General features: G+C 65.6%; 104 protein-coding genes, 1 other RNA gene and 1 riboswitch (2 of these 106 only partly in view). Of the genes, 58 read left to right on the top strand and 47 right to left on the bottom strand.

Features of this window, described 5'->3' with window-relative positions; genetic code table 11:
• Both cytX and BTH42_RS35340 read left to right on the top strand, forming a co-directional pair.
• On the top strand, positions 1-656 hold the end of the coding sequence (gene cytX / locus BTH42_RS03970; RefSeq protein ID WP_075295979.1) for a putative hydroxymethylpyrimidine transporter CytX. The gene continues 661 nt to the left of window position 1, outside the view; the window shows 656 of its 1,317 coding nt (coding positions 662-1,317); its start codon lies beyond the left edge, outside the window; the stop codon is at positions 654-656.
• Entirely contained in the window at positions 653-979 is a 327-nt protein-coding gene (locus tag BTH42_RS35340; protein WP_178392114.1) for a hypothetical protein, read from the top strand. Before cytX ends, BTH42_RS35340 begins: the two co-directional genes overlap by 4 nt.
• A gap of 210 nt (positions 980-1,189) precedes the next feature.
• On the opposite strand, the gene BTH42_RS03960 is transcribed toward BTH42_RS35340, so the two are convergent.
• The 3 genes from BTH42_RS03960 to BTH42_RS03950 form a co-directional block, all read right to left on the bottom strand.
• Positions 1,190-1,420: a hypothetical protein gene (locus BTH42_RS03960; protein WP_075295975.1), complete on the bottom strand. Its 231-nt coding sequence runs from the start codon at positions 1,418-1,420 to the stop codon at positions 1,190-1,192.
• A 304-nt stretch (positions 1,421-1,724) separates the two neighbouring features.
• Positions 1,725-2,456, bottom strand: a complete 732-nt coding sequence (gene lolA, locus BTH42_RS03955) for an outer membrane lipoprotein chaperone LolA (protein ID WP_075295973.1) — start codon at positions 2,454-2,456, stop codon at positions 1,725-1,727.
• A gap of 111 nt (positions 2,457-2,567) precedes the next feature.
• Complete coding sequence (locus BTH42_RS03950) at positions 2,568-4,877, bottom strand: DNA translocase FtsK (protein WP_075295971.1); 2,310 nt, start codon at positions 4,875-4,877, stop codon at positions 2,568-2,570.
• Between the two features lie 367 nt (positions 4,878-5,244).
• On the opposite strand from BTH42_RS03950, the gene trxB reads away from it, so the two are divergent.
• The 4 genes from trxB (at position 5,245) to BTH42_RS03930 (ending at position 9,066) form a co-directional block, all read left to right on the top strand.
• Entirely contained in the window at positions 5,245-6,246 is a 1,002-nt protein-coding gene (trxB, locus tag BTH42_RS03945; protein WP_075295969.1) for a thioredoxin-disulfide reductase, read from the top strand.
• Positions 6,247-6,399: 153 nt separating this feature from the next.
• Entirely contained in the window at positions 6,400-7,167 is a 768-nt protein-coding gene (locus BTH42_RS03940; protein WP_075295967.1) for a Smr/MutS family protein, read from the top strand.
• Between the two features lie 127 nt (positions 7,168-7,294).
• Positions 7,295-7,954: a glutathione S-transferase family protein gene (locus BTH42_RS03935; RefSeq protein ID WP_075296114.1), complete on the top strand. Its 660-nt coding sequence runs from the start codon at positions 7,295-7,297 to the stop codon at positions 7,952-7,954.
• 188 nt (positions 7,955-8,142) lie between these two features.
• Entirely contained in the window at positions 8,143-9,066 is a 924-nt protein-coding gene (locus BTH42_RS03930; RefSeq protein ID WP_075295965.1) for a LysR family transcriptional regulator, read from the top strand.
• A gap of 140 nt (positions 9,067-9,206) precedes the next feature.
• Here BTH42_RS03930 and BTH42_RS03925 read toward each other — a convergent pair whose 3' ends face one another.
• From BTH42_RS03925 to BTH42_RS03910, 4 genes are all read right to left on the bottom strand, one after another.
• Positions 9,207-10,322, bottom strand: a complete 1,116-nt coding sequence (locus BTH42_RS03925) for an ABC transporter ATP-binding protein (protein WP_075295963.1) — start codon at positions 10,320-10,322, stop codon at positions 9,207-9,209.
• Positions 10,323-10,443: 121 nt separating this feature from the next.
• Positions 10,444-11,301, bottom strand: coding sequence for a carbohydrate ABC transporter permease (locus BTH42_RS03920; protein ID WP_075295961.1), 858 nt, complete (start codon positions 11,299-11,301; stop codon positions 10,444-10,446).
• A complete protein-coding gene (locus tag BTH42_RS03915; protein WP_075295959.1) occupies positions 11,291-12,229 on the bottom strand; it encodes a carbohydrate ABC transporter permease in 939 nt (312 codons plus the stop codon). Before BTH42_RS03915 ends, BTH42_RS03920 begins: the two co-directional genes overlap by 11 nt.
• A 236-nt stretch (positions 12,230-12,465) precedes the next feature.
• Positions 12,466-13,713: an ABC transporter substrate-binding protein gene (locus BTH42_RS03910; RefSeq protein ID WP_075295957.1), complete on the bottom strand. Its 1,248-nt coding sequence runs from the start codon at positions 13,711-13,713 to the stop codon at positions 12,466-12,468.
• Between the two features lie 476 nt (positions 13,714-14,189).
• On the opposite strand from BTH42_RS03910, the gene zwf reads away from it, so the two are divergent.
• The 4 genes from zwf to BTH42_RS03890 all read left to right on the top strand — a co-directional run bounded on the left by zwf (position 14,190) and on the right by BTH42_RS03890 (position 19,404).
• Positions 14,190-15,653, top strand: a complete 1,464-nt coding sequence (zwf, locus tag BTH42_RS03905; protein WP_075295955.1) for a glucose-6-phosphate dehydrogenase — start codon at positions 14,190-14,192, stop codon at positions 15,651-15,653.
• A gap of 68 nt (positions 15,654-15,721) precedes the next feature.
• The gene (gene pgl / locus BTH42_RS03900; protein WP_075295953.1) at positions 15,722-16,420 is read left to right on the top strand and encodes a 6-phosphogluconolactonase; all 699 of its coding nucleotides are present in this window, start codon (positions 15,722-15,724) and stop codon (positions 16,418-16,420) included.
• Positions 16,398-18,314, top strand: coding sequence for a bifunctional transcriptional regulator/glucokinase (locus tag BTH42_RS03895; protein ID WP_075295951.1), 1,917 nt, complete (start codon positions 16,398-16,400; stop codon positions 18,312-18,314). Before pgl ends, BTH42_RS03895 begins: the two co-directional genes overlap by 23 nt.
• Positions 18,315-18,477: 163 nt before the next feature.
• Positions 18,478-19,404, top strand: a complete 927-nt coding sequence (locus tag BTH42_RS03890; RefSeq protein WP_075295949.1) for a bestrophin family protein — start codon at positions 18,478-18,480, stop codon at positions 19,402-19,404.
• 91 nt (positions 19,405-19,495) lie between these two features.
• Here BTH42_RS03890 and BTH42_RS03885 read toward each other — a convergent pair whose 3' ends face one another.
• The 5 genes from BTH42_RS03885 to apbC form a co-directional block, all read right to left on the bottom strand.
• Entirely contained in the window at positions 19,496-20,236 is a 741-nt protein-coding gene (locus BTH42_RS03885; RefSeq protein WP_083654652.1) for a lysozyme inhibitor LprI family protein, read from the bottom strand.
• Between the two features lie 2 nt (positions 20,237-20,238).
• Positions 20,239-22,524: an arginine/lysine/ornithine decarboxylase gene (locus BTH42_RS03880; protein ID WP_075295945.1), complete on the bottom strand. Its 2,286-nt coding sequence runs from the start codon at positions 22,522-22,524 to the stop codon at positions 20,239-20,241.
• Positions 22,525-22,614: 90 nt separating this feature from the next.
• Entirely contained in the window at positions 22,615-23,184 is a 570-nt protein-coding gene (gene dcd / locus BTH42_RS03875; RefSeq protein WP_028200499.1) for a dCTP deaminase, read from the bottom strand.
• Positions 23,185-23,340: 156 nt separating this feature from the next.
• Positions 23,341-23,877, bottom strand: a complete 537-nt coding sequence (locus BTH42_RS03870) for a superoxide dismutase family protein (protein ID WP_075295943.1) — start codon at positions 23,875-23,877, stop codon at positions 23,341-23,343.
• A gap of 155 nt (positions 23,878-24,032) precedes the next feature.
• Positions 24,033-25,121, bottom strand: coding sequence for an iron-sulfur cluster carrier protein ApbC (apbC, locus tag BTH42_RS03865; RefSeq protein ID WP_075295941.1), 1,089 nt, complete (start codon positions 25,119-25,121; stop codon positions 24,033-24,035).
• Positions 25,122-25,473: 352 nt separating this feature from the next.
• On the opposite strand from apbC, the gene BTH42_RS03860 reads away from it, so the two are divergent.
• Both BTH42_RS03860 and metG read left to right on the top strand, forming a co-directional pair.
• A complete protein-coding gene (locus BTH42_RS03860) occupies positions 25,474-26,127 on the top strand; it encodes an OmpA family protein (RefSeq protein ID WP_075295939.1) in 654 nt (217 codons plus the stop codon).
• 390 nt (positions 26,128-26,517) lie between these two features.
• The gene (metG, locus tag BTH42_RS03855) at positions 26,518-28,665 is read left to right on the top strand and encodes a methionine--tRNA ligase (protein ID WP_075295937.1); all 2,148 of its coding nucleotides are present in this window, start codon (positions 26,518-26,520) and stop codon (positions 28,663-28,665) included.
• 127 nt (positions 28,666-28,792) lie between these two features.
• Here the strand turns inward: metG and BTH42_RS03850 are convergent, their stop codons facing one another.
• Together BTH42_RS03850 and BTH42_RS03845 are read right to left on the bottom strand one after the other, a co-directional pair.
• On the bottom strand, positions 28,793-33,223 hold the full coding sequence (locus BTH42_RS03850) for a translocation/assembly module TamB domain-containing protein (RefSeq protein ID WP_075295935.1): 4,431 nt from the start codon (positions 33,221-33,223) through the stop codon (positions 28,793-28,795).
• Between the two features lie 81 nt (positions 33,224-33,304).
• Positions 33,305-35,167: an autotransporter assembly complex family protein gene (locus BTH42_RS03845; RefSeq protein WP_075295933.1), complete on the bottom strand. Its 1,863-nt coding sequence runs from the start codon at positions 35,165-35,167 to the stop codon at positions 33,305-33,307.
• Positions 35,168-35,441: 274 nt separating this feature from the next.
• Between BTH42_RS03845 and BTH42_RS03840 the strand changes: the two genes are divergently transcribed.
• The 4 genes from BTH42_RS03840 (at position 35,442) to panD (ending at position 38,155) form a co-directional block, all read left to right on the top strand.
• Positions 35,442-35,627, top strand: a complete 186-nt coding sequence (locus tag BTH42_RS03840) for a DUF3460 family protein (protein WP_075295931.1) — start codon at positions 35,442-35,444, stop codon at positions 35,625-35,627.
• A 20-nt stretch (positions 35,628-35,647) separates the two neighbouring features.
• On the top strand, positions 35,648-36,583 hold the full coding sequence (locus BTH42_RS03835) for a ScpA family protein (protein WP_075295929.1): 936 nt from the start codon (positions 35,648-35,650) through the stop codon (positions 36,581-36,583).
• Between the two features lie 299 nt (positions 36,584-36,882).
• Positions 36,883-37,716, top strand: coding sequence for a pantoate--beta-alanine ligase (gene panC, locus BTH42_RS03830; protein WP_075295927.1), 834 nt, complete (start codon positions 36,883-36,885; stop codon positions 37,714-37,716).
• Between the two features lie 52 nt (positions 37,717-37,768).
• A complete protein-coding gene (gene panD / locus BTH42_RS03825; protein ID WP_018431692.1) occupies positions 37,769-38,155 on the top strand; it encodes an aspartate 1-decarboxylase in 387 nt (128 codons plus the stop codon).
• Positions 38,156-38,197: 42 nt separating this feature from the next.
• Here panD and BTH42_RS03820 read toward each other — a convergent pair whose 3' ends face one another.
• Positions 38,198-38,836: a ParA family protein gene (locus tag BTH42_RS03820; RefSeq protein WP_075295925.1), complete on the bottom strand. Its 639-nt coding sequence runs from the start codon at positions 38,834-38,836 to the stop codon at positions 38,198-38,200.
• A gap of 377 nt (positions 38,837-39,213) precedes the next feature.
• On the opposite strand from BTH42_RS03820, the gene BTH42_RS03815 reads away from it, so the two are divergent.
• Positions 39,214-39,633 carry a PaaI family thioesterase gene (locus BTH42_RS03815; protein WP_075295923.1) on the top strand — a complete coding sequence of 140 codons (420 nt, stop codon included), beginning with the start codon at positions 39,214-39,216 and terminating at the stop codon, positions 39,631-39,633.
• Positions 39,634-39,849: 216 nt separating this feature from the next.
• On the opposite strand, the gene BTH42_RS03810 is transcribed toward BTH42_RS03815, so the two are convergent.
• The gene (locus BTH42_RS03810) at positions 39,850-41,367 is read right to left on the bottom strand and encodes a cobyric acid synthase (protein WP_256701770.1); all 1,518 of its coding nucleotides are present in this window, start codon (positions 41,365-41,367) and stop codon (positions 39,850-39,852) included.
• Positions 41,368-41,497: 130 nt separating this feature from the next.
• Here BTH42_RS03810 and cobU point away from each other — a divergent pair, with 130 nt between their 5' ends.
• From cobU to BTH42_RS03790, 4 genes are all read left to right on the top strand, one after another.
• Positions 41,498-42,043, top strand: a complete 546-nt coding sequence (gene cobU / locus BTH42_RS03805) for a bifunctional adenosylcobinamide kinase/adenosylcobinamide-phosphate guanylyltransferase (protein ID WP_075296112.1) — start codon at positions 41,498-41,500, stop codon at positions 42,041-42,043.
• On the top strand, positions 42,043-42,984 hold the full coding sequence (cbiB, locus tag BTH42_RS03800) for an adenosylcobinamide-phosphate synthase CbiB (RefSeq protein WP_075295919.1): 942 nt from the start codon (positions 42,043-42,045) through the stop codon (positions 42,982-42,984). Before cobU ends, cbiB begins: the two co-directional genes overlap by 1 nt.
• On the top strand, positions 42,977-44,011 hold the full coding sequence (gene cobD / locus BTH42_RS03795) for a threonine-phosphate decarboxylase CobD (protein ID WP_075295917.1): 1,035 nt from the start codon (positions 42,977-42,979) through the stop codon (positions 44,009-44,011). The genes cbiB and cobD overlap by 8 nt, the downstream gene beginning before the upstream one ends.
• Positions 44,012-44,091: 80 nt before the next feature.
• Entirely contained in the window at positions 44,092-45,039 is a 948-nt protein-coding gene (locus BTH42_RS03790; RefSeq protein WP_075295915.1) for a cobalamin-binding protein, read from the top strand.
• A gap of 15 nt (positions 45,040-45,054) precedes the next feature.
• Here the strand turns inward: BTH42_RS03790 and cobC are convergent, their stop codons facing one another.
• From cobC to BTH42_RS03760, 6 genes are read right to left on the bottom strand one after another with little or no spacing between them, the layout of a single operon-like run.
• The gene (cobC, locus tag BTH42_RS03785; RefSeq protein WP_075295913.1) at positions 45,055-45,645 is read right to left on the bottom strand and encodes an alpha-ribazole phosphatase; all 591 of its coding nucleotides are present in this window, start codon (positions 45,643-45,645) and stop codon (positions 45,055-45,057) included.
• Positions 45,630-46,406: an adenosylcobinamide-GDP ribazoletransferase gene (locus BTH42_RS03780; RefSeq protein ID WP_075295911.1), complete on the bottom strand. Its 777-nt coding sequence runs from the start codon at positions 46,404-46,406 to the stop codon at positions 45,630-45,632. Before BTH42_RS03780 ends, cobC begins: the two co-directional genes overlap by 16 nt.
• Positions 46,407-46,433: 27 nt before the next feature.
• Positions 46,434-47,495, bottom strand: coding sequence for a nicotinate-nucleotide--dimethylbenzimidazole phosphoribosyltransferase (cobT, locus tag BTH42_RS03775; protein ID WP_075295909.1), 1,062 nt, complete (start codon positions 47,493-47,495; stop codon positions 46,434-46,436).
• 42 nt (positions 47,496-47,537) lie between these two features.
• The gene (locus tag BTH42_RS03770; RefSeq protein ID WP_075295907.1) at positions 47,538-48,392 is read right to left on the bottom strand and encodes an ABC transporter ATP-binding protein; all 855 of its coding nucleotides are present in this window, start codon (positions 48,390-48,392) and stop codon (positions 47,538-47,540) included.
• Positions 48,389-49,453 (bottom strand): iron ABC transporter permease, encoded by a 1,065-nt coding sequence (locus tag BTH42_RS03765; RefSeq protein WP_075295905.1) that lies wholly within the window; start codon positions 49,451-49,453, stop codon positions 48,389-48,391. Before BTH42_RS03765 ends, BTH42_RS03770 begins: the two co-directional genes overlap by 4 nt.
• Before the next feature lie 39 nt (positions 49,454-49,492).
• Complete coding sequence (locus tag BTH42_RS03760) at positions 49,493-51,529, bottom strand: TonB-dependent receptor domain-containing protein (protein WP_075295903.1); 2,037 nt, start codon at positions 51,527-51,529, stop codon at positions 49,493-49,495.
• An 86-nt stretch (positions 51,530-51,615) separates the two neighbouring features.
• Positions 51,616-51,876: riboswitch (cobalamin riboswitch) on the bottom strand.
• Positions 51,877-52,095: 219 nt separating this feature from the next.
• Between BTH42_RS03760 and BTH42_RS03755 the strand changes: the two genes are divergently transcribed.
• The 5 genes from BTH42_RS03755 to BTH42_RS03735 all read left to right on the top strand — a co-directional run bounded on the left by BTH42_RS03755 (position 52,096) and on the right by BTH42_RS03735 (position 54,535).
• The gene (locus BTH42_RS03755; RefSeq protein WP_075295901.1) at positions 52,096-52,455 is read left to right on the top strand and encodes an ATPase; all 360 of its coding nucleotides are present in this window, start codon (positions 52,096-52,098) and stop codon (positions 52,453-52,455) included.
• Positions 52,452-52,766 (top strand): cell division protein ZapA, encoded by a 315-nt coding sequence (locus tag BTH42_RS03750; RefSeq protein WP_075295899.1) that lies wholly within the window; start codon positions 52,452-52,454, stop codon positions 52,764-52,766. The genes BTH42_RS03755 and BTH42_RS03750 overlap by 4 nt, the downstream gene beginning before the upstream one ends.
• 149 nt (positions 52,767-52,915) lie before the next feature.
• Positions 52,916-53,097, top strand: a non-coding RNA gene (gene ssrS, locus BTH42_RS03745) — 6S RNA.
• 105 nt (positions 53,098-53,202) lie between these two features.
• Positions 53,203-53,661 (top strand): EVE domain-containing protein, encoded by a 459-nt coding sequence (locus BTH42_RS03740; RefSeq protein WP_075295897.1) that lies wholly within the window; start codon positions 53,203-53,205, stop codon positions 53,659-53,661.
• Positions 53,662-53,809: 148 nt separating this feature from the next.
• Entirely contained in the window at positions 53,810-54,535 is a 726-nt protein-coding gene (locus BTH42_RS03735) for an SIMPL domain-containing protein (protein ID WP_075295895.1), read from the top strand.
• Positions 54,536-54,619: 84 nt separating this feature from the next.
• On the opposite strand, the gene lgt is transcribed toward BTH42_RS03735, so the two are convergent.
• Both lgt and BTH42_RS03725 read right to left on the bottom strand, forming a co-directional pair.
• Entirely contained in the window at positions 54,620-55,525 is a 906-nt protein-coding gene (gene lgt / locus BTH42_RS03730) for a prolipoprotein diacylglyceryl transferase (RefSeq protein ID WP_075295893.1), read from the bottom strand.
• Between the two features lie 179 nt (positions 55,526-55,704).
• Positions 55,705-56,700, bottom strand: a complete 996-nt coding sequence (locus BTH42_RS03725) for a LysR family transcriptional regulator (RefSeq protein WP_075295891.1) — start codon at positions 56,698-56,700, stop codon at positions 55,705-55,707.
• Positions 56,701-56,958: 258 nt separating this feature from the next.
• Here BTH42_RS03725 and ilvD point away from each other — a divergent pair, with 258 nt between their 5' ends.
• Positions 56,959-58,632 (top strand): dihydroxy-acid dehydratase, encoded by a 1,674-nt coding sequence (gene ilvD, locus BTH42_RS03720; RefSeq protein ID WP_075295889.1) that lies wholly within the window; start codon positions 56,959-56,961, stop codon positions 58,630-58,632.
• 166 nt (positions 58,633-58,798) lie between these two features.
• Positions 58,799-59,137, top strand: coding sequence for a c-type cytochrome (locus BTH42_RS03715; protein ID WP_075295887.1), 339 nt, complete (start codon positions 58,799-58,801; stop codon positions 59,135-59,137).
• Positions 59,138-59,143: 6 nt separating this feature from the next.
• On the opposite strand, the gene BTH42_RS03710 is transcribed toward BTH42_RS03715, so the two are convergent.
• The 3 genes from BTH42_RS03710 to BTH42_RS03700 form a co-directional block, all read right to left on the bottom strand.
• Entirely contained in the window at positions 59,144-59,602 is a 459-nt protein-coding gene (locus BTH42_RS03710; protein ID WP_083654651.1) for a DUF2486 family protein, read from the bottom strand.
• 19 nt (positions 59,603-59,621) lie between these two features.
• Positions 59,622-60,044 (bottom strand): DNA polymerase III subunit chi, encoded by a 423-nt coding sequence (locus BTH42_RS03705; RefSeq protein WP_075295885.1) that lies wholly within the window; start codon positions 60,042-60,044, stop codon positions 59,622-59,624.
• A 64-nt stretch (positions 60,045-60,108) separates the two neighbouring features.
• Positions 60,109-61,620, bottom strand: a complete 1,512-nt coding sequence (locus BTH42_RS03700) for a leucyl aminopeptidase (protein ID WP_075295879.1) — start codon at positions 61,618-61,620, stop codon at positions 60,109-60,111.
• 137 nt (positions 61,621-61,757) lie between these two features.
• Here BTH42_RS03700 and lptF point away from each other — a divergent pair, with 137 nt between their 5' ends.
• The 5 genes from lptF to BTH42_RS03675 all read left to right on the top strand — a co-directional run bounded on the left by lptF (position 61,758) and on the right by BTH42_RS03675 (position 69,888).
• The gene (lptF, locus tag BTH42_RS03695) at positions 61,758-62,855 is read left to right on the top strand and encodes an LPS export ABC transporter permease LptF (protein ID WP_075295877.1); all 1,098 of its coding nucleotides are present in this window, start codon (positions 61,758-61,760) and stop codon (positions 62,853-62,855) included.
• A gap of 3 nt (positions 62,856-62,858) precedes the next feature.
• The gene (lptG, locus tag BTH42_RS03690; protein ID WP_075295875.1) at positions 62,859-64,007 is read left to right on the top strand and encodes an LPS export ABC transporter permease LptG; all 1,149 of its coding nucleotides are present in this window, start codon (positions 62,859-62,861) and stop codon (positions 64,005-64,007) included.
• 41 nt (positions 64,008-64,048) lie between these two features.
• Positions 64,049-64,429 (top strand): sirohydrochlorin chelatase, encoded by a 381-nt coding sequence (locus tag BTH42_RS03685; protein ID WP_075295873.1) that lies wholly within the window; start codon positions 64,049-64,051, stop codon positions 64,427-64,429.
• A 750-nt stretch (positions 64,430-65,179) separates the two neighbouring features.
• Positions 65,180-67,198, top strand: a complete 2,019-nt coding sequence (locus BTH42_RS03680; protein WP_075295871.1) for a hypothetical protein — start codon at positions 65,180-65,182, stop codon at positions 67,196-67,198.
• 482 nt (positions 67,199-67,680) lie between these two features.
• Entirely contained in the window at positions 67,681-69,888 is a 2,208-nt protein-coding gene (locus tag BTH42_RS03675; RefSeq protein ID WP_143751961.1) for a hypothetical protein, read from the top strand.
• Between the two features lie 108 nt (positions 69,889-69,996).
• Here BTH42_RS03675 and cobA read toward each other — a convergent pair whose 3' ends face one another.
• From cobA to BTH42_RS03645, 6 genes are all read right to left on the bottom strand, one after another.
• Entirely contained in the window at positions 69,997-70,761 is a 765-nt protein-coding gene (gene cobA / locus BTH42_RS03670; protein ID WP_075295867.1) for a uroporphyrinogen-III C-methyltransferase, read from the bottom strand.
• A gap of 94 nt (positions 70,762-70,855) precedes the next feature.
• Positions 70,856-72,172, bottom strand: a complete 1,317-nt coding sequence (locus BTH42_RS03665) for a sulfate adenylyltransferase subunit 1 (RefSeq protein WP_075295865.1) — start codon at positions 72,170-72,172, stop codon at positions 70,856-70,858.
• Positions 72,173-72,197: 25 nt separating this feature from the next.
• A complete protein-coding gene (gene cysD, locus BTH42_RS03660; protein ID WP_075295863.1) occupies positions 72,198-73,160 on the bottom strand; it encodes a sulfate adenylyltransferase subunit CysD in 963 nt (320 codons plus the stop codon).
• A 99-nt stretch (positions 73,161-73,259) separates the two neighbouring features.
• Positions 73,260-74,006, bottom strand: coding sequence for a phosphoadenylyl-sulfate reductase (locus tag BTH42_RS03655; protein WP_075295861.1), 747 nt, complete (start codon positions 74,004-74,006; stop codon positions 73,260-73,262).
• Positions 74,003-74,545: a DUF934 domain-containing protein gene (locus BTH42_RS03650; RefSeq protein WP_075295859.1), complete on the bottom strand. Its 543-nt coding sequence runs from the start codon at positions 74,543-74,545 to the stop codon at positions 74,003-74,005. The genes BTH42_RS03655 and BTH42_RS03650 overlap by 4 nt, the downstream gene beginning before the upstream one ends.
• Positions 74,546-74,566: 21 nt before the next feature.
• Complete coding sequence (locus BTH42_RS03645; RefSeq protein WP_075295857.1) at positions 74,567-76,246, bottom strand: nitrite/sulfite reductase; 1,680 nt, start codon at positions 76,244-76,246, stop codon at positions 74,567-74,569.
• A 224-nt stretch (positions 76,247-76,470) separates the two neighbouring features.
• Between BTH42_RS03645 and BTH42_RS03640 the strand changes: the two genes are divergently transcribed.
• Positions 76,471-77,412 carry a CysB family HTH-type transcriptional regulator gene (locus tag BTH42_RS03640; protein ID WP_075295855.1) on the top strand — a complete coding sequence of 314 codons (942 nt, stop codon included), beginning with the start codon at positions 76,471-76,473 and terminating at the stop codon, positions 77,410-77,412.
• A 91-nt stretch (positions 77,413-77,503) separates the two neighbouring features.
• Positions 77,504-78,688 (top strand): ABC transporter substrate-binding protein, encoded by a 1,185-nt coding sequence (locus BTH42_RS03635; protein WP_075295853.1) that lies wholly within the window; start codon positions 77,504-77,506, stop codon positions 78,686-78,688.
• Positions 78,689-78,816: 128 nt separating this feature from the next.
• Here BTH42_RS03635 and BTH42_RS03630 read toward each other — a convergent pair whose 3' ends face one another.
• Positions 78,817-79,086 carry a hypothetical protein gene (locus BTH42_RS03630; protein WP_075296110.1) on the bottom strand — a complete coding sequence of 90 codons (270 nt, stop codon included), beginning with the start codon at positions 79,084-79,086 and terminating at the stop codon, positions 78,817-78,819.
• A gap of 368 nt (positions 79,087-79,454) precedes the next feature.
• Here BTH42_RS03630 and BTH42_RS03625 point away from each other — a divergent pair, with 368 nt between their 5' ends.
• A complete protein-coding gene (locus tag BTH42_RS03625) occupies positions 79,455-80,225 on the top strand; it encodes a ParA family protein (RefSeq protein WP_075296108.1) in 771 nt (256 codons plus the stop codon).
• A 60-nt stretch (positions 80,226-80,285) separates the two neighbouring features.
• Here the strand turns inward: BTH42_RS03625 and BTH42_RS03620 are convergent, their stop codons facing one another.
• Together BTH42_RS03620 and pstS are read right to left on the bottom strand one after the other, a co-directional pair.
• Positions 80,286-80,981, bottom strand: a complete 696-nt coding sequence (locus BTH42_RS03620) for a bifunctional 2-polyprenyl-6-hydroxyphenol methylase/3-demethylubiquinol 3-O-methyltransferase UbiG (RefSeq protein WP_075295851.1) — start codon at positions 80,979-80,981, stop codon at positions 80,286-80,288.
• A 25-nt stretch (positions 80,982-81,006) separates the two neighbouring features.
• Complete coding sequence (gene pstS / locus BTH42_RS03615; RefSeq protein WP_075295849.1) at positions 81,007-82,038, bottom strand: phosphate ABC transporter substrate-binding protein PstS; 1,032 nt, start codon at positions 82,036-82,038, stop codon at positions 81,007-81,009.
• Between the two features lie 201 nt (positions 82,039-82,239).
• Here pstS and BTH42_RS03610 point away from each other — a divergent pair, with 201 nt between their 5' ends.
• A complete protein-coding gene (locus BTH42_RS03610) occupies positions 82,240-82,500 on the top strand; it encodes a hypothetical protein (protein ID WP_075295847.1) in 261 nt (86 codons plus the stop codon).
• 4 nt (positions 82,501-82,504) lie between these two features.
• Here the strand turns inward: BTH42_RS03610 and BTH42_RS03605 are convergent, their stop codons facing one another.
• The 6 genes from BTH42_RS03605 to BTH42_RS03580 all read right to left on the bottom strand — a co-directional run bounded on the left by BTH42_RS03605 (position 82,505) and on the right by BTH42_RS03580 (position 89,555).
• Positions 82,505-83,656 carry a Gfo/Idh/MocA family protein gene (locus BTH42_RS03605; RefSeq protein WP_075295845.1) on the bottom strand — a complete coding sequence of 384 codons (1,152 nt, stop codon included), beginning with the start codon at positions 83,654-83,656 and terminating at the stop codon, positions 82,505-82,507.
• A 64-nt stretch (positions 83,657-83,720) separates the two neighbouring features.
• Positions 83,721-84,770 carry a sugar phosphate isomerase/epimerase gene (locus BTH42_RS03600; RefSeq protein WP_075295843.1) on the bottom strand — a complete coding sequence of 350 codons (1,050 nt, stop codon included), beginning with the start codon at positions 84,768-84,770 and terminating at the stop codon, positions 83,721-83,723.
• A gap of 135 nt (positions 84,771-84,905) precedes the next feature.
• On the bottom strand, positions 84,906-85,868 hold the full coding sequence (locus BTH42_RS03595) for a substrate-binding domain-containing protein (protein ID WP_075295841.1): 963 nt from the start codon (positions 85,866-85,868) through the stop codon (positions 84,906-84,908).
• A 125-nt stretch (positions 85,869-85,993) separates the two neighbouring features.
• Complete coding sequence (locus BTH42_RS03590) at positions 85,994-87,007, bottom strand: ABC transporter permease (protein ID WP_075295839.1); 1,014 nt, start codon at positions 87,005-87,007, stop codon at positions 85,994-85,996.
• Entirely contained in the window at positions 86,988-88,475 is a 1,488-nt protein-coding gene (locus BTH42_RS03585; RefSeq protein ID WP_075295837.1) for a sugar ABC transporter ATP-binding protein, read from the bottom strand. The genes BTH42_RS03590 and BTH42_RS03585 overlap by 20 nt, the downstream gene beginning before the upstream one ends.
• 3 nt (positions 88,476-88,478) lie before the next feature.
• Entirely contained in the window at positions 88,479-89,555 is a 1,077-nt protein-coding gene (locus BTH42_RS03580) for a LacI family DNA-binding transcriptional regulator (RefSeq protein WP_075296106.1), read from the bottom strand.
• Between the two features lie 326 nt (positions 89,556-89,881).
• Between BTH42_RS03580 and BTH42_RS03575 the strand changes: the two genes are divergently transcribed.
• The 17 genes from BTH42_RS03575 (at position 89,882) to ureG (ending at position 104,193) form a co-directional block, all read left to right on the top strand.
• Entirely contained in the window at positions 89,882-90,535 is a 654-nt protein-coding gene (locus BTH42_RS03575) for a protein-L-isoaspartate O-methyltransferase (protein WP_075295835.1), read from the top strand.
• Positions 90,536-90,610: 75 nt separating this feature from the next.
• A complete protein-coding gene (locus tag BTH42_RS03570) occupies positions 90,611-90,934 on the top strand; it encodes a rhodanese-like domain-containing protein (protein ID WP_013088667.1) in 324 nt (107 codons plus the stop codon).
• Positions 90,935-91,509: 575 nt separating this feature from the next.
• Positions 91,510-92,808 (top strand): urea ABC transporter substrate-binding protein, encoded by a 1,299-nt coding sequence (gene urtA / locus BTH42_RS03565; RefSeq protein WP_075295833.1) that lies wholly within the window; start codon positions 91,510-91,512, stop codon positions 92,806-92,808.
• Between the two features lie 148 nt (positions 92,809-92,956).
• The gene (gene urtB, locus BTH42_RS03560) at positions 92,957-94,624 is read left to right on the top strand and encodes an urea ABC transporter permease subunit UrtB (RefSeq protein ID WP_075295831.1); all 1,668 of its coding nucleotides are present in this window, start codon (positions 92,957-92,959) and stop codon (positions 94,622-94,624) included.
• Position 94,625: 1 nt separating this feature from the next.
• Positions 94,626-95,831 carry an urea ABC transporter permease subunit UrtC gene (gene urtC, locus BTH42_RS03555; RefSeq protein WP_075295829.1) on the top strand — a complete coding sequence of 402 codons (1,206 nt, stop codon included), beginning with the start codon at positions 94,626-94,628 and terminating at the stop codon, positions 95,829-95,831.
• Positions 95,831-96,694, top strand: a complete 864-nt coding sequence (gene urtD / locus BTH42_RS03550; protein WP_075295827.1) for an urea ABC transporter ATP-binding protein UrtD — start codon at positions 95,831-95,833, stop codon at positions 96,692-96,694. The genes urtC and urtD overlap by 1 nt, the downstream gene beginning before the upstream one ends.
• 40 nt (positions 96,695-96,734) lie before the next feature.
• Entirely contained in the window at positions 96,735-97,427 is a 693-nt protein-coding gene (gene urtE, locus BTH42_RS03545; RefSeq protein WP_075295825.1) for an urea ABC transporter ATP-binding subunit UrtE, read from the top strand.
• A 154-nt stretch (positions 97,428-97,581) separates the two neighbouring features.
• Positions 97,582-97,941 carry a hypothetical protein gene (locus tag BTH42_RS03540; protein WP_256701755.1) on the top strand — a complete coding sequence of 120 codons (360 nt, stop codon included), beginning with the start codon at positions 97,582-97,584 and terminating at the stop codon, positions 97,939-97,941.
• A gap of 58 nt (positions 97,942-97,999) precedes the next feature.
• A complete protein-coding gene (locus tag BTH42_RS03535) occupies positions 98,000-98,197 on the top strand; it encodes a hypothetical protein (protein WP_075295823.1) in 198 nt (65 codons plus the stop codon).
• A 92-nt stretch (positions 98,198-98,289) separates the two neighbouring features.
• Entirely contained in the window at positions 98,290-99,171 is an 882-nt protein-coding gene (locus tag BTH42_RS03530) for an urease accessory protein UreD (protein WP_075295821.1), read from the top strand.
• 248 nt (positions 99,172-99,419) lie between these two features.
• Positions 99,420-99,584 carry a hypothetical protein gene (locus BTH42_RS34640; protein ID WP_256701754.1) on the top strand — a complete coding sequence of 55 codons (165 nt, stop codon included), beginning with the start codon at positions 99,420-99,422 and terminating at the stop codon, positions 99,582-99,584.
• A 103-nt stretch (positions 99,585-99,687) separates the two neighbouring features.
• Positions 99,688-99,990 carry an urease subunit gamma gene (locus BTH42_RS03525; protein ID WP_075295819.1) on the top strand — a complete coding sequence of 101 codons (303 nt, stop codon included), beginning with the start codon at positions 99,688-99,690 and terminating at the stop codon, positions 99,988-99,990.
• A gap of 25 nt (positions 99,991-100,015) precedes the next feature.
• The gene (locus BTH42_RS03520; RefSeq protein ID WP_075295817.1) at positions 100,016-100,321 is read left to right on the top strand and encodes an urease subunit beta; all 306 of its coding nucleotides are present in this window, start codon (positions 100,016-100,018) and stop codon (positions 100,319-100,321) included.
• Positions 100,322-100,367: 46 nt separating this feature from the next.
• Positions 100,368-102,074: an urease subunit alpha gene (ureC, locus tag BTH42_RS03515; protein WP_075295815.1), complete on the top strand. Its 1,707-nt coding sequence runs from the start codon at positions 100,368-100,370 to the stop codon at positions 102,072-102,074.
• A gap of 2 nt (positions 102,075-102,076) precedes the next feature.
• A complete protein-coding gene (gene ureE, locus BTH42_RS03510) occupies positions 102,077-102,814 on the top strand; it encodes an urease accessory protein UreE (protein ID WP_075295813.1) in 738 nt (245 codons plus the stop codon).
• Positions 102,801-103,481, top strand: coding sequence for an urease accessory protein UreF (locus BTH42_RS03505; RefSeq protein WP_075295811.1), 681 nt, complete (start codon positions 102,801-102,803; stop codon positions 103,479-103,481). Before ureE ends, BTH42_RS03505 begins: the two co-directional genes overlap by 14 nt.
• A gap of 55 nt (positions 103,482-103,536) precedes the next feature.
• Positions 103,537-104,193, top strand: a complete 657-nt coding sequence (gene ureG, locus BTH42_RS03500; RefSeq protein ID WP_075295809.1) for an urease accessory protein UreG — start codon at positions 103,537-103,539, stop codon at positions 104,191-104,193.
• A 47-nt stretch (positions 104,194-104,240) separates the two neighbouring features.
• On the opposite strand, the gene waaA is transcribed toward ureG, so the two are convergent.
• From waaA to BTH42_RS03480, 4 genes are all read right to left on the bottom strand, one after another.
• Positions 104,241-105,554 carry a lipid IV(A) 3-deoxy-D-manno-octulosonic acid transferase gene (gene waaA / locus BTH42_RS03495; protein ID WP_075295807.1) on the bottom strand — a complete coding sequence of 438 codons (1,314 nt, stop codon included), beginning with the start codon at positions 105,552-105,554 and terminating at the stop codon, positions 104,241-104,243.
• Between the two features lie 118 nt (positions 105,555-105,672).
• On the bottom strand, positions 105,673-106,557 hold the full coding sequence (locus BTH42_RS03490; protein ID WP_075295805.1) for a Kdo hydroxylase family protein: 885 nt from the start codon (positions 106,555-106,557) through the stop codon (positions 105,673-105,675).
• 79 nt (positions 106,558-106,636) lie between these two features.
• Entirely contained in the window at positions 106,637-107,638 is a 1,002-nt protein-coding gene (gene waaC, locus BTH42_RS03485; RefSeq protein WP_075295803.1) for a lipopolysaccharide heptosyltransferase I, read from the bottom strand.
• A gap of 208 nt (positions 107,639-107,846) precedes the next feature.
• Positions 107,847-109,241: a phosphomannomutase/phosphoglucomutase gene (locus BTH42_RS03480; RefSeq protein WP_075295801.1), complete on the bottom strand. Its 1,395-nt coding sequence runs from the start codon at positions 109,239-109,241 to the stop codon at positions 107,847-107,849.
• 340 nt (positions 109,242-109,581) lie between these two features.
• On the opposite strand from BTH42_RS03480, the gene BTH42_RS03475 reads away from it, so the two are divergent.
• The 4 genes from BTH42_RS03475 (at position 109,582) to galE (ending at position 113,935) form a co-directional block, all read left to right on the top strand.
• Positions 109,582-110,844: an oligosaccharide flippase family protein gene (locus BTH42_RS03475; RefSeq protein WP_075295799.1), complete on the top strand. Its 1,263-nt coding sequence runs from the start codon at positions 109,582-109,584 to the stop codon at positions 110,842-110,844.
• Positions 110,841-111,671, top strand: coding sequence for a glycosyltransferase (locus BTH42_RS03470; RefSeq protein ID WP_075295797.1), 831 nt, complete (start codon positions 110,841-110,843; stop codon positions 111,669-111,671). Before BTH42_RS03475 ends, BTH42_RS03470 begins: the two co-directional genes overlap by 4 nt.
• An 80-nt stretch (positions 111,672-111,751) precedes the next feature.
• Positions 111,752-112,900, top strand: a complete 1,149-nt coding sequence (locus tag BTH42_RS03465; RefSeq protein ID WP_075295795.1) for a glycosyltransferase family 4 protein — start codon at positions 111,752-111,754, stop codon at positions 112,898-112,900.
• Positions 112,901-112,912: 12 nt separating this feature from the next.
• The gene (gene galE / locus BTH42_RS03460) at positions 112,913-113,935 is read left to right on the top strand and encodes a UDP-glucose 4-epimerase GalE (RefSeq protein ID WP_075295793.1); all 1,023 of its coding nucleotides are present in this window, start codon (positions 112,913-112,915) and stop codon (positions 113,933-113,935) included.
• Positions 113,936-113,964: 29 nt separating this feature from the next.
• Here galE and wecB read toward each other — a convergent pair whose 3' ends face one another.
• A protein-coding gene (gene wecB, locus BTH42_RS03455; protein ID WP_075295791.1) for a non-hydrolyzing UDP-N-acetylglucosamine 2-epimerase crosses the window boundary here: on the bottom strand, positions 113,965-114,157 show its end. Its footprint extends 962 nt past the window's final position; only the last 193 of its 1,155 coding nucleotides appear in the window; its start codon lies beyond the right edge, outside the window — the gene reads right to left on this strand; it ends in the stop codon at positions 113,965-113,967.

Raw genomic sequence — 114,157 nt, 5'->3', positions numbered from 1 at the left:
CGTGGCTGCCGCTGATCGCCGACTACACGCGCTTCGGCCGCCGCGCCGGCGAAACCTTCCGCGGCACGCTGGCCGGCTACGGGATCGCCAACATCTGGTTCTACGCGCTCGGCGCGATCTACGGCCTCGCGGCAGGCGGCGGCGATGCGCTGCTGACCAGCGCGCTCGCGCAGGCCGGCGGCGGCCTCGCGCTGCTCCTGATCCTGATCGACGAAATCGACAACGCATTCGCCGACATCCACTCGGCCGCGGTATCGACCGGCACGTTCTGGACGCGCGCGAGCGTGCCGCTGCTGTCGGCGGCGTTCGGCGCGCTGTGCACGCTGATCGCGCTGCTGGTGCCGATGGCCAAATACCAGAACTTCCTGCTGCTGATCGGCTCGGTGTTCGCGCCGCTGTTCGGCGTGGTGCTGATGGATCACTTCGTGGTGCGCAAGCGCCGCATCGACGCCGCCGTGCTCGGCGACGTGCGCGGCCGCTACGGTTTCTCGGGCGGCTGGCATCTGAGCGCGTTCGCCGCGTGGGCGATCGGTATCGCGTCGTATCAGGTGATCAATCAGTGGCTGCCGAATCTCGGCGCGACGCTGCCGTCGCTCGCGATCGGCGCGCTGTGCTATTTCGTGTTCGTGTCGGCGCGTAAAACCGCGTATGCGTGAGCGCGCATCGAATTAAACGCGACTGGGTTTGCGTGACGCCTGAAAACAAAAAAGACCTGCATTTGCAGGTCTTTTTTTATTCGGCGAACCATTCGGTGTCCATCGATAACCGGCACCGCAGCGCCCGTGATAATGCCGAGCTAATTCTTCGCCGCTTTGCGCCGACGCGATTCGACCTTGCGGCACAGGTCCGTCAACAGCCAGCGGGCGACGGTCTCCGGCCGGTTCGGCGCGTAAGAAGCGAATTTGGTTTCGTTTTCGAAGTGGACGACGACGGTACCCGTCATCACCCGATAAGTCCCGGCGTAATTCACGCCATCTAATTCCACGCTCAAAGCATGCGTGGTTTCATATTCCGCGAAGGTCAAAGTAGGCGCGATATCTCAAAAAAGGGACAGTCATTATCCCTTTGACCTCGGCGAAGTCAATTAAATATGCAATTTTTTGCATATGAACTTATTACCGATCAATCTTTGCGAGGATTTCGCCAGCAAGCCCGGAAATGGGATGGCGTTTTTTGACCAATAGCCTGGTTATTGCGGGCCAAATGCCGCGGCCGGCGCATCGGCGAAACGCTCGAGCGCCTGATTGCCTTCCCGATGGGCTTCGGCCTCATCGATAAAGGTTTTGTCGCTATACGCGACGACCCGAAAACCGCTGCCCAGCGAGCGCGGAACCGTAATACCCCAATGCCATCCGCCTTCCTGCTCGAATACATGCAGCGACGCAGACCGATTCAATTCATGTGACGAAGACGTGTTCATGACATGCCTCACCCTTTGCAAAACACCCAAAGCGACTACTCTTGCCCCCAGTGTATGCGTTATTTTGTTGCGTTGCAGCAAAAAATTGTTAGAGAATGCAGCCTGAAACCCTAAAAATAATCAGGCGCAGCGACGACGCGCGCAGCCCTTCGCATTTCGCTCAGTCTCGCACTAAACAATTCCGTTTGCAGGATCGCCCGGGTTGCCGGAGTGGGATTTTTTGTCCGCAATAAAAAGCCGCGCCCGAAAGCGCGGCTCGATCGGCCACCAGTGCAGCGCCGGCAGCCGGCGCCATCGACTTCGCCTAGCCGTTGATCACGTCCGCGCCCTTCGGGACCGTGAACTTGAACGCATTGGCCGGCAATTGCGGATTCTTCTGGATGTTCGAGAACGTCAGCAGCGTCACGTTGCCGAACACGTCGTGCAGTTCCATCGCTTCGAGATTGCCGTCCTTGAAGCCGATACCGACGCGCTCGAATTGCGTGTCCTTCGCTTTCGGCGTCAGTTCGAGCCAGTCGATGCCGGCCTTCACGCCCGCGTCGCGCAGCGTGAAGTTCTTGTCGAGATCGTTGCTGCCGAACAGGATCGCCGCCGGGCTCGCGCCGAGCGCATTGCCGAGGCTGCGCACCGTGACCTGGTTCAGGTCCTTGTCGTACACATAGAGCTTGTCGCCGTCGGCCTGCAGCAGTTGCGCGTACGGTTTCTCGTATTGCCAGATGAACTTGCCGGGCCGCGCGAACGTGAACGTGCCGCTCGAGGTGGTCGGCTTGTTCGGATTGGCGGTGGACAGCGCGCCGCTGGCGTTCTGCGCCTTGCTCGGCGCGTGCACTTCCTGCTGCACGAAGTTGCCGTGCGCCGAATGGACCTGCGCGACGAACGCCTTCAGTTGCTCGGTGCCGCTCGCGAATGCGTGCGATGCAACCAGCAGCGATGCGCCGATCGCCACGCTGCCCGCGCCTCGTGCGACACGGCGCACGAGCTGGCCGAGACGGCCGGTTTGACGCTCTCGGGCGTGCTGCTGCGCGATTGCTTGCATATGGTTTTCTCCCTTGATTGAATTCGGAACCGGGCCGTGGCGTGCGTCGATATCTGGATCGACCGGGCGGTGAGCCGCAACGCAGCACGTTGCGGCCGCAACCAACGCCGCTTATTCCGCTTCCCGCGCCGGCGCCAGAATCTCGCGATTGCCGTTCGACGACATCGCCGACACCACGCCCGAATTCTCCATCTGTTCGAGCAGGCGGGCCGCCCGGTTGTAGCCGATGCGCAGATGCCGCTGCACCAGCGAGATCGACGCGCGACGGTTCTTCAGCACCACGTCGACCGCCTGATCGTATAACGGGTCCGACTCGCCATCGGTGGACGCGGTTCCCGCCGAGCCTTCGTCGCCCTCGCCGCTCACGCCGCCTTCGAGAATGCCCTCGATATAGTTCGGCTCGCCCTGCTCCTTGAGCTTGTCGACGACGCGATGCACTTCGTCGTCCGACACGAACGCGCCATGCACGCGCACCGGCAGCCCGCTGCCCGGCGGCAGATACAGCATGTCGCCCATGCCGAGTAGCGATTCCGCGCCCTGCTGGTCGAGAATCGTGCGCGAGTCGATCTTCGAGGACACCTGGAACGCCATCCGCGTCGGCACGTTGGCCTTGATCAGGCCGGTGATCACGTCGACCGACGGACGCTGGGTCGCGAGAATCAGATGGATGCCGGCCGCGCGCGCCTTTTGCGCGATCCGCGCGATCAACTCTTCGACCTTCTTGCCGACGACCATCATCAGGTCGGCCAGCTCGTCGATCACGATCACAATGTTCGGCAAACGCGTGAGCGGTTCCGGTTCGTCCGGCGTGAGGCTGAACGGATTCGGCAGCTTCTCTTCGCGCTTGGTCGCTTCGTCGATCTTGTTGTTGTAGCCGGCCAGGTTGCGCACGCCGAGCTTGCTCATCAGCTTGTAGCGGCGCTCCATTTCGGCGACCGCCCAGTTCAGCGCGTGCCCCGCCTGACGCATGTCGGTGACGACCGGACACAGCAGATGCGGGATGCCTTCATAGACGCTCATTTCGAGCATCTTCGGATCGATCAGGATCATCCGTACCTGTTCGGCGCTGGCCTTGTATAGCAGCGACAGGATCATCGCGTTGATACCGACCGACTTGCCCGAACCGGTGGTGCCGGCGACCAGCAGGTGCGGCATCTTGGCGAGATCCGCGCACACCGGCTTGCCGCCGATGTCCTTGCCCAGCCCCATCGTGAGCGCCGACGCGGCATCCGCGTAGACGGTCGAGCCGAGAATCTCCGACAGGCTCACGGTCTGACGGCGCTGGTTCGGCAATTCGAGCGCCATGTAGTTCTTGCCCGGAATCGTTTCGACCACGCGGATCGACACCAGCGACAGCGAACGCGCGAGGTCCTTCGCGAGATTGACGATCTGGCTGCCCTTCACGCCGGTGGCCGGCTCGATCTCGTAGCGCGTGACAACCGGGCCCGGGTACGCGGCGACCACGCTGACTTCGACGCCGAAGTCCTTGAGCTTTTTCTCGATCAGCCGCGACGTGAATTCGAGCGTATCGGCGGAGATGGTTTCCTGCGCGGCGGGCGCGGGGTCGAGCAACGAAATGGGCGGCAGCGTCGAATCGCCGGGCAGGTCGGTAAAGAGCGGCACCTGCCGTTCCTTTTCGACGCGCTCGGATTTCGCTGGCGTCGCGAGCGGCGGCACGATCACCACCGGCTCATGCTCCTCGATCCGCACGCGGCCCTTCTCGACCTTACCTTCGCGTTTGACCGCAGCCGCTTCACCGAGCTTGCGATCGCGGCCGGCCTCGCGGCGCAGCTTCGCGAACGTCACTGCGGAGATGATCGATTCGCCGACATTTTCCGCGACCGACAACCACGAAAAACGGAAGTACAGCGACAGGCCGATGCCGAGTCCGAGCAGCAGCGCGAGCGTGCCGCCGGTGAAGCCGAGCGCATGCGAGATGCCGCGCGCGACCGCGTCGCCGACCACGCCGCCCATGCTGCCGGGCAGTTGCACTTTCAGCGACCACATCCGCAGCGCTTCGATGCCGCTGCACGACAGCAGCACCAGCACGAACGCGAACGCGTCCGCGAGCCAGCTGACGCCGCGCGGCGAGGGTTCGTCCTGCGGCTCTTCATGACCGGTGATGCGTTTGTAGTTGGCGGAAATATGACGGCCGAGCAGCACGATCCACCAGTAGGAGGACAGGCCGAACAGCAGCAGCATCACGTCCGACGTGCGCGCGCCGACCCGCCCCGCCCAGTTGGCGATGTGATCGGTTTGCGCGGAATGAGTCCAGCTCGGATCGTGTCTGCTATAGCTGACGAGCGACATCAGCAGGAACACGCCGAGCGCCACCTGCAGAATCCAGCGGATTTCGGTGAAGAGGCGCGACATGCGATGCGGCAATGCCTGCGCGGTCGCGGAATAAGGAGCTTTTGCCATTGATCCTGTTGCCTGGGGTAGCCGGTTCAGGCCGAACTGCGGCCGGGAGCGCGATGCGGCGCCGCGCCGCGCGCGGCTGCGGACCGCTCCGGGCTACCGGAAAATTCGATCCGGCCTATTGTAAACGCTGTGCCCCGCGCAAGGCTGTAAATGACGGTAACTTGGCCGTTGGCCCACGACCATGCCGGCCAACGCCGCGCCCGCGTCGCCCGCTTCACGCCGCGCGCCTATCGCGGCGATCGGAAAGCTTGATGGCGCAGCCGCTCGCCCCGCCCTTTATAATGGCGGACTGACACCCATCTATAGATTCAGCTCAAAACCGCACGGCTTCGCTGCTGCGAACCGCGCGCCGTACAAGGATTCGATCATGCCCGCTACTGCAACGAAACACGCCAAGGTTCTGATTCTCGGTTCCGGTCCCGCCGGTTACACGGCGGCGGTCTACGCGGCGCGCGCCAACCTGGCGCCGGTGCTCGTCACCGGTCTCGCGCAGGGCGGCCAGTTGATGACCACGACCGACGTCGAAAACTGGCCGGCCGACGCCAATGGCGTGCAAGGCCCGGAACTGATGGCGCGTTTCCTCGAACACGCCGAGCGCTTCAACACCGAAATCATTTTCGACCACATCCATACGGCCAAGCTCGACGAAAAGCCGATCCGCCTGATCGGCGACTCGGGCGAATACACGTGTGATTCGCTGATCATCTCGACCGGCGCGTCGGCGCAGTACCTGGGCCTGCCGTCGGAGGAAGCGTTCATGGGCAAGGGCGTGTCGGCCTGCGCGACCTGCGACGGCTTCTTCTATCGCCAGCAGCACGTCGCGGTGATCGGCGGCGGCAACACCGCGGTCGAGGAAGCGCTGTACCTCTCCGGTATCGCGAAGAAAGTGACCGTGATCCATCGCCGCGACAAGTTCCGCGCCGAGCCGATCCTGATCGACCGTCTGCTCGCGAAGGAGAAGGAAGGCGTCGTCGAGATCAAGTGGAACCACGTGCTCGACGAAGTGACCGGCGACCAGTCGGGTGTGACCGGCCTGCGCATCAAGAACACGCAGAGCGGCGAAACGACCGACATCGCGCTGCAAGGCGTGTTCGTCGCGATCGGCCACAAGCCGAACACCGACATCTTCGAAGGTCAGCTCGAGATGAAGAACGGCTACATCATCACCAAGGGCGGGCTGAACGGTTTCGCGACCGCCACCAGCGTGCCGGGCGTGTTCGCCGCCGGCGACGTGCAGGACCACATCTACCGTCAGGCGATCACCAGCGCGGGCACCGGCTGTATGGCCGCGCTCGACGCGCAGCGCTATCTCGAGACCATCAACGAGATGGCCGGCGAGCATGCAATGAGCGCCGAAGCGGAGCGTTGAGCCGCCGCGCGCGACGGTAAAATGACGGCGGGGCGCTGCCCGGCTGTTTGAAGCACTAGAGAAGGCCGCGGCTGAAAAGCCGGCGGCCTTTTTTGCATTCGCAGCGCCGTCGCCCTACACCACCGATCGACCTTTTTCGCATCCGTTGCCGCTATGCCGAAGAATCAGCCCCACCCGAACGAACCCAAACGCCCGCAAACCGCCGCGCGGCCCGCGCCCGCCCCGGCCGCGCCGGCCGCCGCGCCCAAGCTCGAACGCGCGGCGGGGCTCGCCGGCCTCGGCGCGTTGCGCGACGCGCTGAAGGGCGATGCGCAACGCCGCGAGCGCGAGCAGGCCGTCGCCAAAGCGGCGCAGCGCGAAGCGGCCGCCGACGCCGATCTGTTCCGCCGCGAGATCGGTGAAGTCGCGCCGCTGGCGGTTCCGCCGCGCGCGTCGCTGCCCCGCAATCCGCCGCCGCCGTTGCCGGTGCAGACACTGCTCGACGAGGAAGCGGTGCTGCACGAAGCGATCTCCGACGAGTTCGATCCCGAGGTACTGCTCGAAACCGACGAGACGCTGTCGTACTGCCGCCCCGGCGTGAGCCGCGATGTCGTGCGCAAACTGCGGCGCGGCGACTGGATCGTGCAGGCGCAGATCGATCTGCACGGGATGCGTCGCGAGGAGGCGCGCGAGGCGCTCGCGGAATTCATCCGCGAATCGGTGAAACGCGGCCTGCGCTGCCTGCGCGTGATTCACGGCAAGGGGCTCGGGTCGATCGGCAAGGAGCCGGTGCTGAAGGGCAAGGTGCGCGCGTGGCTGGTGCAGAAGTCCGAGGTGATCGCGTTCTGTCAGGCGCGTCCGCACGATGGCGGCGCCGGCGCGGTCGTCGTGCTGTTGCAGCCGGGCGCGCTGCCCGCGCATGGGGTGCAGTCGAAGGGCTGAGCGGGCCGGGGTTGTCGATTTTCGCGGTTGTCGTTCGTCGTCGGGTAAACAGGCAGCGCGGCGAACATGGCCGTCGCGTTGTCGCCGTCGTTACTCCAACGCAGTGCAACCCTTAGAGGTGATCGCGATGCCCTTGCAGCTTTATGCCCACCCGTTTTCTTCCTACTGCCAGAAAGTCCTGACCGCGCTGTACGAAAACGACACCCCGTTCGAGATGCGCATGCTCGCGCACGACGACCCGCAAGTGATGGCCGAATTCGCCGCGCGGTGGCCGCTCAAACGCTTCCCGGTGCTGGTCGACGGCGAGCGCACCGTGGTCGAGGCGAGCATCATCGTCGAATATCTGGGGCTGCAGTATCCGGGGCCCGTCGCGCTGTTGCCGGCCGACCCGCGCGCCGCGCTCGAAGTGCGCACGCTGGACCGCTTCTTCGACAACTACATTTCGACGCCGCAGCAGCGGATCGTCTACGACAGCCTGCGCGCCGACACCGAGCGCGACCCGCGCGGCGTCGCCGATGCACGCGCGCTGCTCGACACCGCATACGGCTGGCTCGAGCGGCACATGGCCGAACGCGAATGGGCGGCCGGCGAGCGCTTCAGCCTCGCCGACTGCGGCGCCGCGCCGTTCCTGTTCTACGCCGACTGGACCCATCCGATCGACCCCAAGTTCGCGCACGTGCGCGCGTACCGGCAGCGGCTGCTCGCGCGGCCGTCGTTCGCGCGCGCGGTCGATGAGGCGCGGCCGTACCGGCCGCTGTTTCCGCTGGGCGCGCCGGATCGGGATTGAGCGCGGCGAGCGGTGAGCGGCGAGCGGTGAGCCGCACCCACCGCATCCGCCGCATCCGCCGCCACGCGCGTCACAGGCCCGCGCCCGCCGCGCCGCCCGCCGCCCTGAGACAAGCCGTTTTCGTCCCTGTAGACTTCCACTCGCAAGCCCGCCTCGCCCTCCTCCCGGCCACCACCACAAGGCACGCCATGGACCGTTTCGAAGCGATGGAGATTTTCACGCGCGTGGTCGAAGCGAACAGCTTCACCAAGGTATCGGAATCGCTCGACCTGCCGCGCGCGAAGGTCAGCCGCACGATCCAGGCGCTCGAGGAGCACGTCGGCGTGCGGCTGCTCAACCGCTCGACCCGCCAGGTCAGCGTGACCGAAGACGGCGCGTCGTTCTACGAACGCTGCGTGCGCATCCTCGCCGACGTCGCCGAGGCGGAATCGTCGCTGTCGAACAAGCGGGAGAATCCGGCCGGCACGATTCGCGTCGATACGTCGGGCACGCTCGCACGTTCGCTGCTGCTGCCCGCGCTCGACGACTTCTACCGCCAGTACCCGGCAATCGACGTGCGCCTGGGTCTCGCCGACCGCAATATCGATCTGATCCAGGACGGCGTCGACTGCGTGATCCGGATGGGCACGCCGGAGGAATCGAGCCTCGTCGCGAAGCGCATCGGCGTGGCGCGGATCGTCACCTGCGCGTCGCCCGCGTATCTGGACAAATACGGCACGCCGAAGACGCTCGAAGAACTCGCCGAACATCGCGCGGTGAACTACGTATCGGCGCGCAGCGGCCGCACGTTCCCGTTCGAGTACGAGGTGAACGGCGAGATCGAACGGGTGTCGATGGACAGCACGCTCGCGGTCAACGACGGCTCCGTGTACATCAGCGCGGCGGTGCTCGGTCACGGCATCATCCAGCCGTCGCGCTTCATGGTCGCCGAGCTGATCGAGCAAGGCGCGCTGACGGAAATCCTCGGCAATTACCGCAGCCCCGGCACGCCGCTGTCGATCCTGTACGCGCATCGCCACAATCTGAGTTCGCGGCTGCGCGCGTTCATCGACTGGGTCAGCGAGCTGGCCGGCAATAATCCGGATCTGCGCGTGCCGGCAGCGGCGGCCTAACGCGTTTGCGAACGCCGAGCCGCACGCCCCACACCAATCCGCCGCAGCAAAAACAAAACCCCATGCGCTCTACAACGCATGGGGTTTTTCATGTCGTGTCGCTGCGCTTCCAAAGCGAGCGCAACAGCAACAGCAACCGCTTACGCGATCCGCTCTTCGTTGCTCGGATCGAACAGCACCGCCTTCGACGTATCGAACAGCAGCGTCGCGTTGTTCTCCGGCTGCGGGTTCGACGCCGGGTGCACGCGGCTCACGATGCGCTTGCCGTTGACCTGCGCGAACACCAGCGTGTCCGGACCGGTCGGCTCGATCACGTCGACCTTCACTTCGACCGGCTGCAGCTTCGAGTCGTCGCCGTGCGCGCCGCGCGCGTCGGTGATGCGCTCCGGACGCAGGCCGAGAATCACCTTGTTGCCGATATGCGAGCGCACCTTGCCCGATTCGAACGGCAGCACCAGCACCTTGCGCGCCACGCCCGTATCGAGTTCGATGCCCACGCCCGAGCCCTGCTCGACCAGCTTGCCTTCGATGAAGTTCATCGGCGGCGCACCGATAAAGCCCGCGACGAACAGGTTCGACGGCGAATCGTAGATTTCCTGCGGCGCGCCGAACTGCTGGACGATGCCGTCCTTCATCACCGCGATGCGATCGCCGAGCGTCATCGCTTCGATCTGGTCGTGCGTCACGTAGACGATCGTCGTACCGAGGCGCTGATGCAACAGCTTGATTTCCGAACGCATCTCGATGCGCAGCTTCGCGTCGAGGTTCGACAGCGGTTCGTCGAACAGGAACATCACCGGATCGCGCGCCAGAGCGCGGCCCATCGCGACGCGCTGACGCTGGCCGCCGGACAGCTGGCCCGGCTTGCGGTCGAGCAGATGCGTGATCTGCAGCGTGTTCGACACGCGCTCGACGATCTGCGTCTGTTCCTGCTTCGGCACCTTGCGGATGTTCAGACCGAACGAGATGTTCTCGCGCACCGTCATCGACGGATACAGCGCGTACGACTGGAACACCATCGCGATGTCGCGATCTTTCGGCGACAGGTTGTTCACCGTCTTGCCGTCGATCTGGATCTCGCCCTTGGTCACGGTCTCGAGACCGGCGATCATGTTGAGCAGCGTCGACTTACCGCAGCCCGAGCCGCCGACCAGAATCAGGAACTGACCGTCTTCGATGTCGATGTTGACACCCTTCAGAACCGGCACCCCGTTCGGGTAGGTCTTGTACACGTCACGGATGGAAAGGCTTGCCATGCTGTGAATCCTCTAGTCTCTGGTACTGCCTGAAAACGTCTGTCTGAGAGCGGCGCGGTTGGAACCAACCGCCGCCGCGCCGGCAGGGGCACGCCCCTGCTTCTCTGCTGATTGAACCCGCTTAGCCCTTCACCGCACCGGCCGTCAGGCCGCGCACGAAGTAACGTCCGGCGATGATGTAGACGAGCAAGGTGGGCAGCGCCGCGATGATCGCGCCGGCCATGTCCACGTTGTATTCCTTCACGCCGGTCGAGGTGTTCACGAGGTTGTTCAGCGCCACCGTGATCGGCATCGAATCGACGCCGGAGAACACGATACCGAACAGGAAGTCGTTCCAGATCTGCGTGAATTGCCAGATCAGGCACACCATGAAGATCGGCAGCGACACCGGCAGCAGGATCTTCGTGAAGATCGTGAAGAAGCCGGCGCCGTCGATCCGCGCGGCCTTCACGAGTTCAGCCGGAATGCTCACGTAGAAGTTGCGGAAGAACATCGTGGTGAACGCGATACCGTAGATCACGTGGACCAGCACCAGACCCGTCGTGGTATTCGAGAGGCCCATCATGCCTTCGAAGCGCGCCATCGGCAGCAGGATCGCCTGGAACGGGATGAAGCAGCCGACCAGCAGCATCGTGAAGATCGGATCGGCGCCGCGGAAGCGCCAGTGCGTGAGCACGTAGCCGTTGAACGCGCCGATGATCGACGAGATCAGCACGGCCGGAATCACCATCCGCACCGAGTTCATGAAGAACGGCTGCATGCCGTCGCAACGCACGCCGGTACAGGCGCCGCTCCATGCCTTGACCCACGGCGCGAAGCTCCACGACGTGGGCGGCGTCAGCAGGTTGCCGGTGCGCAGCTGGTCGATATCCTTGAACGACGTCGACAGCATCACGTACAGCGGGAACAGGAAGTACAGGGCGAACAGGATCAGGGCCGCGTAAATGACGGCACGGCTGATCGTCATCTTAGGCTGCATTGCGGGTGCTCCTCGATTCCAGATACATCAGCGGCACGAGCACGGCCACCACGGTGGCGAGCATCATGATCGACGATGCCGCGCCGACGCCGAGCTGTCCGCGATTGAACGAAAACGTGTACATGAAGATGGCCGGCAGCGACGACGACGTGCCCGGACCGCCCGCGGTCAGCGCGACGACGAGGTCGAAGGTCTTGATGGTGATGTGGCAAAGAATCAGCAGCACGGAGAAGAACACCGGCCGCATGCTCGGAATCACGATCTTGCGATAGATGGTCGGCAAGCCCGCGCCGTCCATCTGCGCGGCCTTGAAGATTTCGCCGTCGACGCCGCGCAAACCGGCGAGGAACAGCGCCATCACGAAGCCGGTGGATTGCCACACGGCCGCGATCACGACGCAGAAGATCGCCCGGTCCGGGTCGCCGAGCCAGTTGAACGAGAAGCTCGTCCAGCCCCAGTCGTGAAACACCTTCTCGATGCCGATGCTCGGCGTCAGAATCCACTGCCACGCGGTACCGGTGACGATGAACGACAGCGCCATCGGGTACAGGAACACCGCGCGCAGCGCGCCTTCGTTACGGATCTGCTGATCGAGCAGGATCGCGAGAAAGAGGCCCAGGCCGATACAAATGGCGATGAACGGAATGCCGAACCAGCCCAGATTGGCGGCCGAGGTCCAGAACACGTCGTTGTCGAACAGTTCGCGATAGCGGTCGAGACCGGCGAACTCCCAACGCGGCATCAGTCGCGAATTGGAAAGCGACAGATAGCCGGTGATGGCGATGAAGCCATACACGAAAATCAGACTGATGATGACGCTGGGCGCGAGCACCAGCTTCGGGATATAGCGATCGGCAAGGGCCGCCATGGGCGACGCGCGGCGGGTGACGGCAGCCGTTTTGCCGTTCCCGCTGATGGAAGCAGTCACTACTCGACTCCTGCTGAAACTGTACCGTGGGGCGCTTCGTGTGCGGATCGCGCGAGGGCCCGACGGCCTGGATGTGACTTCATGAAACCTGGCTCACGCCGCCTCGCGTCGAACCTCGCGAGCGCCAGGTGCGCAAGCAGCGCAGGATGGGTCGCAAGGGTCCACGCGAGGCGGCCCGAAGGACACGCCCGGCGCGTGCTGCATCGAACGCCGGGCGCAACGCTTCGGTGACTGCGTTACTTCGTCTTCGCTGCCTTCGCGAGTGCCTGAACCGCGGTCTTCGAATCCTGCTGCGAGTTCATGAACTTCGTGACGACGTCGGAGATCGCGCCGGCTGCCGCATCCGGCTGAGCCATGCCGTGCGCGAGCGACGGCACATAACCGCCGGCCTTGATCGCGACCTGCTCATCCGCGTACGACTTCTTCGCGCAATCGTCGAACTTGTCCATCGGCACGCCGAGACGCACCGGGATCGAGCCCTTGTACAGGCTGAACTGTTCCTGGAACTCCGGCGACATGATGGTCTTCGCGAGTGCGAGCTGGCCCGGCGTTGCAGCCTTCTGGCCCTTCTGCTGGAAGAACACGAACGAGTCGACGTTGAACGTGTAGGCCTTGTCGGTGCCCGGGACGACCGCGCAGATGAAGTCCGAACCCGACTTCTTGCCGGCGTTGGTGAATTCGCCCTTCGCCCAGTCGCCCATGAACTGCATGCCGGCCTTGCCGTTGATGACCATTGCCGTGGCGAGGTTCCAGTCACGGCCGGTGCGGCCCGCGTCGAAGTAGCCCTGGATCTTGCGAACCGTGTCGAACACCTGAACCATCTTTTCCGAGGTCAGGGTCTTCTCATCGAGGTCGACCAGCGCCTTCTTGTAGAAGTCCGCGCCTTGCGACAGCACCACGTCTTCCCACAGCGTCAGGTCTTGCCACGGCTGGCCGCCCATCGCGATCGGCTGGATGCCGGCGGCTTTCATCTTGTCGGCCACCGTGAAGAACTCAGCCCACGTGGTCGGGACCTTGCCGCCCGCCTTGTCCAGCGCTGCCTTGTTGATGTACAGCCAGTTCACGCGGTGCACCGAGAACGGCGCGGCGACATAGTGGCCGTCCGCGTGCATGATCTTGTCGATTTCCGGCGGCAGGTTCTTTTTCCAGTCGCCCGTGACCGGGTCGATCGGCACCAGCACGCCCTGCGAAGCCCAGTCCTGGATCAGCGGACCCTTGATCTGCGCGGCGGTCGGTGCGTTGCCCGAGATCACCTGGGTCTTCAGTGCGGTCATTGCTGCAGCGCCCGCGCCGCCCGCAACCGCGAAGTCCTTCCACGTGTAGCCCTGCTTGGTCATGTCGTCCTTGAGGACGCCGACGGCCTTGGATTCACCGCCCGAAGTCCACCAGTGCAGCACTTCGACCGACTCGGCGGCCTGCACGGCCGACACGCCACACATCAGACCCGCAGCGCACAGAGCGCCCATGATCGCGCGAAATTTCATTGCTTATCTCCTCCAGACACCTGAACAAAAAAACGAATGGCCCCTGATGTCGCCAGGGTGCTGTGGTTGGTTCAAACAGGCAAAACACTGGGCGATCGAGCACGGTCGGGCGCATGCGCGAGGGCATGTGCCGGCGGACCGATGTCCGGCCGCTGGACGCTCAAGAGGTGAGTGGTTCGGGATGCAACTGACTGTCTCCTCTTTTGATTTTTGCCTGCCCGCTTCGCGCGGCAGACTCGAGGTGCCTCATACGCCAACCCGATTCCAGCCCGTCCTCCAGGTCGCGGGCAACGTGCGTTCCGTCTGACCGGCGCACGCTTTTTTCATCGAATTAGCGTTACCTCTTGATTTGGATTGTAGTTAAACTACAATTCAGTGTCAAAAAATATTTTATCGGACTACGGTCGCTCTTCCCGGTCGCTGCGCGTTCAGTGTCCAGTCGGCGCGGCGGCCCTTCAGGACATCGACGGAGACTCATGCAAACCGATTCAAGCTTCACTTTTGTTCTGTTCGGCGGCACCGGCGATCTGTCGATGCGCAAGATCCTGCCCGCGCTGTTCGAGGCCCACCGTGCTCCCGGCATGCTCGCCGAGACCGGCAAGATCGTCGCGGTCGCGCGGCACGTCGCGGATCGCGCCGAGTACCTGCAATGGGTCGACGAGCACGTGAAACCGCACGTGTCGAAGAAGGGACTCGACCAGAGCGCGTGGGAAAGCTTCCTCGCGCGCATCGAGTTCGTGAAGATCGATCTGGGCCAACCGGAAGACTTCGCGCTGCTGCGCGATGCGCTGCGGGACCTGCCGGGCATCCGGGTGTTCTATCTGGCGACCGGGCCGTCGCTGTTCGTGCCGATCTGTCACGCGCTCGCCTCGGTTGGACTGAATACGAACGCGCGCATCGTGCTCGAAAAGCCGCTCGGCTACGATTTGAAGTCGTCGAACGCGATCAACGACGCGGTCGGCGAAATCTTCGCGGAAGAGCAGATCTACCGGATCGACCATTACCTGGGCAAGGAGCCGGTGCAGAACCTGCTCGCGCTGCGCTTCGGCAATGCGCTGTTCGAGCCGCTGTGGCGCCGCGAGTGGGTCGAGAGCATCCAGATCACGATCGCCGAGGAACTCGGCGTCGAAGCGCGCGGCGATTTCTACGACAATACCGGCGCGCTGCGCGACATGGTGCAGAACCACCTGTTGCAGCTGCTGTCGATCGTCGCGATGGAACCGCCCCACTCGATGGATTCGGATTCGGTGCGCGACGAAAAGCTGCGCGTGCTGCGTGCGCTCAAGCCGATCGATCCGCTGGAAATCGGCAAGGTCGCGGTGCGCGGCCAGTATCATTCGGGCGTGATCCGCGGCACCGCGGTGCCCGCCTATGCGACCGAACACGGCGTGAAGCCGGATAGCTCGACCGAAACCTTCGTCGCGCTGAAGGTCGAAATCGAGAACTGGCGCTGGGCCGGCGTGCCGTTTTTCCTGCGCACCGGCAAGCGGCTGGCCGACCGGGTCGCCGAGATCGTCGTCAACTTCCGCGCGGTGCCGCATTCGGCGCTCGGCGCGTCGGCGTTGCGCGGCGGCGCGAACCGGCTGGTGATCCGGCTGCAGCCGAACGAGACGATCCGTTTGTACTGCCTCGCCAAGCAGCCCGGCGAAGGGATGAACCTCGCCAGCGTGCATCTCGACCTCGCGTTCGACCAGTTCTTCCGCGAAGGCCAGATGGAGGCTTATCAACGGCTGCTGCTCGACGTGATCCACGGCCGCCTCGCGCTGTTCGTGCGGCGCGACGAGCAGGAAGCCGCGTGGCGCTGGGTCGAGCCGATCCTGAACGAATGGCAGGCCTCGCACAAGCCGCCCAAGCCGTACGCGGCGGGCACGTGGGGACCGGCTGCGGCGAGCGCGATGCTCGCGCAGCACGGCACCTGCTGGCTCGAAGAAGAGAATTGACTGGTTGACCGCGCGCGAGCAGCAGCATTGATTGCGCAGACCTAACAAGAATGCAGCACGGAGGAGAAGTGATCGAGCTTCACGCTTTCGACGACCAGCGCGCCCAATCCGACGCGCTGGCGCAGGCGGTGGGCGACGCGTTACATGCGTCGCTGGCCGCACAGGCCGCCGCGCAGACACGCCCGGCGCTACTGGCCGTGTCCGGCGGCAGCAGCCCGCGACCGTTCCTGCAGACGTTATCCACGCAGGCGTTCGACTGGCCGCGGATCGCGGTCACGCTGGTCGACGACCGCTGGGTGCCGGACACCGACAGCGCGAGCAATTCGCAATTCGCGCACGCGACGCTGCTGCAGAACGCGGCCAAAGACGCGACCTTCTGGCCGCTGGTCGAGTTCAGCCAGGATCTCGACGCGCACGTCGCCGCGCTGAACGCCGACCCGCGCTTTGCCGCGGTGCCCGACGTCGCGGTGCTCGGCATGGGCGAGGACGGCCACACTGCATCGATCTTCGCCGACGCGCCCGAATGGGATCACGCGATCACCACGCGCGAGCGCTTCGTCGCCGTGCATCCGGGCGCGGCGCCGCATGCGCGGGTGAGCTGGTCGCTGTCCGCGTTGAAGGAAATCAAACATCTGTTTCTGCTGATCGCAGGACCGCGCAAGCTGGACGTGCTCAATGCAGCCGCCGCTTCGCCACAAAAAAATGCCATCTCGCAGTTGGCAACCGACAAGGGAGTGAGACTCGATGTCTACTGGTGTGCAAACTAAGGCTGTCCCGGGCGCGGGGCAGCACGCCGACGGACCGAGGCTGCTGGCCGACATCGGCGGCACCAACGCGCGTTTCGCGCTCGAGACCGGCCCCGGCGAAATCGGCTCGGTGCAGGTCTATCCGTGCGCGGATTACCCGAGCGTCGCCGACGTCATCAAGAAGTATCTGAAGGACACCAAGATCGGCCGCGTGAATCACGCGGCGATCGCGATTGCGAATCCGGTCGACGGCGACCAGGTCAGCATGACCAATCACGACTGGACCTTCTCGATCGAAGCGACGCGCCGCGCGCTCGGCTTCGATACGCTGCTGGTCGTCAACGACTTCACCGCGCTCGCGATGGCGCTGCCGGGTCTGACCGACGCGCAGCGCGTGCAGGTCGGCGGCGGCGCGCGCCGCCCGAACAGCGTGATCGGTCTGCTCGGCCCGGGCACCGGCATGGGCGTATCCGGCCTGATCCCCGCCGACGACCGCTGGATCGCGCTCGGCAGCGAAGGCGGTCACGCGACCTTCGCGCCGGCCGACGAGCGCGAGGACATCGTGCTGCAGTACGCGCGCAAGAAGTGGTCGCACGTGTCGTTCGAACGGGTCGCCGCCGGTCCCGGCATCGAAGTGATTTATCGCGCGCTCGCGGGCCGCGACAAGAAACGCGTGGCGGCCAACGTCGACACGATCGAAGTGGTCAAGCGCGCGCTCGAAGGCGAGCCGCTCGCGGCCGAATCGGTCGACGTGTTCTGCGGGATTCTCGGCACCTTCGCCGGCAATATCGCGGTCACGCTCGGCGCGCTCGGCGGCATTTATATCGGCGGCGGCGTGGTGCCGCGGCTCGGCGAATTCTTCGCGCGCTCGTCGTTCCGCAAGCGCTTCGAGGCAAAGGGCCGCTTCGAGCCGTATCTGCAGAACGTGCCGACCTATGTGATCACCGCCGAATATCCGGCCTTCCTCGGCGTCTCGGCGATTCTCGCCGAGCAGCTGTCGAATCGCGCGGGCGGCAGCTCGTCGGCGGTGTTCGAGCGGATTCGCCAGATGCGCGATGCGCTGACGCCGGCCGAGCGCCGCGTCGCCGATCTCGCGCTGAACCATCCGCGCTCGATCATCAACGATCCGATCGTCGATATCGCCCGCAAGGCCGACGTCAGCCAGCCGACCGTGATCCGCTTCTGCCGCTCGCTCGGCTGCCAGGGGCTGTCGGACTTCAAGCTGAAGCTCGCGACCGGCCTGACCGGCACGATTCCGGTCAGCCATAGCCAGGTGCATCTGGGCGACACCGCGACCGACTTCGGCGCGAAGGTGCTCGACAACACCGTGTCGGCGATCCTGCAGTTGCGCGAGCATCTGAACTTCGAACACGTGGAGCGGGCGATCGATCTGCTGAACGGCGCGCGCCGGATCGAGTTCTACGGGCTCGGCAATTCGAACATCGTCGCGCAGGACGCGCACTACAAGTTCTTCCGCTTCGGCATCCCGACGATTGCTTACGGCGACCTGTACATGCAGGCGGCCTCCGCCGCGCTGCTCGGCAAGGGCGACGTGATCGTCGCGGTGTCGAAGTCGGGCCGCGCGCCCGAACTGCTGCGCGTGCTCGATGTCGCGATGCAGGCCGGCGCGAAGGTGATCGCGATCACCTCGAGCAACACGCCGCTCGCCAAGCGCGCGACCGTCGCGCTGGAGACCGATCACATCGAGATTCGCGAGTCGCAGCTGTCGATGATCTCGCGCATCCTGCATCTCGTGATGATCGACATTCTGGCGGTCGGCGTCGCGATTCGCCGCGCGGTGCCGAGCGACGACGTGGCCGAGACGGTCGAGCGCGCGCGCGAAGGCGCGGACGACGACGCGACCGCGGTGCTCGACTGGCTGAGCCACGGCGCGGCTTCGTCGGCGCGGGACTGAGCGAGCGGCGGATCACGCCGCTAAAGGCGCGTCTGGAACCGCCGGTTGTAGAAGGATCGACCCGCGCGGTGTGCTTCGGCTTCGGAGCATGCCGCGCGGGTTTTCTTTATGCGCGCAGCCGTTCGATAATAGAAGCCCTGTCGCCCGTCACCCGCTTTGCGCCATGATCATCCGCCCGCATCTCCACTGGTTCCGCATGCTGCTCGCGTGGCGCGGCTCGGTGCTGCCGCAGTTGCTGCCGCGCCTGTCCCTGATCTTCTGCATCGCGATCGTCGCGCTCGCCGCGCACGATCATCTGCTGCCCGTCAATCTGAACCTGAACACGACCGCGCCGTTTTCGCTGATCGGCATCGCGCTCGCGGTGTTTCTCGGCTTTCGCAACAACGCGAGTTACGACCGCTGGTGGGAAGCGCGCAAGCTGTGGGGACAATTGCTGAACGAGTCGCGCTCGCTGACGCGCCAGGCGTTGACGCTGCCAGGGCGCGAACTGCCCAAAGAGGAACTCGCCGAATTTCTCGCGCTATTGAGCGCGCTGCCGCACGCGCTGCGTCATCAACTGCGCAAGACCGATCCGCGCGAGGACCTCGCCGCGCATCTGCCCGCCGCGCTGTTCGAACGCGTGAACGCCGCGCGCTACAAGCCGGCCACGCTGATGCTGTGCCTGGGCGAATGGGTGCAGCGCCAGGCCCGCGCGGGCGCGCTCGATTCGTTCGGCGTACTGGCTTTCGACCGCAATCTGAACGGTCTGTCGGATGTGATCGGCGGCTGCGAGCGGATCGCGTCGACGCCGCTGCCGTTCGCGTATTCGGTGATGATTCACCGCACCGTGTATTTCTTCTGCGCGTCGCTGCCGTTCGGGCTGGTCGACAGCATCGGCGTGTTTACGCCGGTGTTCGCGGTGTTCGTGGCGTACACGTTCATGGCGCACGAGGCGATCGCGTCGCAGCTCGAAGAGCCGTTCGGCACCGACGACAACGACCTCGCGCTGAGCACGATGTCGGCGGTGATCGAGGATGCGATGCGCGATCTGCGCGGCGAGCCGGCGCTCGCGATGCCGCAGCCGCGGGAAGAGAGTTATCAGCTGGATTGAAAGACCGGGTGCGCCGGGCGGCGAGCGGAAATGCCGCCGGAAATGTCGTCGGAAACGGCGCCGAAACTCCGTCGCTATGCCGGCGCCGCGCTCAGTGGTTACCGACCGTCTCCGACAGCCGTTTGACCGTCGCGACACGCGCGCCGATGATGTCGATCCGCCCGTGTTCGTCGACGAGCGGCGTCGATGCATCCAGATACGCGCGCCAAGCGCGTTGCGCGCGCCCCAGCGCCGGCCGCGCCGGCGCCGGCATCTTCGTATTGAGCACGCGGTAGTAGCGGTTCAGATCGAACATCGCGTGTTCGCAGCGCGCATCGGCGTTGCACGCGCGCGGCCGGCGCGGCGCCGGTCCGCTCGCCGCGGCGAGCGCGCTGCGCAGCACCAGCGCGCGATCGCGCACCGGCTGTAACTGCATATCGGCCTCGGCGAGCACGTACATCGAGCCCTGGGTCGTCGCGAACACCGCGGCGAGCAGCGGCTTTTCCGCATCGCGCCACGCGAGCCAGCTCGCCTGGCCCTTCTGCCACAGCCGGCGCCGCGCCGGCGGCAGTTTCGACTCCAACTGCTGGAACGCGCTGTCGGCCGCGGCCTTCCACGCGATCCGCGCGTTGTCCATGCACTGCACCTGCCCCATCGTCGTCGACATGTCGGAGCGCGCGAGACACGCGCGCATCGACGCGTCGATCGGATCGGCGGCGGCCACTTCGGCACGCGCGGCCGACGGCCACGCGCCTGTCAGCAGCGCGCCGCCGGCAGCCAGCGCGAGGGCCAGCACGCCGGCCCCGCGCCGCCAGCTAGCGGGACCGCCTGCCAGGAACTTCGCTTGCCGCATTGTCAGACGCGCACGCAATCGACGAAGTACTCGATGCGGCCGTTGATCATTTCGCCGACCAGCCCGTGGATATCCGTATGGAAGCCCGGGAAGCGCTCGTTGAACTCGCGCGCGAAACGCAGGTAGTTGACGATCGTCTTGTTGAAGCGCTCGCCCGGAATCAACAGCGGAATACCCGGCGGATACGGCGTCAACAGGATCGACGTGACGCGGCCTTCGAGTTCGTCGATCGGTACCCGGTCGATCTCGCGGTGCGCGAGCTTCGCGAACGCGTCGGACGGCTTCATCGCCGGCTCCATGCTCGACAGGTACATCTCGGTCGTCAGACGGGCGATGTCGTTCGCGCGGTAGACACTGTGGATCTGCTGGCACAGATCGCGCAAGCCGACGCGCTCGTACATCGGATGATGCGACACGAACTCGGGCAACACGCGCCACAGCGGCTGGTTGTTGTCGTAGTCGTCCTTGAACTGCTGCAGCTCGGTCACCATCGAGTTCCAGCGGCCCTTCGTGATGCCGATCGTGAACATGATGAAGAACGAGTACAGGCCGGTCTTCTCGACGATGATGCCGTGCTCGGCCAGGTACTTCGTGACGATCGCGGCCGGAATGCCGGTCTCGCCGAAGCCGCCGTCCATGTCCAGACCCGGCGTGACGATCGTCGCCTTGATCGGGTCGAGCATGTTGAAGCCTTCGGCGAGCGGGCCGAAGCCGTGCCACGCGTCGTCCGGGCGCAGCATCCAGTCTTCGCGCGAGCCGATGCCCTCTTCGGCGAACTGGTCCGGGCCCCACACCTTGAAGAACCAGTCGTCGCCGTATTCGGCGTCGACCTTGCTCATCGCGCGGCGGAAGTCGAGCGCCTCGGCGATCGATTCCTCGACCAGCGCGGTGCCGCCCGGCGCTTCCATCATCGCGGCGGCGACGTCGCACGACGCAATGATCGCGTACTGCGGGCTGGTCGACGTATGCATCAGATACGCTTCGTTGAAGCGATGCTTGTCGAAGCGGCTGTTCTTCGAATCCTGCACGACGATCTGCGAGGCCTGCGAGATACCGGCCAGCAGCTTATGGGTGGAGTGCGTCGCGTAGATCATCGCGCCGATGCGCGGACGGCCCGCGCCGATCGCGTGCATGTCCTGATAGAACTCGTGGAATTCGGCGTGCGGCAGCCACGCTTCGTCGAAGTGCAGCGTATCGAGCCACTCGCCCAGCATCTCCTTGATCATCTCGACGTTGTAGACCACGCCGTCGTACGTGCTCTGCGTGATCGTCAGGATGCGCGGCTTCAGGTTCGGGTTCTTCGCGAGCGCCTCGCGCGCGAACGGATTCGCCTCGATCTTCTTGCGGATGTTTTCCGGCTCGAACTCGCTGCGCGGAATCGGGCCGATGATGCCGAAGTTGTTGCGCGTCGGCGTGAGGAACACCGGGATCGCGCCGGTCATCGTGATCGCGTGCAGGATCGACTTGTGGCAGTTGCGGTCGACCAGCACGATGTCGCCCGGCGCAACCGTGCCGTGCCAGACGATCTTGTTCGACGTCGAGGTGCCGTTGGTCACGAAGAACACGTGGTCGGCGCTGAAGATGCGCGCGGCGTTGCGCTCCGAGGCCGCCACCGGACCGGTGTGGTCGAGCAGCTGGCCGAGTTCGTCGACCGCGTTGCAGACGTCCGCGCGCAGCATGTTCTCACCGAAGAACTGGTGGAACATCTGGCCGAGCGGGCTCTTCAGGAACGCGACGCCGCCCGAGTGGCCCGGGCAGTGCCACGAGTACGAACCCTCTTCCGCGTACTGCACCAGTTCCTTGAAGAACGGCGGCGCGAGCGAGTCCAGATAGACCTTCGCCTCGCGGATGATGTGGCGCGCGACGAACTCCGGCGTGTCCTCGAACATGTGGATGAAGCCGTGCAGTTCGCGCAGGATGTCGTTCGGCAGATGGCGCGAGGTGCGCGTCTCGCCGTACAGGAAGATCGGAATGTCGGCGTTGCGGCGGCGCACTTCGGTCACGAACGCGCGCAGCGCGACGATCGCGGCCGCCAGTTCCGGCGTTTCGCCTTCGACCACCACGTTATCGACGTACGGCAGCAGCTCGTCGTCGTCGATCGACAGGATGAAGCACGAGGCGCGGCTCGACTGCTGCGCGAACGAGGTCAGATCGCCGTAGCTCGTCAACCCGAGCACTTCCGCGCCTTCTTTCTCGATGGCTTCGGCGAGCGCCCGGATGCCGGAACCCGAGATGTTCTCGGAGCGGAAATCTTCGTCGATGATGACGACGGGAAAACGAAACTTCATGGGCGATTCTCCAGAAAGAAAACGACCGCTGCGTTATGTCGTAAGCGCAGCGGTCACCCGAATAGCTGATGGGTCAGGACGCTGCGAACGTCACGTTTTCGGCAACGTGACGCCGTGCTGACCTTGATATTTGCCGCCGCGATCCGCGTACGACGTTTCACAAATCTCGTCGCTTTCGAAAAACAGCACCTGGGCGACGCCTTCGTTCGCGTAGATTTTCGCAGGCAACGGTGTCGTATTCGAGAATTCGAGCGTCACGTGGCCTTCCCATTCCGGCTCGAACGGCGTCACGTTGACGATGATCCCGCAGCGCGCGTAGGTCGACTTGCCCAGGCACACGGTCAGCACGCTGCGCGGGATGCGGAAGTACTCGACCGTGCGCGCGAGCGCGAACGAATTCGGCGGAATGATGCAGACGTCGCCCTTGAAATCGACAAACGATTTCTCGTCGAAGTTCTTCGGATCGACGATCGTCGAATTGATGTTGGTGAAGATCTTGAATTCGTCGGCGCAGCGGATGTCGTAGCCGTAGCTCGATGTGCCGTAGCTGACAATCTTCCGGCCGTCTTCGGAGACGCGGACCTGATCGGGCGCGAACGGCTCGATCATGTTGTGCGACTCGGCCATGCGCCGGATCCACTTGTCGGATTTGATGGTCATAGGTGAACGCTGCTCGACGTGAATAACTGATGAGGTGAAAAACGCGCGGCCGGCGCCCGGCCGGCCGGCGAAGGCGCTTATTTTACGCGATCACGGCAATGCTGCCGCCGATAGTGCGGGCCACTGCGGCGCGAGCGGCGGTGGTCGCTGTGGAGATCACTGCTGGCGGATCACACCGCACGCCAGCGCGACGCCGGCGCCGTGCTGCGGATATGCATACGGGTCGGTCGCGTCGTGATGCAGCACGACGGCGCGCTGCAACACCGAGCGGATGCCGTCGAGCGACACGTCGGGCGCAACGATGAAGCCGGTCGCCACCCCGTTCGCGTCCGCGTGGATATTGCCGAGATCGCCCTCGACGCGGGCGCCGGCTTTCAGCCGCTCGGCGGCCGGCGAAAACACCGGGCCGGTGCTGGAGCCGTCGACGGCATTGCAGTCGCCGCGCTCGTGGACCTGCAACGCGTGGTCGCTATTGGGCGGCATGCCCGCGAGATTGTAGGTAACCTGCACGCCGTCCGAGCGCTCGATGAAGCTCACGAGGCCGTGCGCCTGATTGCCCACGGTGGGCAGCAACTGCGCGTCGGCGCGCTTTTCCTGTGGTCTCAGGAACACGCCGCAGCCGCTCAGCAATACGCAGCCGGCAGTCAGAACGATGAACGCATGCACCGCCTGCCCGTCGATTCGTTTTCCCATGCGATCCTCTTGCCGGCCTGGCAGCCGCCCCTGCGGCCGTCGAGCCGAACCTGTGAAGTCGACATGATACCGCGAGAGCACGCGCAAAAAGAGGCCCTCGAAGCCCCGCGGACCCTTTATCCAGATGGCCGCGCGGGAACTCGTACGAATGCCGCTCAGGTGTTCTGCACGACGATGTTCGGAAACTTCGAGCTCATGTCGCGCGCCCGCTCGGCGATATGGATCGCGACCTTGCGCGCGATCGACCGGTAGATCTCGGCGATCGGCCCGTTCGGGTCGGCCGCGACGGTCGGTTTGCCCGAGTCGGCCTGCTCGCGGATCTTGATATCGAGCGGCAGGCTGCCCAGCACGTCGACGCCGTATTCCTTGCCCATCCGCTCGCCGCCGCCGGCGCCGAAGATATGTTCCGCGTGGCCGCAGTTCGTGCAGATATGCAGGCCCATGTTCTCGACGATGCCGAGGATCGGAATGCCGACCTTCTCGAACATCTTGAGACCCTTCTTCGCGTCCAGCAGCGCGATGTCCTGCGGCGTCGTGACGATCACCGCGCCGGTCACCGGCACGCGCTGCGCGAGCGTTAGCTGAATATCGCCGGTGCCCGGCGGCATGTCGACGATCAGGTAATCCAGCTCGTGCCAGTTAGTCTGGCGCAGCAGCTGCTCGAGCGCCGAGGTCGCCATCGGGCCGCGCCACACCATCGGGTTGTCCTGCTCGATCAGGAAGCCGATCGAATTGGCCTGCACGCCGTGACCGCTCATCGGGTTCATCGACTTGTCGTCCGGCGACTCGGGACGGCCGACGATGCCGAGCATCGTGGGCAGCGACGGCCCGTAGATGTCGGCGTCCAGAATGCCGACCGACGCGCCCTCGCTCGCCAGCGCGAGCGCGAGATTGACCGCGGTCGTGCTCTTGCCGACCCCGCCCTTGCCGGACGCGACCGCGACGATGTTCTTCACGTTCGGCAGCAGCTTCACGCCCGGCTGCACCGTGTGCGCGGCGATCTGCTGCGAGACCTCGACGCGCGCGCCGGCCACGCCCGGCACCGCGCGCAGCGCGGCGTCGAAACGCTGACGGACCGCGTCGAACTGGCTTTTCGCCGGATAGCCGAGCACCACCTGCAGGCTCACGGTGTCGCCGTCGACGGCCACGTTGCGGATGTTTTTCGCGGCCGCGTAGGACGCGCCGGTGTTGGGGTCAGTGACGGCCGCGAGAGCGGCGTCGACCAAAGCCCGATCGATACTCATTGAGACTCCGTGGGGAAGACGTGCGGCGCGGTGCGATGGGGTTCCCGGATCGGCCACGCGGCGGAATTTGAAAGAAATTGTTATGCAGCGTTGCTTAAATTAGACCCGCCGGGCACCCTTCCGGCAGGCGGGACGCCTAAGGGTCGCATCGCTGCGGGTTTCAGGCATTATTGTAGTGTCTGACGGCAGCCGCTGCCCGAAGACCCTTCTTCGTTGTCGGACCGCGTGGAGAAAGGCGTAGCATTTCCGTCGCTCAGAAGTTTTGGAGCCGTTCGCTGTACAGCGGTCACGTTCGCTGGATAGATTGACTGCTACCCGCTGGTTTATTCGCTTCACTCAAGAGGATCGAAAAATGAATGCAAAAATCATGACTCGCGTCGCCGTGTTCGCTATTGCCGGCTCGTTTCTGGCAGGTTGCGCGACCCAACAGGGCACCAATACGGCAGTCGGCACCGGCGTGGGTGCGGGCACCGGCGCGGCGCTCGGCGCCATCTTCGGTGGCGGCAAGGGCGCGGCGATCGGCGCGGGCGTCGGCGCGGCGGTCGGCGGCGTGACCGGCTACAACTGGGAAAACATCCGCAATCGCATGTCGGGCGCGACCAAGGGCACCGGCACGCAGATCACCGAGCAGCCGGACGGCTCGCTCAAGCTGAACATCCCGAGCTCGGTCACGTTCGACACCAGCAGCTACGCGATCAAGCCGTCGTTCGCACCGGTGCTCGACCAGCTCGCGCAAACGATGCAGCAGAACCCGGAAATCGTCGCGTCGGTGGTCGGCCATACCGACAGCACCGGCTCCGCGCAATATAACCAGACGCTGTCGGTCAACCGCGCGCAAAGCGTGACCGGCTATCTGGGCCAGCGCGGTATCGCACCGCAGCGCCTGTCGGCCACCGGCATGGGCCCGAGCCAGCCGATCGCCGACAACAACACCGAAGCCGGCCGTGCGGCCAACCGTCGCGTGGAAATCTATCTGCGCGCAACCGCCCAGCACGCCCCGCAATAAGGACAAGTCCGGAGAACCGGGAGCAGCCGGGCTGAGCGGGCTTCGCGGTCCGAACCGCCCGGCGGACGCGCAGCACGCGCCGCCGGACGGGTTTCCTGACAAACCGAAAAAAATTTCGAACTCTGCCGGAAATCCGCGGTCTCTCTTTACGGTACGTGGTTGGCGAAGCCGCCACGTCACCATTCTCCTCTTGTCGTTGTTGCTCCGGGGTTTATCAAACCCCGGTTTTTTTTGCCCGCTCGATTCGTGATTCATCTGACGCTTCGGGTCCGCGGCATCTGTAGCTCCCCGCTCCGCCCTCCCCGTCCAGCCTGCTGCCGCGCGCGCCGCGTCGAGCCTGCGCCCTGCTAAAATCCTCGTTTCGTCCCACCGCAGGCACCCCCGATCCTTATGTCAGCACCCGCCACCGATCTCACCGCAGGCGCGCCGTCCGGCCGTCGCCAGATTCTCGTCACGTCGGCCCTTCCGTATGCGAACGGGCAGATTCATATCGGCCATCTGGTCGAATATATCCAGACGGACATCTGGGTCCGGGCGCTGCGAATGCACGGCCACGAGGTCTACTACGTGGGCGCCGACGACACCCACGGCACCCCGGTCATGCTGCGCGCGGAAAAAGAAGGTCTGACGCCGAAACAGCTGATCGACCGCGTGTGGCAGGAGCACAAGCGCGACTTCGACAGCTTCGGCATTTCGTTCGACAACTACTACTCGACCGATTCCGACGAAAACCGCGTGCTCAGCGAAAACGTCTATCTCGCGCTGAAAGACGCGGGCCTGATCGACGCGCGCGAGATCGAACAGGCGTACGACCCGGTCAAGGAAATGTTCCTGCCGGACCGCTTCATCAAGGGCGAATGCCCGAAGTGCGGCGCGAAGGACCAGTACGGCGATAACTGCGAAGTGTGCGGCTCGACCTATCTGCCGACCGAACTGGTGAACCCGTACTCGGTGGTCTCGGGCGCGACGCCGATTCGCAAGACCTCCACGCACTACTTCTTCCGCCTGTCCGATCCGCGCTGCGAGAGCTTCCTGCGCGAATGGGTCGGCGGCCTCGCCCAGCCGGAAGCGACCAACAAGATGCGCGAGTGGCTCGGCGACGCCGGCGAAGCCAAGCTCGCCGACTGGGACATCTCGCGCGACGCGCCGTACTTCGGCTTCGAGATTCCGGGCGCGCCCGGCAAATATTTCTACGTGTGGCTCGACGCGCCGGTCGGCTACTACGCGAGCTTCAAGAACCTCGCCGAAAAGCGCGGCCTCGACTTCGACGCATGGGTGCGCAAGGGTTCGAAGGCCGAGCAGTATCACTTCATCGGCAAGGACATCCTGTATTTCCACACGCTGTTCTGGCCCGCGATGCTCGAATTCTCCGGCCATCGCACGCCGACCAACGTGTTCGCGCACGGCTTCCTGACCGTCGACGGCGCGAAGATGTCGAAGTCGCGCGGCACCTTCATCACCGCGCAAAGCGTGATCGACACCGGCCTGAACCCGGAATGGCTGCGCTACTACTTCGCGGCCAAGCTGAACAGCACGATGGAAGACCTCGACCTGAACCTCGACGACTTCCAGGCGCGTGTGAACAGCGACCTGATCGGCAAGTACGTGAACATCGCGAGCCGCGCGGCCGGCTTCCTGATCAAGCGCTTCGACGGCCGGGTGCAGGACAGCGCGATGCATCATCCGCTGCTCGGCACGCTGCGCGCCGCGCTGCCGCAGATCGCCGCGCATTACGAAGCGCGCGAGTACAGCCGCGCGCTGCGTCAGACCATGGAACTGGCCGACGCGGTCAATGCATACGTCGACACCGCGAAGCCGTGGGATCAGGCGAAAGACCCGGCCAACGCGGTCGCGCTGCATGAAACCTGTAGCGTCAGCGTCGAGGCGTTCCGCCTGCTGTCGCTCGCGCTGAAGCCGGTGCTGCCGAAGCTCGCCGAAGCGGTCGAAGCGTTCCTCGCGATCGAGCCGCTCAAGTGGGCCGACGCGAACCTGCCGCTCACCTCGGGTCGCCCGATCAACGCATACAAGCATCTGATGACGCGTGTCGATCCGAAGCAGATCGAAGCGCTGCTCGCGGCCAACCGCGATTCGCTGCAAGCCACGCCGGAAGCGGCGCCGGCCGATGCGAAGGGCAAGTCGAAGAACAGCGCGAAGGCCGATGCGAAAGCCGCGGCCGCCGCTCAGGACGACGGCTCGGGCATCATCTCGATCGACGATTTCGCGAAGGTCGATCTGCGCATCGCGAAGATCGTCGACTGCAAGGCGGTCGAAGGCTCGGACAAGCTCTTGCAACTGACGCTCGACGTGGGCGAAGAGAAGACCCGCAACGTGTTCTCGGGCATCAAGTCCGCGTATCAGCCGGAGCAGCTGATCGGCAAGCTGACCGTGATGGTCGCGAACCTCGCGCCGCGCAAGATGAAGTTCGGCCTGTCCGAAGGGATGGTGCTGGCGGCATCGGCGGCCGACGAGAAGGCCGAACCGGGTCTGTACGTGCTCGAGCCGCATAGCGGCGCGAAGCCGGGCATGCGGGTGAAGTAACGCGCTAGCGCGCCGCCGGGCGCGCGGCACCCGCAAGCAAAAATGGCACGCCTTAGGGCGTGCCATTTTTTTTACCGCTGCCGTTGAAGTGCTGCCGCCGGCCGCTCAAGCCGGCAGCGCGCCCCCATCACCACTTGAAGCGATCGAAGCGTCGCGTGTACAGCACGTCGGCGCCATAGAACGTCCCGCCATACACGACCAGCGACCAGTAGCGCGTCAGATTGAGGGTTGCCTTGATCGCGTTGCTGGCTGACTGCAAGCCCTGCTCATAGCCGATCACGAGCCACTCGTTGATCGCCTTCGACACCATCACGACCTGCGGATCGGTCAGACCCACATCGCTGCGGCCGATCGAGAACTCGTCGAGCCCGACCGTCTCCGCGATCCGCTTGCCGGTCGCGCTGCCGAGCAGCGCGAGCGCGGTCGTCATCGTGCTTTGCTGACCGAGGTTGTTGCCCTGGTCGGTGCCGTGACCGAACAGCAGCCACGACAGCTTTTCGTTGTCCGGCACGGCCGGCTCCGACACCAGTCGCGCGACCGGCGTCTGCAGCGTGCCGGTCACTTGCACGCCCGCCTCGACCTGCTGGTTGCGGCGCATCGCCAGAATATTGATGCCCGGATTGGTGACCGGCCCGTTGAACGTGAAGAAGCCATTCTCGATCGCGAGCTTGCGGCCGAACGCGGTATAGGTCGAGCCCGGCGTCACGCGCACGTTGCCGACCGCGCGCAGCGGCGTGTTCGGCGCGCTCATCGCGGTGATCGTGCCGGCGAGGCCGAGATCCGCGCCCGCCGCGCGGAAGCGGAAGTTGTTGCCCAGACCGATCTCGATGTTCGCGCGCGGCGCGAACGGACTGGCCGGCTGCGTGCCGGCCTCGCTCGGCGGCGGCCGGCCGCCGGAGCGGGTGCCGTCCGCACGGATGATCACGACGTCGTCGCCGAGACTCGGCGCGGCCTGCTCGGGCAGGTCGAACAGCGCGCTGTCGACCACGAACTTGCCGTTGATCGCCATCCCGCGCTCGGTGCCGCCGTTCGCGATGCTCGCGCTGCCCGACAGCGACAGATGACGGTCCGGCGACGCGAACACGTCGAGCTTGTCGGCGACGATGCTGGCGGTCAGATCGGGCTCCGAGCCGTCGAGCCGCACGCGCCCGGTCGCGCGCAACGTGCCGCTGGAGCCGCGGAACTCGACCTGCTGGAAGTCCACCATGTTCTCCGACAGCGCGATGCGCACCACCCCATCCTTCAGTTGCACGCCCTGGCTGACCACGGTCGCGGACAGGTCGTCGCCGACCAGCGAGCCGGTCACGTTGGGCTTCGCGACGGTGCCGTGCAGCGCGAGCCGCAACGCGAGATGGCCGTCGAGCAGATAGCTCGGGCCGAGCAGCCCGCCGGTGGTGCGCAGCGACGGCACGTTCGCGTTCACGTTGCCCGACAACGCGCTCTGCGGATCGACGGTGAGCAGGCCCTCGCGCAGCACCAGCGCGGTATGTGCGTCGGCATCGATTACCCCGACCCGGCTCGCCTGCGCGTGAACGGTCGCGTTCAACTGGTTGCCGCCGGTGAATTCGGCGCGCGCGCGCATCGCGGTGATGCCCATCGACGCCAGTCCGCGGCCGATCTCGACCGTCACGTCGCCGCTGCGCCGGTGCAGCTCGATGTGGCCGTTGGCGGTCGCGCCGAGCGAGAAGTCCCAGTCGCCGTCGAACACGAGATCGGTGCGCACCGCGGGCGGCTCGCCGGTAAGTTCGTGCCGCAGCTCCTGCAACCGCGCAAGCGACACGTCGGTCAGCGTGCCGGCCGACTGGATGCGGCCGTGCTCGAACGCGAACGACTTCAGGCTCAGCACCGCGCCTTCGATGGTCAGGCGCGTCGCGCCGAGCGTCAGATACCCGGGCCCGGCGCTGACCGCGAGCGGCGATTCGAGGTTCAGCGCCGGCGTGCCGCGATTTTGCAGACGCGTGACGCTGCCGTCCCAGCGCGTGCCGTCGCGCGAATCGGTCAGCTTGCCGTGCGCGGCGAGCGACAGATCGAGCGGGCGATCCTGCAGCTTGCCGGTCGCCGCGGCTTCGAGCGTATGGTTCGCGCGCGTGCCGGATAGCTTCGCGGTCAGCGTGTTCAGATCGACGCCGCCGGCGCTCAGGTTGCGCGCGTCGGTCGTGAACGCGAGCGCGCCGTTCGCGCCGTCGCGCAATTCGGCGTGGCCTTCCGCATGGCCGACGCGGTTCGTGCCGAACGCGACGTTCTCGGCCTTGTAGTTCAGCGTGACGTTCGGATGCGCGAACGAGCCGGTCAGGTCGCCGTCGGCGGCGAGCACGCCGGCGAGGCCGAAGCCGAGCCTATCGAGCTGCGGCGCGTCGACCCGGAAGCGCAGCCGGTCGCCGGGCGCGCCGAAGCTGCCCTGCACATCGACCTGATTGCCCGCCACCGACAGATTCGCGCGACTCGGCAGAATCCGCGAGCCGGCCAGCTGGATCGTGCCGCCGCCGGTCAGCGGCAGGTCGTCGTAGACGCTCGGGCCGAGCTTGAATTCGGCGCGGGTCGTGAAGGTCGGCGCGAGCACGCCTGTCGCGCTCAGCGTCGCGTTCACGCGCGCTTCGATCTTGCGCGCCGGCGGCGCCTTCGGCGCGGCGCGCTGGGCGGGCGGCGTCTTGCGCGTCAACACCTCGGTCTGCACCGCCGCCTTCGCGGTGTTCTTCGCGACCGCCGCGGCCTGATCGCCCGGGGCCGCGCTCTTCGCGCCGGCCGTGCTGCCGACCAGCGCGGCGGCCTGCGCCTGGCGCGCGCGCTGCGCGCCGCTCGTAACCGCAGCGGCAGCCGCGGGCGCCGCGACCGGCGTGCGCGCCGGCATCTGCGAAGTGAGCGACAGCGGATCGAAGTCGGTTAGTTGCGCCTTCAGGTTGTAGGTCGAATTGGCGTCGTGCTTGAGCGCGCCCGACAGATCGATGCGCCCGCGCCCCGAGGTGACGCGCACGTCGTTGAAGCTGATCCGCGCCGGGTCGAACGTGATCTTGCCTTGCGCGCGCAGCGCGGCGGCCGGGTCGGCAAGGTCGAGCGTCAGCGTCTGGATGTCGTCGTTCAGACGGATGCCGATCGGGCCGGCCAGTTGGGTGGGCCGCACCGTCGCCTGCAACGCGTTCAGGTCGAGCCGCGCGACCTTCAGATCGAGCTGGCCGCGCCGGCCGCTCAGCGTGCCGCTGCCGGTGACGCTCGCGTTGCGCACCAGCCGCAGGTTCAGGTTCGAGATGCTTTGCGTCTGCGCGTCGAGGCGCACGTCGGTGTTCGCGTCGATCAGCGGCAGCAGGTTCTGGTCGATCGCGCCAGGTTTCGCGTTGACGATCGACAGATGGCCGGCTACTGCGAAGCCCGCCGCGGGTTTGGCGTCCGCGTGGTGGTGGCCCAGGTTCAGGTGATGGCCGGGCTGGCTGGCCGCCGTCGCGGCGCGGTGGTCAGCCGCGCTGCCCGCCGAGGCGGCGCTAGCGGGGGTTGCCGCACCGCTCGCCGCTCCAATCGCCACGCCGCTTGCGGCGCTACCAGCGCCGGCACCGCTCGCCGCGCCCGCACCGCCGGCCCCGGCTCCAAGCAGTTCCACCGGCTGCAACTCCGCCCGCACCGCCAGATCCGCCAGCGGCGCGCCCGGCGCGAAAGCCTGCGGATTCACGTGATCGAAGCTCAGCGTCGCGCGTTGCAGCGGCACCGCGGCGAACGGCGTCGCCTCGACCCGCGCGTGACCGGTCAGCTTCATCCCGCTCGCGTCGATCTCGGCGGCCAGCTGTTCGAGCGTGCCGCTCAGATGGCCGCTCACCTGCACCGCCTCGTCGCGGACCTTGCCCGAATAGCCGACCTCGCCGGACAGCGGGAACGGCTTCGCGCCGTCGAGTTTCGCCGACGCGGTCACCGAGCCGAACGGCGTTTCCAGGCTTTCGACCGCCGCCTCGTGGTGCTGCCCGTCGCTGCGGCCATGAAACAGGAAGTGCGACAGCTCGGTCGTCGACGTGCCCTGATGCACCAGCAGCCGCTCGACCCGCACGTCGCGAATCTCGAGCTGCATCGGCAGACGCAGATCCTGCGGCAGCTTCAGCGGCTCGCTGCTGGTCGACGACGACGCGCCGACCCGCGCGTCGATCGTGCCGACGTGCAGATACTCGATCGTGAAGCGCCACGGTTCGCGGCCGAGCGCCCAGCGGCCCGCCGCGTAATCGATCCGGATGTCGGTGCCGCTGCCGTCGAGGCTGCGCCAGCGCACGTCGCGCAACTGCACCCCGCTCGCGAGCGTGCCGCCGTCGAATCTCCCCGCGAGCCGGCCGCCGAGCAGCTTGACCGCCGCCTGCCACGCATACGCGGTGCCGCGCTCGGTGGTCAGCGCGCCGTACAGCAGACCGCCCGCCAGCACCACGAGCAACACCAGCACGATCAGCGTGCCCGCGACCGTTTTCAGCAGCAGCCGGCCCCAGCGCCGCTTCGGCTTCGGCGGCGTGTCGGGACTCTGCTGCCCGGCCGGCTGGTCCGGCGGGGTGCCAGGCGGCTGCGCTGAGGGCGGATCGGTAACGTCGGTGGTCATGCGTGCAATGGGCGGCGAATTAGGCAGCGAATGGGACGGCGTTCGGGCGCGGCGAAAAGGTTGCGGAAGGTCATCGCGGGATCAGAACGCAATGCCCAGCGTGATGTACGGCCGCACTCGACGGTCGCGGATTCCATAGGCGAGATCGAGGTTGACCGGGCCGACCGGGCTGCGCCAGCGCGCGCCGAGGCCCGCGCCCGGATAGAAGACCTTGTCGCCCCAGGTATCGGTGGCGGTGCCGACGTCGAAGAACGCGGCCGCGCCCCAGTTGTGCGAGAACCAGTGCTGATATTCGACCGCGCTCGTCACCAGATATTTGGTCGGCAGGATCGAACCGGCGACGTCGTTACCGATGCTCTGGAAGCCGTAGCCGCGCACCGAATTCGAGCCGCCCGCGCGGAACAGCAGCGAGGCCGGAATGCCGCTCGAACTGCCGCTCGTGAACACGGCGCCGAGTTCGGCGCGGATCAGCACGATGTCGTCGGCGCCGATCGGCAGATACTGCTGGCCGCGCGCATAGCCGCGGATAAACGACTGGTCGGCCAGCAGCCCCTTCACCGCGAAGCCCGCCTCGACGTGGACCAGGTTGCCGCGCCGCGGGAACAGCGGGTCGTCGGTGTCGCGCCGGGTCCACGACCACGCCGGCACCAGCGCATGCGCCCAGGTGGGCGGCGCCGCGTTCTGGTCGAGCTTGTCGTTGTAGAACAGCAGCGAGTAGCTGTAGTCGAGGAACTGCGACGTGCGCGAGCGCTGCACGCCGCCGCGAATGCTGTAGATGCGGGTGTCGGACACGTCGGTGGTCGTGTACGACGCGAGCACGCTATTGGTCCACCCGCGCGGCCCCGGCGGCATCGACAGCTGGACCTGGCCGTATTGCTGGGTCTGGTCGGCGCGCCCTTCGACCGTGAACGGCCACGCCTTGCCGAACGTATTCAGATACGAATACGCGCCCTGCACCAGCGGGCCGTTGTCGGTCGAATAACCGACGCCGCCGCGGAAGCTGTGGAACGGGAATTCCGACACCTTCACGTGGACCGGCGTGTTCAGCGGCTTGGCCGGGTCGTTGTCGAGATCGATCGCGACGCTCGCGAAGTACGGCGTGTTCTGCAACTGCCGCTGCAGTTCGGCGACCGTGCGGGTGTCGTAGACGTCGCCCGGCGAAATCGGATTGACGTTGTGGACGATGCGCTCCGGATAGCGCCGCGTGCCCGATACGTCGATCTCGCCCATCGTGAAGGTCGGGCCGCTGTCATAGACCACCGACAGCTTCGCCTCGTGCGTGCGCGGATCGACCAGCGCCTCGGAGTGGTAGATCTTCGCGCCCAGATAACGTCGCGACTGCAACTGGCGCAGCGACGCGTTCTTCGCGTCGTCCCAGTCGCCCTGCGTGAACGGCTGGCCCTCGTGCAGCGAAAACGCGAAGCGGGTCGCGTTTTCCTGCGCCTCGTCTTCGGTCAGCACCGCGCCGCGAAACGACAGATCGACCGACGTGACCATGGTGCGCGGGCCCGCTTCGACCCGTACGGTGACCTGGCGCGCGTCGTCGGTGCTGCGCACGTCGGTGCTGACGATCGGCGAGAAATAGCCCTGGGTCGCGGCGAGATCGCGCACCTGTTGCGGGGTCGCGGTAATCAGGAAAGAGAACTGGTCGTCGCTGATGTCGGGCCGCTTCGCGAAACGCGCGATATCCAGGTGCTGTTCGAGCAGCTTGCGCAGCGAGCGCGGCTCGGCGATCACGTCGACCTTGTAGCTGGGCGACGTGCGTTTGGCCTGCGCTTCGCCGGCGCCCAGCAGCAGCCATAGACCGAGGCCGAGCCCGACGCTGAAGGCAAGCGAGACGCGCAGCCAGCGCCGCGCGAGCGCGTCACGTGCCGGCGCGCAGCCGCGCTTCAGGCCGGTTTCGCCACGCGCTGCGCGCGGCTTGTCAATCGTACCTCCCGCCAAACAGGACCTCCGGCCACAGTGGGTGAATTCTTGCGCCCCGCCGCGCAAAGCGCGCGCGGGGCATGCTATTTGACCACAACGGGACCGCCTCGGGACCGTCTCGCGAGGACTGCGGCGGCGGCGTTCGCGGCCCGCGTACTATCCCGAAAAAACAGGCCCGCGGCGATTTTCGACCGCGCGCGACGCATGCGGTAAAATCCCGGGCACCGGCGCCGTCGCAGGCACCTCGTGCCCACCGGCCGGACGCCACTTTCCCCCTCACGGACACCGAGCCATGTATCAATCGGACATCACGCAGTTCCTGAACCAGCTCAAGCAACAGAAGCCCAACCTGGAAGCCGAACAACGCCGCGGCCGCGCGCTGCTGTGGGACAAGCAGCCGGTCGACCTCGCCGAACGCGCCGAGCAGAAAGCGTCGCGCGTCGAACAGACGGCCTACCAGTACTACCAGAACTTCTGAGCGCCCCCGTCACGCCGAGCATGAGTCACGCCGACGACGCACACGGCCCGGGTCAACACCCCGCTCACGGTCCGGGCCAGGCTCCCGGGCCGGTTCAACTTCACGGCCCCGCGCCGGCTCCGGCCGATACCGCGCTCGCCGCACCCGCCACCGATTCGACGCCCGACACTGTCGACGGCATCGCGTTCGCGCGCCTGTACGGCGAGCCGCTGTTCAAACTGCCGAATGACCTGTACATCCCGCCGGACGCGCTCGAAGTGTTCCTCGAGACCTTCGAGGGACCACTGGATCTGTTGCTGTACCTGATCCGCAAGCAGAATTTCAACGTGCTCGACATCCCGATGGCGGATGTCACCGAGCAGTATCTCGGCTACGTCGAGCAGTTGCGCAAGACCAACCTTGAACTGGCGTCCGAATATCTGCTGATGGCCGCGATGCTGATCGAGATCAAGTCGCGCATGCTGCTGCCGGTCAAGAAGGCCGACACCGGCGAGGAAGCCGAGGATCCGCGCGCTGAACTGGTGCGCCGCCTGCTCGAATACGAGCAGATGAAGCTCGCCGCGCAACGCATCGACCAGTTGCCGCAACTCGGCCGCGACTTCCTGCGCGCCGAGGTCTATATCGAGCAGAGCATCACGCCGCGCTTCCCGGACGTCAGCAGCGACGACCTGCGGGCCGCATGGGCCGATGTGATCAAGCGCGCGAAGCTGGTCCAGCACCACAAGATTTCGCGCGAGGAACTGTCGGTGCGCGAGCACATGAGTCTAATCCTGCGGCAGTTGCAAAACGCGCGCTTCATCGAGTTTTCCGATTTGTTCGATACGAGCCGCGGCGTGCCGGTCGTCGTGGTGAACTTCATCGCGGTGCTCGAGCTGTGCCGCGAATCGCTGGTCGAGATCACCCAGGCGGAGCCGTTCGCGCCGATCTACGTGCGGCTCGCGTACCTGCCGGCCTGAGTCCAGAGAGAAGGCGAGCCACGCCCGATCGCACGAGCGTGGCTTTCACACCGCACCCGGGGAAACCCGCGCCGAGCCGGCAGCGCCATGCCTGGCAAGCCTCAGCGGCGCATGCGCGGCGCATACTCCGCAACCTGCTCCCGCCGGCCGCCGCGTTTCGGTGCGCCCGGCTCGCAAATCCACTACAATCCGCGCTCCGAACCCGTCATTGCCGGCAAGGCAGCGGCCCGCGCGGTTTTTCCGCGACGTCCCGGCCCACCGGCAAACGCGCGCCGCGCGAATCCACCCCCTGTCCGATCATGAAAGTCATCAGCTCGATCCACGAATTGCGCGACCAGTTGCGCGGCCAGAATCGCACGGCCTTTGTGCCGACGATGGGCAACCTGCACGAAGGCCATCTGTCGCTGATGCGCCTCGCGCGCCAGCACGGCGACCCGGTGGTGGCGAGCATTTTCGTCAACCGGCTGCAGTTCGGCCCGAACGAGGATTTCGACAAATATCCGCGCACGCTCGAAGCCGATATCGAGAAGCTGCAGAAGGAAGGCGTGTACGTGCTGTTCGCGCCGACCGAGAAGGATTTGTATCCGGAGCCGCAGGAGTACCGGGTGCAGCCGCCGCACGATCTGGGCGACATCCTCGAGGGCGAGTTCCGCCCGGGCTTTTTCCACGGCGTCTGCACGGTGGTGATGAAGCTGATGTCGTGCGTGCAGCCGCGCGTCGCGGTATTCGGCAAGAAGGATTACCAGCAGCTGATGATCGTGCGGCAGATGTGCCACCAGTTCGCGTTGCCGACCGAGATCGTCGCCGCCGAAACCGTGCGCGACACCGACGGCCTCGCGCTCAGTTCGCGCAACCGGTATCTGTCGGCCGCCGAGCGCGCCGAGGCGCCGGTGCTGGCGCTCGAACTGAACCGGATTCGCGACGCGGTGCTGGCCGGCGAGCGCGATTTCGCGAAACTCGAACAGACGGCCACCGCGGCACTCGCCGCGCGCGGCTGGAAGCCCGACTACATCGCGATCCGCAAGCGCTCGAACCTCATCGCGCCCGCCGCGCAGGATGCCAACGCACCGCTCGTCGTGCTGGCCGCCGCCAAACTCGGCGCGACCCGGCTGATCGACAACCTCGAAATCTGACGCCGCGACGCGCGCGCCAGCAAGTCACACTGAGATTCACACAGGATTGGTCATGCAACGCAACATGCTGAAGTCGAAGATTCACCGCGTCGCGGTCACGCACTGCGAACTGCACTACGAAGGTTCGTGCGCGATCGACGAAGATCTGCTCGAAGCGGCGAACATCGTCGAAAACGAGCGCATCGACATCTGGAACATCAACAACGGCGAGCGCTTCTCGACCTACGCGATCAAGGGCGAGCGCGGCAGCGGGATGATTTCGCTGAACGGTTCGGCCGCGCGGCGCGCGCAGCTCGGCGACCTGGTCATCATCGCGGCGTTCGCGGTGGTCGACGAGGCGGAACTGAAAGCGGGCTGGAAGCCGGACCTCGTGTTCGTCGATGAAAACAACAAGATCAAGGGCAGCCGCGATCACGTGCCGACCCAGGCCTGGAGTTAAGCGGCGCGGCCCGGTTTTGCCGGGTCGGTTGCCCCTCTACCCTTAGCCTTTCCTGCCGGTGCCGTTCGTCCATTCGACGATCGGCTGCCACTGCTCGAGATCCTTCTCGACCCGGCTCTTCGCGACGTCCCACAGCGTCAGCCCATGCGCGGCGAGCTGCACATAGTTCTGCGTATCGCGCAGATAGCCGAGCACCGGCAGCTTCAATCCCTCGACAAAACGATGCAGCTGCTCGGCCGAGCGGGTGCGCGCATCGACGCGCATGCCGACCACGCCGACCTCGATCGTGCCCTTCCTGACCGCCTTTTCCTTCGTGAGCCGCTCGAGAAATTCCTGGGTCGCGAGGATATCGAACATCGACGGCTGCAGCGGCACGATCACCTTGTCCGCCAGTTCCAGCGCGATCCCCAGGCGATTGCCGTGCAGACCGGCCGGCGTATCGATGACCGCGTGTTCGAGCCCCTTCGGCGGCTTCGCGGGTGCGTCGGGATTGACCTCCCAGGTTTCGATGGCCGGCAGCGTCGCGGGCCGCAGGTCCAGCCACGCGTGCGCGGACTGCTGCTTGTCGAGGTCGGCCAGCGCGACCCACTCGCCCATCGCCGCGAAATAGCCGGCCAGATTGGTCGATAGCGTGCTCTTGCCCACGCCGCCCTTCGGATTCGCCACCACGATCACCGACATGAATTCTCCCGGAAAGAAGGCTGGACGCCGCCAGCCGGTTTGCCGCGCTACTGCTGTTGCTGCTGCTCGGACTGCTGCTGTTGCTGCTGTGGTTGCCGCCGCGGTTGCCACGGTTACCGCAGCGGTTGCCGCCGCGGTTGCCACGGTTACCGCCGCTGTTACCGGTGCGGCCGGCGTTGCCGCGGTTGCCGCGCCTGGCGCCGGTCCGCGCCGAACGGCCAGGGCAACCTGACGATTCCCCCGCCGCGAGTTCGCGCACGAGCTTCGCCCAGCGGTCCAGCCGTTGATAATATCGACAAATCCAGCGTGGCCGAAGCCCCCGCGACGCGAATCGGCCGTCTGAACCCGCCGTTTTTTTCGACAAGGACCTGAATCTCATGAGCAAACTGCGCCCGGAATACACCGTCGAACGTCTGCACGAACGCCAGAAAGGCAAGCTGCCGGAACTGCTCGGCGTGCGCGTGCTGTCGGTCGACCAGGACACGCTGGTCGCCGAACTGACGGTGCGCGAGGAAGTGCTCGCGCCGAACGGCTTCCTGCACGCGGCCACCGTGATCGGCCTCGCCGACACCGCCTGCGGCTACGCGTGTCTCGCGCACCTGCCGGAGACCGCCCGCAATTTCACGACGATCGAACTGAAGAGCAACTTTCTCGGCACCTCGACCCAGGGCACGATCCGCGCGGTCGCGAAGGGCGTGCACCTGGGGCGCAGCACGCAGGTGTGGGATGCGACCGTGACCGATCCGGACGGCAAGACGATCGCGCTGTTCCGGTGCACGCAGATGGTGTTGTATTGAGCGTGGTGTGGCGCGAGCCCGCACGGCTCGCACCGGTGCAAGCGCGATAGCACGCGGCCTGGCAGGCGCGTGCTTTTTTTGCGCCGCGCCGCTGGTACTAATTAATCAGCGCCCATCCACGGGCGCTGATTCCCGACGCTAATTCCCGGCGCTGATCCCCGGCGCTAATCCCCGGCGTTGATCCCCGACGCTGATTCCCGGCGTCAGCCCCAGGCGTTACCCCACCGCCGCGAACACCCGCTCCATGTCCAGATGCTCGGCCAGCGTATCGGCGAGCCGCTCCAGCGACGCTTCGCGCAACGCCGGGTAGTCGATCTGTTCGGCGTCGCTCAGGCCCGCCCAGCCGAGCAGCGCCGCGCACGCAGCCGGCGTGTCGAACAGCCCGTGCACGTAGGTGGCGAGAATCTGGCCATCGGCGGACAACGCACCGTCCGGGCGCGCGGCAACCGCGCCACCGCCGGGCTGACCATCGCTGCGCTCACCGCACTCACCGCACTCACCACGCTCACCTTCGAGCCGCAGCGCGGGCACATCGAGCGCCGGCCCGCGTGTCTCGCCCATATGAATCTCATAGCCGGCGACCTCCGGCGCGCCCGGCAGCGCGAGGCGCCCGGTCACGTTCTTCAGCGTCTTCTCGCGCGTGAGCACCGTCGAATAATCGAGCCAGCCGAACCCCGCGAAATTGCCCGGCGCGCCCTCGATCCCGTGCGGATCGGCAATCTCGCGCCCCAGCATCTGCATCCCACCGCAAATACCGATCACCCGCCCGCCGTAACGCAGATGCCGCGCAAGCACCTCGTCCCAGCCCTGCTCGCGCAGAAACGCGAGATCGCCCGGCACGTTTTTCGAGCCCGGCAGGATGATCAGATCGGCGGGCGGCATCGGCATGCCGCTGCGCACGTAGTGAAAATCGACCTGCGGATGCACGCGCAGCGCGTCGAAATCGGTGTGATTGCTGATGTGCGGCAGCACCGGCACGACCACCCGCAGCAGCCGGCCCGCATCGCCGCTGCCGGCCGCACGCAGCTCGGGCGGCAGCATGTCCTCGGCATCGAGCGTCAGGCCGTGCAGATACGGCACCACGCCGAGCACCGGCTTGCCGGTCCGCGCTTCGAGCCAGTCGAGGCCGGGCTGCAGCAGGCTGACGTCGCCGCGAAAGCGATTGATGATGAAGCCGCGCACGCGCGCCTGCTCGCTCGCCGACAGACACGCGAGCGTGCCGGTCAGATGCGCGAACACGCCGCCGCGATCGATGTCGGCGACCAGCACGACCGGGCAATCGACCGCCTCCGCGAAGCCCATGTTGGCGATGTCGCGGTCGCGCAGATTGATCTCGGCCGGGCTGCCCGCGCCCTCGACGAAAATCGTGTCGTACGCCGCGCGCAGCCGCGCATACGACTCCAGCACCGCCTCGAACGCGACCGGCTTGTAGTCGTGATACGCGCGCGCATCGAGATTCATCCGCGCCTTGCCGTGGATGATCACCTGCGCGCCGCGATCGCTGGTCGGCTTCAGCAGCACCGGGTTCAAGTCAGTGTGCGCGGCGATCCCGGCCGCCACCGCCTGCAGCGCCTGCGCGCGGCCGATCTCGCCGCCGTCGACGGTCACCGCGCTATTGAGCGCCATGTTCTGCGGCTTGAACGGCGCGACCCGCGCGCCGGCACGGCGGGCGAGACGGCATAGGCCGGCGACCAGCGTGCTCTTGCCCGCATCGGACGTGGTGCCCTGGATCATCAGCGTGCCGCGCGGCACGGGCAAGGCGTCGAAGGGAGTCTTGGTTCGGGTCACGGCGAGGCGGTCGGGTCGGAGGATGGGCGGTCAACAGGCGAGCGGCATTATCCCACCGCGCCGGTACAATCTCGCGATGACTTCCCGCGATCTCACCTTCGTCCTCGGCGGCGCCCGCTCGGGTAAGAGCGCGCACGCGGAGCGGCTTGCCAGCGACAGCGCGCTGCCCGTCACCTACATCGCCACCGCGCGCGTGACCCACGACACCGAATTCAGCGCGCGCATCGCGCATCACCGCGAGCGGCGGCCCGCGCATTGGCGGCTGGTCGAAGCGGACCGCGATCTGGCGGGCGCGATCGCCCGACACGACGCACCGGGCCAGTGCCTGCTGATCGACTGCCTGACGCTGTGGCTCGCGAACCTGCTGTGTCCCGCCGACGGCGCCGCCGCCCCGCTATCCGACTACCACGCCCACTCCGCTGCCCTCGAAGCGGCGCTCGCCGGCGCGCGCGGCAAGCTGATCGTGGTCAGCAACGAAATCGGTCTCGGCGTGGTGCCTTTGGGCGAAGCCACGCGTTTGTACGTCGACGAACTCGGCCGCCTCAACCAGCGCGTCGCCGCGTTGAGCAGCACCGCGACGCTGCTGGTCGCCGGCCTGCCGCTCGCGCTGAAAGGCGCGTGATGCTGACGCTGACGATGCCGCTGATCGCGACGCTCGCCGTGTTCGGCGTGGTCGTCGACCGCTGGTTCGGCGAGCCGCGCCGCGCGCATCCGCTGGTCGGCTTCGGCAACTGGGCCGCGCGCCTCGAGGCGCGCTTCAATCACGGCCGGCGGCTGCGGGTCAAAGGGATGCTCGCGTGGGCGCTGGCGGTGCTGCCGCCGGTCGCGATCGCGTGGGCGCTGGTCGCGGTGCTGCCGTTGTTCGCGGCCTGCGCGCTGCACGTCGCGCTGCTGTGGTTCGCGCTCGGCGCACGCAGCCTGCGCGATCACATCGCGCCGATCGGGCACGCGCTCGGTCAACACGATATCGACAGCGCGCGCGAGTTGACCGCGCGGATCGTATCGCGCGACACCGCGCAAGCCGACGAAGCCGCGCTCGCGCGCGCGGCGGTCGAATCGGCGCTGGAGAACGGCAACGACGCGATCTTCGGCGCGCTGTTCTGGTTCGCGATCGCAGGCGGACCGGGCGCGCTCGGCTTTCGCCTCGCCAATACGCTCGACGCGATGTGGGGCTATCGCACGCCGCGCTATCTGCGCTTCGGCTGGGCCGCCGCGCGCTTCGACGACGTGCTCAACTGGATTCCCGCGCGCCTGACCGCGACGACCTATGCGCTGCTCGGCGATACGCTGACCGCGTGGCGCTGCTGGCGCGAGCAGGCGCCGCGCTGGGACAGCCCGAACGCGGGGCCGGTGATGGCGGCGGGCGCCGGCAGTCTGAACGTGCTGATCGGCGGCGCGGCGGTTTATCACGGCACGCTCGAACAGCGGCCGACGCTCGGCTTCGGGCATCCGGCCGAAGCCCGCCATGTCGGCGCCGCGTTGGTGCTGGTCGAGCGCTCGCTGATTTTCTGGCTGGCCGTGCTGCTCGTGCTGGCGTTGCTGAGCGTGCCGTTGCATGGCTGAGCAGATCGCACACGGCGGCAACCTGCACGAAGCGGCGACGCGTTACGGCATCGCATACGAGCAATGGCTGGATCTGTCGACCGGCATCAATCCGCACGGCTATCCGGTGCCGCCGGTGCCCGCCGATGCATGGCGGCGCCTGCCCGACGATGGCGACGGCTTCGCCGCGCGCGCCGCGCTCTACTACGGCGCGCCCGCTGCCTCCCACGTGCTGCCGGTCGCCGGCAGCCAGGCGGCAATCCGCGCATTGCCGACGCTGCTGCCGCGCGCAACGGTCGGGATCGCGCCGCTCACCTACGGCGAATACGCACCCGCGTTCGCGCGCGCCGGCCACGACATCGCAACGCTCGACGTGCACAGCGACACGTTGCCCGCCGCGCTTACGCACGTCGCGATCGTCAATCCGAACAACCCGACCGCGACGCATCTCGATGCCGCCCGGCTGCTGCACTGGCACGCGCAACTGCGTGAGCGCGGCGGCAGTCTGCTGGTCGACGAAGCGTTCGCCGATACGTTGCCGCGCGAATCGCTCGCGGCGCACACGCATCGCGACGGGCTGATCGTGCTGCGCTCGCCGGGCAAGTTCTTCGGTCTCGCGGGCGTGCGCGCCGGCTTCGTGCTGGCCGCGCCCGCGTTGCTCGCGCGCTTGCGCGATACGCTGGGCGCGTGGACGGTCAGCGGCCCCGCGCGTCACGCGGTGAGCGCCGCGTTCGCCGACACCGCGTGGCACGCGCACATGCGCGCACGGCTCGACGGGGAAAGCGCGCGGCTGTTCAAGCTGCTGCATGCGGCGGGTTTCGCGACGCGCGGCACGCCGCTGTTCGCATGGACCGACGATGCACGCGCCGCCGCCTTGCACGAGGCGCTCGCGCGGCGTGGCGTGTGGACGCGATTGTTTGCGCCGTCAGCGGATGCGCCAGGCGGCAGCATTCGTTTCGGGCTGCCAGGGACCGAGGCCGAATGGGTTCGCTTTGAAGAACAGTTACGAGAGGCCGTGCAGGAGATCGAAGCCGGACATGCGGGTTAGCGTGCGCGTTCACTCCAGCCCTGCGCCCGCCTGCACAGCCCCGTCCGCCACGCCCAATGTTTGATGACCGCCCCACCCCGATGATCCGCTTCCCCCGCCTCGCTCGTTTCGTCTGCGCCACCGTGAGCCTTCGCCGCCATCTCCACGCTGCCGCCGCCCTATCGTTCGCACTCGCCACATCAAGCGCCCACGCCGCAATCACCGTCACCGACGACAGCGGCGCCACCGTCACACTCTCCGCACCCGCACAGCGCGTGATCAGCCTCGCGCCGCACGTGACCGAGTTGCTGTACGCGGCCGGCGGCGGCCCGAAAATGGTCGGCGCGGTGTCGTACAGCGACTACCCACCGGCCGCGCTGCAACTGCCGCGGGTCGGCGACAACAAGGCGCTCGACCTCGAGCGCATCGTCGCGCTGAAGCCCGATCTGATCGTCGTGTGGCGGCATGGCAATGCGCAGCGCCAGCTCGAACGTCTGCGCGAGCTGCGCGTACCGCTGTTTTTCAGCGAACCGCGGCGCCTGGACGACATCGCCGTATCGCTGACGAAGCTCGGCCAGTTGCTCGGCACATCGCCGACCGCGGATGCAGCCGCATCCGCCTATCGCAACGACATCGCCAGGCTGCGCACGCAGTACTCGCAGCGCCCGAGCGTCAGCGTGTTCTACCAGGTCTGGGATAAGCCGTTGATGACCCTCAACGGCGAGCACATGCTCAGCGACGTGATCGCGCTATGCGGCGGCCGCAACGTATTCGCGGGCCTTCAGCCGCTGGTGCCGACGGTATCGACCGAAGCGGTGCTGGCCGCCAATCCTGATGCGATCGTCACGGCCGCGCCGGGCGCGACGCGGCCCGACACGCCGCTGCCGCAACTCGACACGTGGCGCGCGTGGCCGCGCCTCGCGGCGGTCGCGAATAACAACCTGTTCGCAATCGACGGCGATCTGCTCAACCGTCCGGCGCCGCGTCTCGCGCAAGGCGCGCAGCTGCTGTGCGAGGATCTGGAACTCGCGCGCTCGCGCAGAAAGTAGTCGACGCGCAAGCGCTCACGCATTCCACCGCACCAGCGCCCACTGCTGCGTCTCGTCATCGCGCCGCAACCAGACGATCCCGGTCATATCGAGCTGCCATTGCAGGCAGCGCGCGAGCGGCACCTCCAGCACCCACGACGCGATCGCGCGCATCACCCCCGCATGCGTGACCACATACGCGGGCGACAGCTCCCGCGTCTGCGCAAACGCATCGAACCACGACTGCACGCGTCCGACGAACTGCGCGACGCTCTCGCCGCCATGCGCGCGCGCATGTTCGAAATCGGCGGCCCAGTCGTCGAGTTGCGCGCGATCGATCGCGTCCCAGCGCTGCGTCTCCCAATCGCCGAAATCCATTTCCTTCAGGTTCTCGTCGTGGCTGACCACGCAGCCGAAATCGTTGGCAATCTCGGCCGCGAGCGCCGCGCAACGTGTCAGTGGACTCGAAATCAGCACGCGCGGCGCGGGCACCTGCAAGGTCGCGAACTTCATCGCGAGCGCGTTCGACGACACCTCGGCGTTTTCGGCCAACGCGACGTCGCTGTGGCCGTAACAGACGCCCGCGTCGAGCGCGACGGCCGGATGACGAATCAGGACGATATCCATGCGAGCCCCACCAGGTAGATGCTCAATTCGAAGATTTGCTGCGCGAAGCCGAGGCAGTCGCCGGTATAGCCGCCGATGCGTCTGACGAAATAACGGCCGATCGCGAAGCGTAGTGTGAGTAGCACGGCACAAGTGAGCGCGGCGAACCGCCAGTCGGGCGCGCCGGGCCCGTTCGGCCACAGCAGCCACGGTAGCCCGAACAGCGCCGCGCACAACAGCGCGGGGCCGCTCAGGCGCTGCGCGACCGGCTTCGCCTTGCCCACGGCGCGCACGTAGTCGAGCGTGGCCAGGTAGCTGATCGCGCACGCGCGGCTCGCGCCGTGGGCGGCAATCATCAGACTGGCGGCACGCACCGGCGGCAGGGACGCGAGCGTTTGCCACTTCATCGCCAATGCGATCACCAGCGCGATGGCGCCGAATGCGCCGATGCGTGAGTCCTGCATGATGCGCAGCGCATCGTCGCGCGAATAGGCGCCACCGAACGCATCGACGCAATCGGCGAGACCGTCTTCGTGAAACGCGCCGGTCAGCAGCAGCGACGCGGCCATCGACAGCAGCACCGCGACGCCGGCCGGAAACACCCGCAACGCGACGAGATAGACGAGCGCGCTGAAGCCGCCGATCAATACGCCGACCAGCGGAAAGTAGCGCGCGGCCGCGTTCAGATAGTGCGGCTCGTAGCCGACCCAGCGCGGCACCGGCACGCGCGTGAAATAACCGAGCGCCGTGAAGAAGTAGCGCAATTCCGCGAGCGGGTTCACGAGCGAAGCGAAAACGTGGTGGTTTTGTCAGACATCGCGATCCGCGACGCCGGCCGAATCGAAGCTCGCCATCTCGTTGACGAACGCCGCCGCCGCGCGCAGCAGCGGCACCGCGAGCGCCGCGCCGGTGCCTTCACCGAGGCGCAGGTCGAGCGACAGCAACGGCTGCGCGCCGAAGTGATCGAGCATGCGCCGGTGCCCGGCCTCGTTCGACGCATGCGCGAACACGCAGTACTCGCGCACGTCGGGCGCGAACGCATCGGCGACCAGCAATGCCGAGGTCGCGATAAAGCCGTCGACGAGGATCGTCATGCGCGCTTCGGCGGCCGCCAGATACGCGCCCGCCATCATCGCGATTTCGAAACCGCCGAAGGTCGCGAGCACGTCGAGCGGCGCGCGCGCGTCCGGGTGCCGCGCGAGCGCCGACGCCAGCACGTTGCGCTTGCGCGCGAGCCCGGCGTTGTCGAGACCGGTGCCGCGGCCGACGCATTCGTCGATCGGCACGTCGCACAGCCGGCTCATCAGACACGCGGCCGCCGACGTGTTCGCGATCCCCATCTCGCCGAAGCCGATCACGTTGCTGCCGAGCGCCGCGTGATGACGCACGCGCGCGGCGCCCGCCTGCATCGCGGCGAGCGCTTCGGCCGGTGTCATCGCCGGTTCGTGCGCGAAGTTGCGGGTGCCGCGCGCGACCGGAATGTCGACCAGTCCATCGGCCGACGGCAACGGCGTCGCGACGCCCGCGTTGACCACTTCGAGTTCGGCGCCGGCGACGCGACTGAGCGCATTGATCGCCGCGCCGCCGGCGACGAAGTTGGCGACCATCTGCGCGGTCACCGCCTGCGGATACGGGCTCACGCCTTCGGCGGCGATGCCGTGATCGCCGGCGAATACGATCATCACCGGACGCTGCACGCCCGGTCGCGTGCTGCGCTGGATCAGGCCCATCTGACGCGCGAGCGTTTCGAGCCGGCCGAGGCTGCCCGGCGGCTTGGTGCGCGTATCGATGAGCTGTTGCAGTTCGGCGCGCAACGTTTGATCGAGCGGTGCGACTTCGGGCAAACCGGCTGGGCACGGATGGCGGGTCATAGGTGCGAGAGAAAACGGAAAAGAGGATGTCGGGAGAAAAGATCAGTCTGACGAGATGTCATGCCTGACCGCCGATTCATGCGACGAGCGCGGCGCGGGAATCAGCGCCTCGTGCTCGCCGTCGCGAATCAGAATCAATGGATAGCCGAACGCGCGGCTCGCCAGCTCGGGCGTCAACACATCGCGCACGGGGCCTGCATGCGCGCCGCCGTTGCCGTCGAGCAGCAACGCGTGGGTCGCGAAACGGCGCGCAAGGTTCAGGTCGTGGCACGAGAACAGCACGCAGCGCGACGGCGCGGCAGTGGACTCGCGCGTCCACGCGCTCAGCGCTTCGAGACAGTCGATCTGATGATGCAGGTCCAGATGCGACAACGGTTCGTCGAGCAGCAACAGCGGCGCCTGCTGGCACAGCACCGCCGCGAGCGCGACGCGTTGACGTTCGCCGCCCGATAACGACAGCACGTCGCGGGTCGCGAACCGCGCGAGACCGAGCAACTCCAGCGCCTTGTGCGCGGCCGCGCGATCCTCGTCGCGCTCCCAGCCCCAACCGGTCAGATGCGGGAAACGGTTCAGCAGCACGATATCGAGCACGCTGGCGCTGAATGCATCGGCCGCGCTTTGCGGCATCAACGCGCGACGCCGCGCGAGCGCTTGCGCCTGCCAGTCGGCGAGCGGCACGCGATCGAGTTCGACGTGACCCGCCGACGGTTGCAATAGTCCTGCGAGTGTCGACAGCAGCGTCGTCTTGCCGGCGCCGTTCGGGCCGGCGATGCACCAGATTTCGCCGGCATGAAAGCTGTACGTGAATGCGTCGAGCAGCGTGCGCGCGCCGGCTTGCAAGTTCAGGCGTTGCACGCTTAGCAGTGCGGTGGCGGAAGTGTCGGGGGCTGGCATCATCGGCGGCGCTTGAGCAGCATCCACAGAAACACCGGCACGCCGACCAGCGACGTGATCACGCCGACCGGCAACTGCGCGGGCGCGATCACGGTACGCGCGATCAGGTCCGCGCCCATCACCGCGACTCCGCCGCCAAGCGCGGCGGCCGGCAACAGCATCCGTTGATCGTTGCCGAACGCGAGCCGCAGCATATGCGGGACCACCAAGCCGACGAAGCCGATCGTGCCCGCCGTGGTCACCGCGGCAGCCGCCGCCAGCGACGCGACCAGGTACACCCGCAACCGCAGCGGCATCACCGCGACGCCGAGCGCTTGCGCGGCGGCGTCGCCGCGCAGCAGCACGTTCAGACGCGGCGCGGCCGGCAGGATCGCGATCAAGGCGACTGCGAGCGCAAGCAATGCGGTCCACGGCAGCGCGCCGCCGTTCAGATCGCCGGTCAGCCAGAACAGCATCCCGCGCAAGCGGCTGTCGGGAGCGAGATTGAGCAGCAGCGTGATCAGCGCGCCCCACCCGGCCGCGATCACCGCGCCGGTCAACAGCAAACGGGGCGACGTGTCCTGCGGTTCGCCGCGCCACAATTCGCGGCGCGCGAGACCGAGCACCAGCAGGATCGATACGAACGCGCCCGTGAATGCGCTTGCGTCGACAAGCCACCACGCGCCGCCTGCGATCATCGCGACCAGCGCGAACGTCGCCGCGCCGCCCGACACGCCGAGCACGTACGGTTCGGCCAGCGGATTGCGCAGCAGTACCTGCAAAAGCGCGCCCGCGAGTGCGAGCAACGCGCCGCACGCAAAGCCGGCGAGTGCGCGCGGCAAACGCAACGTGCGAACGATTTCGCCGGCGAGGTCGTCAGCAGGCGCGCCGCCGAACCCATGCGACGGCAGCAGCGCCGCGAGCACCTGCGACGGCGCAAGCGGCACGCTGCCGAGCGCGAGCGATGCCGCCAGCACGGCCAGCGCGACAAGCGCGAGCCCGAGCCAGATGATGGCCGCGCGCTTCGCGTTCATCGTGTGCAAGGGCGGCATCGTCGCGGGCAGCGAACCGTGCGTGCGGTTCATTCGTGCGCGCTCACGCATGAGCGCCGCCGCCCGCACGCATCACTGCTGCTGCCAGCCGAGCGTGACGTACGCACCGCGGCGCGGCGAGTTGTACGAGTAGACCGTCTCATAGTCCTTGTTCAGCAGATTGTCGATATGCGCGCTCACGTACCACGCTTTCGTGATGTTGTAGCGCGCGGACAGATTCACGATCCCGTAGCCGCCGAGGTTGCCGGTGCTATCTTCGCGCGGCCCGCTGACGATCCACTCGCCGCCGACCCGCCACGTACCGATGCTGCGGTTCACCGCGAACGACGCGAAGCGCCGCGCGCGCCGCACGAGATCGACGTCGTTGTCGAGATCGACCGGGTTTTGCAGCGTGACCGCCGCGCGCACGTCGGTCTTGCCGACATGACCGCTCCACGAACCTTCGAGTCCCTGCACCTTCGCGTGACCGACGTTCTCGGCCAGGTAGATGCCGGGGATCGTCTGCACGTAGTTGATCAGATTCGCGTAGCGGGTCTGGAACGCGGTCACGCGCATCACGCCGAGCGCATCCGACGCGTACTGCAAACCCGCTTCGACCGAATGACTGCGCTCGGGTTGAATCGACGGATTGCCGCTGTACGGATAGTACAGATCGTCGAAACTCGGCGCGCGAAACGCGTCCGAATAGCTTGCGGTTGCCTTCCAGTGCGACGTGATGTCGAAACCGTAGCCGAGATAGTAACTGTTCGCTCCGCCGAAATCGGAATACTGGTCGCGCCGTACGTTGGCCTGAATCCGGTTGCGGCCGAAGCGCGCGGTATAGCCCGCAAATACCGAATCGACGTGGCGGTCGGGCGCGGCGAACGTATCGGATTCGAGGCTCTGATCGAGATGCTCGTAGCCCAGTTGCAGCTTCTGGTTCGCGGCGAGCGCGAAATCGTTTTGCCACGTGTACTGGCGATTGTCGGTATCGAAGCGGCCGTTGTAGATGCCGTTGGTATTCGACACGCTGCGATCGGCGCCTTCGGCGATCGTGAAGTGCGTGGTCCACCAGTCGGTCAGCTTGCCGTTCGCGAATACGGACACCTGACGCACCTTGCTGTACAGATTGTTCAGATCGGTCGGCACGCCGTACGCGTTGTCATAGCTGTTGTTGCCGTTCGACTGCAGATAGCTGACACCCGCGTCCCACTTGTCGTTGAACTTGTGACGCAGCGACGCCGAGATGCTCTCGTTCAGATAGCCGTTCGCATTCGGATTCGCGCCCGGCGCCTCGTTCGGATTGAGTGCCGAAAAGCCGTCGGTTTTGGTGCGCGCGAGTGAGAGGCTGAAGGTCGTGCGGCCGTCCTGACCGAGCGCGCCGTTCACGCCGGCCGTTTGCGTCTGCGTGTGATAGCTGCCGTAGCCGACCGAAAAATTGAAACGCGGCGGATGCGCGCCGCCGTCTTTCGTGAACACCTGCACGACGCCGCCGATCGCACCCGATCCATATAAAGCGGACACGTTGCCGTTCACCACTTCGACGCGGTCGATCTGATCGAGCGGCAACTGCGCGAGTTGCGCGGAGCCGAGACTGACCGAATCGACGCGCACGCCGTCGATCAGCAGCAGCGATTGCGTCGACGATGCGCCGCGCAAATAGAGACTCGTCGTCGAACCGGGGCCACCTGTACGCGTGATTTGCGCGCCGGGCGCGAATTGCAGCAGGCCGGGAAGATCGGTTGCGGTGGTGTCGGCGATGTCCTGCTGATCGAACAGCGTGGTCTGCTGGATCGTATCGGCGAGCGCTTGCGGTCCGCGCGCGGCGGTCACGACGACCGGTGCGAGCACGATCGGCGACGCGGTGGAGGTAGTTGTTTCCGTAGTCGTTGCGTTGGCCGATGCGTCGACCGATGCGTTGGCGTTGGCCGCGTTGGCGTTGGCCGCGTTGGCGTTGGCCGTATTGGCGGCGACCGGATTCGTGACGCTGGTGTCTACAGTTGCGGCATTCGCGACGGTTGCAACGTTTGCGCCGGTCGTGGACGTGGTGGACTGCGCGTCTTGCGCATGCGCGACGAGCGGCAGGCTCGCGAACGCGAGCAACGCGGCGCGGGCGATAGGGGACAACATGGGATTGATTCCTGTGGAAAGCATGCGCGGCCTGCTTCCCCGCGGGCCGACGCGTCACGAGGCGCCCCGTTTCGATGTTTTCGTGGGGGACGTCCCTCTTTTCTGGCCGGTATCCGGGCTACGACACATCGATCCCGCCTTCCCACGCATGACGCGCAGTGGCACACTCGCACGTTGAACTTCGAACCTGCGATCAGGATCGACCTGCATGAAGACCATGCGGTCGTTTACCGTTGCGGGGGCAGCGCAGGTTTCGCGTCGGCGGTCCGGGGACCGCGCGCGCCCTGCTTCCCGTTTAACCGCGTGCGCCGAAAAGCGCGCGCGGCACCAGAAGTGCGGAAGTTTACGAGCGGCCTCGCGGGGCGTCAAGAAAGGTCAATGCACGCGCAATCGATCCGGTTGAACGCGCATTATTGTCCGATGGATCCCGTCACTTTCCGCCTCGGGTTGCAACGCAAGGCGCGATAAGCCTGCACGAAGCAATGTTGTTACGTCTCGAAACGAGACAATTGTCGGAACCTGCAATATTCCGCGCTAAAATGCGAGGTCTTTAGAGGACGCAGCACATGCTCACCGAACTCGAATCACTCTCCCAGAATATCGGCAAGCTGATTGCGATCAGCCAGCGCCACCACGAAGCGCGGCTCGCGCTCGAAGAACAACTCGCGCAAACGCGCGCCGAAGTCGAGGCCACGCACACCGAACTCGCGCAACTGCGCGCGGAACGCGATGCACTGCAAGCGGAACGCGATGCACTGTCGGCCAAGATCGACGACGCGCAGGTGCGCCTGAATGCGATTCTCGAAAAATTGCCGCGCGCTCGCGCGAGCAACGAACCGGATAACCAGCTCGATCTGCTCGAGTCCGCTCAGCCCGCGGGCGAGGAAGCGGAAAGCGACGTAAGCCGCCACGGAGAAAACGCATGACCACCAAGCAGATCGAAGTCTCGATTCTCGAAGTACCGTATCGTCTCGCCTGCTCGCCGGAAACCGAAGGCGCGCTGCTCGAAGCGGTCGCGCGCGTCGACGCGGAAATGAAAAAGATCCGCAATAACAGCAACGTGCGCGGCACGGATCGCATTGCGGTAATGGCTGCGCTGTCGCTGGCATCGGAACTGCTTAAGCTGCAAAACAGCGTACGTCACGGAGAAGCATTTCCTGCTGAAGAAATCCGGCGTACAATGCAGCAAATGAACGAACAGCTGGGTACTGTGATTGAGCAGTACAGCTTGCAGTAATAAGTCGCTGACCGGTTTCGCACCGGTCCCGCACTTAAGCAGATTTAGCGAAGTAGCCTTAAACGCAGTGCTGTGAAGTGAATGAATAGTTCGTGGCAAACGTTTGAGTACAGTCGTAAAAGTTGAATGGTTGTTGCTTTATCGGTTTAGCTTCCCTGCCTGGTTCGCCAAGGTCATATATTCCTTGAACCAATGCCATGTGCACGGTTGCGGAAATTTGTAGCACGGGTGTGCGCGTCACTCTGTCTGATGTACCCGAAGTGTTGCTAACTGCGACCAATTCTGAACCCTCGGTTCAGGATGCCGGCCTAGCGGCTAAGGCGGGGACCTTATCTGGAACGGCGTCGGACTTCGGTTCGACGCCGTTTTTCTTTGGGCGCCCGTTTTTTTGCGCGTCGTTCAATCTTTACCGTTCATCCATCATTCAATTCGATTCATGCGCTACTGGCTGATGAAGTCCGAACCGGACGAAGCAAGCATCGACGATCTCGCTAACGCACCGCATCGCACACTGCCGTGGACCGGCGTGCGCAATTACCAGGCGCGCAATTTCATGCGCGACACGATGCAGATCGGCGACGGCGTACTGTTCTATCACTCCAGTTGTCCCGAGCCCGGCATCGCGGGACTCGCGGAAGTCTCGTCGACCGCCTATCCGGACCCGACCCAATTCGATAAAAAGAGCCCGTATTACGACGCGAAATCGTCGCCGGAAACACCGCGCTGGATGCTCGTCGACGTCGTGTTCAAAAAGAAGATCGCGTTGATTCCGCTGGCCGCGCTGCGCGAGCATACGCAGTTGCAGGACATGCGCGTGCTGGCCAAGGGCAACCGCCTGTCGATCACGCCGGTCACCGAAGCCGAATGGCGCTTCATCACCAAACAGCTTGCCTGAAGGATCGCGTCGGCACGCGGGCCGCCTCGCGCGGGCGCGCGCCGTGCTTTCGTGCGATGCGCGTCCGCGCAACCGCACTTCCGCGCCGCGCTCGACGCGCGGCGCTAGCGTCAAACCTGCACCACCTGTTCAACCAAGGAGTCCAGCAATGATGAAAAAAACCGCACGCGCCCTCGCCCTGGCTTTCGCCTGCACCGCGCCGGTCGCACTCGCGTTGGCGCCGGCCGTCGCGCGAGCGCAAAGCGTGATGCCGCAGCCGTCGGGCGTGCTGTCGCTCAATGCGCAGGCGAGTGCCGAAGTGCCGCAGGACGTCGTCGAAATCACGCTGTTTTACGAGCAGGAAGCGAGCGATCCGTCGACGCTGACCGCGACGCTGAACCAGCGCGCGGATGCGGCGATGCAAAAAGCGCGCGGCGTGAGCGGCGTGACCGCGCGCTCGGGCGCGTTCTCGATCTTCCCGTCGACCGATCGCGACGGACGCATCTCCGCATGGCGCGGCCGCACGGAAGTCGTGCTCGAATCGCGCGATTTCGCCGCGGCGTCGAAGCTCGCCGCGCAGATGGCATCGATCATGCAGGTCGGCAACGTGCACTTCTCGCTGTCACCGGAAGCGCAGCGCGCGGCCGAGCAGCGCATCACCGGCGACGCGATCAAGTCGTTCCGCGAGCAGGCCGCATCGTCGGCGCAGGCGTTCGGCTTTAGCGGCTATTCGATTCGCGAGGTCAACGTCAATCACAGCGGCGCGATGCCGCGTCCGGTGATGATGATGAGCGCGCGCGCGATGGGCGCCGACGCGAAGATGGCGCAGATGCCGCTCGAAGGCGGCACCACGACGGTGACGGTCAATGTGTCGGGGTCGGTGCAGATGAAGTAAGGCGGGCGAGCTTGACAACCCGCCAGGAAAAAACGCCGCGGCATGTTTCCATGCCGCGGCGTTTTTCATTGCAGGCCCAGCTGATCAGCTCGCGCTGACCGCCTGCGCCGGCTCGCGGCGCCCACGGCGATACGCCCATACCATCAGGCCGATACCCGCGAGAATCATCGGCAGCGACAGCCACTGGCCCATCGACAGCCCCATCGCGAGCAGCCCGAGGAAGTCGTCCGGCTCGCGCGCGAATTCGACCGTGAAGCGCGCGAGGCCATAGCCGATCAGGAACAGCGCGGAAATCGCGCCCATCGGCTTCGGCTTGCGCGAGAACAGGATCAGCACGAAGAACAGCACCACGCCTTCCAGCGCGATCTCATAGAGCTGCGACGGATGGCGCGGCAGCATCCGGTATTGCGCGAACACGTCGGCCAGATGCCATTGCGCGGCCAGTTGCGGATGCGCGGCGAGCCACGCGGCGTCGTCCGGTGCGGCGCCCGGAAACAGCATCGCCCACGGCGCGGCCGGATCGGTCACGCGGCCCCACAGCTCGCCGTTGATGAAGTTGCCCAGACGCCCGGCCGCGAGACCGGTCGGCACCATCGGCGCGACGAAGTCGGTCACCTGCAGCCACGAACGCTTGCGCTGATACGCGAACAGGATCATCGCGATGGTCACGCCGAGAAAGCCGCCGTGAAACGACATCCCGCCTTCCCACACCTTGAAGATGTCGAGCGGATGCGCGAAATAGAAGCTCGCCTTGTAGAACAGCACGTAGCCGAGCCGGCCGCCGAGGATCGTGCCCAGCACGCCGAAGAACAGCATGTCGTCGATATCCTTCGCGGTCCAGCCCTGCGCGGCGACGTACGGCAGGCGCAGCCGCAGCCGGCCGACGACGATCGCCGCGACGAACGCGACCAGATACATCAGGCCGTACCAGCGCACGGCGAGCGGCCCCAGATGAATGGCGACGGGGTCGAAATTGGGGTGAATGAGCATCGTGTAGTTATGGGCAGTTCAGGTTCGGATTAGGAAGCAATGCTTACAGTCGGATTAACGGCGCGACTAATAAAGAAGTGGGTTGCGAAGCCGCTGCCCCGCAAACAGGCGCACGGTCCGCACAATACAGCGGCAGGCATTGGACGGCGCAGTTCGCCCGGCGTTCAACGTGGCGGCGGTTACACACGCGCGGCGAGCGTCGCCGCCTGCGCGCGCACGATCTCGATGAAGCCCGCCAGCACCGGACTCACCTCGTCCGTGCGCCAGACGAGACCGGTCTCGATCGCCGGCACCGACTCCGACAGCGGCCGGTACACCACGCCGGTGCGGCGCAGGTTACGCAACGATTGCGGCACCAGTGCGACGCCCATGCCGGCCGACACGAGGCTGACGATCGTCTGCATCTGGATCGCTTCCTGGCCGATCCGCGGCGCGAGGCCGGCAACGCCGTAGCAATCCATAATGATGTCATAAAAGCCTGGCGCCAGACGCCTCGGGAAGATCACCAGCGGCGCGTCGGCGAGGTCGCGCAGACTGACCGGCGTGTCGAGCCATTCGGCGACGGGGGCGGAATCGGCAGCGGGATCGATAACCGCACCGCGCGCGCCGCCCGCCTGCTCCAGCCGCGCCGCCCTCTCCGTCGACATCGCGATCACCAGCGGCTCGCGCGCGATCGGCAGCCACGACAGTTGCGCCGCGTGACGCGACGGCAGCGGCGCGATCACGAGCCCGGCATCGATGCGCCCGGCCACCAGTTCCTCGACCTGCACGTCGCTGGTTGCCTCGGTCAGTTCGAGCCGCACGCGCGGATGACGCGCGCCGAACTCGCGCAGCAGCAGCGGCAGCAGCCCGTAATCCGCGGTCGACACGAACGCCAGCGAGAGCACCCCCGCCTCGCCGCGCGCAAGACTCTGCGCGAGCGGCCGCAGCCCTTCGGCGGCAGCCAGCAGCCGCTGCACCTCCGGCAGCAGATCGGCGCCGACCGGCGTCAGCTCGACCGAGCGCTTGGTGCGCGCGAACAGCTCGACGCCGAGCGTCTCTTCGAGCGCGCGGATCGCCTGCGACAGCGGTGGCTGGGTCATCGACAGACGCGCGGCCGCGCGGCCGAAGTGTTTTTCCTCGGCGACGGTAACGAAGTAGCGCAACTGGCGCAGATCGGGGATCGTCGGCAGCATTGGCGGGACTATTGGGGCGATCGGGACTAAGAGTTTTTGCGACCTAAACAAGCGCGAATAATACACGCGACCCGCGTTACGCAAAACCGCCTGCCCGCCCGGCCTCGCGGCACTACACTGAACGGATGCGCGCGCCGCGGTCGATTGAAGCGGCGCCGGGCAGCGGCCGCGAGCCGCCGCCCCCGCGCATGCACCGACGCAGTCACGCGCCCCCGCCGGCCCGGCTGACGAACAGAACAGACAGACTTGGAGCCCCTCATGCCCTACAACCGTCGTTCGAAAAACATCACGCAGGGCGTCGCCCGCTCGCCGAATCGTTCGATGTACTACGCGCTCGGCTATCAGAAAGACGACTTCGACAAACCGATGATCGGCGTCGCCAACGGCCATTCGACCATCACACCGTGCAACGCCGGCCTGCAACGCCTCGCCGACGCGGCCGTGGTCGCGATCAAACAGGCCGATGCGAATCCGCAGACCTTCGGCACGCCGACCATCTCCGACGGGATGTCGATGGGCACCGAGGGGATGAAGTACTCGCTGGTGTCGCGCGAGGTGATCTCCGACTGCATCGAGACCTGCGTGCAAGGGCAATGGATGGACGGCGTGGTCGTGATCGGCGGCTGCGACAAGAACATGCCGGGCGGGATGATCGCGCTCGCCCGCATCAACGTGCCGGGCATCTACGTGTACGGCGGCACAATCCGCCCGGGCAACTGGAAAGGCACCGACCTGACGATCGTGTCGTCGTTCGAGGCGGTCGGCGAATTCACCGCTGGGCGCATGTCGGAGGAGGACTTCGAGGGCATCGAGAAGAACGCGTGCCCGTCGACCGGTTCGTGCGGCGGCATGTACACCGCCAACACGATGAGCTCGTCGTTCGAGGCGCTCGGCATGTCGCTGCTGTATTCGTCGACGATGGCCAACCCCGATCAGGAAAAGGTCGACTCCGCCGCCGAATCGGCGCGCGTGCTGGTGGAAGCGGTCAAACGGGACCTGAAGCCGCGCGACATCATCACGAAGAAGTCGATCGAAAACGCGGTCGCGCTGATCATGGCGACCGGCGGCTCGACCAACGCGGTGCTGCACTATCTGGCGATCGCGCACGCGGCCGAGGTCGAATGGACGATCGAGGACTTCGAGCGGATGCGCAAGAAGGTGCCGGTGATCTGCAACCTGAAGCCGTCGGGCCAGTACGTCGCGACCGATCTGCACAAGGCCGGCGGCATCCCGCAGGTGCTGAAGATCCTGCTCGACGCCGGGCTGCTGCACGGCGACTGCATGACGATCACCGGCAAAACGCTCGCCGACGAGCTGAAGGACGTGCCCGCCAAACCGCGCGCCGATCAGCAGGTGATCTTCCCGATCGACAAGCCGCTCTACGCGCAAGGCCATCTCGCTATCCTCAAGGGCAACCTCGCGATCGACGGCGCGGTCGCCAAGATCACCGGCCTGAAGAACCCGGTGATCACCGGCCCGGCGCGCGTGTTCGACGACGAGCAGAGCGCGCTCGAAGCGATCCTCGCGGACAAGATCGTCGCCGGCGACGTGGTGGTGCTGCGCTACCTCGGCCCGAAGGGCGGCCCGGGGATGCCGGAGATGCTCGCACCGACCTCGGCGATCATCGGCAAGGGGCTCGGCGAGACGGTCGGGCTGATCACCGACGGCCGCTTCTCGGGCGGCACGTGGGGGATGGTGGTCGGGCACGTGGCGCCGGAGGCGTTCGTCGGCGGCACGATCGCGCTGGTGCGCGAAGGCGATTCGATCACGATCGACGCGCACAAGCTGCTGCTGCAACTGAACGTCGACGACGCCGAACTGCAACGCCGCCGCGCCGCGTGGCAGGCGCCGCAACCGCGTTACACGCGCGGCGTGATGGCGAAGTATTTCGCGCTCGCGCTGCCGGCGAACCGGGGCGCGGTGACCGGTTGATCGACGGGTAAGCACGGGCGGGGAGCGCGGCCCATCGCGGCCCAACGCGGCCCAACGCGGCGCCGCGCCACGCAAAAACGCAAAGGGGCGCACGGAAATCCGTGCGCCCCTTTGCTCTTATAATGCGTGCACCACGAGCCGGGCTCTTGCACCGGCGGAGACCAAAATGAAATCGAAGTCGTATGCAGCCGTTGCAGTTGCTGTTGCGCTCGCCGCCGCTCTGGGCGCCGCCCGTCCCGTTCATGCGGAGGCCGCCGCCGGTCTCGCGCTCGCGCAGCAGAAGAACTGCATGAGCTGCCATTCGGTCACGCGCCGTTTCATGGGGCCCGCGCTACAGGAAGTGGCCGCGAAATATGCGGGACGCGAAGACGCGGCGATCTACCTGAAGCACAAGATTCTCGATGGCAGCACCGGCGTGTGGGGCCGCGTGCCGATGCCCGCCAATACGCAGCTGACGCCCGATCAGGCGGCCACGCTCGCGACCTGGGTGCTGACGCTCAAATAAGGTCTGTCACGCGTGGCCCGCGTGCCGCGCCAGTTCCTCTCGCACCGCTTCACGAACCCAGCCGGTCAGCTCGGCTTCGAGCGCGCGCGCAACTTCCCGCGTGATCTGCGTGACGAGCAGATTGGTGTGCTGTTGAACCGCGTCGCGACAGCGCGCTTCGATCAGGCCGCGCCCGTCGCCCGCCAGGAAACCCGCGAATTGGCCGCGCAGACGTTCGGCGATCGCGTCCGCATCGAGTTCGGTCTGAGCCGCGGCGGCTTCGGGAACGTGCCGATGGGCCGCGGCGTCATGCGCGCCCTCGCCGCCGATGTCCGGCGGCACCGTCGCCCCGGCTTCTAGCGGAATGGTCGGCTCGCTACGATCGAACACGTCCGGCGCAGCGGCCGCGCCGACCGTCCGCGGTGCGCGGCCCGGCTGGATGATCTCCTGCAGCAGCGGAATCGAATGGTCGTTGGGATCGGACACGTGCGCTCTCCGGGTTGAATCAGGCCTCGCCGCCCTGCTTGTAGTTGTTCAACGCATAGCCGCGATCGCGATAGAACCGGTAGCGTTCGCGGCCGGCGACCAGTTCGTCCTGGTCGTTGCCGACCACTTCGAGCAAGCGTTCGAAGCGCGCGAACTGCGCCGGCACCGTCGCGCCGAGGTTCAGCAGAATCTGATGATGCGGCGCGCTATCGAGATTGCTGGTCAGCACCACGGGCGTCTCGGATGCAAGCGGCGTACCCGCCATGCAGTGCGGGATGAAGTCGAGCGGCGAGAACACCCACAACTGCTCGTCGAAGGCCCGCAGCCGCGGCGGCTCGGCCAGCACGACGAGCGGCTGGCCCGCCAGATACGCCTTGCGCGCGAGGCGGCACGCGTACAGCAGCGAATTGCCGACGTTCGAGTGGAAATCGATTCTCGTCATCGGCTGCTCCGCTCCGCGTGTCGCCCCAGTTGCAGCGCGCCTTGCGCGCGCTTACCGCTAACCATCATTGCCCGGCGCGGTCGATCAGGAACTGCGCAAGCAACGGCACCGGCCGGCCGGTCGCGCCCTTGGCCGCGCCGCTCTTCCACGCGGTGCCCGCGATGTCGAGGTGCGCCCACGGATAAGCATCCGTGAAGCGCGACAGGAAGCACGCGGCCGTCACGCTGCCCGCCGGCCGTCCGCCGATGTTCGCGACATCCGCGAAGTTCGACTTCAGCTGGTCCTGGTACTCGTCGTCGAGCGGCAGACGCCATGCCGGGTCCGATGCCTCGCGCGACGCGTCGAGCAGCTCGCCCGCGAGCGCGTCGTCCTTCGAGAACAGGCCGCTGTTGTGATGGCCGAGCGCGATGATGCACGCGCCGGTCAGCGTCGCGATGTCGATCACCGCGGCCGGCTTGAAGCGCTCCGCATAGGTGAGCGCGTCGCACAAAATGAGGCGGCCTTCGGCGTCGGTATTGAGCACCTCGATCGTGATGCCCTTCATGCTGGTGACGATGTCGCCCGGCTTGGTCGCGGTGCCCGACGGCATGTTCTCGACCGCCGGAATGATGCCGACCACGTTGATCTTCAGCCCCATCTCGGCGACCGCGCGCAGCGTGCCGAGCACCGAGCCCGCGCCGCACATGTCGTACTTCATCTCGTCCATGCCCTCGCCCGGCTTCAGCGAGATGCCGCCGGTGTCGAACGTGACGCCCTTGCCGACCAGCACCACCGGCGCGGCCTTCGCGGCGCCGCCCTGGTACTGCAGCACGATGAACTGCGCCGGCTCGACCGCGCCCGCGGTGACCGACAGGAACGAGCCCATCTTCAGCGCTTCGCATTGCTTCTCGCCGAGCACCTCGACTTTCAGCTTCCAGTCTTTCGCGAGCTTCTTCGCGGTGTTCGCCAGATAGGTCGGCGTGCAGACGTTGCTCGGCAGATTGCCGAGGTCGCGCGTGAGGTCCATCCCGTTGGCCAGCGCGGCGCCCTGTTTGGCGGCGAGCTTGGCGGCCTTTTCGTCGCCGGTGGCGACGCTGAACACGATGCGCTTGAGCGCGCGCGGCGTGTTGTCCGGCTTGCTCTTCATCTGCGTGAAGCGGTAGGTCAGTTCGCGCAGCGCGAGCACCGCGGCGCGCACGGCCCAGTCGGAGCCGCGTTCGAGCACCGGCAATTGCGCGAGCGTGAAGGTGACCTGCACGATCTTCGTGCCGAGCAGCGCGCGCCATGCGGCACGCACCGCGTCGCCGTAGGCCTTCTGGCTGAAAGCGTCCTGTTTGCCGAGGCCGACCAGCAGCACGCGCGATGCGCCGATGCCCTGCACTTCATGCAGGAACAACGTGGTGCCGGCCTTGCCGTCCATGTCGCCCGCCTTGATGATGCGCGTGAGCAGGCCCTTGGTGGCCTCGTCGATCTCCAGCGCCGCGCCCGACAGCGTTTGCGACTCGAACACGCCGATCACGATGCAATCGGATTTGCCGGTCAGGAAACCGTTCGTCGAGCCTTTGGTCCAATCACAGGCTTTTATGCTAAAGTCCATCGCGCTTGTCCTCGGATAAAATCTGGGCTTAGGATGAAAGCCGCAATTATCCGCTATTTTTCCCGCGGCGGCTGCACCGGAGGCGCGATGGGAACGAACCCGCGCGTTGCCGTGAGCGCCCCCTCTCATCATCAATAATGATCTTCGAACGCTCCCTCCAGCGCGAGCTCGCGTACACGGCTGGTGCCGTGTTCATGGTTCTCCTCACGCTCGTGCTGACGACGATGATGATCCGCATCGTCGGCTTCGCGGCCTCGGGTCAGATCGACCCGCGCGACGTGCTGGTTCTGATCGGCCTCACCGTGATCGGCTATCTGGCCATCATGCTCGTCGCGACGCTGTTCGTGTCGATCCTGTTCGTGCTGACCCGCTGGTACAAAGACTCCGAGATGGTCGTGTGGCTGTCCTCGGGCGTCAGTCTCACGCAATTCATCAAGCCGATCGGCCTGTTCGCGACGCCGATCATCATCCTGATCTGCTTCTTCGTGTTCGTCGGCTGGCCGTGGTCGAACCAGCAGAACAAGCTGATCCGCGCGCGCTTCCAGCAGCGCGACGAGGTCTCGCTGCTCGCGCCGGGACAGTTCCGTGAATCGGCGACCAGCCACCGGGTCTTCTTCATCGAGAAGATGTCGCCCGACCAGGGGCACGTCGAGAATGTGTTCGTGACCAGCACCGAAGGCGGCAAGCTCAACGTGGTGGTGTCGAAGAACGGCCACGTCGAGACGCACAAGAACGGCGACCGCTTCGTGGTGCTGGAAAACGGCCGCCGCTACGACGGCGAACCGGGCCACCCCGACTTCCGCATCATGGAGTTCGAGCGCTACGGCGTGAAGATCCAGAGCCAGCCGGTCGTCAACAAGCCGAGTACCACCGGTCTGCCCACGCTCACGCTGCTGCGCGATCCGACCAACGAAAACCTCGCCGAATTCGCATGGCGCGCGGGTCTGCCGCTGATCGCGATCAACCTGATGCTGCTGGCCATTCCGCTCGCGCACCAGAACCCGCGGCGCAGCCGCACCATCAACCTCGTGATGGCCGTACTGATTTACCTCACCTATTCGAACCTGCTGAACGTCGCGCAGTCGTGGATCGAGCAAGGCAAGATGTCGTTCGGGCTCGGCCTCGTGATCCTGCACGTGATCGTCGCGGCGATCGTCGCGTTCATCTTCTGGCTGCGCGTGCGTAACCGGCCGCTGTTCACGCGCGCGATGTTCAGCCGTTCGCAGGGAGCGTGACCGATGCGCATCTATGAAAAGTATTTCGCGCGTCAGATCTATCTCACGTTCATCTTCATTCTGTTTGCGTTTTCCGGTCTGTTCTTCTTTTTCGACCTGATCAACGAACTGAATTCGGTCGGACACGGCAACTACAAATTCCAGTACGCGGTGCTGCGCGTCGCGCTGCAAACGCCGTCGCGCTTCTACGAGATCATTCCGGTCGCCGCGCTGATCAGCGCGATCTATGTGTTCGCGCAGATGGCGGCGAACTCCGAATACACGATCTTCCGCGTGTCCGGGCTCGCGACCAATCAGGCGCTGCGCTCGCTGCTGAAAATCGGCGTTCCGCTCGTGTTCCTCACCTATCTGATCGGCGAAGTGGTTGGCCCGTACACGGATCAACTGTCGGAGCGCGTGCGTCTCGAGGCGCTGGGCTCGTCGGTGTCGAGCAACTTCCAGTCGGGCGTGTGGGTCAAGGACACGCTGACCGAGCGCGCGGACGGCGAGCAGGTCACGCGCTTCGTCAACGTCGGCGAACTGCGGCCCGACGCGACGATCAGCAACGTGCGCATCTACGAATTCGATTCGAAGTTCCGGCTCTCGAACGTGCGCATCGCGCAGAGCGGCCGCTATCAGCCGCCGGGGCACTGGCTGCTGACCGGCGTGACCGATACGCAGCTGCTCGACGTCGCGCCGCCTACGGGCACGCCGGCCGATGCGCTCAATCCGGTGTATCGCGCGAAGCAGGTGTCGCTGCCCGAGTATTCGCTGCGCTCGGAGCTGACGCCGCAGATTCTGTCGGTGCTGCTGGTGTCGCCGGACCGGATGTCGATGTTCAATCTGTTCCGCTATATCCAGCATCTGACCGAGAACCATCAGGACACCCAGCGCTATGAAATCGCGCTGTGGCGCAAGCTGCTGTATCCGTTCGCGGTGTTCGTGATGCTGGTGCTGTCGCTGCCGTTCGCGTATCTGCATACGCGCGCCGGCGTGGTCGGCATGAAGGTGTTCGGCGGCATCATGCTCGGCATGAGCTTCCAGCTGTTCAACACGCTGTTCTCGCACATCGGTACGCTCAACACGTGGCCCGCGCCACTGACCGCGGCGACGCCGGGGCTCGTCTACCTCGTGCTCGGGCTCGTCGGCCTGAAGTGGGTCGACCGGCATTAACGTAGCGACGGGCGCGCTCAGCGCAATCGGGAGCCGACGCGATGGCAATTCACGGACTGATTCTGTTTGGCCACGGCGCGCGCGATGCGCGCTGGCGCGAGCCGTTCGAGCGGCTCGCCGACAAGCTGCGCGCCGCGCGCGCGGCAAGCGGCGACGTGCAGCCGGTCTCGCTCGCGTTTCTGGAGTTGATGGAACCCGATCTGCCGACCGCCGTCGCGCAACTCGCCGGCCAAGGCTGCGATGCGATCACCGTGGTGCCGGTGTTTTTCGGGCAAGGCGGCCATGTCCGCAAGGATCTGCCCGCGATCATCGATCAATGCCGTGCCGCGCATCCCGCGGTCGAGATTCGCTGCGCGGTCGCGGTCGGTGAAGACGACTCGGTGCTCGACGCGCTCGCGCGCTACTGCCTCACGCAGCTCTGAGCGCCTGTTCCGCGCCGTCCGGCCGACGCGACACGCGTTCGGCGGCGCCCCTCCCTATCCCTCCTGTCCGCGCGGCTGCGATATGCCGGCCCATGCGCCGGTCAGAATTAACTTCAAAACCCTTTTATCTCAAAATAAGTTAATCCAATTCAAATATCTCTAAATACTCAATTGGACTTAATTTCACTTTAGAGATAAAAAAGGATTAATCATCGCATTATGCGAATTTAAAATTCGATACAATTTTCTTTTTTTGAAACCAGTCGAAATTACCTAAGATGCCGTACTCGATCTGACACAAAGGGTACGTAGACTTCAGGTCAAGGCCGCGCCGGAAGGCACGGCAACCATGCACGCGCTGCCGCGCCGGCTATCCGTCGTTGCCGGCACGCGCGTGATGTCATTTCCCATCGATTATCGTCATTGAGCATTGCAGTGGAGAAGCACGTTCTCCAGGGCAATGCTCGTCTTTTAATCTCGCGGGCCGCTCGGCGTTTGATTCCGTACGGCTCACAATCCAAAGAATAATTAATGAGACAACTCGATCGCGTTGTAATGAGGATGGTATTTAGCGTGGCGCTTGTGGGTGCGACGGTTCTGAGTGGGTGCGGTGGTGGCGGCGGTGGTAGTGATGGCGGCGGCGGTAACAACGGTGCGACTGGCTCACAAAACGGCAACCCGAGCGCATCGCCAGCGGCAACCGGCTCGTTATCGACCGACGCGCCGGTCTCGACAACCGGCGCGCTAATCATGCCGCTCGAAGTGATGAGCGCGAGCAGTAGCCAGGTCGTCAGCGCGAAGCTCCAGGTGCCCGCGGGCGCGTCGGCAAAGCTGCTGACGATGCAGGTCAACAACCTGTCGTACGACGGCAAGGGCTCGGTGCAGATCAACGGCGGCAACTGGATCGCGCTGACCAACGCGAACGTCACGGTGCTTGGCAATGCGAAGCGGTATGGCGGGATCGGCGGCGGCTACGACACGCTGAGTCTGACCGTGCCGGTCGGCGGCGCAGTGAACGGCGCCAACACGATCAACTTCCGCTTCAACGGCACCGACGGCGTGAGTTCAGGCTACCGCGTGCTGTCGTTCAATCTGCTCGACAGCACCGGCAACAAGCTGATCGCCGCGTCGAGCTTCGCGCAGGATGACCCGGCGACGTGGACCGCCCCGCTGGCCGGCGCGAGCGATATCGCCGCCGGTCAACAGCTCTGGCAAAGCGCGCAACTGATCGAATCGCCGCTCAATGCGGGCCATCAGCTACGCGCGCACTGCATGGACTGCCATAGCGCCACCGGCAGCGACCTGTTCAAGTTCAACTACTCGAATAACTCGATCGTCGTGCGTGCGCAGTTTCACGGGCTGAGCGCAACCCAAGGTCAGCAGATCGCGAGCTATATCCGCAGCCTGAAGAACCAGTATCCGACGCCTGGCGCGAACTGCCGCCCGTGGAATCCGCCCTATCAACCCGGCCCCGGGCTCGACGCGGCACCGGTCAGCGACTGGACCTGCGGCGCCGGTCTCGGCGCGGTGTCGGAGAACGATCTGGACACGCTCGCGGCGGTCTTTCCGAACGGCATCGACAAGGCCGCGGTCGCGACCAAAGGCCAGATCAACCTGCGCGAAATCCCGATCGGCCTGCAACTGCCGGACTGGAATCACTGGGTGCCGCACATTCATCCGAAAGACGCGTGGGGCGACTACTTCACCAACAGCAACATGAACAAGCTGTACTCGGGCGAAGGCAGCGGCAACGGCACGTACAACATGCGAGCGCAGCTTGCACAGGGCGGCGTGAACTACGCGCAGGGCAAGACCGGCAACATCTTCAACGACCTCTACTACTGGGGCGTCGCGTTCGGCGAAAACTTCGCACCGCCAAACGAAGGCACGAGCGGCAGCTACACGATCGCACAGCAGCAGAACCTGTACGGCACCGTGCAATGGCAATTGATGAAGTCATGGGAGCTCGCGCAGGATTACTCGCTGGAACAGAACTGCCCCACCGCCTGGGTCAACCTGCAACACGCGCCCAAACCCGAAAAACGCGGCTGGTGCAACCACTGGCGCTTCGTCTTCAACGTGTCGCCGCACATCCTCGGCTTTCCGGTCGACAACAGCATGTTCGGCAGCACGGTCGCGCAGTACGTGAGATCGAACCAGTGGTACTACCTGCAGATCCTGCTCAATCCGGGCTCCGGCGCGCATCTCGTGCAGATGCCGGTCGACTGGCAATACGCGTACGGGCTACTCGATAACCTCTATCAAAGCAGCGGCCGCCCCGAACCGATCCGCAACTTCCTGTACGTGCTCAAGGGCGCGCAGGAGATGGACAACGGCATCGGCGTCGCCAACGTCAACCAGGGCTGGACCACGCGCGACACCAGCCCGCTCGACGTCTGGAGCGGCGGCCAGAGCGGCGTGTGGAAAGGCACCCCCGTCGCAACCGAGCAGGCCCTCGTCAACGCATTCCTCGCGAACTGGCTCGACACCACGACGAGCTTCAACCTTAGCGACTGGCAGCGCGAAGGCCAGGCCAACGCGGTCAGCGCGGAGACCAGTTGCACCTGGAGCATCCGCAGTCTGTGCGCGCTCGACTATGTGCCCGGCACGCTGTCCGGCGGCACCACCGCGAACTTCCCGACGTGGATGTGGAACCGGGTGCCGCTGATGCGCGGCGAAGGGATCGACGGCGCGCAGTTGAACCGGCTAGTGAGCTGGCTGAATGCCGCGTACCCGAGCGGCAACTATGCGAGTCTGAGCGGAAATTGACGCGCATCCGAAGCCGCGCAACGCAGCAGCAGGCGGGCCCGCGAGCCGGCCTGTTGTTTGCGGGCAATTGAGAATAATGTCCGGGGTTTTATCTCAAAACATTGCCGCGATCTTTAATTCCGACAATGTTAAATAAATCGATTCACCGTCATTCGACGAATCGACAAATCCGAATCTTCTCATTCCGCGAATAGCAAATAAAATTGTCAATTCTTCTTTGAAATTGGCGGAAATTGGCTAATATCCAGTGCATACCTATATACGAGGCAATGTCAGCTGGCGAGGTCCGCTCCGCGCTCCTCGCCACGCGACCTTCTATCCTTTTCGCGCGTTCGCGCGACGCACTTTTGCGTCCTTCGATTTGATCGAGCATCGCTCCCGATAATTCATTTTCATCGGGCGATCCTCTTTACTCATCGTTTCAGGCGACACGGCATTTACGCAATGCCGCGGCACCGCTTTCTCTGAAAAAGAGGCCAATCATGAAACGACTAAATCGTATGGTCGTCATTTCGGTATTGAGTGAAGCCTTATTGAGCGCATGCGGTGGGGGCGGCGCAAACGGCACGGGCGACGCGGCGGGTGAAAGCAACGCCGGCGTCGATAACGCGACCCCGGTCGACCATGCGCTGTCGGCGCGAGCCAGAGCGAGAGCGGGCCCACTCGTGATGCCGCTCGAAGTGATGAGCGCGAGCAGCGGCCAGGTCGTCAGCGCAACGCTGAGAATTCCGGCCGGCGCGTCGGCGAAGGTGCTGACGATGCAGGTCAATAACCTCTCATTCGACGGCAAGGGTTCGGTGCAGATCAACGGCGGCAACTGGATCGCGCTGACCAACGCGAGCGTCACCGTGCTTGGCAATGCGAAGCTGTACGGTGGGATCGGCGGCGGCTACGACACGATTAGCCTGAACGTGCCGGTCAGCGGCGCGGTGAACGGCACCAACACGATCAGCTTCCGCTTCAATGGCACCGACGGCGTGAGTTCAGGCTATCGCGTGCTGTCGTTCAACCTGCTCGACAGCGCCGGCAACAAGCTGATCGCCGCCTCCAGCTTTGCGCAGGACGACCCGGCGACGTGGACCGCCCCGCTGCCCGGCGCGAGCGATATCGCCACCGGCCAGCAGCTCTGGCAAAGCGCGCAACTGATCGAATCGCCGCTCAATGCGGGCCATCAGCTACGCGCGCACTGCATGGACTGCCATAGCGTGAGCGGCAGCGACCTGTTCAAGTTCAACTACTCGAACAACTCGATCGTCGTGCGCAGCCAGTTTCACGGACTGAGCGCAACTCAGGGACAGCAGATCGCGAGCTATATCCGTAGCCTGAAAAACCAGCTGCCGATGCCGGGCGCGAATTGCCGGCCGTGGAATCCGCCCTATCAACCGGGTCCCGGACTCGATGCGGCACCGGTCAGCGACTGGACCTGCGGCGCCGGTCTCGGCGCGGTGTCGGAGAACGATCTGGACACGCTCGCGGCGATCTTCCCGAATGGCGTGGTCGACCGGACCCTCGTCGCGACCAAAGGCCAGATCAACCTGCGCGAAATCCCGATCGGCCTGCAATTGCCCGACTGGAATCACTGGGTTCCGCGTGTCCATCCGAAGGACGCGTGGGGCGACTACTTCACCAACAGCAACCTGAACAAGGAGTACGCGGGCGAAGGCTCCGGTAACGGCACGTACAACATGCGAACCCAGCTCGCGCAGGGCGGCGTGAATTACACGCAAGGCAGGACGGGCAACATCTTCAACGACCTGTACTACTGGGGCGTCGAGTTCGGCGAAAGGTTTGCACCGCCGAACCAGGGCACAAGCGGCAGCTACACGATCGCGCAGCAGGAAAACCTGTACGGCACCGCCCAATGGCAATTGATGAAGTCGTGGGAGCTCGCGCAGGATTACTCGCTGGAACAGAACTGCCCCACCGCCTGGGTCAACCTGCAACACGCGCCCAAACCCGAAAAACGCGGCTGGTGTAACTACTGGCGCTTCGTCTTCAACGTGTCGCCGCACATCCTGAACTTCCCGAGCGCCAACAGTATGTTCGGCAGCGAGGTCGCGCAATACGTGAAGGCGAACCAGTGGTACTACCTGCAGGTGTTGCTCAATCCCGGCTCGGGCGCGCATCTCGTCCATATGCCGGTCGACTGGCAATACGCGTATGGGCTGATGAAGGACCTCGCGCAATCCAGCGGCCGCCCCGAGCCGATCCGCAACTTCCTGTACGTGCTCAAAGGCGCGCAGGAGATGGACAACGGCATCGGCGTCGCCAACGTCAATCAGGGCTGGACAATCCGCGACTCGAGTCCGCTCGACGTGTGGAGCGGCGGCCAGAACGGCGTGTGGAAAGGCACCAGCGTCGCGACCGAGCAGGCGGTCGTCAACGCGTTCCTCGCGAACTGGCTCGATACCACCACGAGCTTCAACCTGGGCAACTGGCAGCGCGAAGGCCAGGCCAACACGGTGAGCGGCGAGATTACTTGCGGCTGGAGCATTCGCAGTCTGTGCGCGCTCGACTACGTGCACGGCATGCCATCGGGCGGAACGATCGAGAACTTCCCGACGTGGACGTGGAATCAGGTGCCGCTGATGCGCGGCGAAGGGATCGACAACACGCAGTTGAACCGGCTGCTGACGTGGTTGAATGCCGCCTACCCGAGCGGTAACTACCTGAGTCTCAGACAGAACTGAGCAGGCGCAGTGCAGGGAGAGAGCGAGGCGGATCCGCGCGGCGGCGTTGTCGGTGAACGCGCCGCGCGGCCCGATAAAGAAGAAAAGAAAGCGCTGAAACCGGCCGCGTCAGGCGGCGACCAGCAAGCCGTTTTCGGTGAGTTTGACGCCAGCCGCTGCCTGCTGGCGCGCCGCGAATGCCGCGCCGATCATCAGCAGGCTCGGCTGTGACGCATCGACCCAATGCGATGCTTCGCCGGCGGCGAGCTGTTCGAGCGTCAGCGTCAGCATGCGCTCGCGCTCGGTGCTGCACGCCTCGACGATCGCGACCGGGGTCGTCGCCGGCTTGCCGGCATCGATCAGCTGCTGCGCGATCTCGACGCCGCTGTCGCGTCCCATGTAGAACACCAGCGAGTCGGCGTTGACCTGCTCGCGGATTTCGTCGGAGCCGGGCGCGCGACTGAAGGTGGCGAGCGCGACGCTGCGCGACACGCCGCGCAACGTCAGCGAGCGCTTCAGCGTCGCCGCGCTGGCGAGCGCGGCGGTAATGCCCGGCACGACTTCATACTCGATACCGGCCGCTTCGAGCGCGCGCATTTCTTCGTCGGCGCGGCCGAACAGCATCGGGTCGCCGCCCTTCAGACGCACGACCACGTCGTGTTCGAGCGCCGCGTCGACGATCTGCTTGTTGATGAACTGCTGGGCCGTCGAAAGCTGCCCGCAGCGCTTGCCGACCGCGATCCGCTTCGCGTGACGCGGCGCGTAGTCGAGCATCGCCGGTTCGACCAGCGCGTCGTGCAGCACGACGTCGGCGGCGCCGAGCAGCCGCGCGCCGCGCACCGTAATCAGGTCCGCGGCACCGGGTCCCGCGCCGATCAGATAAACCTTACCCATTACTTCAACCTGTTTCGTTAGAGCATCTGCGCGGCGCGGGTGACGCGCCACGCAGTGACTCCGCACTCTGACGCCGCGCTTTTACGCCGCGCCTTTACGCCGAGTAAGCCCGGATCATCCCAGCCGCAACGGTGTGGTTCGTCGCCTCGTCGATCAGCACGAACGCGCCGGTGCCCTGATGCGCGTCGTACGCATCGCACACGAGCGGCTTTTGCAACGTCAGCGCCACGCGGCCGATATCGTTCATCGCCAGTTCCTTGCGGTCGGTCGCTTGCGACAGCGTATGCACGTCGAGCACTTCCTTGATCGCGCCGATCTTCGCGAACACCGTGTTGGTGGTCTGCTTGAGCAGGTACTTGCGTTGCGTCGACAGCGGCGTGTCGTCGAACCAGCACAGGTCCGCTTCGAGCTTCTTCGCCGGTTCCGGCGCCGCTTCGCGCAGCACGAAGGTATCGCCGCGCGACACGTCGACGTCTTCCGTCAAACGGATCGTCACGGTCTGGCCGGCGAACGCGCGGTCCACCTGCGCGGTGCCGCCGACGACCGGCGCGATGATCTCGGCAACGGTCGCTTCACGGTTAGCCGGCAGCACGACGATCGTGTCGCCGAGCTTCACTTCGCCCGACTCGACGCGGCCCATGTAGCCGCGGAAATCGTCGGCCTGGCTGCCGTCCTGGCGCGCAACCCACTGCACCGGGAAACGCAGCGTGTCACCGCCGGCGCTTTCGACCGGCAACGCTTCGAGCACGTCGAGCAGCGGCTCGCCCGCGTACCACGGCATGCGCTCGCTCGCGCTGACGATGTTGTCGCCCTTCAGTGCCGACACCGGCACGAAGCGCACGTCTTCGAGACCGAGGTGGCGCGCGAGCTCGACGTACGAATCGCGAATCTCGTTGAAGCGCGCTTCGCTGTACTCGACGAGGTCCATCTTGTTGATCGCGACGATCACGTGCTGCAGACCGAGCAGCTTGACGATCGCGCTATGGCGCTTGGTTTGCGGCAGCAGTTGCGCAACGCCGTTCTCGAACGTGACGCGGGTCGCGTCGACGAGAATGATCGCCGCGTGCGCGGTCGACGCGCCGGTCACCATGTTGCGGGTGTACTGCTCGTGGCCCGGGGTGTCGGCGATGATGAACTTGCGCTTCGCGGTCGCGAAGTAGCGGTACGCGACGTCGATCGTGATGCCCTGCTCGCGCTCGGCTTCGAGGCCGTCGGTCAGGAGCGACAGATCGATTTCGTCGCCGACGGTGCGCTTGTTCTTCGCGCGCGAGAGCGCCGACAGCTGATCGCTCAGCACAGCCTTGCTGTCGTACAGCAGGCGGCCGATCAGCGTGCTCTTGCCGTCGTCGACGCTACCCGCGGTGATGAAACGCAGCACGCCGAGGTCTTCTGGTTGATGAATACTGCTCATGATTGAATTACCTCTGGTCGTGTGCTTAAAAGTAGCCTTGCTTCTTACGCTGTTCCATCGCCGCTTCGGAGACCTGATCGTCCATCCGCGTCGCGCCGCGTTCCGTGATTTCGGTCACAGCGGTTTCGGCGATGATCTTCTCGATGTCGTCCGCGTCGCTTTCGACCGGGCACGTGCAGCTGATGTCGCCGACGGTACGGAAGCGCACCTGTGCCTGTTCGCTGATCTCGCCCTCGCGCATCGGCGTGAGCGGCGTGACCGGCACCAGCAGGCCGTTGCGGCGCACGATCTCGCGCTGGTGCGCGTAATAGATCGACGGCAGTTCGAGCTGTTCGCGGGCGATGTACTGCCACACGTCGAGTTCGGTCCAGTTCGAGATCGGGAACACGCGCAGGTGTTCGCCGTTATGCAGACGCGCGTTGTACAGGCTCCACAGTTCCGGGCGCTGTGCCTTCGGATCCCACTGGCCGAATTCGTCGCGGAACGAGAAGATCCGCTCTTTCGCGCGGGCCTTTTCTTCGTCGCGGCGCGCGCCGCCGATCATCGCGGTGTAGCCGTATTGCTCGATGGTTTCGAGCAGCGTGACCGCCTGCGCGGCATTGCGCGAATCGGTTTCGCGGCGCAGACGCACGGTGCCGCGCTTGATCGAATCCTCGACGTGGCCGACCACCAGCTCCGCGCCGATTTCCTTCGCGCGACGATCGCGGAAGTCGATCACTTCGTCGTAGTTGTGACCGGTGTCGATATGCACGAGCGGGAACGGCAGTTGGGTCTTGCGGTTCGCGCCGAGGCCGAACGCCTTCAGTGCGAGCGCGAGCACCACCACGGAATCCTTGCCGCCCGAAAACAGCAGCGCCGGCTTGCTGCATTCGGCGACCAGTTCGCGCAGGATGTGGATCGACTCGGCTTCGAGCCAGTCGAGGTGGTCCATCCGGTTTGCCGTGTTGGCAAGCGGAGCGTTGACAGCGGAATCGAGCGTGGTGCTCATAGCGGGTCCTTCGTTGATGCGCCCGGCAAACACTTGCACTGGGGCGACAGTATTCAAATCGGTTTCGGCGGCGTGAGCCGCAAGCTCGGTGCGCGGCGTTCAGGCCGACGCGTTTTCGCTGCGCTCGACCGCGATCGGGGTAATCGCCGTGATGTGCAAGCCGCATTCCTTCGTATCGCGCGACTCCCACCACCAGCGCCCCGCCCGGCTATCCTCGCCGGGGCGGATCGCCCGCGTACACGGCTCGCAGCCGATGCTCGGATAACCGCGCGCATGCAGCGGATTGACCGGCACGTCGAGCGCTTTCAGGTAATCCCACACGTCGGTTTCGGTCCAGTCCGCGAGCGGGTTGAACTTGGCGATATTGCGCGCGCCGTCGTGCTCTTCCTCGTGCAGCTCCGCGCGCGTGACCGACTGCTCGCGACGCTGGCCGGTGACCCACGCGCTGACGTCCGACAGCGCGCGATTGAGCGGCTCGACCTTGCGGATTTCGCAGCAGCGCTTGCGCAGCTCGACGCTTTCATAGAAAGCGTTCAGGCCGTGCTCGCCCACATACTGCTCGACCGCGGCGGCTTGCGGATGAAACTGCTCGATGTCGTAGCCGTAACGCGCCTTCACGGTGTCGAGCATGCCGAGCGTTTCCGCATGCAGACGGCCGGTGTTCAGCGAGAAGATGCCGATCTTCACGCCGCGCGACAGGATCGCGTGGGTGAGCAGCATGTCTTCGGCCGCGAGGCTGCTCGCCAGCTTCACGTTCGCGTGACGCGCGGCGATCGAATCGAGCAGCGCGTCCAGGCGCTCGACCTTCGCGGCGAGTTCCGGGCTCAGCGATTGAGCGGTGCTCATGCCGGAACCTTGCCTGCGTCGGCTTGCGCCGCACGGCGGCGGAACAGCGGCGAGGTATCCACCGCGCTCTGGTATTGCACGCTGAATTCGTCGAACGCCTTCAGCGCGTCGTTGAAGTCCTTGTCCGCGCGCAGCGCGTACGAGTCGAAACCGCAGCGGTACATGAAGGTCAGCTGGTCGCGCAGCACGTCGCCGATCGAACGCAGCTCACCCGTGTAGCCGTAACGCTGGCGCAGCAGACGGGCGATGCTGTAGCCGCGGCCGTCGCGGAACACCGGGAAGTCCACCGCGATCAGCGCGAGCTTGTCGAAGTCGCCGACGATATCCGCCGGTTCGCTGTCCGGCGCGAGCCACACGCCGAGTTCTTCAGCGCCGCGCGAAGCGATCAGCGCGTCGCGCTCCGCTTGCCACAGTGCGAGCGGCACCAGCACCTTGCCGGCCGGCAGTTCGTTGACCGCCGGCAGCGCGCCGTCTTCGGCCGGGCGCACGACGGTCCAGTCGTCGTTGACGATCGCGCGATTCTTGATGATAGAAGCCATCTGTTCAGTATCCTTTCGCGATTACGCGTGAGCCGGTTGACGCGCGGCGTACACGCGCTCCTTGAACGGGGTGATGCCGATGCGGTTGTACGTGTCGATGAAACGCTCGCCGTCCTGGCGGTTTTCAACGAACGTATCGATCACTTTGCTCATCACGTCCGGCATTTCTTCCGCCGAGAACGACGGGCCGATCACGCGGCCCAGATGCGCGCCCGTTGCACCGGTGCCCTGCTCGCCGCCGAGCGTGACCTGGTACCACTCCGAGCCGTCCTTGTCGACGCCCAGAATGCCGATGTTGCCGACGTGGTGGTGACCGCACGCGTTGATGCAGCCCGAGATGTTCAGCGACACGTCGCCGAGGTCGTACACGTAGTCGAGATCGTTGAAGCGTTCCTGGATCGCCAGCGCGATCGGGATCGACTTCGCGTTCGCGAGCGAGCAGAAGTCGCCGCCCGGGCACGCGATGATGTCGGTCAACAGGCCAATGTTCGGTGTCGCGAAGCCTTGTGCCTTGGCCTTTTCCCACACCGCGAACAGGTCCTTCTTCTTCACGTCCGCGAGGATCAGGTTCTGTTCGTGCGACACGCGGATCTGGCCGAACGAGTATTCGTCGGCCCAGTCGGCGACCGCTTCCATCTGCGCGTCTGTCGCGTCGCCCGGGGCGATCGTGGTCGGCTTCAGCGACAGCGTCACCGATGCGTAGCCCTCGACCTTGTGCGGACGCACGTTACGCTCGACCCAGCGGGCGAACGAGCGGTTTTCCAGCAGATGCTTTTCGAACGATGCATCCGTGTCCGGCAGCTTTTCGTAAGCGGGCGGCACGAAGTACTGCGCGACGCGATCCACTTCCGCTTGCGTGAGCGTGGACGGACCGTCCTTCAGGTGCTGCCATTCTTCCTCGACCTGCGCGGAGAATTTCTCCGGCGACAGCGCCTTCACGAGGATCTTGATCCGCGCCTTGTACATGTTGTCGCGACGGCCGTAGCGGTTGTACACACGCAACACGGCTTCGCTGTAGGTCAGCAGATGCTGCCACGGCAGATCGCGGCGGATCACCGCGCCGACGATCGGCGTACGGCCCAGACCGCCACCGGCGAGGATGTCGACCACCAGTTCGCCTTGCGCGTTCTTGCGCAGATACACGCCCATGTCGTGAATCTGCACGGCCGCGCGGTCTTCCTTCGAGCCCGACACCGCGATCTTGAACTTACGCGGCAGCCACGCGAATTCCGGGTGGAACGTCGACCATTGACGCAGAATTTCGGCCCACGGGCGCGGATCGACGAATTCGTCCGGCGCGACGCCGGCGAACTGATCGGCGGTGATGTTGCGGATGCAGTTGCCCGAGGTCTGGATGCCGTGCATCTGCACCGACGCGAGCTTGCGCAGGATTTCCGGCGTTTCCTCGAGCTTGATCCAGTTGTACTGGATGTTCGAGCGCGTCGAGAAGTGGCCGTAGCCGCGGTCGTGTTCGCGGGCGATCTGCGCGAGCACGCGCATCTGGTCGCTGCGCAGGTTGCCGTACGGAATCGCGATGCGGTGCATGTACGCGTGGCGCTGGTAGTACAGGCCGTTCTGCAGGCGCAGCGGACGGAACTCCTCTTCGCTCAATTCGCCCGACAAGCGGCGGCGAACCTGATCGGCGTACTGCGCGACCCGTTCATCGACGATGGTCTGGTCGTACTGATCGTATTGGTACATTCGGGGACCCCAATTTTTTCGAAACTTGCGTGACACGGCGGTCCGGTTCCGCCGCGGCTCGATATCTGTCTTTGTCCGGCTGCGCAGATAAGCGTTTAGACCCATCGCTTATTTGCTTATGACAAATACAGATATCCATATTGAAAAAGATGGACAGATCGTAATAAACTCGCCTTATATTTCAAACGACTAAAAAATTCTTTTTATATGCGGCGAGGTTATATATGAACCTGCACCAATTCCGCTTCGTCCGCGAGGCTGTGCGGCAGAACTTCAACCTCACCGAAGCGGCCAAGGCGCTGTACACCAGCCAGCCGGGCGTCTCGAAGGCGATCATCGAGCTGGAGGACGAGCTCGGCGTCGAGATCTTCACCCGCCACGGCAAACGCGTGCGCTCGCTGACCGAGCCGGGCCGGATCATCCTGCAGTCGGTCGAAAAAATCCTCCAGGAAGTGGAAAGCCTGAAGCGGGTCGGTAAGGATTACGCGGCGCAGGATCAGGGCAACCTGGTGATCGCCGCGACCCACACCCAGGCGCGCTACTCGCTGCCGGCCGCGATCGCCGAATTCAAGAAGCGCTTCCCGAAGGTTCACCTTTCAATCCTGCAAGGCAGCCCGACCCAGGTTGCCGAGATGGTGCTGCACGACCAGGCCGACCTCGCGATCGCGACCGAGGCGATCTCCAACTATAAGGAACTGGTGTCGCTGCCCTGCTTCCAGTGGCACCACATCGCGGTGATGCAGCCGGACCATCCGCTGCTCGAGCGCAAGCTGCTGTCGCTCGACGATCTGACGCAGTACCCGCTGATCACCTACGACAACGCGTTCGCCGGCCGCACCAAGATCAACGAGGCGTTCCGCCTGCGCGGGCTGCATCCGGACATCGTGCTGGAGGCGATCGACGCCGACGTGATCAAGACCTATGTCGAGCTGGGTCTGGGCGTCGGCATCATGGCCGACATCGCGTTCAACGCCGAGCGCGACCGCCATTTGCGCGCGATGCCGGTCGGCCATCTGTTCGGCAGCAACGTGACGCGGGTCGCACTGAAACAGGGCGCGTATCTGCGCAGCTACATCTACACCCTGGTCGAACTGCTGTCGCCGAGCCTGAACCGCAAGCTGATCGAGCAGGCGCTGAAGGGCGAACACGAAAGCTACGAACTTTGAGCGGGGCAGACCACCCGCCAGCTTTTTGTCCTGCTATCTTGCTTTCCCGCTTTGGAGACCGCCTTGGAGACCGCTTTGGAGACCTTTTCTGATGACGTCGCATAACAATAAGCTTCGGAACACCCTGCGCGGCCTCACGGCCGTCGCCACCGCCGCCGGTGCGCTGCTGGTCGCGGGCGCCGCGCGCGCCGACCTGAAAGTCGGCATCGATCTGTCGAACACCGGCCCGGCCGCGGTGATCGGCATCACCAGCAAGAACGCGATGCTGATGTGGCCGCCGACCATCGCCGGCCAGAAAGCCGACTACATCTTCCTCGACGACGCGTCCGACCCGGGCGCCGCGGTGCGCAACATCCGCAAGCTGATCAACGAAGACCACGTCGACGTGATCGTCGGCCCGAACATCACGCCGGCCGCGATGGCCGCGCTCGATCCGGTCGCCGAAAGCCAGACGCCGATGATCACGCTGATCGGCTCGGCGAGCGTCGTCGAACCGCAGGAAGGCAAGAAGGTGTGGGCCTACAAGATGGCGCAGACCGACAGCGCGATGGCCGACGTGATGACCCGCTACATGGCGAACCACAACGTGAAGACGGTCGGCTTCATCGGTTTCGCGGACGGCTACGGCGAAAGCTGGCTCAACGAGTTCAGCAAGTTCGCGGCGCTGCGCCATATCCAGCTGGTCGCGACCGAGCGCTACAACCGCACCGACGCGAGCGTGACCGGCCAGGTGCTGAAGCTGATGGCCGCGAAGCCGGACGCGATCCTGATCGCCGGCGCCGGTACGCCGACGGTGCTGCCGCAGCGCACGCTGATCGAGCGCGGCTATAAAGGCCCGATCTACCAGACCCACGGGATCGCGACGCCGGAGTTCATCAAGCTCGGCGGCAAGGATGTCGAGGGCACGCTGTTCCCGACCCAGCCGGTGGTGGTCGCGCGCACGCTGCCGGCCGATCATCCGGCGAAGAAGGCGGCGCTCGCGTTCGCCAACTCGTATGAAGCGAAGTACGGGCCGGGCAGCGTCACGCAGTTCGCCGGCGATGCGGCGGGCGTGTATCCGCGCCTTCAGGATGCGGTTGCGCGCGCGTTGAAAACCGCGCAGCCGGGCACCCCGGCGTTCCGGGTCGCGCTGCGCGACGAACTCGAACACGCGCATGAACTGGTGGTGCCGAACGGCGTCGTCAATACCAGCGCGAAGGATCACGTCGGGCTCGATCAGCGCGCGAGCGTGATGGGGATCATCAAGGACGGGAAGTTCGTTTATCTGAGCCAGTGAGGCTCGCGGCTGGATTCTGATTGGTGTGGTTCGATGGCGGCTCGCTGGATGGGGCCGCCATTTGCATTCTCGCCGCCGCTCGAGCCGGCAGCCCATGCCGGGGCTCCCCGCCCCGGCTTACCGTGCGCTCAGCACTCGCCCTTCTTCGCGTGTCCCGGCGGGCAGTGGCGGCGTTTGTCGTGATGATGATGATGCTCTTCCCATTCGCGGCGGTCCCAGTAGCGCTGGCCATCCCAGTAGCGGTCGCCGTGCCAGCCCTGCTGCACGACGACGGGCGCGGGCGCCATCACGACCGGCGCCGGCGTACCGATGTTGACGTCGACGTTGACCGCGTGCGCGGCGCCGGACAAACCGATGCCCACGCCGACCGTCAGCAATGCCACGAGAGAATGTTTCATACCGCCCTCCGAACTCGAATTATTGATGTGTAAATGCAGCAAGCCGTCATGCCCGGTGCCGACGGCCGGTGTGCGCCGCCCTTCCTCAACGACGACCTGCTCGGCATCGTTGACCGGATTCCACGACGGCGCGCGCCATTTGATCAAAGTTAACAATGGCCGGCCTGACAGCGACGCAATCATAGCGGCTCGGCCGGCGCGGGAATCGAGCGCGTGTTGACCTTCGCGGTGGCGGCGAGCCATTGCCCGCATCCGCCGTCGCTGCCGCACAACGCGCATGCCGCAAAAATAAGCAGACGCTGCAATTGCGGTCACCCGACTCAGGTATGCTGGGCGCTTTTGTGAGCGGTTCCATTCAAGGGGAGACCATGCGGCGCGTTGTATTCAATCAGAAGGGTGGCGTGGGCAAATCGACCATCGTGTGCAATCTCGCGGCCATCAGCGCGAGCGAAGGTCTGCGCACGCTGGTGATCGACCTCGATGCGCAGGCGAATTCGAGCCAGTACCTGCTCGGCCCGCAGGCGGGCGAACTGCGTCCGACCGCCGCCGATTTCTTCGACACCGCGCTGTCGTTCAGCTTCAAACCGGTCGAAGCGAGCTCGTTCATTCACGCGACGCGCTTCGAGAATCTCGACGTGATGCCCGCCCACGCCGATCTCGACACGCTGCACGGCAAGCTTGAATCGCGCTACAAGATCTACAAGCTGCGCGACGCGCTGAACGAACTGGACGGCACCTACGACGCGATCTACATCGATACCCCGCCCGCGCTGAACTTCTACACGCGCTCGGCGCTGATCGCGGTCGAGCGTTGCCTGATTCCGTTCGACTGCGACGACTTTTCGCGTCGCGCGCTGTACACGCTGCTCGAAAACGTGAAGGAGATCCGCCAGGATCACAACGACGCGCTCGAAGTGGAAGGGATCGTGATCAACCAGTTCCAGCCGCGCGCGAGCCTGCCGCAGAAGCTGGTCGACGAACTGATCGCGGAAGGGTTGCCGGTGCTCGGGTCGCGGCTGTCGTCGTCGGTGAAGATTCGCGAATCGCATCAGCAGGCGGCGCCGATGATTCACCTCGATCCGGGGCATAAGCTGTCGCACGAATACCGGGCGTTGCACCAGGAGTTGAGCGGGGCGTAAGCGCGGCGTGCGCGGTCGCCAAGGCGGCGGGCTGGTGGCGCCGGGGCGATTCCGAGGTGATTAACCCAGCGCCTGAGCCTGAGCCTGCGCCTGAAAAATCACCGACGCGGGTTGGCCGGTGCGCGGATGCACGGGCTCCCGCATCCGCCGCAACATCAATCCGCTGCTCCAGATCAGTTCGATCCAGCTTTGCACGGTGCGGAAATACCACGGCGGCGCATCGCTGAAGGCGTCGCCGAAGCCGGCCCACGAACCGGCGCGCCATCCGTCGACGTACGGCAAATCCCCGCACGCGATCAGCGGATGCAGCGTCTGCACGATCAACGATCCACCTGGCATAAGCAAGCTTGGCATCGCGCGCAGCAAGCCATCCACCGATTCCTTGCCGAGCAACGAGAAATTGCAGACCACCGCATCGACGCGCAAGTCGAGCCGGCCGGCGGCAATCTCTTCGTAGGACAGCACGCGGGCATCGCTGACGCCGGCTTCGGTGGCGGCGCGCACGAGGTCGGCAATCGCATCCACCGCGGTCACGCCGATTCCCCGTTGCTGAAGCGCGAGCGCCAGCCAGCCCTCGCCGCAGCCGAGATCGAGGACGCTCGCCGGTTTGCACGCGAGCACCGCGTCGAACACGGCCTGATCGGTGACGAGGCGCCGGCTTTCTATCTCGCCCGCGCGGACCGCATTGCGCCACGGCGCCGCGTTGCGCCGCCATGACTCGACGATCTTGCCGTCACTAAGCGGATCGAGGTTCATCGATTATTGTCGGGTCGTGCCGCGCTCATTCGAACACCGGCTTGCCGGCGCTGTCCTTCACCTTCGCGCGCCATTGCGCGCGAATCTCGCCTACGACCGGTTCCGGCAGCGTGATGTAGTCGAGTTCCTGCGCGGTCTTGTCGCCGTTTTTGAACGCCCAGTCGAAGAACTTCAGCGTGTTTTTGCCCTGCTCCGGCTTCTGCTGCACCGCGTGCAGCATCACGAACGTCGCGCCGACGACCGGCCACGCATTGTTGCCGGGCTGATCGGTCAGGATCTGATAGAAACTCTTCGACCAGTTCGCACCGGCCGCCGCGGCCTTGAAGGTATCGATGGTCGGCTGCACCACCGTGCCCGCCCGGTTCTTCATCGCGGTGTAGATCATCCTGTTCTGCTTCACGTACGCCCATTCCACATAGCCGATCGCGCCCGGCAAACGCTGCACGAATGCCGCGACCCCGTCATTGCCCTTGCCGCCGGTACCCGTCGGCCAGTTCACCGTGGTGCCTTCGCCGACCTTGGTTTTCCAGTCCGGACTCATCTGCGACAGATAGTGCGTCCAGATGAAGCTCGTGCCGGAACCGTCCGCGCGCCGGACCACCGCGATATCGGTATCGGGCAGCTTCAGGTTCGGGTTGAGCGCCGCGATCGCCGGGTCGTTCCATTTCTTGAGCTTGCCGAGATAGATGTCGGCGAGCACCGGCCCGGACAACGTCAGTTGCCCCGGCTTGATGCCCGGCAGGTTCACCGCGGCCACCACGCCGCCGACCACGGTAGGAAACTGGAACAGCCCGCTTTTCGCGAGTTCGTCGTCTTTCATCGGCGCGTCGGAGCCGGCGAAGTCGATCGTGTTGGCGAGGATCTGCTTGATGCCGCCCGCCGAACCGATGCCCTGATAGTTGACGCGCACGCCGGCGGCTTTCTGGTAGGCGTCGGCCCACTTGTTGTAGATCGGCGCGGCAAACGTGCTGCCCGCGCCGGTCAGGTCGGCCGCCTGCGCCGGCGCGCCGGCCAGAGCGCCGATAGCAGCGCAAAGTACGATCGATAGATTTTTCATCGCCCGCTCCTTGAAAGTCTCGTCAGTCTCGCCGTTTGAAACTAGCCGGGGTTGATGTCAGTTCCGTGACGGACTGGGCGCCGCGAGCGCGGCGCGAGGCGGGCGAATCCGGCGCGGCGACGCCGTCCGCCCAATCCCGGCCGGTCGGCAAAATTGTTAAAGTAGCAGTCTTTCCCGAACCCGCAAACGCAGTCCCTCATCATGCGCACCACCCGAGCCATCCACGCCGTCGAGCGTCTGAAAACGCGCACCGGCAATCCGCGCTTTGCCGCGATCAGCCTGTCCGGCGGCCTGTTTTACCTGGTCGACAAATCGAGCGGCACCGACAAGAAAGTCTCCGACCCGCTCACGCTCGACGACTTCGTCAAATTCGTCGATGCATACGGTCCGCAGAAACCGCGCAAGGCAAGCAAGCTCGATATCGCATTCGAAGCGCAGATCAAGAAAAGCAAGGGCGGTTGACGCCTCAAGCTACCCCAATCTCCACCCACCGGCCATCGGCCGCGCTGCTTTTCAGCATCGCGTCGATAAACCGCAAACCGTCGACGCCGTCGTCCACCGTCGTCAACAGCCGGCTTTCCGGCGGCGGTGCCGGACCAGCCTCCAACGCGTCGATCTGCAACGCCGCATCCAGATACAGCTGCGCGAACGCCTCCAGATAACCTTCCGGATGGCCGGCCGGCACGCGGGTCGCGTGCGCGGCGAGCGGGCTTTTCACGCGCGCCCGAGTCAAACGCTCGGCAAGGCCGCCCAGCGGCGTGAACCACAATTCGTTCGGCTGCTCCTGATCGAACGCGAGCCCTGCCTTCGTGCCATAGACCCGCAAGCGCAGCGCATTCTCCGCGCCGCTCGCCACCTGACTCGCCCACAGCATCCCGCGCGCGCCGTTCGCGTAACGCAGCATCGCCTGCACGTGGTCGTCGATCCGGCGCCCGGGCACGAACGTATGCACGTCCGCCGATAACGCGCGCGGCGCCATCCCCGTGACGAATGCGGCCAGCTGATACGCGTGCGTGCCGATATCGCCGAGGCAACCCGCCGGTCCCGCGAGCGCCGGATCGGTGCGCCAGCCGGCCTGCTTGTTCGCGCCGCTCGCCTCGACCGGTTCAGCCAGCCAGTCCTGCGCATACTCGACCTGCACCACGCGGATCTCGCCGAGTTCGCCGCGCTCGACCAGTTCGCGCGCATGCCGGACCAACGGATAGCCGGAATACGTATGCGTCAGCGCGAACAGCCGCCCCCGCTCACGCGCGAGCCGCGCCAGCGCTTCCCCTTCCGCCAGCGACACCGCCAGCGGCTTATCGCAGATCACATGAATTCCCGCTTCCAGAAACGCGGTCGCGACCGGCGCGTGCAGATGATTCGGCGTGACGATCGCGACCGCGTCGATCCCGTCGTCGCGCGCGGCTTCGGCGCGCGCCATCTCGCGCCAGTCCGCGTAACTGCGCGCGATGCCGGCCTCCGCCGCGCTCGCCTGCGCGCGCTGCCGATCGGACGACAACGCGCCCGCCACCAGTTCGAAGCGATCGTCGAGCCGCGCGGCGATCCGGTGCACCGCGCCGATGAACGCGCCCTGCCCGCCGCCGACCATCCCCAGCCTGAGTCTTCGTCGTTGCATGCTTGCGATGCTCCTAACGTTTCGATGTTTCGGGGGCTCGAAGTTTCGAGCCGGCTCGCGGCCGTCAAATTCCGAGCACCCGCCGCAACTGCGCGGCATCGACACCGCTGCCGGCGAAATCGTCGAATGCATGCTCGCCGACGCGGATGATGTGCCGGCGAATAAACTCCGCGCCCTCGCGCGCGCCGTCGTGCGGATGCTTCAACGCGCATTCCCATTCGAGCACCGCCCAGCCCGCGAAATCGAACTGCGCCATCTTCGAGAAGATCGCGCCGAAATCGATCTGCCCGTCGCCGAGCGAGCGAAAGCGCCCCGCGCGTTCGACCCAGCCGCTATAGCCGCCGTACACGCCCTGCTTGCCGGTCGGCCGGAACTCGGCATCCTTCACATGAAACGCCTTGATGCGCTCGTGATAGATATCGATGAACGCGAGGTAGTCGAGCTGTTGCAGCACGAAGTGGCTCGGGTCGTACAGGATGTTCGCGCGCGGATGCTGATCGAGCGCGGCCAGAAAGCGCTCGAAGGTCACGCCGTCGTGCAGGTCCTCGCCCGGATGCAATTCGTAGCAGACGTCGACGCCGGCCGCATCGAACGCATCGAGGATCGGCCGCCAGCGGCGCGCGAGTTCGTCGAATGCGGCTTCGACCAAGCCCGCCGGCCGCTGCGGCCACGGGTACAGATACGGCCACGCGAGCGCGCCCGAGAACGAGACGTGCGTATTAAGACCGAGACGCCGCGACGCCTGCGCGGCGAGCTTCATCTGCGCGATCGCCCATTGCGTACGCGCGGCCGGATCGCCGCGCACCTGCGGCGCCGCGAAGCCGTCGAACAACGTGTCGTAGGCCGGATGCACGGCGACCAGTTGGCCTTGCAGATGCGTCGACAGTTCGGTGATCGTTACGCCCGCGTGGTCGACGGTCTCGCGCAACTCGTCGCAATACGCGTCGCTGGTCGCCGCTTTTTCGAGGTCGATCAGGCGCGGATCGCACGGCACCTGAATCCCCTTGAAGCCGAGCCCGGCGGCCCAGCCGGCCAGGTGCGCGAGATTGTCGAACGGCACGTCGTCGCCCATGAACTGGGCGAGAAAGATCGCCGGACCCTTGATGGTTTTCATCGTACGGCTCCTCGAACGGGCGCGCGCCCGCGCGGCCCCGCTCATGCGATGCGAGCGGGACCGCGCGACGCGCGCGCTATGCGTTGCCCAACGCTTGGCTGAAGGCGTGGCTGAAGACGTGGCTGAAGGCGCCGTTCAGAACGGCGAGTCCGGAAAATAGAACTGCTGAGCATTTTCCTTGGTGATCAGCACCGACGGAATGATCGTCGTCGCCGGCAGCTTCTCGCCCTTGAGCCGCGCTTCGGCGGTCAGCTTGATCGCGTCGTAGATGAATTTCGGCGAGTACGACACGTCGGCCTTGATCATCGGCGCGCCGTCCATCACGTTCTTCACCATCCCCTTCGAACCCGCGCCGCCGAACACGATCTTGATGTCGTTGCGCTTGGCCTGATCGATCGCCTTGATCACGCCGACCGCCATGTCGTCGTCGGCGGCCCACACCGCGTCGATGTGCTTGAAGCGGGTCAGGTAGTCCTGCATCACCTTGAACGCGTCGTCGCGATTCCAGTTCGCGTACTTCGCATCGAGGATCTTGATCTCCGGATAGTTCTTCAGCACGCCGGTGAACGCGCTCCAGCGCTCGTTATCGAGCGTGGTCGGAATGCCGCGCAGCGCGACGATGTTGCCCTTGCCGTCGAGCGCCTTCGCCAGATACTCGGCCGGAATCTTGCCGAACGCGGTGTTATCGCCCGCCACGTATGCATCCTGCGCGCTGGTGTCGGTCAGCCCGCGATCGACGACCGTCACGTACACGCCCTTCTTCTTCACCTGCGCGACCGGCTGCGTGAGCGACGCCGATTCGTACGGGAAGATCACCAGCGCGTTGATCTTGTTGACGGTCACGAGATCCTGCAACTGGTTCGCCTGCTCGGGCGCGTTCGCCGCGGTCTTCACGATCACCTTCAGATCGGGATGCGCTTTCTCCAGATCGGCCTTCGCCTTGTTCGCCCACCAGACGATGCCGCCGGTGAAGCCATGATCGGCGGTCGGAATCGCGACGCCCAGCGTGACCTTGTCGTCGGCGCGCGCCGCGCCGGCCGTGCCCAGTATCCCCAACGCCAGCATGCCGGCGCCGATCGCTCGAATGACCTGCTTCATGGTTGTGTCTCCATTGGTGAGGCGCTCGCTCGCCTCGTTTTTCAGACCTGCCGACGTTTTACCGCGCCTGCTTTACTGCCGTTGCAGCACTGCCGTTGCACCATCGTTGCACCAACGCTCTACCCCTACCGTCGCCCGCGCTGCACGAACGCGACGAAGATAATCACCACGCCCTGCACCGCCGCGTTCAGATACACGCTGATGATGCTGGTCAGATTCAGAATATTCGCGATCACCGACAGCAGGATCGCGCCGATCACCGTGCCGACCACGCGCCCTTCGCCGCCCTTGAGCGCCGTGCCGCCGACCACCACCGACGCGATCGCCTCCAGCTCCCACAACAGCCCGGTGGTCGGCGTCGCCGAACCGAGGCGCGGCACGTACAGCACGGTCGCGACGCCGACGCAGATGCCGAGCAGCACGTAGGTGACGATCTTCACCGTATCGACGCGAATCGCCGCATAGCGCGCGACCTGTTCGTTCGAGCCGATCGCCTGCACATGGCGGCCGAACGCGGTGCGATTGAGGATCAGCGCGCCGCCGGCCGCGACCACCAGAAACACCCAGATCGGCACCGGCACGCCGAACAGGCTCGCGTAATAGACCGGGCCATAAAGATCGGATAACGAATCGTTGAGCGTCAGCGCGCCGCCGTCCGCGAGCCACGTGAGCACCGCGCGAAAAATCCCCAGCGTGCCGAGCGTGACGATGAACGGCTCGATCCGTCCTTTGGTGATCAGCAGGCCATGCGCGCAGCCGAACAGCGCGCCGAGCACGAGCGCGGCGACGATGCCGATCGCGACGATCGCGAGCGGCGCGAACGTATGGCCGGTCGCGCCTGACGCCAGCGCGTTCATCAGCCAGATCATGCTGCCCGCGATCAGCGCGGCCATCGAACCGACCGACAGATCGATCCCGCCGGAAATGATCACGAAGGTCATGCCGACCGCGATGATGCCGATGAACGACGTGCGCGTGAGCACGTTCATCATGTTGTCGATTGTTGCGAAGTCGCGATTGAGCAGCGTGCCGACGATGCACAGCACGATCAGCCCAACCAGCGGCCCGAGCGCATACAAGCGATGCGCGAGGCGCAGCGCGCGGCCGCTTTGCACGGTCTCAGTGGGTGCCGGTCGCATGAGCGATCAACTCCTCTTCGGTCAGATGTTCGAGCGTGAGCGTCGCTTGCAAGCGACCGGCGCGCATCACCGCGACGCGATGGCACAAGCCGATCAGCTCGATCAGTTCGGATGAAATGACGATCACCGCGCGGCCCTGCGCAGCGAGACGATGAATCAGGAAATAGATATCGCGTTTCGCGCCGACGTCGACGCCGCGGGTCGGCTCGTCGAGCACGATCACGTTCGGCTCGGGCTGCAGAAACTTCGCGAGCGCGAGCTTCTGCTGATTGCCGCCAGAGAGCATCCGCGCGCGGCTCGCCAGGTCGCCGGTGCGAATGCCGAATTCGCTTACCGCTTTGGTCAGCGCCGCGCGCCCCGCTTTCAGGTCGAGCAGCGGATGCGCGTAGCGTTCGAGCGTCATCAGCGTGAGGTTGTCCTGCAGGCTCAGGTCGACGTGCAGCCCCTTGCCTTTGCGGTCCTCGCTCAGATACGTGAGGCCGTGACGCATCGCGTCGCGCGGGCTCTTTAAATCGACGTGCCGCCCCGCGATTTCGATAGTGCCGGCCGTGCGTTTGCGCAGGCCGATCAGCGCCTCGAACGCTTCGGTGCGGCCCGCGCCGACCAGCCCCGCGAAGCCGAGCACTTCGCCCGCGCGCACCTCGAAGCTCAGGTCCTCGACCCAGTCGGGCACGCTCAGGCCGCGCACCTGCAACGCGACCGGCGTATCGGCGGGCACCGTCTGCTTCGGCGGGAACATGTCGGACACGTCGCGCCCGACCATCAGGTTCGCCATCTGCTGACGCGCGAGCCCGGCCGTCTCGCCGCGCGCGACGAAGCGGCCGTCGCGCATCACGATCACTTCGTCTGTGATGCGCTCGACCTCGTCGAGCTTGTGCGAGATGTAGACGATCGTCACGCCGTCGGCCTTCAGCTTCGTCATCAGCGCGAACAGACGCTCGGTTTCAGCGGGCGTCAACGTCGCGGTGGGCTCGTCCATGATCAGCAGACGCGCGCGCCGCGACAGCGCCTTCGCGATCTCGACCATCTGCTTTTCCGCGACGATCAGCTCGCGCACCTTGGTATCCGGCGCTTTCTGCAAACCGACCTGCGCGAGATAGCGCGCGGCGTCGCTGCGCATCGCCGCATCGTCGACGAACCAGCCGCGGCGCTTTTCGTGGCCGAGGTACATGTTCTGCGCGATCGTCAGATGCTCGGCGAGGTTGAACTCCTGGTGGATCAGCACGATGCCCTGCGCTTCGGCGTCGCGCGAACCGGTGAAGCGCTGCGCGTGACCGTCGACGAACAGGCTGCCCGAACTCGCGCTCTCGTAGCCGGCGAGGATCTTCATCAGCGTCGATTTGCCCGCGCCGTTCTCGCCGAGCAGTCCGTAGATGCGCCCCGGCGCCAGCTCGAAGCTCACGCCGTGCAGCACGCGCACCGGGCCGAAGTCCTTGCGGATGTCGTCGAAACGGATCGCGAGGCTCATCGCTTACGCACTCCTTCGGACCACGAGGCGATGCGGCAGCAGCACGCCCGGCACGTTCGCCTGCGGATTCGCGAGGCGTTGCAGCAGCAGACGCGCGGCCGTTTCGCCGAGCTTGCGCATCGGCTGCGCGATCGTCGTCAGCGGCGGGTCGATCTGCGCGGCGAGCGAGATGTCGTCGAAGCCGGCCACCGCGACGTCGTCGGGCACCCGCTTGCCGATACTGCGCAAGCCGTGGATCACGCCGATTGCGAGCGTGTCCGATACCGCGAAGATCGCGCCCGGCGCGTCCGGTTGTTGCATCAGCGCGGCCGCGGCTGCGGCGCCCGCCTCGTAGTCGAGGCTGTTCAGGTTCATCCGCCAGCGCGGGTCCGGCTCGATGCCCGCGTCGCTCAGCGCGTCGAGATAGCCTTGCTGACGCTGGCGCGCATAGAGATAGTCGACATCGGAATTGATCAGCCCGATGCGGCGGTGGCCGCGCGCGAGCAGATGGCGCACCGCGTCGCCGGCCGCGCGGTAGTTGTCGATGCCGACGTACGGCACGCCGACCGCGGGATCGAACTCGCAGCACGCGACCCACGGCAGCGCCTGCGATGCTTCGCCGAGCGCCTGCTGGATCGTCGCCGGATCGAGACAGATCGCGCCGTCCGCGCGACGCCGCCGCAGCATGTCGAAGTAGCTGCGCTCGCGGCCCGGGTCCGCGCCGGTGTCGCACAGCAGCATGAAATAGCCGTGCTGACGCGCGACGCTGTCGATCCCGCGCACGATCTCCGCGTAGAACGGGTTGCCGAAGTCGGGGACCATCGTCAGCAGCAGGCGGCTTTCGGCGGTGCGCAGGTTGCGCGCGAGTTCGTTGACGCGGTAGCCGCTCGCGTCGATCGCGGCCAGCACCTTGTCGCGGGTCGCGGGGCGCACGTTGTCGTGGCCGTTCAGCACGCGCGACACGGTCGCGACCGACACCCCCGCCTGCTCGGCGACGCCGGCAATCGACGGTCCTTCGCCCGCGCGCGCCGGTGCTGCCGGCGACTGGCCCTGCGCTCCCGCCGAAGCGGCCGGCGACGATGAGGACGGCGTTCTGGACACGAGACCCCGCGGCATGAAAATGTAATCGATTACATTTATCGGCGATGCCGATGCGAAGCGCAAGGACGGATCGCTAGGGATAAATACGGGGGCCGCCGCGTTCCGCGCCCCGCCCGCCGCTGCCCGCGAGCAGCCGGCGCGCGACCGCCATTTGGTACAATCCCGCAGTTTCCCTGACGGCGCGGCAGCCTCGCGGCACGCGTTACGCAGCAGCGGCTTTCCACAAAGCCGCGCGCGCTGGCCGAAGCCGGCGCAAGCCGGGCCACGCTCAGGGCAAAAGTCAGCGGCCCCTACCCGCTCGCCAAACCAAAACCGCCGAATCCACCATGAACATCGAGCAAGCGCGTTTCAACATGATCGAACAGCAGATCCGCCCCTGGGAAGTGCTCGACCAGGACGTGCTGAATCTGTTGTCGATCGTCAAACGTGAGAATTTCGTCCCCGCCGCTTACCGCGACCTCGCATTCGCCGACTTCGAAATACCGCTGCCCGCCGGCCAGCACATGCTGGCGCCGCGCGTCGAAGCGCGCGTGCTGCAGGAACTGGCGGTGAAGAAGCACGAAAGCGTGCTCGAAATCGGCGCGGGCTCGGGTTACATGGCGGCGCTGCTCGCGCATCGCGCGCAGCACGTGCTGACCGTCGATATCGAGCCGGAACTGGCCGAACTCGCGAAGAACAACCTGATCGCCAACGGCGTGCTGAACGCCGAAGTCGCGACCGGCGACGCCGCGCGCGGCTGGGCCGGCGCCGCGCCGTACGACGTGATCTGCGTGTCGGGCGGCCTGCCGGTGCTGCCGCAGGAAATCCTCGAACATCTGAAGGTGGGCGGCCGTCTGGCGGCATTCGTCGGCACCGCGCCGGTGATGAAGGCACAGATCATCACGCGCATCGACGAAAAGCAGTACCGCATTTCCGACGTGTTCGAAACCTACGTCGAGCCGCTCGCGAACGCGGTGCAGCCGGCGCGCTTCAAGTTCTAACCTGCCTGCCCACAGACAGGCGTTATCGATCCGGGCGGCGCAGTGCCGCCGCCCTCTGAACCGGATGTTCCGCAGATGCAAAACCTGACCGCTCCGGCGCTCGCCGAATGGCTCGCCGATACTTCGCGCCCCGCGCCCGTGCTGCTCGACGTGCGTGAGCCGTGGGAACTGCAAACGGCGTCGATGGCCGGCATCGTATCGATTCCGATGCGCGAGATTCCCGCGCGCAGCGAAGAACTCGACGACGACGCGCAGATCGTCTGCATCTGCCACCACGGCGCGCGCAGCGCGCAGGTCGCGATGTTCCTCGAATCGCGCGGCCATACCAACGTGTTCAATCTGCAAGGCGGTATCGACGCGTGGTCGCGTCAGGTCGATCCTTCGGTTCCGACGTATTGAGGTTTGCCTGAGATTTGCCGCGCGAGTCACGCGCGGTTGAAACGGCGCAAGGGCTGAAAGGTCTTTGCGCCGTTTTGCGTTTGGGGAGGCGATGTGTGATTCGTTTCCGAGCGGATACGGAGAAGCCGCTTCCCTTCCCCGCTATCGATCTTCGTTCCCGAGCGGGTACGAAATCCACTCCTGGGTGAAAGCCCCGTCATGCACAAACCCGCAGCGCGCATGCACCGCCTCTGCACCGTCCTCTAGCATCGCTTCACGTTGGCGCCTCCGCACGCTTCGTCGCGGCGCGTCGCGCACCCGAACGAAGCGCCGGGACGCAGAACGAAGCGCGGCTGCACCAGATTCGCGCCGCGCATCGTTCTGCCCGCCCGCGATTCGTTGCGAACACATCTTTCCCCCAGCGCCCCACGAACCGCGCCACGACGCGCATCGCGCGCGCAGCGGCACGTCACGACATGGCAATGCGCAAATTGGCATACCCCTTGCAGTAGTCAATCGGCGAATCGTGCGAGCTCAGCACTGCTGGCTGAAATCGACGCTCATAACAGTCACCATCCAAGGCAAGGGGAAAGCAGATGAAACGTCGCAGTCTGTTGAAACTAGGTTCGATGTCCGGCGCACTGGCGCTCGCGGGTCGCGTGCCGTTCGCGCACGCACAGCCCGATAGCGGCCCGATCAAGGTGGGCATCCTGCATTCGCTGTCGGGCACGATGGCGATCTCCGAAACGTCGCTGAAGGACACCGCGTTGATGACGATCGCCGACATCAACAAGAACGGCGGCGTGATGGGCCGGCAGATCCAGCCGGTGGTGGTCGACCCCGCATCGAACTGGCCGCTGTTCGCCGAGAAAGCGCGCCAGCTTCTGACCCAGGAAAAATGCGCGGCCGTGTTCGGCTGCTGGACCTCGGTGTCGCGCAAATCGGTGCTGCCGGTGTTCGAGGAACTGAACGGCCTGCTGTTCTATCCGGTGCAGTACGAAGGCGAAGAGATGTCGCGCAACGTGTTCTACACCGGCGCGGCGCCGAACCAGCAGGCGATTCCGGCCACCGAATATCTGATGAGCGCGGAAGGCGGCGGCGCCAAGCGCTTCTTCCTGCTCGGCACCGACTACGTGTATCCGCGCACGACCAACAAGATCCTGCGCGCATTCCTGAAGTCGAAGGGCGTGCAGGAAGCCGATATTCAGGAGGTCTACACGCCGTTCGGCCACAGCGACTATCAGACCATCGTCGCGAACATCAAGACCTTCTCGCAAGGCGGCAAGACCGCGGTGATCTCGACCGTGAACGGCGATTCGAACGTGCCGTTCTACAAGGAACTGGGCAACCAGGGGCTGAAGGCGTCGGACGTGCCGGTGGTCGCGTTCTCGGTCGGCGAGGAAGAGTTGCGCGGTATCGATACGAAACCGCTGGTCGGCAATCTGGCCGCGTGGAACTACTTCATGTCGGTGCGCAATCCGGCCAACGAGAAGTTCAAGAAGCAATGGGCCACGTGGGTCAAGGACAACAACCTGCCGGGCGGCGCGAAGCGCGTGACCAACGATCCGATGGAGGCGACTTTCGTCGGCATCCATATGTGGAAGCAGGCGGTCGAGAAGGCGAAGAGCACCGAGGTCGACAAGGTGCGCGTCGCGATGGTCGGCCAGACCTTTGCCGCGCCGTCGGGCTTCACGCTCGAAATGGACGGCAACCATCACCTGCACAAGCCGGTGATGATCGGCGAGGTCCGCGCGGACGGTCAGTTCAACGTCGTGTGGCGCACCAAGGGGCCGGTGCGCGCGCAGCCGTGGAGTCCGTTCATCGCCGGCAATGCGGGCAAGCCGGATGTGGTGTCGTCGATTCCGGCGTTTCTCCGGCGCTCGCGCGTCGCGTGATCGGGTGACGCTCGCGGCGGTGGTGTAGCGGGCGGGCGGCGCGATACGCATCACGTCGTGTCGTGCAGCGCTGTCAGCTCGGGCCGCCGCGCCGCCCCGCTCCCGCCACTCCAGCCGCTCAGCGAGCCGTAAAAGTAAAAAGGCGATCATGGCGTTTTCATTTCTCACTCCGCTACGCGCGCGCGTCCTGCCGCGCGCGGCAGTTTGCTTCGCATCCCGTACGATTCGCGGCGCGGCGCTCGTGGTGGCGCTTGCCGCTGCACCGGGCGCCGCGTTCGCGCTGACCCAGGCCGACGTCGCGCCGCTCGCCGGCGACGACTTCGAAGCGAAGTCCGCAGCGATCGACAAACTGATCGCGACGCACGACACCGCATCGCTCGTGGTGCTGAAGGCACTCGCCGACGACAGCGCGCTCGCGACCGATGCCGGCGCCGTGCTGCTGCAAGACGGCGACAACACGCGCGACGCCGTCACCGGCCAGCCGGTCGCCGCGAGCGACGCGCAGCCGGTCACACTGAACAACCTGCTGCGCTCGAAAGTGGCGGGCGCGCTGTCGGGCCTGCAACTCGCATCGCCCGATCAGGCCACTCGCGCCGCCGCCGTCGATGCGTTGCTGCGCAATCCCGATCCGTCGCTGAAGCCGCTGGTCGACGCGGCCCGCGCGAAGGAAACCGACCCCGCGCTGAAAAAGCGTCTCGACACGCTGTGGGCGATGACCGCGCTGCACGACGCCGACCCGGCCAGGCGCCTCGACGCGGTGCAACTGGTCGCCGCGCGCGGCGATCTTGAGATGAACGAACTATTGCGCCCGCTGGTCGCGAAGAAGCCGGACGGCTCTTTCGTGGAGACCGACGAGCGGGTACGCGCCGCCGCGCAAAGCGGCATCGACGCACTCGACGCGATCCAGCGCCGCAGCCAGATCGCCGGTACGCTGTTCGCGGGGCTCTCGCTCGGCAGCGTGCTGCTGCTCGCCGCGCTCGGCCTCGCGATCACCTACGGGCTGATCGGCGTGATCAACATGGCGCACGGCGAATTCCTGATGATCGGCGCGTATGCGACCTATGTGGTGCAGAACCTGTTTCAACGCTTCGCGCCGGGCGCGTTCGACTGGTATCCGCTGCTCGCGATACCGGCCGCGTTCGTCGCGGCCGCATTGGTCGGCATCGTGCTCGAACGGCTGGTGCTCAAGCATCTGTACGGCCGTCCGCTCGAAACGCTGCTGACCACCTTCGGCGTGAGCCTGATCCTGATTCAGGCGACCCGCATGCTGTTCGGCGCGCAGAACGTGCAGGTCGTCAATCCCGCGTGGATGAGCGGTGGGGTCACCGTGCTGCCGAATCTGATCCTGCCGTACAACCGGCTCGCGATTCTGGCGTTCTCGCTGATCGTCGTCGCGATCGCGTGGGCGGTGCTCACGCGCACGCGGCTCGGTCTGTTCGTGCGCGCGGTCACACAGAACCGCCGGATGGCCGCATGCGTCGGAGTGAAAACCGCGCGGGTCGATTCGTATGCGTTCGCGTTCGGCGCGGGCATCGCGGGACTGGGCGGCTGCGCGCTGTCGCAGATCGGCAACGTCGGGCCCGATCTCGGCCAGAGCTACATCATCGATTCGTTCATGGCGGTCGTGCTCGGCGGCGTCGGCCAGCTCGCCGGCACCGTGCTCGGCGGCTTCGGGCTCGGGCTCGTCAGCAAGGCGATCGAACCGTTCTGGGGCGCGGTGCTCGCGAAAATCGCGGTGCTCGTGCTGATCGTGTTGTTCATCCAGAAGCGTCCGCAGGGCATGTTCGCCCTCAAGGGCCGTAGCGCGGAGGCGTGAGATGACATCGGCAACTTCTTCGGCAAATCCATCTTCGAGTTCGGCGCCGCGCGCCGGCTCGGCCGGTAGCGGCGCCGGCATCGCGCGTGACAGCGACAGCGGCTTCGCACTCGGCCTGCCGCCGCGCCCCGCTCTGCTGTCGCGGCCCGCGTGGCTCGCGCTGGTCGCGCTGATCATCGTGTTCGGTCTGGGCGTGCCGTTCGCCGCGCTGGTGATCCCCGAGACCAGCGCGCTGCATCTGTCCGCGTACGCGATGACGCTGACCGGCAAGTTCATGTGCTACGCGATCGCCGCGCTCGCGCTCGATCTGGTGTGGGGCTACTGCGGAATTCTGAGCCTGGGCCACGCGCTGTTCTTCGCGCTCGGCGGCTACGCGATCGGCATGTACCTGATGCGCGCGATCGGCCACGACGGCAAGTACGGCAGCGATCTGCCCGATTTCATGGTGTTTCTCGACTGGCACCAGCTGCCGTGGTACTGGCAGGGCACCCAGCATCTGGGCTACGCGCTGCTGCTGGTCGTGCTGGTGCCGGCGGTGGTCGCGTGGGTGTTCGGCTTTTTCACGTTCCGCTCGCGCGTGAAAGGCGTGTATCTGTCGATCATCACCCAGGCGATGACCTTCGCCGCGATGCTGCTGTTCTATCGCAACGAAACCGGCTTCGGCGGCAACAACGGCTTCACCGACTTCAAGCGCATCGGCGGCTTTCCGATCACGCATCAAGGCACCCGCGCGGCGCTGCTGCTGATTACCTTCGCGGTCCTGATCATCGCGTTTCTCGCCGCGCGCGCGATCGTCACGTCGAAGCTCGGCCGCGTCGTCACCGCGGTGCGCGACGGCGAAACCCGGCTGATGTTCCTCGGCTACAGCCCGCTCGCGTATAAGCTGTTTGTGTGGACCCTGTCGGCGGTGCTGTGCGGAATCGCCGGCGCGCTCTACGTGCCGCAGGTCGGCATCATCAATCCGGGTGAGATGTCGCCGGGCAACTCGATCGAAATGGCGATCTGGGTCGCGGTGGGCGGACGCGGCACGCTGATCGGCCCGATCATCGGCGCATTCGCGGTGAACGGCGCGAAGAGCTTTTTCACCGCGAATTTCCCCGAGTACTGGCTGTTCTTTCTCGGCCTGATTTTCGTGCTGGTGCCGCTGCTGCTGCCGAACGGCATCATGGGCCTGACCGCACTGCTCAAGCGCAAGGGGAACCGCTAATGAACGAAAACCCGATGGTCCCCGATCTGGATTTGCCCGAAGCACCGGCGGAGCGCTCGCTGAGCGGCGTCGCCAGCATGGGTCACGTGGTGGTGCCCGGCGAGATCGATACGTCGCACGGCACGATCCTCTATCTGGAGGACGTGACCGTCAGCTTCGACGGCTTTCGCGCGCTGAATGCGCTGTCGCTCGCGATCGACGCGGGCGAGTTGCGCTGCATCATCGGCCCGAACGGCGCGGGCAAGACGACGATGATGGACGTGATCACCGGCAAGACCACGCCCGACCAGGGCAAGGTGTTTCTCGGCCAGTCGATCGATCTGACGCGGATGAACGAGCCGGCGATCGCGCGTGCCGGGATCGGCCGCAAGTTCCAGAAGCCGACCGTGTTCGAGCAGCATCCGGTGTGGGAAAACCTCGAACTCGCGATGAAGGCCGACAAGGGCTGGTTCGCGTCGCTGCGCGCGCGGCTCGATCGCGATGCGCAGGCGCGTATCGAAGCGACGCTCGAACTAATCGGACTCGAAAGCGAGGCGCGGCGGCTTGCCGGCGAGTTGTCGCACGGCCAGAAGCAACGGCTCGAAATCGGCATGCTGCTGATGCAGCAACCGGCGCTGCTGCTGCTCGACGAGCCGGCGGCCGGCATGACCGACGACGAAACGATGCAGCTCGCCGAGTTGCTGAACCGGCTGCGCGGCAGCTGCTCGATGATGGTCGTCGAACACGACATGGAGTTCGTCGCGGCGCTCGCGGGCGAGACCGGCAAGGTGACGGTGATGGCCGAGGGCCGCGTGCTCGCGCACGGCACGCTCGACGAGGTGAAGCGCGACGAGACGGTAATCGAATCGTATCTCGGGCGCTGAAGCCGGCCAGCGCATTCGCAAACAGACAGGATTCCAGAACATGCTCGAAGTCGACCGACTGAACCAGTACTACGGCGGCAGCCACATTCTGCGCGACGTGAAGCTGACCGTGCCCGACGGCAAGCTCACCGTGCTGCTCGGGCGCAACGGCGTCGGCAAGACCACGCTGCTGCGCTGCCTGATGGGCGTGGTGCCGACGAAAAGCGGCGCGATCGCATGGCGCGGCGCGCCGCTCACGAAGCTGCCGACCCATGCGCGCGTCGCGCAAGGACTCGCTTACGTGCCGCAAGGGCGCGATATCTTTCCGCGTCTGACCGTCGAGGAAAACCTGCTGGTCGGCGCGGCCAGCAAAAAAGCGCCGAAGCAGATTCCGGAGCGCATCTACGAGCTGTTTCCGGTGCTCAAGGACATGCGCAGCCGGCGCGGCGGCGATCTGTCCGGCGGTCAGCAGCAGCAACTGGCGATCGGCCGCGCGCTGATGAGCGAGCCGCAACTGCTGATCCTCGACGAACCGACCGAGGGCATCCAGCCGTCGATCATTCAGGACATCGGCCGCACGCTGCGCCAGCTGGTCGAGGAAATGGGCCTGACCGTGCTGCTGGTCGAACAGTATTACGACTTCGCGAAAGCGATCGCCGACAAGTACTGGGTGATGAGCCGCGGCGAGATCATCGCCGGCGGCGATGGCGCGAACATGGAAGCGGATGGCGTGCGGGGATTGATCGCGGTTTGACCGCTGCCCCCTCGGCGCGAATACGATCCGCCGCTCAAGTTATCGTCCGGACTACCGTTAGACAGGCTGGGGCCTGCTTATCAGGCGGAGCGCACATGCGTTCCGTTTGTAAGCAGACGCTACGCAGTGCCAAACAGCCTCACGGGTGGAGACCATGGACGAAAACAATCAGCTCAGGCGCGAGTTCTATCGCAATCCCGCGTCGTATTGCCGGGTGATGAACGTCGAAGCGGCGGTCACCTTCGGTTTGTTCCGGGTGGATTCCGGCGGGACGGTCGGCATGCTGTCGGTGCGCTGGGAGAAGCTCGGCAACGAACTCGCGCCGCAACTGCACGCGTATTACGACAGCTGGCATGTGCTCGCGTCGTTTCCCGACGTGCTCGCGAAGATGGCCGGGATGACCGGGCCGTCGTGTTCGCCGGAGGCGTTCTGCCAGTTGCTGCTGGACTGCGGCTTCATCAACCGGACCGAGCGCAGCCAGGACGATCACGTCGAGCCGACGCTGGCCCGCTAAAGCTCGCCTCGCTGTCCGCTCAGGCGCGCGCCACCATACCAATCGAAGGGAGAACAGCATGACCGTGACGGTTCACGTCGAATATCAGTACTGCCAGCATGGCAAGAAAGCAATCCTGACTGGCAACGATTCGTTGACCGTCGCCGAGAACACCACGCGCGCGATCCTCGCGATGCTGCGCCTGCTGCATCCGCAATGGGAAGGCATCAAGGTGCTGTCGGTGACCGAGCCGGCGGCGCAAGGCAGCGCGCCGTAATCGATCGCTAACAGACTCTCACGCACACATCGGCGCGGCGGCACGCGTGCTATTCTCGCCGCGTCCTCCACGACGACCGTCCCGCCCTTAGCATGTCGCTCCACGAAAACCACGCCACGCTCGCCAGCGCGCAACCCGCCGCGCCGGCGCCGTGGCGCGCGCGTCTCGAACTCGGCTTTACCGGCGACGCCGCTCGCACGACGCTCGCGCATCGGCTGCACGACGGCCCGTTACGCGTGCAGCGGCCCCTCTATCCGGAAGGCCCGGCGATCTGCCATGCGGTGATCGTGCATCCGCCCGGCGGTATCGCGGGCGGCGATCAGCTCGATATCGACGTCACGCTCGGCGCGAACACGCACGCGGTGCTGACGACGCCCGGCGCGACCAAGTGGTACAAGTCGAACGGCCGCGCCGCGCAGCAGCGCATTGCGCTACAGGTCGGCGCACACGCGAAGCTCGACTGGCTGCCGCAAAACAATATCGTGTTCGACCATGCGAATGCGCAGCTCGAGTTTTCGCTGACGCTCGCCGAAGGCGCGAGCGCGCTCGGCTGGGACGCGACGCAGCTCGGCCGCCAGGCGGCCGGCGAACGGTGGTCGGCGGGCAGCTTGCGCGCGGTGTCGCGGATCGTCGGTGCGAATGGCGAGTTGCTGTGGTTCGAACGCGCGAGCCTCGCCGCGGACGATCCGTTGCGCGACTCGGCCCAGGGCCTGGGCGGCTTTCCGGCCTACGGCACGTTATGGGCGGTCGGTCCCGCTTGCGACGATGCGCTCGCCGAAGCGCTGACCGCGCAACTGCCGTTCGACGATTCGCTGCGCGCCGCCGCTTCCTGCGTGACGCAAGGGGTGATGGTGGTACGCGCCGTGTCGCGTTCGATGGAGACGCTGCAACACGCGCTCACGCGCTGCTGGCTGCAATTGCGTCCGCTCGTGCACGGCGTGGACGCGAAGCCGTTGCGGCTCTGGACGACGTAGCAGCGCGTCCCCCCTCCTTTCACCTGCATAACACCGGTCCGCACCAAACCGGCGCGCACGCACGCCCCAAGTCTGTGCGCGCGGTCTTTTCACGCTCTCCTGCTATGCCCCGCGCGGTGGCACGCAGCTTGCATCGCATGTGCTCGCGAGATTGGCTGGCGACCGCGCCCAATCCTGGCAGCGCAGTGCCAAACCGGCCAGCCCTCACCTAACAAACAACGACACCGCCACCGCTCACGCTTCCGACCATGACACGCCTTCTTTCCCGCCCGGCGCGCCGCGCGCTGCTGGCCGCGCTGCTCGCGCTGCCGATCGTCGTCCATCTCGCGTTGCACACATCGGTCGCGCACGCCGGCACGCACGCTACGACGTCGAACCCGGGCTTCGGCGCGTCGCCGCACACCGGCGTGTAACGCCGTAAGCGCATCGTTAGCAGGACTTGCTACCGTTACCGGCCGAGCGCGCGCCGCGAAGCGCCGCGCCTCTACGACACCTCAACGCAAACAACTCGCCCCCATGAAGCTGACACCTCGCGAGAAGGACAAGCTGCTGATCTTCACCACCGCACTGCTCGCCGAACGACGCCGCGCGCGCGGCCTCAAGCTGAACTATCCGGAGGCGGTCGCCTTCATCACGGCCGCGCTGATGGAAGCCGCGCGCGACGGTAAAACCGTCGCCGAAGTAATGCACTTCGGCACCACGCTGCTCCGCCGCGACGACGTGATGGAAGGCGTGCCCGAGATGATTCCCGATATCCAGGTCGAAGCGACGTTCCCGGACGGCACCAAGCTCGTCACCGTCCATCATCCGATTCCCTGAACCCTTCAGCGCCAAGGCAGGCTCCATGATTCCCGGCGAACTTCTCATCGACGACGGCGAGCACGAACTGAACGCGGGCCGCGCGACCGTCACCGTGCTGGTATCGAATACCGGCGACCGGCCGGTGCAGATCGGCTCGCACTACCACTTCTACGAAGTGAACGACGCACTCAACTTCGATCGCGAAGCCGCGCGCGGCTTCCGGCTGAACATCGCGGCCGGCACCGCGGTGCGCTTCGAGCCCGGCCAGGAACGCACGGTCGAACTCGTCGCGCTGGCCGGCGAGCGCGTCGTCTATGGATTCAACGGCAAGGTGATGGGCAAGCTGTGATGCCCCCTCTTCCCCCGCAACCCGGTTGCTTCGGACTCACAACAACATGACACTACGCATTGGCCGCCGCGCATACGCCGAGATGTTCGGCCCCACCACCGGCGACCGCGTGCGCCTCGCCGACACCGAACTCGTGATCGAGATCGAACGCGACTTCACGACCTACGGCGAAGAGGTCAAGTTCGGCGGCGGCAAGGTGATTCGCGACGGCATGGGCCAGTCGCAGCGCGTGCATGCGGACGTCGTCGATACCGTCGTCACGAACGCGGTGATCCTCGATCACTGGGGCATCGTGAAGGCCGACATCGGCATCAAGGACGGCCGCATCGCGGCGATCGGCAAGGCCGGCAATCCCGACATCCAGCCGAACGTGACGATCGCGATCGGCGCGTCGACCGAGGTGATCGCGGGCGAAGGGCTGATCGTGACCGCGGGCGGCATCGATACGCACATTCACTTCATCAGCCCGCAGCAGATCGAGGAAGCGCTCGCGAGCGGCGTGACGACGATGCTCGGCGGCGGCACCGGTCCGGCGACCGGCACCAATGCAACCACCTGCACGCCGGGCCCGTGGCACATGGAGCGCATGCTGCAGGCCGCCGACGGCTATCCGATGAACCTCGGCTTTCTCGGCAAAGGGAACGTGAGCCAGCCGCAGCCCGCGCTCGAACAGATCGCCGCCGGCGCGATCGGGTTGAAGCTGCATGAGGACTGGGGCTCGACGCCGGCCGCGATCGACAACTGCCTGTCCGTCGCCGACGACACCGACACCCAGGTCGCGATCCACACCGACACGCTGAACGAAGCGGGTTTCGTCGAAGCGACGGTGGCCGCGTTCAAGGGCCGCACGATCCACACGTATCACACCGAAGGCGCGGGCGGCGGCCACGCGCCGGACATCATCAAGGTCTGCGGCGAGGCGAACGTGCTGCCGTCGTCGACCAATCCGACCCGGCCGTACACGGTCAACACGCTCGAAGAGCACCTCGACATGCTGATGGTGTGCCATCACCTGGACCCGTCGATTGCGGAGGACATCGCGTTCGCCGAATCGCGGATTCGCCGCGAGACGATCGCGGCCGAGGATATCCTGCACGATCTCGGCGCGCTGTCGATGCTGTCATCGGATTCGCAGGCGATGGGCCGGGTCGGCGAAGTGATCATCCGCACGTGGCAGACCGCGCACAAGATGAAGGTGCAGCGCGGCGCGCTGCCCGGCGACAGCGCGCGCCACGACAATTTCCGCGCGAAGCGCTACGTCGCGAAGTACACGATCAATCCGGCGCTCACGCACGGGATCGCGCATGAAGTCGGCTCGATCGAGCCGGGCAAGTGGGCCGACCTGGTGTTCTGGGAGCCGGCGTTTTTCGGCATCAAGCCGTCGCTGATCCTGAAGGGCGGGATGATCGCGATGGCGCAGATGGGCGACCCGAATGCATCGATTCCGACGCCGCAGCCGGTCCACTATCGCGAGATGTTCGCGACGCGCGGCGGTGCGTTGGGACGCACGTCGCTCACGTTCGTGTCGCAGCTCGCGGCCGATGCGAACGTCGCCGAACGTTATGGCCTGACCAAGCGCATCGTCGCGGTGAAGAACTGCCGTAGCGTGACGAAGGCCGACATGATTCACAACGCGTGGCGCCCGTCGATCAGCGTCGATCCGGAGACCTATCAGGTGATCGCCGACGGCCAGTTGCTGACCTGCGAGCCGGCCACCGTGCTGCCGATGGCGCAACGCTATTTTCTGTTCTGACCATGCGTACTCTCGACAAGCGGCTCGCGCCGCATCTGAAGCTTGCCCCGGTGCTCGTGAAACGCGCGCCGACCCTGACACTCGCGTTCGACGAACGGCGCAAGAGCCGCCTCGCCGCGATGCTCGATGACGGCGAGGAAGTCGCCGTGCTGCTGCCGCGCGGCACCGTGCTGCGCGACGGCGACGTGCTGATCGCCGACGACGGCGGCCTCGTGCGGATCGTCGCGAAGGCCGAAGCGGTGCTGCTCGTGCGCGCCGCCGATGCGCTCACATTAACGCGTGCTGCGTATCACCTCGGTAATCGGCATACGCCGGTTGAGGTCGGTGCCGATTATCTGAAGCTCGAATACGATCCGGTGCTCGCCGATATGCTCACGCGCATTGGCGCGACGGTCGAGCGGGTGGAGTTGGCGTTTCAGCCGGAAGCGGGTGCTTATGGCGGTGGGCATAAGCATGGGCACGATGAGACGTTCGCTGAGGACTATGCGATAGCGCAGCAGGTGTTTGGGGAGCATCATGGGCATGGGCATGATTCGCACGGGCATGCTCATGATCACAGCGGATCGCACGGTCATTCGCACGACCATGAGGGCTCGCACGCTCACGCGCATTCGCACGAAACCGCGGAAGCTCACTCCCACAAGCACGATCACGATCACGATCACGAGCACAGCCACGGGCACGACCACGACGACTGCTGCGGGCACTCGCACCACCCGCATCATCATGCGCATCGCTGAACTCACCGCGCTGCTGCATCTCGCGTCGCCGGCGTTGCCGATCGGCGCGTTCAGCTATTCACAAGGACTCGAAGCCGCGATCGAAGCGCAGTTGATCACCGATGCCGATTCCGCCCGCGCGTGGATCGCAAGCGGTTTGACCGATGTGCTCGCGCGCGGCGAACTGCCGTTCCTCGCGCAGCAGATCGAACGCTGGCGCATGCACGACGCCACGGCTCTCGCCGACGCGAACGCGGAATTCCTCGCGAGCCGCGAGTCCGCCGAACTGCGTCGCGAGACTGAACAAATGGGTTGGTCGTTACGGCAACTGTGCGTATCGCTCGAATGGGGCGACGCGGCCCGGCGCACGACGCTCGCCGCAATCACCCCCCTCGCGCAGCCGACCGCATTCGCATTCGCGGCCCACGCGCACGACGCCGCGACCGATGCCGCGCTCGCCGCCTACGCGTTCAGCTGGGTCGAAAACCAGGCGGCCGCCGCACTGAAAGCGGTGCCGCTCGGCCAGCTCGCGGGGCAACGCATTATCGTCGCGCTGCGCGAGCCGATCGACGCGGCGGTCACGCGCGCGCTCGCCACTTCGCGCGAGAACCTCAACACCTTCGCGCCGCAACTGGGCATTCTGTCGGCGCGTCACGAGTCGCAGTATTCGCGGCTGTTCCGCTCGTAGCCGCGCTTGCACGACTCGCACACCCGGCACGCTCAGTACCACTGGACAATTCACCATGAACGCACCTCATCATCCCGCTGCTCACATGAACGCTCGCACGAAGAAATTGCCGCCGCTGCGCGTGGGCGTCGGCGGCCCGGTCGGCTCGGGCAAGACCACGCTGCTCGAAATGCTGTGCAAGGCGATGCGCGACCAGTACGACCTCGTCGCGATCACCAACGACATCTACACGAAGGAAGATCAGCGCCTGCTGACGGTGGCGGGCGCGCTGCCGGCCGAGCGGATCATGGGCGTCGAGACGGGCGGCTGCCCGCACACGGCGATCCGCGAAGATGCGTCGATCAACCTCGAAGCGGTCGACCGTATGCTCACGCGCTTTCCGGATGCGGACATCGTGTTCATCGAATCGGGCGGCGACAATCTCGCGGCGACATTCAGCCCGGAACTGTCGGACCTGACGATCTACGTGATCGACGTCGCGGGCGGCGAGAAGATTCCGCGCAAGGGCGGCCCGGGCATCACGAAGTCGGATCTGTTGGTGATCAACAAGACGGACCTCGCGCCGATGGTCGGCGCGAACCTCGACGTGATGGCGTCGGATGCGAAGAAGATGCGCGGCGAGCGGCCGTTCGTGATGTGCAATCTGAAGGCGCTCGACGGGTTGGATGAGGTGGTCGCGTTTATCGAGAAGAAGGGGTTGTTGAGGGTTTGAGGCTGCGAAGAAAAGACGCCGCATTGCACGGCGTCTCTTCTGTCCTACTACTCCGGCAACAACGCCGCCAACACATCCACCGTCCGCGCGGTCGCCCCACGATGCCGCGCCGCAAACGCCGCCGCCGCCCCGCCCATCGCGAGCCGGCGCGCCTTATCGCCGAACAGCTCCCGCAACGCCCGCGCCAGATCGGCCGGATCCCGCACCTGCACCGCGGCGCCGGCCGCGACCGCATCGGCGGTAGCCTGCGTGAAGTTGAACACATGCGGCCCGATCAGCACCGGCACACCGACCGCACAAGCCTCGATCAGGTTCTGCCCACCGAGCGGCAACAGACTGCCGCCGATAAACGCCAGATCCGAAGCCGCGTAATAAGCGCCCAACTCGCCCATCGAATCGCCGAGCAGCACCTTCACATCGCGCGGCAACGCAGCCACTCCGCCCTCGGCGCCAAGCGCCGCCGACGCAACCTTCGCATCGGGCGCCCATGTCGAGCGCCGCTCGATCCGCAGCCCCGCCTTATCGACCAGCGCGGCGACCTCGTTGAAGCGCTGCGGATGACGCGGCACCAGAATCAGCAATGCATCGTCGACGCCGAGCGCCGCGAACGCGTCGAGCACCAACGCTTCTTCCCCCTCGCGAGTACTCGCCGCAACCCACACCGGCCGCGCACCGATCGCCGCGCGCCACGCATGACCGCGCGCCGCCAGTTCGGGCGGCGTGCTCATATCGAACTTCAGATTACCGAGCACCGCGACGTTGCGTGCACCGAGCGCGCTCAGCCGTTCGGCATCCGAAGGACTTTGCGCAAGCACGCGCGCAAAGCCACCGAACACGTCCTTCGTCGCGCCGCCGAACTTCGCCGCGCGACGATACGAACGCGCCGACATCCGCGCATTGGTCAGCACCAGCGGCACGTCCGCGCGCCGGCATTCGTCGATCAGCGTCGGCCACACCTCGGTTTCCATCACCAGCCCGAGGGTCGGGCGCCACGCGCGCAGAAAGCGCCGCACAGCGCCCGGCATGTCGTACGGCAGATAGCTGCGCAGCACCCGGTCGCCGAAAATCTCGATGCCGGTCGCACGACCGCTCGGCGTCATATGAGTCAACAGGATGCGCGCATCGGGCCGCGCCTTCATCAGCGCATCGATCAGCGGTTGCGCGGCGCGCGTCTCGCCGACCGACACCGCATGCACCCAGATCAACGGCGCGGAATGCTCAGGCAAACGCCCGCGCGAATAACCGAAACGCTCGCCGATATGCTCGCGATAACCGCGCTCCTTGCGTGAACGGATCAGCAGACGCAACACCGCCAGCGGCGCGATCAGCCACCAGAGCGCGCGATAAATCGCTCTTAGCATCGAGACTCCGGGTGGCAGCAAAAATCGAACGGAGAGATACGCATGCGCCGCGGGTTCGGCGCACAGCGCGGCGAGCGGGCCGGCGACGCCGGCACCGCGAAAGAACGAACCGCCGCGTTCAAACCAGCGCCCTGCCCTTCAGGCGCTCGAGAATGCCGAGCGGCGCGCATTCGGGTTGCGCCATCGCCTTGACCGGCAGGAAGAAGGTCTGTTCCATCATGAACTGGCCGGACATCACCGCATGCGAAGTCTGATCGGAGAAGCACACCCACACGCTGCCCGGCGGAAACGGCATGGTCTGCTGCGGACTGCTCTTCTGATAGTCGAGATCGGCCTTCATCCCGTCGTGCAGATGCAGCATCAGATGGTCGTACTCGCTGCGCGGCGTCTTGGTGATGTGCAGCAGATTCAGCAGCCAGGCCGCGCCCGGCATCTGCGGCTTGATGCGCGGCAGAAAACGCTGCGCCATATCCTCGAACGGTTCGCCGACGCGCCACACGCGCGGCGCGCCGTGCGGATTGACGTTGGTGAACACCCGCAAAATGCGCTCGCCGTAATTCGGCCGCGATGGAAACGCGTCGACGTGCAGACGGCTATCGTCCTTGCGCCACGAAGTTTCGCGCGTTTCGACCTGATGCAGCCGCAGACTGGTCGGCGCGACGCGCAGCTTGCCGTCGTATTCGGGAAACAGCCCATCGACCAGCGTGCGGGCATTGGCCTGATAACGCGCGATCAACGCGCGCACCGCCGACTGCGTGACCGCGTCGCCGGCCACGCCGTGCAGCGCGCCGCCGTTCGGTTCGAGGCTGATGTTCTTGCGGTTCGGATCGGCGAGCGCCGGGTCGAGCAGCGCCTGCTCGCCGCCTTCGATCGCAAAGCGCAGGTTCGGGAAGTACAGCACCTTGCCGCGCTCGACGCCGGCCAGCAGCGTCTCGCGCGGCACGGACAGATTGCGGCCGTGCCAGTCGGCGTTCGCTACTTCGATGATCTGGGTTTCGTTCATGGTCGCCCTTGAATACGGAGGGTGCGCGAGGCGAAGCGCACCGACGGTTGCCGCGGCTGCGGTTGCCTGCCGGTCCCGCTTACAGCAGACCGAAAGCGGCCAGCGCCGACTTGACCTGTTGGAGCGTGGGCGGCTGTCCGGCCGAGCCGAGATTAACGACGTTCGGCGACCAGTAGCCGCCGGTACGCCACGCGGTCGAGAAATTGTACAACTCGACCGTCGGCCGCTTCAGCGCCGCGGCGATGTGAACCAGACCGGTGTCCACCCCGACCGTCGCGGCCGCGCCGTCGATCAGCCCGACCACCGCCGGCAGCGACAGCTTCGGCGGCACGATCGCGGCCGCGCCGAATTCCTTCGCGAGCCGTTCGCTGGTCGCGCGCTCGGCGTCGCTGCCCCACGGCAGCACGATCGACGCGCCGCGCCGCACCAGCGACTGGCCCAGTTCGATCCACGCGGTATCGGGCCACTGCTTGTCGGCGCGCGAAGTCGCGTGCACGAACACCACGTAAGGCACCGGCAGATTCAGATTGGCTTGCGACAGCGCCAGCGCCGCGCGCCCGGTGTCGAGACCGAAGTCGATCTCGTCGGTCGGTTGCGGCGCCGGGTCGTCGAGCGCCGCGGCGACCAGTTGGCGAGTCCGCTCGACCACGTGGGTACGCGGCTCGATCGGCACGCGCCGGTCATAGAAGAAGCGCACCGGCCATTCGTAGCCGGCGCCGTCGGTGCGGTTGCCGAGACCCACCAGCGGGCCGCGCGCCATGCTCGCGACCCACGCGGTCTTGATCAAGCCCTGGCAATCGATCACGAGGTCGTAGTTCTCGGCCACGAGCGCGCGGCGAAACGCGCCGATCTCGCGCCAGTTGTCGACCGACAGGATGCGCTTGCGCCAGCGCCGCAGCGACACCGGAATCGCGCGCCGCACGCCGGTCACGAGTTCGACGAGCCCGACGAAGCTTTCCTCGACCAGCCAGTCGATCTGCGCGTCCGGATGGCGGCGCCGGATGTCGGCGATTGCCGGCATGTTGTGAACGACGTCGCCGAGTGACGACACCCTCACGATCAATATCTTTTGCGCGCTCAAGTGTGGGAAAACCGGTTATCCGGCTCGAAAATGCGTTGAAAGGAGCGCAATTCTAGCGCGTCGGATCTTTAATACATGAAAAACGCGGCGCGGGTAAGAAACCCGCGCCGCGTTCATAGGCGACTGCCCCGCTGCGAGCCGTTGCCGATGGTTTCGCGACAGGCCGAGGCACGCCGCGCAATCAGTCGGCATCGACCGGCATCAGCCGTCAGAACGGCAGTTTCGCATCGGCCTTTTCCGCCAGGATCACGCGGCGGAAGTCTTCCTGGATGCGCTTGAGCGCCGCGTCGTTGTCGGCCTCGAAACGCATCACGACGACCGGCGTCGTGTTCGACGAACGCGCGAGACCGAAACCGTCCGGATACTCGACCCGCAGACCGTCGATCTTCACGACGTTGTCCGCGCCGGTGAACGTCGCGCTTTGCTGCAGACGCGCGATCAGTTCGAAGTTTTCACCCTCTTCGAGCTTCAGTTGCAGCTCCGGCGTGGAGTGCGAGTTCGGCAGCGAATTGAGCAGCTTGCTCGGGTCCTGCACGCGCGTGAGGATTTCGAGCAGACGCGCGCCGGTGTACAGGCCGTCGTCGAAACCGTACCAGCGGTCCTTGAAGAACACGTGGCCGCTCATTTCGCCCGCCAGCGGCGCGCCGGTTTCGCGCAGCTTCGCCTTCACCAGCGAGTGGCCGGTCTTCCACATCAGCGGCTCGCCGCCCTTTTCCTTCACCCACTTCGCGAGGTTACGCGTGCACTTCACGTCGTAAATGATCTGCGCGCCCTTGTTGCGCGACAGCACTTCCTCGGCGAACAGCATCAGCTGACGGTCCGGGTAGATGATCTGGCCGTCTTTGGTGACCACGCCGAGACGGTCGCCGTCGCCGTCGAACGCGAAGCCGATTTCGGCGTCGGTTTCCTTCAGCGCGCGAATCACGTCTTCGAGGTTTTCCGGGTGAGCCGGGTCCGGGTGATGGTTCGGGAAGTTGCCGTCGACTTCGGTGAACAGTTCGACCAGTTCGCAGCCGAGCTTCTTGAACAGCTGCGGCGCCAGCGCGCCGGCGACGCCGTTGCCGGTGTCGACGACGATCTTGATCGGACGCGCGAGCTTCACGTCACTCGTAATGCGTTCGAGATACGCATCGCTGATGTCGTATTCGGTGTAGCTGCCGCTACCGTCGGCAAAGTTGCTCTCGACGATGCGCTGATGCAGCGCGAGGATCTGTTCGCCGTAAATGGCGGCGCCGCGCAGCACCATCTTGAAGCCGTTGTAGTCCGGCGGGTTATGGCTACCGGTGACGACGATGCACGAATCGACGCGGCGCTCGCCGCCCGGCAGTTGCAGCGGCACGCTCGCCGCGAAGTAGCCGACCGGGGTCGGCACCATGCCGACGTTGACCACGTCGACGCCGGCCGCACGCAGACCTTCCGACAACGCCTGGATCAGTTCGGGACCCGACAGACGCCCATCGCGCGCGACGACGACCGCGTCGCCGCCCTGCGCGCGCACTTCGCTACCGAAGGCGCGGCCGATGGAACGCGCCGCATCCGCGTCGAGCGTTTTGCCGATGACGCCGCGAATGTCATACGCCTTGAAAATGGATTTGGAGATCATGATGGCTCACTTGCGTGCAATGGAAATTTTTGACCTGCGCATCGCCGGAAATCGGTAAATTCGCGGTAAAACCGGGCGTTGCCACGCCGCGATGCGCCCTTGCCGGAAGCGGTCCGGTTCCAACTTATAATTGCGTTCTTCTGACCAGCCCGAATAACGCCATTCTAATGCTTAGACGCCCTCCTTTAGTAAAGTTGCCGCGGCTGCCGGCCGGGCGGGCGAGCGCGCTGCGAGGCATTTTCAAGGCCGCTGCGATAACCACCGGGACAGCCATTTTCAAGCCGATCCACACGATCACCGAGGGCGCTACACACCACCCGCAGCGGCGAGCGCGCACCGGATGCTGACGCTCAAACGCTTCGCCAATCCCGACGTCACCCGCGCATTCACGAACATCGTCTGGCTCGGACTCGAGCGGCTCACGCAGATCGGCGTCGCGATCGTGATCAGCGGGATACTCGCGCGCTACTTCGGTCCCGACACCTTCGGCAAATGGCAGTACGCGAATACGTTGCTGCTGGTGCTCTCGCCGATCACCTGGGTGTGCGGCGCCGAAATCCTCGTGCCGACCATCGTCAACCGGCCGCCCGAACAACTCGGCACCGTGCTCGGCAGCGCGTTCGCGCTGCGTATCTCGGTGTCGGCGCTCGCGTTGCTGGCGACATGGCTCGGCATCGCGCTGCATCTGTTCGAGCCGCTGGTCGGCGCGATGCTCGCCGGCCTCGCGGTGACGATGCTGTTTCGCGAGCCGTTCGTCGGCGTGATCAACGCGTGGCTGCAAAGCATGACCTTCAGCAAGCCGCAATTGCTGACCAGCATGAGCACCGCGATCCTGAAGGCCGCCGGCGTGTATCTGCTGGTGCGCGCCGCGGCCGCGCCCGCGCGTTTCGGCTGGCTGTGGGCGCTCGAATCCGCGGCGATCGGCGCGGTGCTGCTGCTCTACTTCATGCGCCGTCACGGCGGCAAGCTCGGCTGGCAGATCGACAAAACACTATTCAAACACTTCGCGAGCGCGGGGACGGTGTTCTGGCTCGGCCTAATCTGTATGTATTTGTTTCTGAAACTGGACCGGCTGATGCTCGAGCGCGCGATCTCGTTCGCCGACCTCGGCCGCTATTCGGCCGCCCAGCAACTGAACGAAAACTGGATCACGCTCGCGCTGATGCTCGCGCAAACGATCGCGCCGGCCTTCGTCTACCGGGTGCAGAACCTCGCGCAACTGCGCCGCAATATGTGGCGCCTCACCGCGCTGACCGCGCTGCTGATGATCGCCGGCGCGGCAGTGCTCGATCTGCTCGCGGGCTTCATCATCCGCCGGGTGTTCGGGCCGGATTTCGAAGGCGCGATCGACATCTTCCGCTGGGCCGTGTGGCTGTCGGTGCCGGCCGGCATCGAAGCGATCGGCAACCTCGTCGTGCTCAAGTATCAGGCCAAATTCGTGTTGCTCTCCAAGTGGCTGCTCGCGCTCGCGGTCGCGTTCGTGGTCAATCTGCTGGCCATCGAACGACTCGGCGCGTACGGCGCGCTGGTGGGTCTCGCGGCCGGTTATCTGGCGGCCGCCGCGGTTAATCTTTATTACATCCGTTTCAAATTGCGCCCATGACGAATGCATCCGCCACCGCGCAAACCACGCTCGACGATGTCGCGGTACTGATCCCCGCGTACAACGGCCAGGCGGACGTGAATCTTACGCTCGCGTCGTTTGAAGAAAGTGCGCTGGTGCACATACTGATCGTCGATGACGGCAGCACCCCGCCGATCGTCGCGCCGGCGCTGCCGAACCTGCGGATCGAAGTACTTCGGCTCGCGCAGAACGGCGGTATCGAACGCGCGCTGCAAACCGGCATCGACGCGCTCGCGCAGCGCGGCTTTCGTTATGCAGCCCGAATCGATGCGGGCGACCGCGCGGTGCCGCAACGGCTCGCAAAACAGCGCGCATATATGGAAGCGCATCCGCGCGTCGCGGGCCTCGGCATGTGGACCCAGGTGGTGTCGCGCGCGGGCGAGCCGCTCTTCATGCTGACGCCGCCGGCCGAACCGCACGCGATCCGCCAGCAACGTTTTTTCCGCTCATGCCTCGCGCATCCGTCGATGATGCTGCGTATCGATGCCGTGCGCACAGTCGGCAACTATCGGGCCGCGTATCGTTCGGCCGAAGACCTCGATCTGTTCGTCCGTTTGATGGAGCGTTACGAGTGCGCGAATCTGCCGGAGCTCGGCCTGTACTACGAGTTGAACGAAGGCGGGATCAGCGCGACGAAGCGGCGCCGCCAGATCGGCTCGACGCTGCGGCTGCAACTGCGCTACTTCAACCCGCTCAATCCGTACGACTGGCTGGGACTCGCGAAGAATCTGCTGCATCTGCTGCTGCCCTATCGCACGTTGCAGCGGGTCAAGCGGAAGCTGCTCGCGCCGCGCGCCGGTCATTGAACGTGGCGCGCAACCCGCGTCGCGTGGACGCTTCGGATCAACGTCCTGGCCGTTTCACTCAACACCCTGTTCTTCATCGCATGAAGCCCTCTTTCAAGTCGACGCCCGCGCTGCGCATTACACTCGTCTGCAACACGGCCTGGGCAATCTATACCTATCGGCAAGGGCTGATCCGCATGTTGATCGGACGCGGCGTCGACGTCACCGTGCTCGCGCCGCGCGACCGAACGTTCGAACTGCTTACCGCGATGGGCTGCCGCTGCATCGAGTTGCCGGTCGCGTCGAAAGGCACGAGTCCGCGCGAGGATCTGCGCACGCTGCTCGCGCTGTATCGCCAGTACCGGACCATTCGTCCGCACGTGGTGTTTCACTACACGATCAAGCCGAACATCTACGGCTCGATCGCGGCAAGGCTGGCCGGTGTGCAGTCGGTCGCGGTGACGACGGGGCTCGGCTACGTGTTCATCCAGCAGAGCCGCGCCGCGCAGATCGCCAAAAGGCTGTATCGTTTCGCGTTCCGTTTTCCGCGCGAAGTGTGGTTTCTGAATCGCGACGACGAAGCCGCGTTCGTCGAACAGAAGCTGCTCGTGCATCCGGAACGCGCGCGGCTGCTGCATGGCGAAGGCGTCGATCTCGAACAGTTCGCGTTCACGCCGCTGCGCGAGCGCGCGCAGTTTCGCTTCGTGCTGATCGGGCGGCTGCTGTGGGACAAGGGCGTCGGCGAATACGTGGAGGCCGCGCGGCAATTGCGCGAACGTTATCCGCAGGCGCGCTTCCAGCTGCTCGGGCCGGTCGGCGTCGACAATCCGAGCGCGATCACGCGTGACGAAGTCGCCGCGTGGGAACGGGAAGGCGTCATTGAATATCTCGGCGAAGCGCACGACGTGCGCCCGCATATCGCCGACGCCGATTGCGTGGTGCTGCCGTCGTATCGCGAAGGTGTGCCGCGCACGCTGATGGAAGCCTCGGCGATGGGCCGGCCGATCGTCGCGACCGATGTGCCCGGCTGCCGCGAAGTGGTGGCCGACGGCGTCAACGGCCTGCTGTGCGAAGTACGCAATGCCGGGAGCCTCGCCGCGAGTCTCGCGCGCATGCTCGACATGAGCGGCGCCGAGCGGCGCGCGATGGCCGAACGCGGCCGACAGAAAGTCGCGACGGAGTTCGACGAACGCAAGGTCGTCGATACCTATAAGGACCTGGTGCAGAAAATCACGGGCGTTTTACTTTAACGGAGCAACAGCATGACCACGAAGGGCACGATTCTGGTAACGGGCGGCGCGGGCTTCATCGGCTCGCACACCTGCGTCGAACTGCTTACTGGCGGCTACGATGTCGTGGTGATCGACAACCTCGTCAACAGCAAGGAAGAATCGCTGCGGCGCGTGGAGCAGATCACCGGCCGCGCGGTCACGTTCTACGCGGACGATGCGCGCGACGAAGCGGCATTGCAGCGGATTTTCGACGCGCATCCGATCACCGGCGCGATTCACTTCGCGGCGCTGAAGGCGGTCGGCGAGTCGGTCGCGAAGCCGCTCGAGTACTACGCGAACAATGTGGGCAGCCTGCTGACGCTGCTCGGCGTGATGCGCGACCGCAACGTCAAGCAGTTCGTGTTCAGCTCGTCGGCGACCGTCTACGGGGTGCCGAAAAGCTCGCCGATCGACGAATCGTTCCCGCTGTCGGCGACCAATCCGTATGGCCAGTCGAAGCTGATCGCCGAGCAGATCCTGCGCGATCTGGAACTGTCGGATCCGTCGTGGCGGATCGCGACGCTGCGCTATTTCAATCCGGTCGGCGCGCACGAGAGCGGGTTGATCGGTGAAGACCCGGCCGGCATTCCGAACAATCTGATGCCGTACGTCGCGCAGGTCGCGGTGGGCAAGCTCGAGAAGCTGCGCGTGTTCGGCGGCGACTACGAGACGCCCGACGGCACCGGCGTGCGCGATTACATCCACGTGGTCGATCTGGCGCGCGGCCACCTCGCGGCGCTCGATGCGCTGGTCAAGCGCGATGCGAGTTTCGTCGTCAATCTCGGCACCGGGCAGGGTTATAGCGTGCTGGACGTGGTGCGCTCGTTCGAGAAGGCGTCGGGCCGGCCGGTGCCGTACGAGATCGTCGCGCGCCGCCCGGGCGACGTCGCGCAGTGCTTCGCCGATCCGGCGGCGGCCGAGCGGATCATCGGCTGGCGCGCGCAGTACGGGATCGAGCGCATGTGCGCGGATCACTGGCGCTGGCAGTCGATGAATCCGCGGGGGTTTGCGTAAGTCACGCAGCCGCGCGGGACGGCCGCCGCTTATGCGGGGTCGTCGAGCAGCGCAGGCTGACGGGTGTCGGCGCAATGCTCGCGGCACCCCAGCTCGCGTTCGAGAATCTCGACGATCCGACGCGCCGCGTGACCGTCGCCATACGGCGACGCACCCTGCGCCATCTCGCGATAAGCGGCCGGGTCGGTAAGCAGTTGCCACGCTTTCTCGACGATGCGCGCG

This window comes from Burkholderia sp. SRS-W-2-2016, assembly GCF_001931485.1.
Taxonomy (GTDB): Bacteria; Pseudomonadota; Gammaproteobacteria; order Burkholderiales; family Burkholderiaceae; genus Paraburkholderia.
Note: the sequence above shows the minus strand (reverse complement) of the source record. Positions and strands in the feature narration are given on the sequence as shown.

Coding starts and splice junctions, on each gene's coding strand:
- BTH42_RS03960 (WP_075295975.1), bottom strand. CDS start 1,420: ATGAACACGTCTTCGTCACATGAATTGAATCGGTCTGCGTCGCTGCAT.
- lolA (WP_075295973.1), bottom strand. CDS start 2,456: ATGCAAGCAATCGCGCAGCAGCACGCCCGAGAGCGTCAAACCGGCCGT.
- BTH42_RS03950 (WP_075295971.1), bottom strand. CDS start 4,877: ATGGCAAAAGCTCCTTATTCCGCGACCGCGCAGGCATTGCCGCATCGC.
- trxB (WP_075295969.1), top strand. CDS start 5,245: ATGCCCGCTACTGCAACGAAACACGCCAAGGTTCTGATTCTCGGTTCC.
- BTH42_RS03940 (WP_075295967.1), top strand. CDS start 6,400: ATGCCGAAGAATCAGCCCCACCCGAACGAACCCAAACGCCCGCAAACC.
- BTH42_RS03935 (WP_075296114.1), top strand. CDS start 7,295: ATGCCCTTGCAGCTTTATGCCCACCCGTTTTCTTCCTACTGCCAGAAA.
- BTH42_RS03930 (WP_075295965.1), top strand. CDS start 8,143: ATGGACCGTTTCGAAGCGATGGAGATTTTCACGCGCGTGGTCGAAGCG.
- BTH42_RS03925 (WP_075295963.1), bottom strand. CDS start 10,322: ATGGCAAGCCTTTCCATCCGTGACGTGTACAAGACCTACCCGAACGGG.
- BTH42_RS03920 (WP_075295961.1), bottom strand. CDS start 11,301: ATGCAGCCTAAGATGACGATCAGCCGTGCCGTCATTTACGCGGCCCTG.
- BTH42_RS03910 (WP_075295957.1), bottom strand. CDS start 13,713: ATGAAATTTCGCGCGATCATGGGCGCTCTGTGCGCTGCGGGTCTGATG.
- zwf (WP_075295955.1), top strand. CDS start 14,190: ATGCAAACCGATTCAAGCTTCACTTTTGTTCTGTTCGGCGGCACCGGC.
- BTH42_RS03895 (WP_075295951.1), top strand. CDS start 16,398: ATGTCTACTGGTGTGCAAACTAAGGCTGTCCCGGGCGCGGGGCAGCAC.
- BTH42_RS03890 (WP_075295949.1), top strand. CDS start 18,478: ATGATCATCCGCCCGCATCTCCACTGGTTCCGCATGCTGCTCGCGTGG.
- BTH42_RS03885 (WP_083654652.1), bottom strand. CDS start 20,236: ATGCGGCAAGCGAAGTTCCTGGCAGGCGGTCCCGCTAGCTGGCGGCGC.
- BTH42_RS03880 (WP_075295945.1), bottom strand. CDS start 22,524: ATGAAGTTTCGTTTTCCCGTCGTCATCATCGACGAAGATTTCCGCTCC.
- dcd (WP_028200499.1), bottom strand. CDS start 23,184: ATGACCATCAAATCCGACAAGTGGATCCGGCGCATGGCCGAGTCGCAC.
- BTH42_RS03870 (WP_075295943.1), bottom strand. CDS start 23,877: ATGGGAAAACGAATCGACGGGCAGGCGGTGCATGCGTTCATCGTTCTG.
- apbC (WP_075295941.1), bottom strand. CDS start 25,121: ATGAGTATCGATCGGGCTTTGGTCGACGCCGCTCTCGCGGCCGTCACT.
- BTH42_RS03860 (WP_075295939.1), top strand. CDS start 25,474: ATGAATGCAAAAATCATGACTCGCGTCGCCGTGTTCGCTATTGCCGGC.
- metG (WP_075295937.1), top strand. CDS start 26,518: ATGTCAGCACCCGCCACCGATCTCACCGCAGGCGCGCCGTCCGGCCGT.
- BTH42_RS03850 (WP_075295935.1), bottom strand. CDS start 33,223: ATGACCACCGACGTTACCGATCCGCCCTCAGCGCAGCCGCCTGGCACC.
- BTH42_RS03840 (WP_075295931.1), top strand. CDS start 35,442: ATGTATCAATCGGACATCACGCAGTTCCTGAACCAGCTCAAGCAACAG.
- BTH42_RS03835 (WP_075295929.1), top strand. CDS start 35,648: ATGAGTCACGCCGACGACGCACACGGCCCGGGTCAACACCCCGCTCAC.
- panC (WP_075295927.1), top strand. CDS start 36,883: ATGAAAGTCATCAGCTCGATCCACGAATTGCGCGACCAGTTGCGCGGC.
- panD (WP_018431692.1), top strand. CDS start 37,769: ATGCAACGCAACATGCTGAAGTCGAAGATTCACCGCGTCGCGGTCACG.
- BTH42_RS03820 (WP_075295925.1), bottom strand. CDS start 38,836: ATGTCGGTGATCGTGGTGGCGAATCCGAAGGGCGGCGTGGGCAAGAGC.
- BTH42_RS03815 (WP_075295923.1), top strand. CDS start 39,214: ATGAGCAAACTGCGCCCGGAATACACCGTCGAACGTCTGCACGAACGC.
- BTH42_RS03810 (WP_256701770.1), bottom strand. CDS start 41,367: ATGATCCAGGGCACCACGTCCGATGCGGGCAAGAGCACGCTGGTCGCC.
- cobU (WP_075296112.1), top strand. CDS start 41,498: ATGACTTCCCGCGATCTCACCTTCGTCCTCGGCGGCGCCCGCTCGGGT.
- cbiB (WP_075295919.1), top strand. CDS start 42,043: ATGCTGACGCTGACGATGCCGCTGATCGCGACGCTCGCCGTGTTCGGC.
- cobD (WP_075295917.1), top strand. CDS start 42,977: ATGGCTGAGCAGATCGCACACGGCGGCAACCTGCACGAAGCGGCGACG.
- BTH42_RS03790 (WP_075295915.1), top strand. CDS start 44,092: ATGATCCGCTTCCCCCGCCTCGCTCGTTTCGTCTGCGCCACCGTGAGC.
- cobC (WP_075295913.1), bottom strand. CDS start 45,645: ATGGATATCGTCCTGATTCGTCATCCGGCCGTCGCGCTCGACGCGGGC.
- cobT (WP_075295909.1), bottom strand. CDS start 47,495: ATGACCCGCCATCCGTGCCCAGCCGGTTTGCCCGAAGTCGCACCGCTC.
- BTH42_RS03770 (WP_075295907.1), bottom strand. CDS start 48,392: ATGATGCCAGCCCCCGACACTTCCGCCACCGCACTGCTAAGCGTGCAA.
- BTH42_RS03765 (WP_075295905.1), bottom strand. CDS start 49,453: ATGAACCGCACGCACGGTTCGCTGCCCGCGACGATGCCGCCCTTGCAC.
- BTH42_RS03760 (WP_075295903.1), bottom strand. CDS start 51,529: ATGTTGTCCCCTATCGCCCGCGCCGCGTTGCTCGCGTTCGCGAGCCTG.
- BTH42_RS03755 (WP_075295901.1), top strand. CDS start 52,096: ATGCTCACCGAACTCGAATCACTCTCCCAGAATATCGGCAAGCTGATT.
- BTH42_RS03750 (WP_075295899.1), top strand. CDS start 52,452: ATGACCACCAAGCAGATCGAAGTCTCGATTCTCGAAGTACCGTATCGT.
- BTH42_RS03740 (WP_075295897.1), top strand. CDS start 53,203: ATGCGCTACTGGCTGATGAAGTCCGAACCGGACGAAGCAAGCATCGAC.
- BTH42_RS03735 (WP_075295895.1), top strand. CDS start 53,810: ATGATGAAAAAAACCGCACGCGCCCTCGCCCTGGCTTTCGCCTGCACC.
- lgt (WP_075295893.1), bottom strand. CDS start 55,525: ATGCTCATTCACCCCAATTTCGACCCCGTCGCCATTCATCTGGGGCCG.
- BTH42_RS03725 (WP_075295891.1), bottom strand. CDS start 56,700: ATGCTGCCGACGATCCCCGATCTGCGCCAGTTGCGCTACTTCGTTACC.
- ilvD (WP_075295889.1), top strand. CDS start 56,959: ATGCCCTACAACCGTCGTTCGAAAAACATCACGCAGGGCGTCGCCCGC.
- BTH42_RS03715 (WP_075295887.1), top strand. CDS start 58,799: ATGAAATCGAAGTCGTATGCAGCCGTTGCAGTTGCTGTTGCGCTCGCC.
- BTH42_RS03705 (WP_075295885.1), bottom strand. CDS start 60,044: ATGACGAGAATCGATTTCCACTCGAACGTCGGCAATTCGCTGCTGTAC.
- BTH42_RS03700 (WP_075295879.1), bottom strand. CDS start 61,620: ATGGACTTTAGCATAAAAGCCTGTGATTGGACCAAAGGCTCGACGAAC.
- lptF (WP_075295877.1), top strand. CDS start 61,758: ATGATCTTCGAACGCTCCCTCCAGCGCGAGCTCGCGTACACGGCTGGT.
- lptG (WP_075295875.1), top strand. CDS start 62,859: ATGCGCATCTATGAAAAGTATTTCGCGCGTCAGATCTATCTCACGTTC.
- BTH42_RS03685 (WP_075295873.1), top strand. CDS start 64,049: ATGGCAATTCACGGACTGATTCTGTTTGGCCACGGCGCGCGCGATGCG.
- BTH42_RS03680 (WP_075295871.1), top strand. CDS start 65,180: ATGCCGCTCGAAGTGATGAGCGCGAGCAGTAGCCAGGTCGTCAGCGCG.
- BTH42_RS03675 (WP_143751961.1), top strand. CDS start 67,681: ATGAAACGACTAAATCGTATGGTCGTCATTTCGGTATTGAGTGAAGCC.
- cobA (WP_075295867.1), bottom strand. CDS start 70,761: ATGGGTAAGGTTTATCTGATCGGCGCGGGACCCGGTGCCGCGGACCTG.
- BTH42_RS03665 (WP_075295865.1), bottom strand. CDS start 72,172: ATGAGCAGTATTCATCAACCAGAAGACCTCGGCGTGCTGCGTTTCATC.
- cysD (WP_075295863.1), bottom strand. CDS start 73,160: ATGAGCACCACGCTCGATTCCGCTGTCAACGCTCCGCTTGCCAACACG.
- BTH42_RS03655 (WP_075295861.1), bottom strand. CDS start 74,006: ATGAGCACCGCTCAATCGCTGAGCCCGGAACTCGCCGCGAAGGTCGAG.
- BTH42_RS03650 (WP_075295859.1), bottom strand. CDS start 74,545: ATGGCTTCTATCATCAAGAATCGCGCGATCGTCAACGACGACTGGACC.
- BTH42_RS03645 (WP_075295857.1), bottom strand. CDS start 76,246: ATGTACCAATACGATCAGTACGACCAGACCATCGTCGATGAACGGGTC.
- BTH42_RS03640 (WP_075295855.1), top strand. CDS start 76,471: ATGAACCTGCACCAATTCCGCTTCGTCCGCGAGGCTGTGCGGCAGAAC.
- BTH42_RS03635 (WP_075295853.1), top strand. CDS start 77,504: ATGACGTCGCATAACAATAAGCTTCGGAACACCCTGCGCGGCCTCACG.
- BTH42_RS03630 (WP_075296110.1), bottom strand. CDS start 79,086: ATGAAACATTCTCTCGTGGCATTGCTGACGGTCGGCGTGGGCATCGGT.
- BTH42_RS03625 (WP_075296108.1), top strand. CDS start 79,455: ATGCGGCGCGTTGTATTCAATCAGAAGGGTGGCGTGGGCAAATCGACC.
- BTH42_RS03620 (WP_075295851.1), bottom strand. CDS start 80,981: ATGAACCTCGATCCGCTTAGTGACGGCAAGATCGTCGAGTCATGGCGG.
- pstS (WP_075295849.1), bottom strand. CDS start 82,038: ATGAAAAATCTATCGATCGTACTTTGCGCTGCTATCGGCGCTCTGGCC.
- BTH42_RS03610 (WP_075295847.1), top strand. CDS start 82,240: ATGCGCACCACCCGAGCCATCCACGCCGTCGAGCGTCTGAAAACGCGC.
- BTH42_RS03605 (WP_075295845.1), bottom strand. CDS start 83,656: ATGCAACGACGAAGACTCAGGCTGGGGATGGTCGGCGGCGGGCAGGGC.
- BTH42_RS03600 (WP_075295843.1), bottom strand. CDS start 84,770: ATGAAAACCATCAAGGGTCCGGCGATCTTTCTCGCCCAGTTCATGGGC.
- BTH42_RS03595 (WP_075295841.1), bottom strand. CDS start 85,868: ATGAAGCAGGTCATTCGAGCGATCGGCGCCGGCATGCTGGCGTTGGGG.
- BTH42_RS03590 (WP_075295839.1), bottom strand. CDS start 87,007: ATGCGACCGGCACCCACTGAGACCGTGCAAAGCGGCCGCGCGCTGCGC.
- BTH42_RS03585 (WP_075295837.1), bottom strand. CDS start 88,475: ATGAGCCTCGCGATCCGTTTCGACGACATCCGCAAGGACTTCGGCCCG.
- BTH42_RS03575 (WP_075295835.1), top strand. CDS start 89,882: ATGAACATCGAGCAAGCGCGTTTCAACATGATCGAACAGCAGATCCGC.
- BTH42_RS03570 (WP_013088667.1), top strand. CDS start 90,611: ATGCAAAACCTGACCGCTCCGGCGCTCGCCGAATGGCTCGCCGATACT.
- urtA (WP_075295833.1), top strand. CDS start 91,510: ATGAAACGTCGCAGTCTGTTGAAACTAGGTTCGATGTCCGGCGCACTG.
- urtB (WP_075295831.1), top strand. CDS start 92,957: ATGGCGTTTTCATTTCTCACTCCGCTACGCGCGCGCGTCCTGCCGCGC.
- urtC (WP_075295829.1), top strand. CDS start 94,626: ATGACATCGGCAACTTCTTCGGCAAATCCATCTTCGAGTTCGGCGCCG.
- urtD (WP_075295827.1), top strand. CDS start 95,831: ATGAACGAAAACCCGATGGTCCCCGATCTGGATTTGCCCGAAGCACCG.
- urtE (WP_075295825.1), top strand. CDS start 96,735: ATGCTCGAAGTCGACCGACTGAACCAGTACTACGGCGGCAGCCACATT.
- BTH42_RS03540 (WP_256701755.1), top strand. CDS start 97,582: ATGGACGAAAACAATCAGCTCAGGCGCGAGTTCTATCGCAATCCCGCG.
- BTH42_RS03535 (WP_075295823.1), top strand. CDS start 98,000: ATGACCGTGACGGTTCACGTCGAATATCAGTACTGCCAGCATGGCAAG.
- BTH42_RS03530 (WP_075295821.1), top strand. CDS start 98,290: ATGTCGCTCCACGAAAACCACGCCACGCTCGCCAGCGCGCAACCCGCC.
- BTH42_RS34640 (WP_256701754.1), top strand. CDS start 99,420: ATGACACGCCTTCTTTCCCGCCCGGCGCGCCGCGCGCTGCTGGCCGCG.
- BTH42_RS03525 (WP_075295819.1), top strand. CDS start 99,688: ATGAAGCTGACACCTCGCGAGAAGGACAAGCTGCTGATCTTCACCACC.
- BTH42_RS03520 (WP_075295817.1), top strand. CDS start 100,016: ATGATTCCCGGCGAACTTCTCATCGACGACGGCGAGCACGAACTGAAC.
- ureC (WP_075295815.1), top strand. CDS start 100,368: ATGACACTACGCATTGGCCGCCGCGCATACGCCGAGATGTTCGGCCCC.
- ureE (WP_075295813.1), top strand. CDS start 102,077: ATGCGTACTCTCGACAAGCGGCTCGCGCCGCATCTGAAGCTTGCCCCG.
- BTH42_RS03505 (WP_075295811.1), top strand. CDS start 102,801: ATGCGCATCGCTGAACTCACCGCGCTGCTGCATCTCGCGTCGCCGGCG.
- ureG (WP_075295809.1), top strand. CDS start 103,537: ATGAACGCACCTCATCATCCCGCTGCTCACATGAACGCTCGCACGAAG.
- waaA (WP_075295807.1), bottom strand. CDS start 105,554: ATGCTAAGAGCGATTTATCGCGCGCTCTGGTGGCTGATCGCGCCGCTG.
- BTH42_RS03490 (WP_075295805.1), bottom strand. CDS start 106,557: ATGAACGAAACCCAGATCATCGAAGTAGCGAACGCCGACTGGCACGGC.
- BTH42_RS03480 (WP_075295801.1), bottom strand. CDS start 109,241: ATGATCTCCAAATCCATTTTCAAGGCGTATGACATTCGCGGCGTCATC.
- BTH42_RS03475 (WP_075295799.1), top strand. CDS start 109,582: ATGCTGACGCTCAAACGCTTCGCCAATCCCGACGTCACCCGCGCATTC.
- BTH42_RS03470 (WP_075295797.1), top strand. CDS start 110,841: ATGACGAATGCATCCGCCACCGCGCAAACCACGCTCGACGATGTCGCG.
- BTH42_RS03465 (WP_075295795.1), top strand. CDS start 111,752: ATGAAGCCCTCTTTCAAGTCGACGCCCGCGCTGCGCATTACACTCGTC.
- galE (WP_075295793.1), top strand. CDS start 112,913: ATGACCACGAAGGGCACGATTCTGGTAACGGGCGGCGCGGGCTTCATC.